Genomic DNA, 115343 nt, shown 5'->3' with positions numbered 1-115343 from the left:
CGACCCACACCTCCCCCGTCCTGGTGACGTCGATGCTCCGGTCGGCGGAGACGTCCTTGTTGCCGTCCTTGTCGACGACCAGGAAGCCGACGTTGGAGGCGCCGGGCCTGAGCCTGACCCAGGCGAACGCGCCGTAGGCGTCGCGGCCGGTGAAGGGGTGGCTGGCGGGCCAGTTCGTGGCCTCGCCGTCGGCGATGTCGCCCCAGGCGTACAGGCCCCAGTTGCCGTAGTCGCCGTCGGTGCGCTTGTAGTGGACGATCACGTAGTCCCGGGAGGAGGCCGTGGGGACCTCCGGCGCGGGCGGGGTGCCGGTGGTGCTGCTCGCCGTGGCGCTCGCGGTGTGCCCGGCCGAGTCGACGACGACCGCCTTGTAGCGCAGGGCGGTCCCGGCGGGTACGTCCGTGCCGATGGTCTGGGTGACCTTGTAGGGGGCGTGGTCGGCGGAGCCGAGCGTCTTCCACCTGCCGTTTCCGACCTGGGCCGCGAAGACGACACGGTTCAGCCCTCCCCCGTCGACGTCGGCGGTGACCTCGACGGTGCCGGTGGCCCCGGTGGCCGGGGCCCTGAGGGTGAGGACCGGCTTCGTGGCGGGCTCGGCGAGGGTACCGGCGGCCTTGTAGACGACGGCGGTACCGGCCGGGACGGTGACGGTGAGCTTGCGGTCGCCGTCGGTGGTGAGGGTGTCCTTCGTGCCGTGGATGCCGTGGTACGCCATGTGCGCCGAGCCGGTCGCGAAGGTCGCCGTCTTCGCCTCGTCCGCGTTGTTGAGCGCGACGACGTACTCCTGGCCCGTCTTCGCGTCGGTGCGGGTGAAGGCGTAGACGCCGGCGCCGTCGGCCGCGTAGCGCTCGGTCTGGACGCCGTCGGTCAGCGCCGGGTTGGCCTCGCGCAGCTCGGCGAGAGCGGCGATCTCCTTGTAGAGCGGTGCGCTCGTGTCGTAGGAGTCGCTCGCGTGGGTGCGGTCGGTGCCGATCTCGTCGTCGTCGAGGTAGTCGGCGACCTTGGAGGCGAACATGGTCTGGCGGGCGTCCTTGTCGCCGCCGGAGCCGGTGAAGCCCTGTTCGTCGCCGTAGTAGACCACCGGGTTGCCACGGCTGAGGAACATCACCTCGTTGGCCAGGCGGTCCTTCCGGAGCAGCTCGGCGTCGGACGCCTTCGGGTTGTCCTGCTCGAGGAAGTGCCCGATGCGGCCCATGTCGTGGTTGCCGAGGAAGGTGACCTGCTCATAGGCGTTGGCCTTGTCGGTCGTGTACGTGTAGTCGTCCGCGAAGACGTCCGCGAGCTTCTGCGCGCTGCCGCCCTGGGAGGCGTAGGTGCGGACCGCGTCCTGGAAGGGGAAGTCGAGCGTCGCGTCGAGGCGGCCCTGGGTGACGTACGGCGAGGTGATGGAGGTGTCGGCCGAGTAGACCTCGCCGAACATGAAGAAGTTCTTCCGGCCGTGCGCCGCCGCGTACGTGTCGAGCGCGGTCGCCCACTGGGTCCAGAACGGCATGTCGACGTGCTTGACGGTGTCGATCCGGAAGCCGTCGACGGCGAAGTCCTTCACCCACCGCTCGTAGATCTTCTCCATGCCGTGCACGACCTCGGGACGCTCGGTCCACAGGTCGTCCAGGCCGGAGAAGTCGCCGTACGTGGTGGACTCGCCGGCGTAGGTGGAGTCGCCACGGTTGTGGTACATCGTCGGGTCGTTGAGCCAGGACGGGACCTTGATGTTGCTCGCGACCTGCGGGGTGTACGGGAAGGAGCCGGTGTCGACGGCCGGGAACTTCCTGCCGCCGGCGGCGTAGTCGGCGTCGTCGAAGGGCCGGCCGTCCTTGGTCAGATAGGGGAAGGCGCCCTTGGAGAGGTAGTCGGACGCCTTCTCCTTGTAGTTCACGACGTCGGCGGTGTGGTTGGTGATGACGTCGAAGAAGACCTTCATGCCCTTGGCGTGCGCCTTGGAGATGAGGGTCTTCAGGTCCTTGTTCGTGCCGAAGTGCGGGTCGACCTGGGTGAAGTCGGTGACCCAGTACCCGTGGTACCCGGCCGATGCGTTCGCACCCGTGCCCTGAACGGGCTGGTTCTTGAAGATCGGGGCCATCCAGATGGCGGTGGTCCCCAGGCCCTTGATGTAGTCGAGCCGGTCGGTGAGGCCCTTGAGGTCGCCGCCCTGGTAGAAGCCCTTGTCGGTGGGGTCGTAGCCGGTGGCCAGGCGTGAGCCGGTGAGTCCGCCGCGGTCGTTGGAGGGGGTCCCGTTGGCGAAACGGTCCGGCATGACGAAGTAGAACTGCTCGCGGGTGTCACCGTGCCGGGCGGGCTGCGCGGCCAGCCGGGCGTCGGAGGGGGGCGCGGGCGGGGTGGCGGCGTGCGCCGTGAGGGGCGGGAGAAGAGCGGCGGCGAGCGCGGCGACGAGGCCGGCGGCGACCCTCCTCCGGTCCGGGGTGCGGCGCGTCCCGGGCGCCGGCCATCTCGGTATCACAGGCGTGAACTCCTTGCGAATACGGCTCAGGTGGGTCCGACCCCTGCGCCGCGGGACGGCTTCGTCGCCGGGCGCCCGCGTGACCGTATCGCCGACGAAAGGTTTACAGCAAGAGGGTTGAAAGTGACAGCAAGAACTTTCATCGTCAACCTTGACGTGACCTTCTCAACACGCCCGCGTTCCCACCTGGTTGAGAGAAGAACCCCACCTTTCGGAGCCGCAGATGAACAGACGCCGAGCCCCGGGTGTCTTCCACCGCAGCGCGAGCGCCGTGGCCGCCGGCGCCCTGGCGCTCGCGGGCGCGACAGCGCTGCCCGCCGCGCCCGCACGGGCGGACGGCACCTACGCGAACGTGACCGACGGCGGGGCGACGAAGACCGCCGTGTCCGGGGGCAACGCGAGCATCACGGTCCCGGCGAAGAGCGCGGTGGCGTTCCACAACGCGGACTGCACGTGCACGGTCGGCTGCACCGACACGGGCGGCGGCTCGACCCCGACGGTGAGCGCGACCGTCAACCGGAACGGCGGACGACGGGCGAAGCGTCAAGGTCTCGCACCTGCGGCGCGACCCGCGTGCCGCCCTGCACATGCAGGGCGGCGACGTGTGGTCGTTCGCCGTCGCCGAAGGCGCGGCCGAGGTCTCCGGGGTCACGACGGTTCCGGGCGACGCGGTCGGCCGGGAACTGCTGGAGACGATCCCGCAGGCCGCGAGGCCGGACGACGAAGACGCGTTCCTCGAGCAGCCGGTGGCCGAGCGCCGAGTGGTCATCCGGTTGAGGTGAACCGGCGGTACGGCACGGCGCTCGCCATCGACCGCTGGGACGTGGAGCCTCCGAACGCGGCGCGGCGCACGGCACGAGGAGTCGATGGCCTGGGGGTGACCTGACGTCAGGAAGCCGTCCACCACACGGTGGTGTCCGACGGCAGCTTCGCCTCCGCGTCCGCGATCGTCACCTCCGCGCTGGCGACCAGGACGCGCCCGTACGCCGGGATCGTCACCGCCTCACCCGTCGTGTTCGCCACGCAGACGAAGTCGCCCCGGCGGAGGGCCAGGACGCCCTCGGGGGCCTTGAGCCACTCCACCTCGTCGCCCGCGCCCAGGTCGGGGTGGGCGCGGCGGGCGGCGAGGGCCGTGCGGTACAGCTCCAGGGTGGAGTCCGGTACGCCCTGCTGGGCCTCCACGCTCAGCTCGGCCCAGTTCGCCGGCTGCGGGAGCCAGCTGCCGCCGCTGCCGAAGCCGTACGACGAGCCGGTACGCGTCCACGGGATCGGGACCCGGCAGCCGTCGCGGAAGCCGTCCTGGCCGGCGCCCCGGAAGTAGGCGGGGTCCTGGCGTACTTCGTCGGGGAGGTCCACGACATCCGGGAGGCCCAGTTCCTCGCCCTGGTAGACATACGCCGAACCCGGCAGCGCCAGCATCAGCAGGGTCGCCGCCCTCGCCCGCCTGAGGCCGAGTTCCCGGTCGCCGGCGTCGCGGATCTGGGTGCCGAGGGCGGCGTCGTGGGCGAAGCGGGTGGCGTGCCGGGTCACGTCGTGGTTGGACAGGACCCAGGTGGCGGGGGCGCCGACGGGGCGCATGGCGTCCAGGGTGCGGTCGATGACGTCGCGCAGTTCCGCCGCGTCCCAGTGGGTGCTCAGGTACTGGAAGTTGAAGGCCTGATGCAGTTCGTCCGGGCGGACGTAGTGCGCGGTGCGCTCGATCGTCGGGGTCCAGGCCTCCGCCACGAAGATTCGGTCGCCCGTGTACTCGTCGAGGATGGTGCGCCACTCGCGGTAGATCTCGTGCACACCGTCCTGGTCGAAGAACGGCATGACATCGTTGCCCAGCAGCTTGAGCTGGTCGTGGGCACCCAGGTCGGGCAGCCCCTCCGCCTTCACCAGGCCGTGGGCGACGTCGATACGGAAGCCGTCGACGCCCATGTCCAGCCAGAAGCGGAGGATGGAGCGGAACTCGTCGCCGACGGCCGGGTGGTTCCAGTTGAAGTCGGGCTGTTCGGGCGCGAACAGGTGCAGGTACCACTCGCCGGGGGTGCCGTCCGGTTCGCTGACCCGCGTCCATGCCGGGCCGCCGAAGATGGACTCCCAGTCGTTCGGCGGGAGTTCGCCGTTCCGGCCCTTGCCCGGGCGGAAGTGGTAGCGGTCCCTGAGCGGTGATCCCGGCCCCTCGGCGACCGCTCGCCTGAACCATTCGTGCTGGTCCGAGGAGTGGTTGGGGACGAGGTCGACGATGATGCGCAGGCCCAGCCCGTGGGCGTCGCGGATCAGCGCGTCCGCGTCCAGCAACGTACCGAACATGGGGTCGACGGCACGGTAGTCCGCGACGTCGTAGCCGGCGTCGGCCTGCGGTGAGGCGTAGAAGGGGCTGAGCCACACGGCGTCCACGCCGAGGTCGCGCAGATACGGGAGTCGGGAACGTACGCCCTCCAGGTCGCCCATGCCGTCGCCGTTGCTGTCGGCGAAGCTGCGCGGATAGACCTGGTAGATCACCGCGTCCCGCCACCAGTCGCGGTGGGAGGCGACGGTGGCGAGGGCGGTGTTCGGGGCCGGGTCGGCGGAGTGCTGGCTCATGGCGTCCTTGATAACGAGGTTCGGGTCATGGGCATGGGTACGGCGGTCGGGTGACGAGGCGGCCGCGGTGGCAGCGGGGTCGGATGGGCGCACCGCGGCCGCCACCCGCGCGGCACGCCGCGCGGGAGCCGGGAAGAACGTCGGGCTCAGCCCTTCGTGCCGCCCGCGGTGAGGCCGGTCACCAGGTTCTTCTGCACCAGGTAGAAGAACGCGGACACGGGTATCGCGATCAGCACCGCGGTGGCGGCCATCAGGTTGCGCTGGGCGTCGTGCTCGCTGACGAAGCTCTGCAGGCCGACGGCGAAGGTGTAGTGGGAGTCGCTCAGCATGAACGTCGAGGCGAAGGCGACCTCGCCGAACGCGGTGAGGAAGGCGTAGAACGCGGCGACCGCGAGGCCCGGCTTGGCGAGCGGCAGGATCAGCCTGACGAAGGTGCCGAAGGGGCTGAGTCCGTCGACCCGGCCCGCCTCGTCGATCTCGAAGGGGATCGTGTCGAAGTACCCCTTCAGCAGCCAGGCGCAGTAGGGCACGATCGTCGTGCTGTTGATCACGATCAGGCCGAGGTAGGTGTCGATGAGCCCCAGGTCCGACATGATCTGGTACATCGGCACGATCAGGACGGCGATCGGGAACATCTGGGTGAGCAGCAGCAGCCACATGAACTTCCGGTAGCCGGGGAAGCGCATGCGGGAGACGGCGTATCCGGTGGTGGCGGCGATCAGCACGCCGATGACCGTGGTGCCGGCGACGACGACCAGCGTGCTCTTCAGCCAGTCGAAGAAGCTGGTGTGCTGGAGGACGAACGCGTAGTTGTCCAGCGTCATCGTGTGCCAGATCTGTCCCGGGTGCAGGTAGTCGTCCTTGTCCGGACCGAGGGACAGGAAGATCAGCCAGCCGACCGGGAAGAAGGCGATCAGGCTCGCGACGATCAGCACCGTGTGCGAGGCGAGGTGCGCGAGCGGGCCGTGCTCGCCGCGCCGGCGCGCCCTGCGCCGCGGGGTGTCCGCGACGGGCCGCCCGGTCACCGCGGAGGAGGTCTCGACCGTGGTCGTACTCATTTCGGACTCCTGCCTTAGATCGCGAGCTGCTGGTCGTTGCGGTTCAGCCAGCGGCGGTAGAAGGAGGTGAAGACGATCAGGATGGCCAGCAGCAGGATGCCGTAGGTGGCGGACTGCGCGAAGTCACGCGGCTGCTGACCGAAGCCCAGGTAGTACGCCCAGGTGACGAGGATCTGGGCGTCCGGCGCCGTGTTGCCGAACAGCAGGAAGATGATGGCGAACTGGTTGAAGGTCCAGATGACGCCGAGCAGGACGACGGTGGAGCTGACGGACCTCAGTCCCGGCACGGTGACGTACCGGAAGCGCTGCCAGGCGCTCGCGCCGTCCATCTCGGCGGCCTCGTACAGCGAGGCGTCGATGGCCTGCAGCCCGCCGAGCAGCGACAGCATCATGAACGGTACACCGCACCAGGTGTTGACCATGATCGCGGCGAACCGCTGCCAGAAGGTGTCCTCCAGCCACTGCGGCTGGGGCAGGTGGAGGGCGTGCAGGGCGGCGTTGATGATGCCGCTGTCGGCGAGCATGAAGCGCCAGCCGAAGACGGTGACGAAGGTGGGCACGGCCCAGGGCAACACCAGGATCAGCCGGTAGAGGGTGCGCCCGCGGAAGTTCTTCTTGAGCAGCAGCGCGAGGCCCAGGCCGATGGTGTAGTGCAGGGTGACGCAGACGACCGTCCACACGATCGTCCAGATGAAGTGCGACCAGAAGCGGTCGTAGGACAACGGGCCGAACAGGACGTCCTTGTAGTTGCCGAGCCCGATGAACTTGTAGGTGGCGCCGATGTGGTTGACGCCGATCGTGCGGGCGCTGTTGAGGCTGTTGGCGTCGGTCAGCGTGAGGTAGAAGCCGTACACCAGCGGATAGATCACGAGCGCGCCGAGCACGACGGCGACCGGGGTGATCATCGCGTAGGCGTACCAGTGCTTCTGGTAGGCGTGTTTGATGCGCCGGCCCAGGCCGGGCCGGGGCCCGCGGTCACCGCGGCGCTTGCCGGTCGCGCGGTCGATGGCGACAGTCATGGTGCGACACCTTCGAGGGGATCAGGGGAGATCGAGGGGCGGGCCCGGGCACAGCCCGGTGGCCGCCGGATCCCTCCCCCAGGTTCCTGTGCGGAGGATCCGACGGCCACTCGGCTCACTTGCTGAAGTCGGGGACCAGCTTGGCGATCGCGAGTTCCACGTTGCTCAGGCCCTTGTCCAGCGGTTCCGAGCCGCCGGCGATCTTGGGCAGCTCGGTGTCGAGCGGGCCCCACAGGGAGCTGTACTCGGGCAGCGCCGGGCGCGGCTGGGCGGCGGGCAGGACCGCCTGGTAGCCGGCGATGCCGGGGTCGGCCTTGACCTGGGCGGTGTAGGCGTCGTCGCGCGTGGGCAGCGTGGAGTTCTTCAGGGCGATGGTCTCCTGGGACTTCGCCGAGGTCATGAAGTTGACGAACTTCAGGGCCGCTTCCTGGTGGGCCTTGTCGGAGCCGGCGTAGACCGAGAGGTTGTGGCCGCCGGTCGGGGCACCCGCCTTGCCGGTGGAGCCGGCCGGGACGGTGGCGATGCCGAGGTTGGACTTGTCCTGGAAGGCGGAGCCCTTGTAGAAGTTCGTGATCTCCCAGGGACCCTGGATGATCGAGGCCACCTTGCCGTTGACGAACGCGTCCTGGATGTGGGCGTACGCGTCGGCGGTGGTGTCGGCCTTGTGCAGGCCCTGTCCGTGGAAGAGGCTGAGCCAGGTGCCGTAGGCCTTCTTCGCGGCGGCCGAGTCCACGGTGATCTTCTTGGCGCCGGCGTCGACGGTGTCGGTGCCCTCGCCGTAGAGGAAGGTCTGGGCGTAGTAGGCCTGGGTGGAGCCCCAGTAGCCGTAGACGTTCTCCTTGGCGTCGATCTTGGCGGAGTCGGCCTTCAGCTCGTCCCACGTCTTGGGGGGCGTGGTGATGCCGGCCTTCTTGAAGAGGGCCTTGTTGTAGACGAGGGCGAGGGTGTCGGTGACCAGCGGCACGCCGTAGGTCTTGCCGTCGTACTGGGCCTGCTTGATCAGACTGGGCTGGAACTTGCTCCGGTCGGCCAGGGCCTCGGTGCCGTCCAGCGGCAGGAAGTAGCCCTTCTTGGCGAAGGCAGGGGTCCAGCCGACCTCGGACCGCAGCACGTCGGGGGCGCCCTTGGAGCCTGCGGCGGTGTCGAACTTGTTCTGCGCCTGGTCGAAGGGGACGTTGACGTACGTGACCTTGATGGTCGGGTTGGCCTTCTCGAAGTCCGCGATCAGTGCCTTGTACGTCGGCGCCTCATTGGTGGCGTTGGAGGTGTCCCACCAGGTGATGGTGACCGGGCCGTCGGACTTGCCGCCGCCGCTGTCACTTCCGCCGCAGGCCGTCGCCGCGAGGGCGAGGGACGCCACCAGCGCGGTGGCCGCTATGCCACGCCGCATGAGTTCTCCTTGAGGGTGAAAGCCCGTGTGCAGGTGACGGTCCCGTCCGCCGTCCCTGTCGACTTGCCGACTGCGCCGTTGCGGCCGCCGGGCGACGGTGAACGTAACAGCGATGCAAGCCTTGCGAAAGACCTTGCAGCAAAAAAGTGCAAGACCGCATGATGGTTACGTCGTCGTGACCTCGTCGTGAGGGGCCGTAGACCTGGATTCTGCGCTGCTGGGCGGGGTCGTGACGGGACTGCGAGCACTTGTGCAAGACTCTGCAAGGGCTTGCCACACATCACCGGCACGGGACTCATCCCGTTGCGGACCGGACGCCGAACACGACATGAGGGAGCGCGATGACGCAGCAACCCGCACCGGGCCGTTCCACCGCGCGGACCCGGCGTCCGTTTGATACACAAACGGAGGTTCGACCGGTACAGTCCGGTGCCGTGACCACACGGCTTGCCGACATCGCGGCGCAGGCGGGGGTCAGCGAGGCGACCGTCAGCCGTGTCCTGAACGGAAAGCCGGGCGTCGCGGCGACCACCCGCCAGTCCGTGCTGGCCGCCCTCGACGTGCTCGGCTACGAGCGCCCGGTCCGGCTGCGGCAGCGCAGCGAGGGCCTGGTGGGCCTGATCACCCCGGAGCTGGAGAACCCGATATTCCCCGCCCTCGCCCAGGTCATAGGCCAGGCCCTGACCCGGCAGGGGTACACGCCGGTGCTGGCGACGCAGACGCCGGGCGGTTCCACCGAGGACGAGCTGACGGAGATGCTCGTGGACCGCGGGGTCGCCGGGATCATCTACGTCTCCGGGCTCCACGCGGACACCACGGCCGACATGCAGCGCTACGAACGGCTGCGCGCCCAGGGCGTGCCGTACGTGCTGGTCGACGGGTTCTCGCCGAAGGTGCAGGCGCCGTTCATCTCCCCCGACGACCGCGCGGCGATGGCACTCGCGGTCACGCACCTGGCCTCGCTGGGGCACACCCGGATCGGGCTCGCGCTCGGGCCCAAGCGGTTCGTGCCGGTGCAGCGCAAGATCGAGGGCTTCGTGCGCACCATGCAGGAGCAGCTCGGGCTGAGCGTGGAGGACGTCGAGACCCGGCTGATCCAGCACTCCCTCTACACCCTCGAAGGCGGCCAGGCGGCGGCGTCCGCGCTGATCGACCGGGACTGCACGGCGGTGGTGTGCGCGAGCGACATGATGGCGCTCGGGGCGATACGGGCGGCTCGGCAGCGGGGGCTGGAAGTCCCCACGGACATCTCGGTGGTGGGCTTCGACGACTCGCCGCTCATCGCGTTCACGGACCCGCCGCTGACGACGATCCGCAAGCCGGTCCCCGCGATGGGACAGGCGGCGGTGCGCACGTTGCTGGAGGAGATCGGCGGCACGCCCGCGCCCCACAGTGAGTTCGTTTTCATGCCGGAGCTGGTGGTGCGCGGGTCGACGGCTTCGGCCCCCGGGGACCGGAATCGTCCCTAGTGCCGCAACAGGCGACGTCCGCCCCGTCGCGACGCCCGGCACGCTCCCCCGAGCTCTTCGAGCAGGGGGTGCCCCCAGAGCACGCACCGCACGCCGCTCCTGGACGGGCGGACGTCGCCTGCCGGCACCAGACCGGGCAGGGGTTCCGGCGCTGTTCACCAGAACGCCGGTCGGACAACAGACAGCCGGGCTCCTTCCAGGGATGATCGGCGCGGATCGGCTTTTCTGGCACACTCTGTACCTATGGGTGACAGGACCGTGACGGCGGTGGTGGGGAGCCGGGAACAGGCCGGTCCCCGGCCCGACACGAGCGCGGTGCGGGAGCGTGCGCTCACCGGCCCCCTGGGCCGGATCCGCACCCCTCGCCGCCCCCGCTTCTGGTTCGAGATCCTGCTGATCGCACTGAGTTACTGGACGTACTCACTGATCCGCAACGCCGTACCGGAGCAGAAGGCCGAGGCGCTGGGCAACGCCGACTGGGTGTGGCGGCTGGAGAACCATCTGGGCGTCGCCGTCGAGGACTCGGTCAATCACACCGTGAACGCGGTGACATGGCTGATCGTCGGGATGGACTACTACTACGCCACACTGCACTTCGTGGTGACGCTGTCCGTGCTGGTGTGGCTGTACCGCAGCCATCCGGGCCGGTACGCGGCCACCCGGCTGGCCCTGTTCGCCACGACCGGGTTGGCGCTGCTCGGCTACTACTTCTTCCCGCTGGCGCCGCCGCGCCTGATGAACGGCGGGCACTTCGTCGACACGGTGGTCGTGCACCACACGTGGGGCTCGATGGCGTCGGGCGACCTGAAGGACATGTCGAACCAGTACGCGGCGATGCCGTCGATGCACATCGGCTGGTCGCTGTGGTGCGGTCTGACGATCTTCGCGCTGTCGACGGTGCCGTGGGCGCGGGTCCTCGGGCTGCTGTACCCGGCGACGACACTGGTGGTGATCGTCGCCACGGCCAACCACTTCTGGCTGGACGCGGTGGGCGGCACGCTGTGCCTGGCGGGCGGCTTCACGGTGGCCCGCCTCTGGTACGGCGCGCTGCCGTACGAAGTGCCGCGACGGGTGGCGACGGCGGGCGAGCCCGCGCCGGTGGCGGTGCGGGCGTGACGCACCACCGTGCGGACGGGCCCTGCCGCCGCTGACGCGTCACGCCCCGTAGAACAGTGCCTCCACCACGCCCCGTGCCCGGCGTGTCGTCCGCCGGTAGTCGTCCAGCATGTCCCCGACATGGCCCGGGCCGTACCCGAGGTAGCGGCCCACGGCGGCCAGCTCACGGGCCTCGGAGGGGAACGTGTCGCCGGCGCGGCCCCGGACCAGCATCACCGCGTTGCGCACCCGGGTGGCCAGGACCCAGGCCTCGTCCAGGATCGCGGCGTCCTCCTCGGAGATCAGGTCGGCGGCGCACGCGGCGGCGAGGGCGGCGCGGGTGCGGGTGGTGCGCAGGCCCGGTACCGACCGGCCGTGCTGGAGCTGCAGCAGCTGGACCGTCCACTCCACGTCCGACAGACCGCCGCGGCCCAGCTTGGTGTGCAGGGTCTTGTCGGCGCCCCGCGGCAGCCGTTCGGACTCCATGCGGGCCTTCAGGCGCCGGATCTCGCGTACGGCGTCGTCGCCGAGCCCCTGCGCGGGGTAGCGCAGCGGGTCGATCAGCTCGATGAAGCGGCGCCCCAGGTCCTCGTTCCCGGCGACGGGCTCGGCCCGCAGCAGCGCGTGCGCCTCCCACGTCAGCGACCAGCGCCGGTAGTAGGCCTCGTACGACGTCAGGGTGCGCACCAGCGGCCCGGACCTGCCCTCGGGTCTGAGGTCGGCGTCGATGAGCAGGGGCGGGTCGGTGCTCGGGAGCTGCAGCAGCCGCCGCATCTCCGAGACCACCTTGTTCGCGGCCTCGGCCGCCTCCCGCTCGTCCACGCCCTCCTGCGGCTCGTGCACGAAGATCACGTCGGCGTCGGAGCCGTAGCCCAGCTCGTGCCCGCCGAAGCGGCCCATGCCGATGACGGCGAACCGGGTGGGCAGGGTGTCGCCCCAGCCGTCCCGTACCACCGCCCGCAGGGTGCCCGCGAGGGTCGCCGCCGTCAGGTCGGAGACCGCGCCGCCGACCAGGTCCACGAGGGCGCCCTGGTCGGGTCGGGCCGGGGTCTCCTCGGTGCCGTAGGAGCCGACGATGTCCGTGGCGGCCGTACGGAACAGCTCCCGGCGCCGTACGCCGCGCGCCACCGTGACCGCCTGCGCGGCGTTCTCGGCACGGCCCACGGCGGCGAGGATCTCCTGTTCGAGGTGCGCGCGCGAGCGGGGTTCGAGTCCGCCGCCGTCCCCGTCGCCCAGCAGGGCCACCGCCTCGGGGGCCCGCATCAGCAGGTCGGGGGCGAGCCGGCCGGCCGACAGGACGCGGGCGAGGTTCTCGGCGGCGGCGCCCTCGTCCCGCAGCAGCCGCAGGTACCAGGGGGTCTTGCCGAGCGCGTCGGAGACCTTGCGGAAGTTGAGCAGTCCCGCGTCCGGGTCCGCGGAGTCGGCGAACCAGCCGAGCAGCACGGGCAGCAGGGTGCGCTGGATGGCGGCCTTGCGGGTGACGCCGGACGCCAGCGCCTCCAGGTGGCGCAGGGCGGCGGCGGGGTCCGCGTAGCCGAGGGCGACGAGCCGCTCCCGGGCCGCGTCGGGGCTCAGCCTGGCCTCGCCGGGCGCGAGTTGGGCGACGGCGTCGAGCAGCGGCCGGTAGAAGAGCTTCTCGTGCAGCCGGCGGACGACGCCGGTGTGCCGCTTCCACTCGCGGTTCAGCTCGCCGACGGGGTCGGTGCGCAGGCCGAGGGAGCGGCCCAGGCGCCGCTGGTCGGCCTCGTCCTCGGGGACGAGGTGGGTGCGGCGCAGCCGGTAGAGCTGGATGCGGTGCTCCATGGAGCGCAGGAAGCGGTAGGCGTCGTCGAGCTGGGCGGCGTCGGCACGGCCGACGTAGCCGCCGGCGGCGAGGGCCTTGAGCGCGTCGAGGGTGGTGCCGCTGCGCAGCGAGGTGTCGGACCGTCCGTGCACCAACTGCAGCAGCTGGACGGCGAATTCGACGTCCCTGAGGCCGCCCGGACCGAGCTTCAGCTCACGCTCGACCTCCCCCGCGGGGATGTTCTCGACGACCCGGCGGCGCATCTTCTGCACGTCGGCGACGAAGTTCTCCCGCTCGGCGGCCTGCCAGACGAGCGGGGAGAGGGTGGCGATGTACTGCTCGCCCAGATCGGGGTCGCCGGCCACCGGGCGCGCCTTGAGCAGGGCCTGGAACTCCCAGGTCTTGGCCCAGCGCTGGTAGTAGGCGAGGTGGCTGGTCAGGGTGCGCACCAGCGGACCGTTTCTGCCCTCGGGGCGCAGATTGGCGTCCACCGGCCAGATGCTGCCCTCGACGGTCGCCTCGGAGCAGATCCGCATCATGTGCGAGGCCAGCCGGGTGGCGGCCTGCAGGGCCTTGCGCTCGTCGGCGCCGCTCACGGCCTCGCCGACGAAGATGACGTCGACGTCGGAGACGTAGTTGAGCTCGTGGCCGCCGCACTTGCCCATCCCGATCACCGCGAGCCGGCACAGCGCGGCGTCGCCGGGGGCGGTGGCGCGGGCGATGCCGAGGGCGGCGCGCAGGGTGGCGGTGGCGAGGTCGGCCAGCTCGGCGGCGGCCTGGGCGACGTCGGTGGTGCCGCAGACGTCGCGCGCGGCGATCGACAGCAGGCAGCGGCGGTAGGCGACGCGGAGGGAGACGGGGTCGCCGGCCGCGGCGAGCTGCCGCTCGAACTCCTCCACCCCGGGGTGGAGGTCGTGCGGCTCGTAGTTCACCAGGGCGTGCCAGTCGCCGGGGTGGCGGGCGAGGTGGTCGGCGAGCGCCACGGAGGCGCCGAGGACACCGAGCAGCCGGTCGCGCAGGGGCTTGGCCGAGATCAGGGTGTCGAGGAGCTCGCGGCGGGCGGTGGGGGTGGGTTGCGCCTCCAGCAGCCGGACGAGGCCGCCCAGCGCCAGATCGGGGTCGGCGGTGGCGCCCAGGGCGTCGAGCAGGACGGGGTCGGACCTTATCGGCGCCAGCTCGACGCTCTCCAGCAGCCGCTCGGCCGCGGAGGGGTCGGTGAAACCGTGTCGCAGCAGTCGGGTGAAGGTGCTGCTTCTGCGCCCCTGGGGCACGGTCATCCCTCGGCCTCCCGAGCATCGAGATCAAGGTCCTGCCGCTCTGAGCGTAACCGGAGACGGGGACGGGAGCGCCGGGGTGGTGCCCTCCGGTGCTCGCGGGGAGCGGGCGCACCACCGGTACGTCGCGCGCGACAGCGCCCCCGAGGCCCGTCCCGCGGACGTCGGTCCGGTGGCCCACGAGGGCTCACCGCCGCCCGGCGGCGTGCTCGGCGCGGGGTCCGCCGCGCGGTTGCGCGCCGCGACAAGGAGCAGCCCGCCGCAAGGCGGCCGTCACCGGACAGGCCCGCAGGGTCGTTCAGGGTCTGCGGCCTCGGAAGGTGCGGCGCAGGTCGCTCACCCAGGCGTCGGGGTTCTCCCAGGGGATGAAGTGGCCGCCGTGGTCGTGGGCGTTGACGTTGACGTGGTTGAACCAGTCGGCCGGCGGGCCGGTCCTGAACGCCCGGACGCGCTCGGCGGCGGTGCGGACGCCGGGCGGGTTCTCGTACGTGACGAAGGTGAGGCCGACGGGAGCCTGCACGACCGGGGTGCGGTCGTGGGCGGGGACCCAGGGGTAGCGGTTGGCGTTGGCGTAGTAACGCATCGACGTGGCGATGGAGTTGTTCACCCAGTAGATCGTGGCGTGGGTGAGCAGGTCGTCCTTGGTGAAGACGGACTCGAGGTCGCCGCCGTTGTCGCTCCAGGCGTTCCAGCGCTCCAGCAGCCAGGCGAGCAGTCCGGCGGGTGAGTCGCTGAGCGCGTGGGCCAGGGTGGCGCCGTCGAGCATGTGCACGGCGAGGTGGGACGCCCAGCGGTGGTCCAGCTCGATGATGCGGGCGCGGACGTCGGCGGGCTGGTCGTCGGTGAGGGGCCGGTTCCGGGCGAAGTCCCAGGCGCGGGGGCCGGTGAAGAAGTCGAGCGGCAGCCCGGAGCCGATGTGGATGCCGTACAGCTCGTCGGCGTACTTGTGGCCGAGCTGACTGGAGACGATCCCGCCGATGTCGCAGCCCCCGGCGGCGTACTTCTCGTATCCCAGGGTCTCGGTCATCAGGGTGTGCCAGAGGTCGGAGACCTTCCAGAAGTTGACGTCCGGAAAGCCGGTGAGCGGGCCGGGGAAACCGAAGCCGGGCAGGGACGGCACGATGACGTCGAAGGCGTCGGCGGGGTCACCGCCGAACGCGGCCGGGTCGGCGAGCGGGTCGATCACCTTCGACCAGTGCCAGAACGTCCACGGCCAGCCGTGGGTGAGGATCAACGGGATCGGACGGGGACCTCGGCCGGGCTTGCGCATGAAGTGCACCGGGACACCGGCGACGCTCACCCGGTAGTGCTCGTGGACGTTGATGGCGGCCTCGGCCTCGCGCCAGTCGTAGCCGTCCCGCCAGTAGGCGACCAGCTCACGAAGACAGCTGTCGGGGACGCCGTAGGACCAGTCCCCGTTCCCCTCGTCCAGCGGCGGACGGGTCAGTGCGAGACGGGCGCGCAGGTCATCGAGGACCTCGTCGGGCACATGGATCGGTGTGGGCTCCAGGGGGAAGGCGTGCGGGATGGTCATGCCGTGCCTCCTTACGGGACGGGGGAAGCGGTGCCGACGGCCTGCCGGGCGGGGTGAGAAACCGACGAAACGGGTCTCGGCAGATGAGGGACGTCACCGCAGGGGCCTGTTTCCGGTTTCCATGATCCTTGTGAGACACCGCACAGCCGGGTCGGACGCCGCAACAGGCCCCGGCACGTGAGCCATCTCACGGGTGAGGGCCTGTCTTCGTCGTCCGGTGGCGCCGGAGCCGGGCCGAAGATCCGCCGCTGCTTCGACGGAGCGGCGGACGCCTGGTGGCGGAAGCGGCAGCCAAGTGGCGCACCCGGCTCCGGAACCCGCCACCGGGCCCCGTACGACGTCGGCAGGGTTCCCTACCGGGCCGAGCCGCCGACAGCCATGCCCGGCAGGCCTCCGGTTTCGTGCCGGCCGCCGTGGCACGCGAGAAGTCCTCCCGGACGCGGACGTACGCAGGAACCTCCTCGAACCCGCTCCGGCGGCCGGGGACGAGATCCGCGCGGATGCGCAGGCCGCCGGGCGGCGGTGGCGAGGTGTCAGTCGCCCGGCCGGAGCCCCGGCGCCGGCGTGAAGGCATGCCGCAACTGGTGCGGCACCTCCTCCCCCAGCAGCCGCCGCATCGTCTCCGCCGCGCGGACCGCCGCGTCGGCGCAGCAGTTGTTGAACAGGACGTGCACCTGCTCCGTCCGCTCGGCCAGGTCCCGCACCCGCGGCACCCACTCCGCCAGCTCACCCGCGGTGTACGTGTGCCGGTAGGCGTCCTCCTTGGACCCGGTGCCCCAGTGCGGGCTGCGCCCGTGGAAGCGGACGACGGCGAGGCGCCGCGCCGTGACCGGCACGACGGGCGGCACCGAGACCGGCAGTCCCTGCGCGGTGTCCACGGCGACCGCGGTGGCGTCCAGATCCGCGAGCAGTGCGGCGGTGGCCGGGCCCCTCTTCCCCCGCCACCACTCCGGGTGCCGGAACTCCACGGCGAACGGCCAGTCCCGGGCCCGTTCACGGCACGCCCGCACGAACGCCTCGGAGCGTGCGCCGGGAGCAAGGGACGGCGGGAACTGGAACAGCACCGTCCCGAGCCGTCCGGCCCACCGCAGCGGCTCCAGCGCCTCGGCGAAGCGCGCCCACAACTCGTCGAGCAGCCCCGCGTCACCGCCGTCCGGATCGGGGGCGCGCCGGCGGGCCAGGGCCGACCGGAGGTCGGCGGGCAGCGCCTCCGGCCGCGTCGGATGCCCCGTCAGCAGCGAGAACGCCTTGACGTCGAAGACGAAGCCGTCCGGTGTGCGCTCCGCCCACAGGCGGCTGGTGCGTTCGCCGGGCAGCGCGTAGTACGAGAAGTCAGCCTCCACCAGGGGAAACCGCTCGGCGTAGAACCGCAGCCGCCCCTCCGCATCGCGCCGCCCCCGCGGATACCAGCCGCTCGTCACCAGCGCCCGGTCCGTCCAGGAACACGTCCCCACCAGGATGTCGCCCATGGGCGCCGTATACCCGGGGACGCGCGGCCATTCCGGTAGTTCCGAAGCGGCAGCGAATCTCCGCCTCCTTCATCCGCCCGGTCGTGGGGCGTGGGATCCGCCCGGTCGTGGGGCGTGGGGCGTGGCGCGCAAGCGCCTTGGCGCGGGCATGCTCTGGCCGCGCTGCTCACCTCGCCCCTCCCCTGCCGGAGGTCGAAGTGGCCGGCAGTTCCCTGTACCGCCGTACCCGCGCCACCTCGGCGTCCGGGTCGACCTGCCGGAAGGAGACGACCGCGTCGGCCTTCGCCGACACGTTGTCCCGGTGCCTTCCATGGCACTCCCCTCACCGACGCGTTCTTCCGTCCGGTGCAGGACAACGGGGAGGGCACCGTAGGGGGCCGTCGGATGCGGCCGGGGCGTCAGGGAAACGTGCAGGAGACCCGGTCCCCACCTCGTCGACCCTGTGGCCCGGCTGACCGGGCCTCCAGCGCGCCTGGAGCGGGGCCGGGCAACGTGGGGGCAGTCGGGCCGCCGGAGTCGGGTGGCCGTTGTCACAGAGGGGAGACGCCGTGTCCCAGGCGGTCAGGAATACCTACGCGCAGGTCTCCGGTGAGGTCTACGCCGAGGTCCGGACGTTCTACGCATGGCAGATGCGCCGGGTCGACGCGCTCGACATCGAGGGGTTCGCCGCCACGTTCACCGAGGACGGGGAGGTCGTGCACGCGGGCGGGGCCGTGCAGCGCGGGCGGGAGGAGATGCTCGCGGGGATGCGGGCCGCGCTGCCGCGCTACCGCGACATCGCGGTACGGCACTGGTTCGACCACGTGCTGATCGAGTCGGACCCGGCCGACGAGGACACCCTGCACGTGTCGTACTACTCGCTCGTCACCCGGACCGACCGCGAGGGCAACGTCGCCTTCGAGCCGACCTTCACCGTCGAGGACGAGCTGGTGCGCCGGGGCGGCGCCCTCTACACCAGGCGCCGGGTCATCCACCGCGACACCCCGGTGGAGTCGCCCGTGCACGCCGGCTGAGCCCGGGGGGCCACACACGGGGATGCACCGGTCGCACATCGACCGGTGCATCCCCGTTGTGCTGTCCGGGTGGCTCAGGCGTGGCAGGCGGGCAGGCCGCCGAGGAAGGCGACCATCTCCTTGAAGGACGCCACGACGTCGAGCCGGGCACCCGGGGTCAGGCCCTGCTGCTCGGCGTAGGCCCGGTGCAGATTGCCCACCAGCCGCTCGGCGTCGACCAGACCGGCGAACTCGCCGAGGTCGGCACGCTCCGCGGCCTGGAGCGGGGTCAGGCCGTCGCGCAGGCCGTCCGCGGCCAGAGCCTCCAGCAGCCGCAGATACGCCTCCGTGAAGTCCAGCAACTCAGGTCCACCGACGGGCCCGTGGCCCGGGACCACGGTGCGCGCGCCCAGCGCGCGCAGCCGCCGCAGCGCCCGGAGCGAACCGGTGACCGAGCCCATCAGGACGTACGGCGTGACACCCGACCACACGACGTCGCCGGTGAACAGCACCGCCCGCTCGGGGACCCACACGACCACATCGTTCGCGGTGTGTGCGGGGCCCACATGGAGCAGTTCGGCCCGCAGACCGCCCGTGTGCAGCGTCAGCGTGTCGTCGAAGGTGAGCGAGGGCAGGGTCAGCGGTGTCTCGCCCCACTCCACCTCGGGCCACAGCCCCCGCAGATGCAGACCCGCCTCCGCGCTGTCCGCGCGGGTCCCGGCGTGGGCGACGACCAGCGCCCGGGGCGTGAACTGGCCGTTGCCGAAGGTGTGGTCGCCGTGGAAGTGGGTGTTGACCACGAAGTCCACGCCGCCGGGCGCGACCCGTTCGACGGCCTCGCGCAGCCGCCGGGTACGGGCCTCGGTGGCCGCCGTGTCGACGAGGACCGCGACGTCCTCGCCGACCACCAGCCCCGCGTTGTTCACGCACCATCCGCCGCCCGGCTGCACGTACGCGTAGACCCCCTCCGCCACCCGCTCGAGCGACGGCGGTGCCTGCACCGGAGCGCTCATGCCGCCCTGTCCCGGTCCACGGCGGCCGGCGCGGCAGCGGCGACCTGCGCGTACCCGCCGCGGTGGAAGACGAGCGGCTGCGCCTCGCCGGGCCTGTTCCGCACGGCGACCACCCGGCCGATGAGCAGCACGTGGTCGCCGGCCTCGTGCTCGTCGTGCAGTTCGCACTCGAAGTACGCCTCGGCCGAGGGGAGCACGGCGTGGCCGAGCACTCCCTCGACCGCGCCGAGGCGCGCCATCGCGGCCCGGCCCGCCGGTCGGTCCGGACGACAGAACTCCTGGGCGAGGTCGCGTTGCGGCTCGCTGAGCACGTTCACGGCGAAGCCCCCGCCGCGCACGATCTTCGGACGCATCCGGCCGTCCGCCTTGACCGAGACCAGTAGCAGCATCGGATCGAGGGACACGGAGGTCAGACTGTTGAGGGTCATGACGATGGTGTCGTCGCCGCTGCCCCGCGTGAGCAGGGTGACCCCGGTGGGGAAGCGGCCCATCGCGGCCCGGAAGGCGGCGACGTCGGTTTCGGGTTCGGCGAGCAGCGTGCCACCGGTGTCGGTCATCGGTCGGGCTCCGTCTCTCGTAGCGGGGTCGGCGGCGGTCGGTTGAGGGATCAGTAGTTGCCCAGACCGCCGCAGACGTTGAGCGCCTGGGCGGTGATGGAGGCGGCGGTGTCCGAGGCGAGATAGCCGACCAGACCGGCCACCTCCTCGGGCGTGGAGTAGCGGCCCAGCGGGATCTTCGAGTTGAACTTCTCGAGCATCTCCTGCTCGCTGACGCCGTAGTGGTCGGCGTAGCCCTGGCGGACCCGCTGTGCCATCGGGGTCTCGACATAGCCGGGGCACACCGCGTTCACCGTGATGCCGGTCTTCGCCAGTTCCTTGCCCACGGCCTTGGTGAAGCCGACGACACCGTGCTTGGAGGCCGAGTACGGCGCGGCCAGCTCGACACCCTGCTTGCCGCCGGTGGAAGCGATGTTGATGATGCGGCCCCAGTCGCCGTCCCGCATCCGCCCGGTGCTCAGCACCTCGCGGGTCACCCGGAACGTACCGTTCAGGTTGGTGTCGATCACGTCGAGCCACAGGGCGTCCGGCAGCTCCGCGGTGACGCCGCCGCCGCCCCGGCCCGCGTTGTTGACGAGGATGTCGATCCGCCCGTACGCGGCCACCGCCGCCTCGACGGCGGCCTTGACCTGCTCACCGGAGGTGACGTCGCAGACCGCACCGGAGACCTCCAGGCCCTCCTCGCGCAGTCGCTTCACCACCGCGGTGACGCTTTCCTCGGCACGCGCCACCCCGAACACCGAGGCCCCCTGCCGGGCCAGCAGTTCGGTCACGGCCAGCCCGATCCCGCTGGTCGCGCCGGTGACGAAGGCCACCCGTCGTCCCGCTTCTGTCATCGTGCTCTCCCGAGAGGTCGTGGGGCCGGAACGGGACGACGGTGACCGGGGGGCCTCGACATGCGCTGGAGTTGCGCTGGTGGTGCCGCGATCCGCCGTCTTGCGTCCGCGGTGCCGGCCCTGGCTGGTCGCGCGGTTCCCCGCGCTCCTTCCGGGGCGCTGCGGCGCACGCTCCGGCAGGAGGCGAGCGGGGGCCTAGGCCCGCACGCCAGCGTGAGCGGACCTGTGCAGCCGCTGACGAGGAGGACCCGTGCCCGAACAGACGCAGACCATCCCCGATGTACGGAAGTCGGTGACCGTCGACGCCGGCCCCGAGGACTGCTTCCGGGTGTTCACCGAACGGCCGGCGGACTGGTGGCCGCCGTCCCACGTGCTGGTCAGGAAGGAGCGCGCCGGGCTCGCCTTCGACCCGGGTGTCGGTGGCCGGTACTACGAGTGGGACGTGGAGGGCACCGAGATCGCCTGGGGCCGGGTCCTGGAGTGGGAGCCGGGCCGCCGGCTCGTCATGACCTGGCGCATCGACGGCAACTGGCAGTCCATCCCGGACGACGAACGGGCCAGCGAGATCGAGGTCGACTTCGAGCCCGTCGACGCCACGCACACCAAGGTGTCGCTCGCGCACGTCAAGCTGCACAAGCACGGCGAGGGCGCCGAGCGGATCTTCCGCGCCCTGGACGGCCCGAGCCCGGGCGAAACCCTGGAGCGCTTCGCGCAGGCCGTCGCGCGCGGCGTCTGACCCGTCTCGTCACGACAGGAGGACACAGGCATGGGACACGACTCCGGCAACGGAACAGGACTGCTCCCCGCCGCCGACAAGCTGCGTCTGCTCGCGGCCGAGCACGCCCCCGAGGCGGACCGGCAGCGGGCGCTCGCGCCGGCGGTGACCGAGGCGCTGACCGCGGCCGGCTTCGCCCGGCACTTCGTGGCCGGGCGGTGGGGCGGCAGCGAGGGCACGTTCGGTGAGCTGACCCGCGCGGTCCTCACCGTCGGCGAGGGCTGTGCGGCCACCGCGTGGTGCGCGTCCCTGGCCGCGTACTCGGCGCGGTTCGCCGCCCATCTGCCCGCCGAGGGGCACCGGGCGCTGTGGGGCGAGAGCCCGGACACGGTCATCGCCACGGGGCTCATGCCGGCCGGGCGGGCCCGGCCGGCCGACGGCGGCTGGCGGCTCGCGGGCCGCTGGGCCTACGTCAGCGGCATCGACTTCGCCGACTGGGCGCTGCTGTGCGCGGCGGTGCCCACGCCCGACGGTGACGGGCCGGCCGAGCTGCGGTTCTTCGCGCTGCCCCAGGGTGCGTTCAGCGTCGAGCGGACCTGGGACAGCGTCGGTATGCGGGCCACCGGCAGCCACACCGTCGTCGTGGACGACGTCCTCGTACCCGGTCATCTGTCGTTCGCCCGCGCCGACATGCTCAGCGGGCGCAACGCCACCTCCGAGGTGCCCGGACACAACGTGCCGTTCCAGGCCGTCGGCGGGCTGACCTTCATCGCGCCCGTGGCGGGTGCCGCCGCCGGTGCGCTGCAGGCGGCGGGCGGGCTGCTGACCGGGCGCAAGCGCACCGTCACCGCCGAGACCGGGCTGGTACGGGCCTCGGGGTGCGTCGACGCGGCCCGGCACCTCGTCGAGCAGAACGCCGAGGTACTCGACACGCGCGCCTTCACACCCGAGCTGATGGCGCGCAACGAGCGCAACGCCACCTTCTCCGCCGAACTCCTGCGGCGCGCCCTGGACCTGCTGGTCCGGACCACGGGCACCGGCGGCCTCGGGGAGACGCACGCCCTGCAGCGGATATGGCGGGACGTCACCTCGGCCACCAGCCATGTCGCCCTGCAGTACGACACCGCGGCCCGCAAGAACTGGTCCACGGTGCTGCTCGGCCCCGCCGACGCCTGAGGTTCCCCGGCGCCGCACCGGCTCCAGTTCCAGCCGACTTGGTCTCCATCACCCGTTCCTACGGTGGTGGAGACCTTGGCGGCTACAGCGAAGGAGTCATGGTGACTGCCCTTCAGGAAACCGATGTGTACCCCCTGCCCGGTTCGTCGTACCGGGGGCCGGCACCCCGCTACGCGGAGCTGCGCCAGACCCGGCCGGTGGTCAAGGTGCGCACCGCGGGCGGGGTGGACGCCTGGCTGGTGACCCGCTACCAGGACGTGCGGGAGCTGTCCGCCGACCCCCGGCTGAGCCGGGCCATGGCCTGCGGCGAGGGCGCCCCCCGGATCGGCGGCACCATGCACACCACCCCGGAGATGATCATCTCGCTCGACTCGCCCGAGCACTCCCGGCTGCGCAAGCTGGTGGCCGGAGCCTTCACGATGCGCCGGATCGAGCGCATGCGGGACAACGTGCAGAAGGTCTGCGACGAACTGCTCGACGGCATCCAGGCCCGCGGCGGCACCGCCGACCTGGTGCAGGAGTTCGCGGTGCCGCTGCCGCTGACCGTCATCGGTGAGCTGCTGGGTGTGCCGGCCGAGGACCTGCGGACCTTCGAGAAGTGGGCCCGTGCCTTCGCCACCGTCGACGAGCGGGCCGGAGGCAAGGAGTCCCTCGACGGGCTCGCCAAGCTCAGCGAGTACATCGTCGGCCTCATCGCCGAGAAGCGGGCCGCCCCCACCGACGACATGCTCTCCGAGCTGATCGCCGCCCGCGACAACGACGACCGGCTCAGCGAGCAGGAGCTGGTCACCTTCGGCTTCACGCTCATCGGCGCGGGCTTCGACACCACCGCCAACCAGCTGGCCAACTCGGTTCTCGCGCTGCTGGTCGACGCCCGCGACAAATGGGAGTGGCTGCGCGAGGACCACTCCCGCATCCCGGTGGCCGTCGAGGAACTCCTGCGGCACGTCAACCTGTTCGCCACCGACACCTCCGGGTTCCCGCGGATCGCGGCCGAGGACATCGAGGTCGGCGGCGTGACCATCCGCAAGGGCGACGCGGTGCTGCTCGCCCTGGCCTCCGCCAACCGGGACGAGGCCGTCTTCACCGAACCGGACCGGCTCGACCTGGCCCGTGAGCACAACCCGCACATCTCCTTCGGCCACGGCCTGCACTACTGCCTGGGCAAGCACCTGGGCCGCATGGAGCTGGTGATCGCCATCGAGGGTCTGGTGTCCCGCTTCCCCGACCTGCGCCTGGCGGTGCCGGAGTCCGAACTTCCGTGGCACGTGGGCGAGATCAACCACACGCTGACCAGCCTGCCGGTGGTCTGGGGGGACTGAACGCGGCCGCCCCGCGGACAGCGCACAGGAGCCGGTCCCGGAACCCGTCAGGGTTCCGGGACCGGCTCTTCGGCTACGACGGTCAGCTCGCGGCGGAGCCGGCGTCCTTGACCGGGCCCATCACCGCGAACCGCGCTCCCTGGTCGTCGGCGACGAGGGCGGAGCGCCCGAACGGGCTGTCCGACGGCTCACGGCTCACGCTGCCGCCGAGCTCCAGCACCTTCGCCACCGTCTCGTCGGTGTCGGCCACCGAGAAGTAGACGAGGGCGTGCGCGGGGACCTCGGCCGGGACGGACTCGCCCATCTGCAGGCGCCCGGCGACCGGCTGCGGGTTGCCCTGCTGGAACCACAGCTTGAAGTCGAAGGGACCCTCGGAGATCTGCTGGCCGGTGAAGCCGAACACGGTCTCGTAGAACGGGTCGACGGCGGCCTTGTCCCGGGTGTAGATCTCCGGCCAGAAGAACGAGCCGGGCACCCCCTGGACGTCGAACCCCGCACGCGTGCCCGGCTGCCAGGCACCGAAGTGCGCCCCGCCCGGGTCGGTCGCCACCAGCAGGGTCCCGGCGTCGCCGATCGCGGTCGGCTCCACCACGACCTTGCCGCCGGCCTCCCCGATGCGCCGGGCCAGGTCCTGCGCGTCCGGGGTGGCGAAGTACAGGTTCCAGGCGGCGGGGGCACCGCCCTGTGCGGACGCGAGGGCGGCGACGTTCCTGCCGTCCTTCAGCGCCGGCGTGTAGAAGCCGAACCGCTCGTCACCCGGCTCGAAGGTCCAGCCGAGGAGCGCACCGTAGAAGCGTCGCGCGGCGTCCAGGTCGGGGACGCTGACGTCGACCCAGCACGGGGATCCGGCGGCGAATGCGGTCATGTCTGCCTCATTTCGTTGCAGCGGGGGGTATATGGGCGTGGTCATGGCGCACGCTAGGGGCGTGCGCTCGAGCGGCGGACGAGAACGGCCCGCGCCCGGCTCGAGGGGGAGCAGCCGGGCGCGGGCCGTGGTTCCGGTGGGCCGCGCGAGGGTCAGGGCACCCGGGTGCCGCGCGCGCTGACCGTGATCGGGCCGAGGCGGGCACCGGTCTTCTCGACGACGGTGAACGCCACGGCGGTCGTGGTGAAGGTGTCGCCGCGGACCCGGCCCTGGTGCACCGCGTACACGGTGCCCGGGTAGGTGCCGCCGCCGTCGGCCACGTCGGGTCCGCCGTGGGTGATGGAGAACGCGAACGCCCCGTCGGGCCGTGCCGTCCAGTACCCGGTGCCCGGGTACTGGGGCTTGCCGTCCGGGCCGGGCGCGCCGTCCGTGGTCAGCGTGTGGTCCGCGGCGAAGGTGAAGTGCGAGGTCGAGGTCACCGCGTCCGGCCCGGTGCCGATGGTGACGGCGGTGGTCCAGGTGCCCACCGGGGACACCGCCGGGGAGCTCTCGTCGGCGGACGCGGTGGAGACGGCCCCGGTGAGTACCGCGGCCACCACGACGAGCCACAGGCCGAGGGCTCGCAGGGTGGCGCGGCGGGGCCGTACAGGAGCGGTCGTGCGGGTGTCAGACATGGGGGGAACCTCTCGACGTGGGGGCGGAGTCCGACCGGGTCTGCCGCGCCGGCCCGCGCGGCGTGGGTCACTGGGTGGTGGCGTCGGACACCTTGACGGCCTGTGCGCTGACCGAGATCGGGCCCTGCGTGGTCCCGTCCTGCTGGGTGGTGAAGGCGTAGGCGTGGGAGCTGAACCGGGTGCCGTGACGGCTGAGGTGCCCGATGTGCTCGGCCTGCACGGCACCGAGGTAGGCGCCGTCCGGACGGCCGTTGTGGCTGATGTACATCGCTATGTCGCCGCGGTCGTCCTCGTTCCAGAAGCCGTGGGCGACGTAGGCGGGCACGCCGTCGCTGTCCTTCGGGCCCTCCGCCGACAGCCGGTGGTCCGGGGAGAACACGAAGCGCGGGGTGGTGACCGCCGCGCCGCCGTCCGGCGTGGTGACGGACACGGTGAGGTCCCAGGTGCCCACCAGGCAGTCGGCGCCGGGAGCCGCGCCGCTGGGCGCCGCCGACAGGGCCAGCGACCCGGCGATCGCGGCGGACACGGTCAGCGACGCCAGCAGGGTGCGGCGGGATCTCGGGGTGCGGCGGGTACGGGTGGCCATGGTCGGTCTGGTCTCGGACATGTGGGGACAGCCTCTCTCGTGGTGGTGCCGGTTGCGGGTGCTCCGGCCGGTGGGCGGGGTCATGCGGGCACCGGGGCCGGTGAACCGGGTTTCATGACGAAGGACTTGAGGTCGAAACCGGTGGTGCGGGCCTCGGCGGGGGAGGGACCGGTGCCCGACGCCAGCAGGCGGCGGGCGATGGCGTGGTCCGCGGGCCTGCCGACCGACTCGACGCCGGTCAGCCGGCCCTGGCGGAAACAGAGCACGGAGAAACGGGCCCCGTCGGGATCGCCGAGGGTCACCGTCTCGTCGTGCCCCGCGGTCAGTCCGGCCATCTGCAGCCGCAGCGCGTACTGCTCGGACCAGAACCAGGGGACCGCGGTGTACGGCGCGGACTCGCCGCAGATCGCGGCGGCCACGCACCGGGCCTGGTCCGATGCGTTCTGCACCGACTCCAGGCGAATGTGGCGCCCTTGCCGGGCGCTGGGGAAACGGGCGCAGTCGCCGATCGCGTACACGGACCGGTCGTCCGTGCGCAGCCACCGGTCGACGATGACGCCGTCACCGACGAGGAGTCCGGCCTCGGCGGCGAGCCGGGTCTCGGGCAGCGCGCCGACACCGGCGATCACAAGGTCCGCGGGCAGCCGCCGGCCGTCCAGCAGCTGCACCCCCGCGACCTCGCCCGCGGGTGTTCCGCGCAGGGCCGTGACCTCCGCGCCGAGCAGCAGCCGTACTCCCTGCCGCCCGTGCCTGCCGGCCAGCCAGGTGGACATCTGCGGGGTGAGCGCGCGGGCGAGGACGCGGCGCTGCGCCTCCACCACCGTGACGTCGTGACCCAGGCCGCGTGCGGTCGCGGCCGTCTCCAGTCCGACGAACCCGGCGCCGAGCACGACGACCTGCCGGGGCGGCCCGGAGAGCAGACCGCGCAGCGCCTCCGCGTCGGCGAGCGTGCGCAGCGTCCGTACACCGGACAGGTCCATGCCCGGAACGGGCAGGGTGCGTGGCCGGGAACCGGTGGCGAGGACCAGCTTGTCGTAGCGGAGCGTGCCGCCCGAGGCCAGCCGGACGCGCTGCACGTCCACGTCGATGCGCTCCGCACGGTCTCCGCAGACCAGGGCGATGTCCTGGGCGGTGAAGAACGACTCGGTGCGCAGCGTCAGTTCGTCGCGGCCGGTGGCGCCGGTGAGAAACCCCTTGGACAGCGGCGGCCGCTGGTACGGCGGCACCGGCTCCTCGCCGACCAGGGTGACCGGTCCGCCGTAGCCCTTGGCGCGCAGCGCGGCCGCCGTCTCCAGGCCGCCCTGCCCGGCGCCGATGACGACGACCCCCCGGGCGGCCATCAGCTCTGCGCCTCGGGCAGGTGCACCACGAGCCCGTCCAGCTCCTCGGTGACCGGCAGCTGGCAGCTGAGCCGGCTGTTCTCCCGGCGGGGGCAGGCCGTGCCGTACAGCACGTCGTCCTCCACGGAGTCCATCGCCGGCAGCGGCACGGTGCTGTTCTCGTCGACGTAGACGTGGCAGGTGCCGCACTGCGCGGAGCCGCCGCACTGCGCCTCGATGCCGTCGATGTTGTTGAGCTTCGCGCCGCGCATGACCGTGTTGGGTGCCTGGACGTCGACGACGGTGGCGGTGCCGTTCGGATGCAGATAGGTGATCTTGGCCATGGCGCTCTCCTCGGGGAATGTCGTCCGGCCCTGCGGCGGTAGGGGATCCGGTCTGCGGCGGCAGCGGATCCGCCCCGCTCACGTACGGAGGGGGACTGTGGGCGCCGGGTCTTGAGACGCCCTTGAGCGCTCCTCAGGCGGATGGCCGGATCCGTACGGCTCGCCGCGCAGGCGGGTGGGCGGATGCGCCGGACTCGCCGGGCACGCGGGCGACCGGGCCACGCGCCTCGCTCGACGCTCGGGCGACCGGGGCCACGCGGCTCGCTCGGCGCTCGGGTGGCCGGGTCCGCTCGGCTCGACCCGGCCGCGATCGGCTGTCCACCGCACCGCCGCAGCGTGCCCGCATGACCGCTTCGACCGTGCGCCCCGCCGCGACGCCCGTCCGCACCGGGCCGCGGCTCGGGCTCGTCCTCGCCGCCTGCTGCCTGGGCCAGTTCATGAACGTGCTCGACGCCTCGGTGGTCAACGTGGCGCTGCCCGCCATCGCCCGGGACCTGCACTTCGACCGGCACCACCTGCAGCTGGTCAACAACGCCTACACCGTCGTCGTGTGCGGCTTCCTGCTGCTCGGCGGCAGACTCGCCGACCTGTTCGGGCAGCGCAGGATCTTCCTCGCCGGTGTCGGCCTGTTCACGCTCGCCAGCGCCGTCGGCGGGGCGGCGCACAGCCCCGCGACCCTGATCCCGGCCCGCGCCTTCCAGGGCCTGGGCGCGGCCGTCATGGCGCCCGCCACGCTGACCGTGCTCGGTACGACGTTCACCCGGCCGGAGGCACGGGCGAAGGCCTTCGGCTGGTGGAGCGGGGTGTCCGGGGCGGCGGGGGCGGTCGGGGTGCTGGCCGGCGGGGCGATCACCGAGTGGCTGTCCTGGCGCTGGACCCTGCTGATCAACGTGCCCATCGGGCTGGTCCTGTTCGCGACCGTCCACTGGGTCGTGCCACGCGGACCGCGCCGCGACGGGCCGCGCCCCCGCCTCGACGTCCCCGGTGCCGTCACCGTCACGCTCGGACTGATGGCGGTGGTCTGCGCGGTCGCCGAGGCGAGCACCTACGGCTGGACGTCGGCGGCCGTCCTCGGCCCGCTCGTCGGCGGGACCGCGCTGCTCGTGCTGTTCGCGCTGATCCAGGCGCGGTTCGCCCGGCATCCGCTGGTGCCGCTCGGCGTCTTCCGGATCCGCTCGGTGGCCGCCGCCAACCTGGTCGCCTTCTTCGGCGTCGCGGCGCTGTTCAGCACCTTCTACTTCTTCACACTGCTGCTCCAGCAGGTCCTCGGCTACAGCCCCGTACGCACCGGTCTGAGCTACCTGCCGCTGTCGGTGGGCATCGCCCTCGGCGGCTGGGGTGTCTCCGGGCTCGTCCCGCGCACCGGGCCGCGGCCCGTGCTGCTGGCCGGGCTGTCGCTGTCCTGCCTCGGCCTGCTGTGGCTGGCGCGGGCGGACGCGGACGCCGGCTACGTCACGGACCTCCTGGGACCCGTCCTGCTGCTCGGCTTCGGCATGGGCGCGGTGCTCAACGCGACGACGAACGCCGCCACCGCGGGCCTGCCCGCCCACCAGGCGGGCCTGGGCTCCGGGCTGCTCAACAGCACGCGCCAACTCGGCAGCGCCCTCGGTCTGGTGACGCTGGCCGCGCTGTCGGCCCACCGTGTCGACCAGGCGTCGTCCCCCGGCCCGGTGCCCTCCCCCGGCGCCCTCGCCTCCGGCTACGACCTCGCCCTGACCGGCGCCGCCGTCTTCGCGGCCCTCGGCCTCCTCGCCGCGCTGGCGGTGCCGGGGCGCAGGGCCGTGTAGACATGCGGCCTTGCCGCGCGCGAGCGACCAGCCGTCCAGAGCGTCTCGAGCCGCTGAGGGGAGGCTGAACCTCCTGACAGAACGGAGGTTCGCGGTGCTCACCGACTTCTACGCCCAGCGACCGCAGTGGTCGCCGGACCCCGACGACGAGCTGCTCGAACACGCGACGATCCAGGTGCCGCGCGACTACGCGGACCCGGGCGGCGAACGGATCGAGATCGCCCTCAGCCGCCGCCGCGCGACGGCGCCGACGCGGCGCCGGGGCATCCTCCTCGGGGTGAACGGAGGCCCCGGCGGCGACTGGGGTGCCGGCCGTCGGCTGCCCGACGAGTACGCCGGTACGCCGCTGCACGAGGTGTACGACCTGATCGGCTTCGACCCGCGCGGCACCGGCGCGTCCACCAACCTGCTCGCCGAGGTGACCGTGCCGAAGGCGCCGTTCGACTCCCGCCCGCCCGACGCGCTGTTCGAGCAGCTCGCCGAGGACATGCGGCTGCGCGAGGAGGCCTGCGCCCGCGCGGGCGGCGAGCTGCGCCGCCACATCAGCACCCCCAACACCGCCCGCGACATGGACGTGATCCGCGGCGTCCTCGGCGAGGAGAGGCTGAACTTCGTCGGATACGCCTACGGGGCCTACGTCGGAGCCGTGTACGGCACCCTGTTCCCCGCCCACCTCGACCGCAGCGTCCTCGACTCGTGCGTCCACCCCGACTGGACCTGGCGCGAGCAGTTCCTGTGGCAGGGCGACGCGGTGCGGCGCAATGTCGAGCGGTGGGCGGAGTGGACGGCCGCACGTCATCTGCACTTCGGCCTGGGCGACACCCCCGAGAAGGTGTTCGCCCGGGTGGAGGACGTCGTCGTACGCCTGGACGGCCTCGGGCAGGGTCCGCACCTGCGCACCCTGTTCGACGGCGCCGTCGGCAACCGCGCGGCCGACCGCGGCCAGTGGGCCGAACTCGGCAGGCTGGCCGGTGAGCTGGGCAAGGCCGCCACCGCGGGTGACACCGAGGCCTGCCGGCGGCTGCTGCAGGAGCAGGGCACCTGGCGCCCCGACGACAGCGAGGGCTCGCTGCGCTGCGGTGTCCTGGAGGCCATCACGCTGGAGCACGCCTGGCCCGCCGACCTGGAGGTCTACTACCAGGACATGCGGGAGTTCCGGGAGCGCTACCCGTACGGTTACGGCGTGCTGCGCGCGCAGCCCTGGGTGGGCGCCTTCCGCGCCTTCCAGCCCGCCGAGCCCCCCGTCGTGCCGGTCCGCGACGGCTACCCGGTGGGCCTGGTGGTACAGGCCGACGGCGACCCGATGGACCACTACGCGGGCGGCGTGGCGATGGCGGAACGCCTCGGCCACCATCTGCTCACCGTCGAGGACTCCGGCGAGCACGAGGTGTACGTGCTCGGCGGCAACCGGAACGTCGACGCCGTCGTCCACCGCTACCTCGTCGACGGCGAGCTGCCGGCACCCCGCGCGACCTGCCCGGGCCGCACCCCGCGTCCGGACATCGCCGCCGACCGCCACTGACGCCGGCATCACAGGACACGAAGCGAGGAGCCCGGTACCGAATGCGGTACCGGGCCCCTGGTCGTCGGGGAGGGGGAAGGCCTCACCAGGTGACGGGCAGCTCCCACAGGCCGTAGATGACGGCGCCCTCCTTGCGCGGGATCTCCAGGAACGGCTTGGCCAGCTTCAGCGTCGGGATGCGCTGGAACAGCTTGCTCCACACGATCTCCAGCTCGAGGCGGGCCAGGTCCGCGCCGATGCAGTGGTGCACGCCGTGCCCGAAGCCCAGGTGCTTGCGGCTGCCGCGGGTGATGTCCAGCTTCTGCGGCTCGGGGAAGACCTCCGGGTCGCGGTTGGCAGCGAGCCCCAGGCAGAGGATGCCGTCGCCCTTGCGGATGACATGGCCGCCGATCTCGATGTCCTCCAGCGCGACGCGCGGTACGGCCGTGTCGCCGATGGTCGCGTAGCGCACCAGCTCCTCGACGGCCGGCTTCACCAGGGACGGGTCGGAAAGGAGCAGCTCCAGCTGGTCGGGGTTCTCCAGCAGGCACGCCGTGCCCAGCGAGATCTGGCTGGCGGTGGTCTCGTGGCCGCCGTTCATCAGCAGCCGCACCATGTTGAACAGGTCCCGGTCGGTGTACTCCTCGCCGGACTCCGCGTAGTCGGCCATGGCCCGGCTCAGCAGGTCCTCGCCCGGCTTGCGCCGCTTGAGCTGGATCAGTTCCCGGATGTAGGCGTTGACCTCGACGATGGCGGCCTGCCGTTCCTCGGTGGTGCTGTGCCCGCCGAGCAGGGCCGTGCCGTGCTTGATGAAGAAGTCGTGCTGGTCCTGCGGGATGCCGAGCAGCTCGCAGATCACCGTCATGGGAACGGCGAGGGAGAACACCCGGTGGAAGTCCGCCGGGGGCTGAAGGGCCAGGAGCTTGTCGAGGTGGTCGTCGACGATCTCCTCGACGCGCGGGCGCAGGCGCTGCACCTGGCGGTTGGTGAACGTCAGCGCCGCCTTGCGCCGGGTGGAGCTGTGATCCTTGCCGTCGTAGCCGATGAACGACGTCTCCGTGCGGTACTCCGGCGGCGCGATGAAGTAGAACGGGAAGTTGGCGTGCTTGCGGGAGGCGCTGACCCGCGGATCGGTGAGCAGCGTCTTGATCGTCTGGTAGCCCGTCACCGTCCATATGCGCAGGCCCGATCCGGTCAGGGTGACCTGCGAGACGTCCTTTTCGATCATCTCCGCGTACTCGGCGGGAGGCGTGAACGGGCAGGTGCGCGCGTACGGGAACGTCTTGGCCTCGGCGGCCTCTGCCGATGTGTCCGCCTCGGTGGCACTGGTGGTCACGGTGGGTCCTTTCGGAAGGATCGGAAGGAGTGGATGCCGGGGGTGCCTGGGGAGCGCCCGGGAGGTGCCTGTGCCCGCGGGGCCCTAACGGGCGGTGATGTCCAGACCGCCGTCGACCGTGATGATCTGGCCGGTGACCAGCTCGTTCGCGGGGTCCGCAAGCCAGGTGATCCACTGGGCGACGTCCTCGGGCTCGCCGATCCGGCCCAGCGGGACGGTGGCGGCGACGCCGGCGAACAGGCCCTCGACCTGCTCCGGGCCGAGGCCGTTGGCCGCGTAGGCCTCGGTGCGTACGAAGCCCGGGGCGACGGCGTTGACGCGGATGCCGCGCGGGGCGAGCTCGGCGGCCCAGCTTCGGGTGAAGCTGTGCACGGCCGCCTTGCTCGCCGAGTAGACGGAGCTGTCCGGGCCCGGGGTGTGCCCGCCCCGGCTGGAGACCAGGACGATCCGGCCGCCGGAGGGGCGCAGCTGGGGCAGCAGATGGCCGGTGAGCAGCAGGGGGCCGAGGACGTTGGTCTCGACGACGTCCCGGGCGGTGGCCGCGTCGAGCGCCGCCAGCGGGCTGAAGCGGAAGATCCCCGCGTTGTGCACCAGCACGTCCAGCACGCCGCCGTGCTCGCCCACCGCGTCCGCCACGGCCTGGGCGCCCGCCTCGGTGGTGACGTCCGCGCCCACCGGCACGATCGCCTCGTGCAGAGCGGAGACCTCGGCGAGCCGCTCCTTGCGCCGTCCGGTGATGATCACGGTGCGTGCGCCGAGTTCCGCGAACGACAGCGCGGCGGCACGGCCGATACCGGTGCCGCCTCCCGTGACGACGACGGTCTGCTCCGCAAAGGGCTGGTCCGGCATGGCGGTTCCCTCTCTACTTCGGTCCGAGGGAACCAGTACAGCGGGTGCGTCTTGGGCGGCGGTCGAGCCCGGGGAGAGCAGATGCCGCCGGTCACAGGGCGGATGGGGCGTCAGACCCAGCGGATCCCGGGGTTCGTGAGCTCCGGTGCCGCGAAGGCCAACAGGGCGCGGCCCTCGCGTTCCACGGCCGTACGGTCCCGGCGTGCGAGGGCACGCCCCAGCGGCTCGACGACCAGGGCGCCGTCCTCGATCCGCCACAGTGCCCGTACGAAACCGTCCACGAGCACCGTCGACCTGATCAGCCCGTTGCGGGTGAAGACCAGGCGCCGCTGCTCCTCGGTGAGGATGCGGCTGCGGTCGGCGTGGGCGAGCAGGACGTTGTCGAACTCCGGCAGGAACCGCACCGGCGCGGGCGTCGTGGGATCGGGCAGCGGCGCGTCGGGGACGTCGTACAGGTCGGCCCCGTTCTCGTCCTGGAACACCCGCAGGCCGGGCCGCAGCCGCTTGACGACCGCGCCGATCCGGGTCAGCCCGGACCAGGCCTGGATGTCCTTGACGGTGGCCGGTCCGAAGGCGGCCAGATACCGCCGCACCAGGGTGTCCGGCGCGGTGTCGGTCCCCAGGGGCCGGCCCAGCCAGGCCTCGGCGGTGCCGTGCACGGCCTGCCCGCTCTCGCCCCACAGCCCGCGCGGCGGCAGCTGCACCAGCGGCACGCGGGCGCGGACGACGTTGGCCAGGGCGAACGGCTCGTGCTGCGGCCAGCGTTCGGCGAGCAGCGCGCCGAGGCCGCCCAGCGTGAGCCGCTCGGCATCGGAGAGCTTGCGTCCGCAGGCGCTGACCTCGTCGAGGTCGAGGCCCTCCAGCCGGCGGCCGAAGGCGCCGGTCAGCTGCCGGTCCAGGACGCTCTGCAGCACCGGCCGCAGGGCCAGGCAGTCCCGTGCCGTGACCAGGTGGATGGTGCCGCGCAGCAGCGCGACACGCACGGCCTCACGCCTCCGGATCAGCTCCGCGAGATCCTCGGCCACGAAGCCGGCCAGCCGGGTCCACAGTCCGATGTACGGCGGCTCGGGAGCCTGCGCCTGCATGCCGACCAGATGCTCCAGGACGGCGGAGGCGGACCCCGGCCGCCGTTCGAGCAGCAGCTGCCGCGCCAGCAGCGCCCTGTTCAGCGCGCGCCGATCCAGTACGGTCATCCCGCCTCCGCCTCTCCCCCGCGACCGGGGCCCTGCTCAGGACAGTTTCACCACGACGGTGCCGCTGTACTTGCGTTCCAGCAGCGCCACGAAGGTCTCGGGCAGTACATCCACCCCGCCCTCGACGACAGTGTGCGGGAAGACGATCCGGCCCTCCCGCAGCCAGGCGCCGAACTGGGCGTTCCACTCCTCGATCTGGTGGGGCGTGTGCAGCGTCGCGAAGCCGCGCAGCGTCAGCGACTTGGTGATGGCCGACATCAGGGCGAGCCGGGGCCGGCCGCCGTCGTCCGTACCGTGCTGCCCGGCCAGCGCGCCGCACAGCGCGAACCGGGCGCCGGACGCCGCGACCTGGACCGCCGCCTCGAACTGCTCACCGCCGACGTTGTCGAAGACGACGTTCAGCCCGTCCGGGGCCAGCTCTGCGAGCTGCTCGGCCACCGGGCCGTCGTGGTAGTCGAACGCGGCGTCGAAGCCCAGGTCGCCCACCAGGAAGTCGATCTTCTCCTTGGAGCCGGTGCTGCCGATGACCTTCGCCGCGCCCCTCAGTTTGGCGATCTGTCCGGCCAGCGCACCGACCCCGTTGGTGGCGCCGGACACGAACACCACATCGCCCTCGCCGACCTCGGCGGTGCCGACCATGCCGTGCCAGGCGGTCGGCCCCTGGGAGAGGAAGTACTCCGGCCCCGGCAGCAGGGAGCGGTCCCGCTTGAAGAACTCGTGGGCGGTGCCGACGGCGTACTCGCGCCATCCGTTGAAATGCTCGACGAGATCGCCGACGGCGAGCAGCGGGCTGTGCGACCTGACCACCGTGCCGACCGTGCGGCCCCACATGGCCACGCCCGGCTGGAATACCGGGATCGGCAGCTTGGTGTCCGGGTTCATCTGGTCCCGGGCGACCGAGCCCAGCGTCATCCAGTCGTTGCGCACGACGACCTGTCCCTCGCCGGGCTCGCCGAGCGGCGACTCGCCGGGCTCGAAGTGCTCCAGGGTGACGGGTCCTTCGGGATAGGCGGCGAGCCGGATCTCGCGGCTCGTCGCGGGCAGGTGCTCGGTGGTCATGGGGGCTCCCTGGGGATACGGGTCAGGAGTGTCAGGGGGTTGCGGATCAGGAGTGCAGATGCAGGGGAAGGGCCAGCGGGTTGTGGTTCACGTCGCCGAGTCGCCAGGTCAGGTCCTGTTCCGCTACGGCGAGCCGGGCGCCGGGGAAGCGGCGGGTCAGCTCCTCCAGCGCCACGGCCAGTTCGAGGCGGGCCAGTGGGGCGCCGAGGCAGCGGTGGATGCCGTGGCCGAACGCCAGATGCTCGGGGCCGCCGCGACGCAGGTCGACGCGGTCGGGGCGCTCGAACACCGTCTCGTCCCGGTTGCCGGAGGGGAAGGCGAGGAAGACCGCGTCGCCTTCCGGGATGGTGACGCCGCCGACGGCCACGTCCTCGGTGGCGATCCTCGGCAGCCCCGAGGTGTCGTTGCCGTTCAGATTGACCGTGCGCAGCAGTTCCTCCACGGCGGGCGGGATGTCCTCCGGGTGCTCTGCGAGGTGTCGCCAGGCCTCGGCGTGGTCGGCCAGCAGGGTCAGCGTGAAGTTGGCGATCTGGCCTGCGGAGGAGTCGAAGCCGGCACCCAGGAGGGTGAAGCCGAGGGCGACCAGTTCGTCGTAGGAGAGCCTGTCGTCCGCGGACGGTCCGTCATGGCCGGTCCGTGCGCCGATGAGTGCCGAGAGCACGTCGTCGCCGGGAGTCCGCTGCTTCGCTGCCACCAGCCCCGCGATGTACTCGCCCAGCCTCTTCCCGCCCTGTGCGCTCTCCTCAGGAGGTGCCGACACGTCGGCGAACTGGCGTACCCAGGTGTGGAACCGGTCCCGGTCCGCCTCGGGCACGCCGAGGAGTTCGCAGATCACGGTCATGGCGAGCGGTGCTGCGAAGGAGCCGACCAGGTCCACGGGGCCGCCCGTCGCCTCCGCCTCGCCTTCCATGGCGTTCAGCAGCCGGCCCGCCAGCTCCCGTACGCGGGGGCGCATCGCCTCGATCCGCTGCGCCGAGAACGCCTGCTCGGCCAGGGTGCGCAGCCGGGTGTGGTCCGGTGGATCGACAGAGATGATCATGCCTGGCGGCGCCTGGAAGAGTCCGCTGAAGACCGGGGCCCCGGGTGCGTAGGCGGCGGCGCGGCTGAGCCGGGGCTCCTCGAGCGCGGCCTTGATGTCGGCGTACCGGGTGACCAGCCAGGCATGGCCACCGCCCTGCCACGCCACCCGCACGACCGGCCGCTCGGCGCGCAGCCGGGCGAACAACGGGGCCGGGCCCCGGTAACTCGACCCGGGGAACGGGAAGGGGGGCAGCTCCTCGGTGGAGTGCGCGTCCGGCACGGTGATGGCTCCTCGGTGGACGGCGCCCCGACAGGGGCGCGGGGAACTGCACGGCAGGCCACGACGCAGCCGCACACGCGCGACGGCCCATCGCGGCGGTGCAAAAGGGGCGTTCAGCGCAGCAGGCGGAAGAAGGAGCGGAGTTCGTCCACAAGAAGCGACGGCTGCTCCAACGCCGGAAAGTGCCCGCCCCGCTCGTGGTCGGTCCAGCGCCGCAGATCCGTGAAACGCCCCTCGCACCAGGCCCGCGGCATCCGCGCATCCTTCGGGAACACGGAGAGCGCCGCAGGCACGTGTACGGGAGCAAGCGCCATCTTGTTGTGACTCTCCCAGTAGATGCGCGCCGACGACGCGCCGGTGCGGCAGAGCCACGCCAGGGTCACGCAGTCCAGCAGCGTGTCGCGCGGGATCACCTTCTCCAGGTCGCCGTCGTGGTCGCTCCACGCCCAGTACTTCTCGGCCATCCAGGCCAGCTGGGCGACGGGGGAGTCGGTGAGGCCGTATCCGAGGGTCTGCGGCCGGGTCGCCTGGATCACCGAGTAGCCGCCCTCGTTCTGCTGGAACTCCTTGAGCGCGGCGAGACCGGCCAGGTCCCTGTCGTCCAGGGCGACCTGCTCCTGCGGCGGCCTGGCGAACGGCATGGCCAGGTGGATGCCCACCAGGTGGGCGGCGTCCGTCTCGCCGAGTACGCCGGTGAGGAAGGAGCCCCAGTCGACGCCATGGGCCGCGTAGCGGTCGTAGCCGAGCCGGGCCATCAGCCCGGCCCAGGCCGCGGCCGTACGCTCGATGGTCCAGCCGGGGGCGGACGGCTTGTCGCTGAAGGCGAAGCCGGGCAGTGACGGGCAGACCACGTGGAAGGCGTCGGCCGGGTCCTCGGGGTGGGTCAGGGGCCGGATCAGGTCGAGGAACTCCACGACCGAGCCGGGCCAGCCGTGGCTGATCAGCAGCGGCAGGGCGTCCGGGTGCGGGGAGCGCACGTGGAGGAAGTGCACGCCCAGGCCGTCGATCTCGGTGCGGAACTGGGGCAGTGCGTTCAGTCGTGCCTCGGTCGGCCGCCAGTCGTACGCGGTCCGCCAGTGCTCGGCCAGCTCCTTCAGGTACGCCAGCGGCACGCCCTGCGACCAGTCGTCCACCGTCTCCGGCTCGGGCCAGCGGGTGCGGGCCAGGCGGTCCCTGAGGTCGGTGAGGTCCGCCTCGTCGAATGCCACGTGGAACGGCGTGACGTCCCTGCTCATCGCTGGGCCTCCCGGGTCGGCTACGTGCTGGTGTCCCGCGGAGGCTACGGGCGCGGGCTCGAGCGCGGCTGGAACGTGCGACACCTGCGGTGGCCCGTCGCGGCGATGTCCGCGGCGGCACCCTTGCGGTCCGTTGTGGCTGGTGTCGCGTCTGCGGCGGACGGGGGACCCGGTGCCGCGCCGGGGTCCGCCCTCGGTCCGGCCGGCCGCTTCTCGCAGGGGTGCGCCGGGTTTTCGCCGGCCGCTGCGGGCGGACACCCCCCGGCACGTCCCCTCCCCCGTCGTGCGCGGCCGCCGCACCGGTTCGAGTGCGGCGCGAGTGCCCCTGGGGCGGAGTTCCAGGGGCCGCTTGCAGCGTGCCCACTCCGACGAGGAGGAGCCGCAGATGGCGACAGGCACCGGACCGTTGAACGGCCTGCGGGTGGTGGAGCTCGCGGCGATCGGGCCCGCCCCGTTCGCCTGCATGATCTTCGCGGACCTGGGGGCCGACGTGCTGCGGATCGACCGGGTCGACGGCGCCCGGTCGTTCGCGGACTGGCACGGAGAACTCGACCGCGGGCGCCGGTCGGTGGAGCTGGACCTCAAGGACCCGGGCGACGCCGACTGGCTGCTGCGGCAGCTGGAGCAGTCGGACGTCCTGGTGGAGGGTTTCAGACCGGGCGTGGCCGAGCGGCTCGGTATCGGACCGGAGGTCTGCCTGGGGCGCAATCCCCGACTGGTGTACGGCCGGATGACCGGCTGGGGCCAGGAGGGGCCGCTCGCCCGTACCCCCGGTCATGACATCAACTACCTGGCGTTGACGGGCGCGTTGCATGCCATCGGAGAGGCCGGTGGGCCTCCTGTGCCGCCGGTCAATCTGCTGGGTGATTTCGCGGGTGGCGCGATGTTCCTGGTCGCGGGAGTGCTGGCCGCGCTGTACGAGCGGCAGGCCTCCGGCCGGGGGCAGGTCGTGGACGCCGCGATCGTGGACGGGGCCGGCGCGATGCTCGGCATGCTGACCGCGATGGCCGACAGCGGTCAGTGGCGGCATGAACGCGGGGTCAATCTGCTCGACGGCGGCGCGCCCTTCTACACCTGTTATGAGTGCGCCGACGGCGGCCATGTCGCCGTCGGCGCACTGGAGGAACGGTTCTACCGGGCACTGCTGGAGGGCCTGGAGCTGGATCCCGAGCGGTTGCCCGACCGGAGTGATCCGGTCAACTGGCCTTCGCTGCGGCGGGTGTTCGCCCGCCGGTTCCTCACCAGGAGCCGGGACGACTGGGCCCGTCGCTTCGAGGAGACGGAAGCGTGTGTGACGCCGGTCCTGAGCGTCGCGGAGGCTGCCGCGCACCCCCACCACCAGGCCAGAGGCAGTGGGCCCGCCACCCCGGCGCCGCGGTTCAGCAGGACTCGAGCGGAATTCCACTGACCGCGGTCATCCTGCCCGGTGGGCGGCAGGTTTGCCCGCCATCGCCCGTAACCCCACACGCATCCCCCAAACAACCCCCCAAGTAATAGGAGAGGCCACATCATGGCTATTTCGTCCGAACAGGCTCCGTCCGTCGAGACGGAGGTGGACAGCAGGACGACGGGCGCGGATCCGACGGCGGGGGACAGGCCGCTGGATCCCCGGCGCTGGGCAGCCCTGCTGGTGCTGCTCGTCTCCGCCTTCCTGGATCTGCTGGACGGCACGATCGCCAATGTGGCGGCGCCCTCCATGCAGCGGGAGCTGGGCGCCGGGTACTCGGCCATCCAGTGGGTTCTGGTGGGCTACCAGCTCGCCTTCGCCCTGACCCTGATCCTCGGTGGCCGGCTCGGCGACATCTACGGCCGCAAGAGGATGTTCCTCATCGGCGTCGGCGGATTCACCCTGTGCTCGCTCGCCGCCGGCATCGCCCAGGAGCCGTGGCAGCTGGTCGTCGCGCGGGTGCTCCAGGGTGCCTCGTCCGGTGTCATGGTGCCCCAGGTGCTGTCGATCATCCACGTCACCTTCAACGACAAGGAACGCGGCACCGCCTTCGCCCTGCACGGCCTGGTCGGTGGTCTCGCCGCGACGCTCGGTCTGGCCCTCGGCGGCCTGCTGGTCGAGTGGAACCTGTTCGGTCTCGACTGGCGTCTGGTGTTCCTGGTCAACGTGCCCGTCGGCCTGGTGGGCCTGGTGTACGGAGCCAAGGTCATCACCGAGTCCAAGGCGCCGCACGCGCTCCGGCTGGACATCCGTGGCGTGGTGCTGCTGACCATCGGCTTCGTGATGCTGGTCTTCCCGCTGCTGCAGGGCCGTGAGATGGGCTGGCCCACGCTGGGCTTCGTCTCCATGGGGGCCTCGGTGCTGGTGCTCCTCGGCTTCGTCGCCTGGCAGCGTGAGAAGTCCCGCCGGGACAACTCGCCGCTGGTGGAGCTGGGTCTGTTCCGCACCCGCAGCTACTCGGCCGGCCTGGGCGTGAACCTGATCTTCTATGCGGGCATGGGCATGTTCACCATCGGGTGGACGCTGTACATGCAGGTCGGTCAGGGCTGGTCCCCGATGCGGGCCGGTCTGACCAGCCTCCCGTTCTGCATCGGCGCCTTCCTCACGGCCACCTCGTCCGTGATGATCCTGGTGCCCAAGTTCGGCCGCAAGGCGATGCAGATCGGTGCCGTGGTGCTGATGATCGGCCTCGGTACGTACGTCTGGGTGGCCGGCAAGTACGGCCACGACGTCACCTCCTGGAAGATCGCGATCCCGCTGTTCCTTGTCGGCCTCGGCTTCGGCACGGTGGCCACGCCGCTGCCGCTGATCGTCACCTCCGAGGTGCCGCACGAGCACGCGGGTTCGGCCTCCGGTGTGGTCAACACCAACACCCAGCTCGGCTTCGCCATCGGCGGTGCCCTGATCAGCGTGGTCTTCTTCGGCGGCATCGTCGGCAACACCACCGGCAACGTCGATCACCAGCTGCCGCAGCTGCGCAAGGAGCTGGTGGCGAGCGTCCGGGTCACCCCGGGTGAGGCCGACAGCATCGCCACGGCCTACCGGACCTGCGCCATCGACCGGGCAAGCGAGAAGGACGCCTCCCTCGTGCCCGCCAGCTGCACCGTGCAGCCGCTGCGCGACCCGAAGGTGGCCCAGGTCGTCGGCAAGTACGGCAAGGAGCAGGTCGGCGACTCCTTCGCCGACAGCTTCCAGACGCTGCTCAAGGCCTTCATCGGGGTCACCGCCGCGGTGTTCCTGCTGATGTTCGCCCTGCCCAAGCGCCTGCGCCAGGAGCAGCCGGCGGGTGAGCCCGAGCCCGCCCCGGCCTCCTGACAGCGCCCGGGACGACACCGTAGGGGCCGGACGGCATACAGCCGCCCGGCCCCTTTGCCTATGCCTCGCGGCAGCGCGCCCCTCAGGAGCGCGGGGCTGCATCGATGTGCGGCCTTGCCGTGTGGGCGCGGCCGGCCCCCCACGAACGCGCAGCCGCCGGACAACCGGACGCGGCACCGCCCACGGCGTTCCACCTCGGCTCCGGCCCCCTTCGAGCCACCGGCCCGACTCTTGGCCCAAGCCGGCGCAGCGAAGTGCAGGCCGACAGGAAGGGAGGGGCGATGGCGCAACAGAGCGGCTTCCAGCTCTACGACACGACCCTGCGCGACGGAACCCAGATGGCGGGCCTTGCTCTCACCGTCGACGACAAGCTCGCCATTGCGCGCAGTCTGGACGCCCTGGGCGTGGGATTCATCGAGGGCGGCTGGCCCGGCGCGGTACCGAAGGACACCGAGTTCTTCCGCAGGGCGCGCACCGAACTCGACCTCGGGAACGCCCTGCTGACGGCCTTCGGCGCCACCCGCAGGCCTGATGTCTCCGTCGCTCGGGACCCGCAGGTGCGGGCGCTGCTCCAGGCCGAGACACCCGTGGTGACGCTCGTCGCCAAGAGTCACACCGGGCATGTGGACCGGGCCCTGCGCACCACGCTCGCCGAGAACCTCGCCATGATCCGGTCCACCGTGCAGCACCTGGTGTTCGCCGGACGCCGGGTGTTCCTGGACGCCGAGCACTACTTCGACGGATACGTCACCAACCGCGAGTACGCCCTGGAAGTGGTGCGCACCGCCGCGGAGGCCGGCGCGGAGACGGTCGTGCTGTGCGACACCAACGGCGGTTCGCTGCCGGAGGAGGTGAAGGCGGTCGTCGCCGACACCATCGCCATGACCGGCGCCGCCATCGGCATCCACTGTCACGACGACACCGGCTGCGCGGTCGCCAACACCATGGCCGCGGTGGACGCGGGCGCCGTGCACGCCCAGGGCACCGCCCACGGGTACGGCGAACGCTGCGGCAACGCCAACCTGTTCACCGTCATGGCGAACCTCGTCCTCAAACGGGGCCGTGAGGTGATTCCGCTGGAGCGGCTCGCTGAGCTGGAGCCCACCGGCCGGGCCATCGCCGAGGTCAGCGGGATCCCCGGGGTGCCCGCCGCTCCCTACGTCGGCGCGGCGGCCTTCACCCACAAGGCGGGCCTGCACGCCTCGGCACTGCGCGTCGACCCCGGCCTGTACCAGCACATCGACCCGTCCCGGGTCGGCAACACCATGCGCGTCCTGGTCTCCGACATGGGCGGACGGTCCTCCGTCGAGCTGAAGGCCCGTGAGCTGGGCTACGACGCGGATGCCGGCTCCGAGGCGGTGGGCCGGACCGCGGCCCGGGTCAAGGAGCTGGAGAGCCGTGGCTACAGCTTCGAGTCCGCCGACGCCTCCTTCGCGCTGCTGCTGCGTGCGGAGCTGGCCGGGGACACCCCGCCGGAGCCGATCGGCGTGGAGTCCTGGCAGGTGGCCCTGGACGGGGACGGCGGCGGTGCGCGGGCCTCGATGCTGGTGCGTGTCGCGGGGGCGCCGTGCACCGCCACCGGCCTCGGCCGGGAGCCCGTGCACGCCCTGGACGCGGCCCTGCACCAGGCCCTGGACCCGGTCTTCCCCGAGCTGGCCGGGCTGCGCCTGACCGGGCACACGGTCCGGGAACTCGCCGGGGACCGTACGACGCCGCCCTCGGTGCGGGTCCTGCTGTCGTTCCGGTGCGGCGAGCGCCACTGGGGCACCGTCGGCGTGGACCGGCATGCGGCGGGGGCGGCCCTGACGGCCCTGCTGGACGCCGTCCACTACGTCCTGTCCGACGCGCCGGAGCGGCGCGAGGACACCGAGAGCCTGGTGACCGCACCGGGCGGCTGACCTCTTCGAACCCTCTGGAGCGGCTGTGCGTGTGGAAGACATCTACCTGCGGGGGACCGCCGTACGTCTCCCGTCCCGATTGCGCATCGACGACGCCGTGGCCGCGGGCGAGTGCCCGGCCGGCCTCGTCGCCGCCACCGGCGCCGTCTCGGTGGCGTACTCCCCGGACGAGTCCGCCGCCGAGATGGCGGCGCACGCCGCCCGGACGGCACTGACCCGTGCGGGCAGCGCCCCGGCCGACGTCGACCTGGTGCTGCACGCGGACACCTACCACCAGGGCCAGGACCTGTGGCCCGTGGCCTCGTACATCCAGCGCGAAGCGCTCGGCAACAACTGCCCCGCCCTGGAGATCCGGCAGATGTCGAACGGGGGACTCGCGGCCCTCGACCTGGCCGCCGCCTACCTCACGGCCGGCCACGGCCACGGCGACGCGCTGCTCACCTGCGCCGACCGCTTCTGCACCCCGGGCATCGACCGCTGGCAGACCGATCCCGGCACGCCCTACGCCGACGGCGCCTCCGCCCTGGTGCTGTCCCGGCGCGGCGGCTTCGCCCGGCTTCTCTCCGTCGCCCTGCACGCCGACGCTTCGCTGGAGCCCCTGCACCGCGGTGACGAGCCGTTCACCAGGGCCCCGTTCAGCAGCCGGATCCCCGTCGACTTCGAGGAGGCCAAACGCGCCTTCGTCGGCCGGGTGGGGATGTCGTACGCCATCACCCGGGCGCACGCCGGGCAGCGGACCGTGCTCAAGCAGGCGCTCGCCGACGCCGGCATGGACCTCGGCGACGCCCGCTGGGTGGTGCTCCCGCACTTCGGGCGGCGTCGGCTGCGGTCCATCTACTACAAGCCATTCGGCATCGAACCGGACCGCACGACCTGGGAGTTCAGCCGGACCGTCGGTCATCTCGGCGCCGGCGACCAGTTCGCGAGCCTCGACCATCTGCTGGTCTCCGGCAGGGCCGGCCCCGGGGACCGCTGCGTACTCGTGAGTGTCGGCGCGGGCTACAGCTGGGGCTGCGCCGTCGTGGAGATCACCGAACGCCCCCACTGGGACCTGGGCGGCGAAGAGGGTCCCGACCGGTCCTGAAGCCGTACCCGGCCCGATGTGGCCGGTCTCCACCCGCCGTCGAGGTGCGCTCGAGGCGGCTGTGCCACTCTGCTGATCGCCGTCCCCGACGGCACGATTCGAAGGAAGGACCCGCCGTGGCGACGACCGTTACGAGCGAGACACCGGACACCGCCCCCGTCACCGGCACACATCTGACGGAACACTCCGTCACCGTGGCGGCGTCGCCGCAGGCCTGCTACGCGCTGGTGGCCGACGTGGCCTCCTGGCCCCAGGTCTTCGGCCCCACCGTGCACGTCGAGGTGCTCGAGGAGAGCCGGGACGAGACGGGCGCCGGCGAGCAGCTGCTGCGCATCTGGGCGATCGCCAACGAGCAGGTGCGCACCTGGACCTCGCGCCGCACCCTCGATCCGCACTCCCGTACGGTCACTTTCCGCCAGGTGGTCTCGGCGGCCCCCGTCGCCTCGATGGGCGGCACCTGGCGCATCGAGCCCCTGGAGGGCGGCACGACCCGGGTGGTGCTGCTGCACGACTACCGTGCGGTCCGGGACGACCCGGAGGCCGAGCAGCTCATCGAGCGCGCCGTCGACCGCAACAGCGTCGCCGAACTCGCCGCCCTGAAGAACGCGGCGGAACTCGGCGAGTCCGCCGACGAACTCGAGTTCACCTTCAGCGACTCGGTGACGGTCGCCGGGGCAGCCGGCGACGTGTACGCCTTCCTGGACCGCGCCGACCTGTGGCCCGAGCGGCTGCCCCATGTGGCGCGGCTCGCCCTCACCGAGGACGAACCGGGCATCCAGCACATGGACATGGACACCCGCAGTCCCGACGGGTCCCTGCACAACACCACCTCGGTCCGGGTGTGCTTCGAGGACCGCAAGGAGATCGTGTACAAGCAGTTGCGGGTACCGGTGGCCATGCGGGTGCACACCGGACGCTGGACCATCGAACCGTCGGGTGACGGGGACACCCTCACCGTCACCTCCTGGCACACGGTGGTGCTCGACCCCGAAGGCGTGTGCTCCGCGCTCGGCCCCGACGCCACGCTCGCCGAGGCCCGGGCGCTGGTCCGCAAGGCCCTGGGTACCAACAGCTCGACCACCTTGCGCCACGCCAAGCAATTCGCGGAGGACGTGCATGCCGGGACGTGATCTCACCGAACCCGTCACCATCATCAACCGTTTCGAGGTCAAGGGCGACACCGACAGGTTCGAGCGGCTGTTCAGGGAACACTCCCAGTTCCTGCGCCGGCGCACCGACTTCGACTTCCTGGTGACCGTACGCCTGGCCGACCATCCGCACGTGTACGTCCACCTGGGGCACTGGCGCACCCTGCGCGCCTTCCGCGAGACCGTGCACGACGAGACGTTCCTGGGCCATGTCGAGCGACTGGAACCGCTCGTCGAGACGGAGGTCGACCAGGCCGTCAGCGTCGGCCGGGTGCTGCGGGACGACGCGCGCCCCGGCACCGAGAGCGTGGTCCTGCTGCGCGCCCGGGTCGGCGGGGACTGGCGGGCCTTCGAGCGGCGGTTCACCGACCTCACCGACCGCCTCGGCGAGGCGGACGGATTCGGCGGCGTCGACCTGCTGCGCTCCCTGCTGCGACCCTCGCTCTACACCGGCGTGCTGTGGTGGCGGGACGCCGAGTCGCTGGAGCGGGCCCTGGACAGCGAGCCGGCCCAGGCCGCCCGGCAGGAGCTGGAACGCAGTGCCGAGGTCGTGCTGGAGCGGACCCGGCACGTGGCCTACGAACGTGTGATCGACTGATCCATCCCGGGGCGTGCGGGCCCCAGCGGTGACCGAGCCGAGGACTCCCTGGGTCCTCGGCTCGGTCGCGTTCAGGACGCGAGGGCGGCTCTAGCTGCTGCATGCACGCTGGTGCCATGACCGACGAGACGCACATCACCGTGGTGCGCGGTCGACCCGACGCCGCCGAACTGGCCGCGGTCACCGCCGTGTTGCTCGCCCTGTCCCGCCGTGACCGGGAGCCGGACCAGGAGGCGAAGGCGGCGTACGCGGACTGGACCGTCCGACACGCGGGTCACCGGGTGCCGTCCTGGCCGGGGAGATGACCGGCGGACCACGACCACCTGTCGCTCCGGCGTACGAGAGCGGCATCACGACACGAAAGGGGAGCGCGTTGACCGGCCACCGGACATTCACCGACATGGTGCGGAGCAGAGTCGCCGAGTCACCCGACCGTGAGGCGCTGATCCTCCTCACCGAGCGGGACGGAGCGCTGCGGCCCGAGACGCTCTCCTACGCCGAACTGGACCGGGCCGCCCGTACGGTGGCCGCCCGGATCGGACGCCATGCGGCCCCCGGCGAACGGGTCCTCCTCCTGCACGAGTCGGCCCGGCTGTTCGGCATCGGCTTCCTCGCTTGCCTCTACGCGGGCGTGATCGCGGTGCCCGCCGCGCCCCTCGGCGCCCTCGGCCGGCCCGAGGAACGCATCGCGGGCATCGTCAAGGACTCCGGCGCCGGCTGTGTGCTCACCTCGATCGCGGAGGCCCTCGACGTCACCCAGATGCTGGCCCGCACCGGACACGGGCGCGTCACCTGCATCCCCACGGACGCGGACGTGACGGACACGGCGAACCGCGACGAGCCGTGGCAGCCGCCGCGCCGGGAACCCGACGACGTGGCGTTCCTGCAGTACACCTCCGGTTCGACCCGCGAGCCCCGGGGGGTGATCGTGACGCACCGCGCGCTGCTCGCCAACCACCGCGCGATCCACGCGGCGCTCGGCACCGTACCGGGTGGCAGGATCGGCGGCTGGCTGCCGCTGCACCACGACATGGGCCTGATCGGCCAGTTGCTGCACGCCCTGTGGCTCGGCGGAACCGCTGTCCTGCTCTCCCCGGTCGCCTTCGTCAAGCGCCCGGCGCACTGGCTCGAGACCATCTCGCGCTACGGCCTCACCGTCAGTGGCGCCCCCGACTTCGCCTACGACCTGTGTGTGCGCCGCGTCAACGACAGCCAGCTCGCCGGACTCGACCTCTCGGGCTGGCAGGTCGCCGTCAGCGGCGGCGAACCGGTCAGCTCCCCCACCATGCGGGCCTTCGCCGAACGGTTCGCCGCCGCGGGCCTGCGCGCCGAGGCGCTCGTGCCCGCCTACGGCCTGGCCGAGGCGACGCTGCTCGTCAGCGGCGACCGCACCACCTGCGCGTTCGGCACCCACGTCCTGCCCGCGCCGCCGGGTGCCGCCACCCCGGAACGGGAGGCCGTGGCCTGCGGCCGACCGGCGGGCGTCGAGGTACGCATCGTCGACCCCGACACCCGCAGGGCGCTCCCGGACGGCCGGGTCGGCGAGATATGGGTGCGCGGCGAGTCGGTCTCACCCGGCTACTGGGGCAGCCCGAGGGACACCGCCGACACCTTCGACGGGCGGATCAAGGACGGCGAGGGCGGCTACCTGCGCACGGGCGACCTCGGCGCCCTGGTCGACGGCCGGCTGTGCGTGACCGGCCGGATCAAGGAAGTGATCGTGGTCGCGGGGCGCAATCTGTATCCACAGGACCTGGAGCGCACGGTGCGCGAGGTCAGCGCCCTGTTCGGCTCCGGCACCGCGTTCGGAGTGCCCGGCGAGCGCGAACACGTCGTCGTGGTCCAGGAGCTGCGGGCCCGCAGCCGCTACGGCGTCGACCTGGCCGAACTCACCGCCGGCGTGCAGCGGCGGCTGAGCGAGCAGTACGACGTGGCCCCGGGCGGCGTCCTCCTGGTCCGCCCCGGCACGGTCCGCCGCACCACCAGCGGCAAGCTCGAACGGGCCGCCATGCGCCGCATGTTCCTCAACGGCGAGCTCACGGCACTCCACCAGTGGGTCGACCCGGAGGTCGAACGCCTGATGCGGCCCGCCACGGCACGAAAGGAACGCCGATGAGGACGACGCCCCACAGGGGCGCGGGGAACGACGCGATCGACCGCGGCGAACCGGCGGACGCCCACGGGCCCGTCGCGGCACCCCCGTCGGCGCACTCGGTACCGCCTGCGGAGCAAGCCCGCATAGACGCCCTCGAGGCCGCCCTCGGCCCCATGGACGACCCCCGGAATCCGCTCGGCGCCACCGCGCTGCTCACCGCCGACGCGGCAGGCGAGCCCGTACCCGGCGCCGAGCGGGTGCTCGACGTGTTCGGCCTGAACGCCGAGTTCGTCCCCGCGGAACTCGGCGGCCGGCTGAGCCGCTTGGACGTCCTCGGCCGGCTCCTGCGCCCGCTGTTCCGCCGCGACGCCTCCCTGGGCTTCGGGTACGGCCTGAGCTGCTTCTTCGCCGCCGTACCGGTGTGGACCGCGGGCAGCGACGCACAGCGCCGCTTCGTGGCCGACCTGCTGCTGGGCGGCGACCGCGTCGCCGTGGCACGGCACGAGGTGGCGCACGGCAACGACTTCGTCCGCGACGAGCTGACAGCCCGGCCCGCCGCCGGTGGCGGCCTGTCGGTGAACGGCGGCAAGACCGCGATCGCCAACGCGGCCCGCTCCCGCGGTCTGGTCGTCTTCGTCCGTACCTCGGACGCGCACGGCGGCGGCCGCAGCCACTCGGTGCTGCTCCTGGACCGCGCCGCCCACCCCGCCGACCGGATCACCGACACCGGGCGGCACTCCACCAACGGGATGCGCGGCGCCGAGTTCGGCGGCCTCGCCTTCACCGACTGCACCGTGCCCGACAGCGCCGTGCTCGGCCGTATCGGCGACGGCTACGAACTGTCGCTGCGTTCCTCGCTGTTGATCCGCGGCCTCATCCCGTCGATCGTGCTCGCCGGCGTCGACACCGCGCTGCGCACGGTGGCCGCCTTCGCCACCCGGCGCCGCGCCGACGGTCGCTCCTCCCTCGACGTACGGCACGTACGGGACGTGCTCACCGGCGCCTTCCTCGACCTGCTGCTCATCGACTGCCTGGCCCTGGTCGCCACCCGGTCGCTGCATCTGCTTCCGCACCAGATGAGCGTGTACGCGGCGTCCGCGGCCTATCTCGCGCCACGGCTCGCCGCCGAGACGATGGACGAGATGGCGGCGGTGCTCGGCGAGGAGAGCTTCGCGGTGAGCGGCTCGTACGGGATGTTCCAGAAGCAGCTGCGCGACCTGCCCGTCACCTCCCTCGGCCACGCCGGCAGCGCGGGCCGCCAGGTCAGCATCCTGCCGCAGCTGCCGCACTTCGCCCGGCACGCGTGGTTCGCGGAACGCGAGGCGCCTGCCGCGCTGTTCCGGCCGCACGAGGATCTTCCGCCGCTGGACCTGCCGCGCCTGTCCCTGCTGTCCGGCAGCGACCCGCTGGCCGCGACCCTGGTGGCCTGCACCGCCTGGCTGGAGTCGGCCGACCTCGGCGTGCCGGGACGCGGGGACTGGCCGCTGCTGCGCTCGCTCGCCCGGGCGTTCACCGATGAACTGCGTGAGTTGGCCAAGGCGTTCGGCGAACTCGACCCCGGGAACCGCGCCGCGCTGGCCAGCCCGCGCACCTTCGCGCTCGCCGACCGCTACACGCTGGTCCTGGCGGCGGCGGCCTGCCTGGGGACCTGGCGGGCGCAGACCGGCACTCCGTCCGACGCGTTCCTGGCCGATCCGGCCTGGGCCGTGGCGGTGCTCCACCGCCTCGCCCGGCGCCTCGGCCTGCCCCTGCCCGACCCCCTCCAGGACCGCACGGGCGTGGGCAGCCCCGTCGCCGCCTGCGAGCAGCGGGTGCTCGCCGAGGCACTGGACCGCCTGCACGGCCGCCGCAGCTACGACTTGTACGGCTCCGCGCTGGCCTGATCCGCCGGCGGAGGTATCCACCCGAGCCCGAGATGGAGCACCGACCATGTCTGAACCCCAGTACGACGACGCACACGACGACTCCTTCGGCGCGGCCCAGCGCGAATGGCTCACGGAGCGGCTCACCCACTACCTCGGAGTGCCGGTGGACGAGAACGTTCCGTTCCACGAGTACGGACGCTTCGACTCGGTGGCCGCGCTCAGCCTGTACGGGGACATCGAGGAGGAGTTCGGCCCGGTGATCGACCCCACCGACATCGAGACGCATCCCACCGTGCGCGAGCTGGCCCGGTACATGGCCCAGCACGACCCGCGTCCGGCGGGCGGCGGACTGGTCCGGGCGGCGTTGGTGTTCACCGGGCAGGGCTCCCAGCACCCGGGCATGACCTCCGGCCTGTACTGGAACTGCACCGGCTACCGCGCCCATCTCGACCAGGCCGCCGCCGAGTTGCTGCCGTACACCGGAACCTCCGTGGTGGAGCTGATCGTCGGCAACGACCCGCGGATCCACCAGACCGCGTTCACCCAGCCCGCCCTGTTCGCCGTCGAGTACGCCCTGGCGCAGACCCTGCGGGAGGAGGGTGTGACCCCGGTCGCCGTGCTGGGCCACGGCATCGGGGAGTTCGCAGCGGCCACCGTCGCGGGCGCGCTGTCGCTGCCCGACGCCGCCAAGTTGGTCGCGCTGCGCGGCGCCTTCATGCAGTACCTGCCCTCCGACGGCGGCATGATGGCCACCTGCGCGGCCCCGTTCGAGGCGGCCGAGTTGGTCGCCTCCGAGCCCGGCGTCGGCATCAGCGCCATCAACGCGGCCAAGGCCACCGTGCTCTCCGGCGACCGTGCGGGACTGGAGCGCATCCAGGAGCAGCTGGAGAGCCGGGGCATCGCCTGCCGCCATCTGACGGTGACCCACCCCTTCCACTCGCCGCTGATGGCGCCCATGGTGCCGAAGTTCGACGCGGTGGCCCGCCGGGTCGCCGGCGGCGCCGCCCGGGTGCCGTTCTACTCCACCCTGTACGGCCGGCTGACCACCGAACCGCTGTACGGGGCCTACTGGAGCGAGCAGATCACCTCTCCGGTCCGCTTCGCCGACGCCGCCCGGGCGATGCTCGCTCAGCAGTCCCCCACCCATGTCGTGGAGATCGGGCCCCGGGTGGTGCTCACACCGTTTCTCCGCCGGATGGGCGGCAGCGAGGGGCCGACCTGCCTGGCGGTGTGCCGCGGCCCGGAGAGCGACGCGGTGGACCTGGCCGGGGTGATCTCGGCGCTCGACGCGGGACCGCTGGCGGCGGCGCTGGCCGGGGCGTGAGCCGATGACGACCATCGGCCGGCCGCTGTCCGCGCCGGGACCGGAGGGCCCCTGGGAGCGGGTGCACGAGGAACTGGTGCGCACCGGCAGCGTTCTGGTGCACGGCACGATGCCCGGCTGGCAGCCGGACCCCGGCGCGGCGAACCTGCGTCTGCTCCTCGGCCGTGACTGGGCCCGCTACGAGAAGCTCGGTCGTGCCGGTATGCGAGAGCGCTTCCTCGCCTCCCGGCTGTTTCTGCGGTACACCGCCGCGGCGGCCGTGCAGACGCTGCCGCACCTGGTGGACGTGGCGTATCTGCCGGGCGGGCGCCCTTATGTGCGCGGCCTCGACCAGATCGACATCAGCCTGAGCCACACCGACGAGACCATGGTCGTGGGCGTCACCCGCCGAGGCCGGATCGGGGTCGACGTGGAGCGCGCCGACCGGCGGCTCGCGCACACCGGTTCCGAGGCGCAGGCCTGCACGCCGTTCGAGAAGCGGAACCTCGACCGGGGCGCGGAGAGCGCCCGCAACGACACGATGGTGCGGCTGTGGACCCTGAAGGAGGCCTACAGCAAGGCCCTCGGCCAGGGCCTGCGGTTCCGCTTCACCGAGTTCGGTTTCGCCCTGCACGGTTCGTCCGGCGCCCGGCTGGTCCGTCCCGACGGTTCCGCCACGGACGACGGCGGCTGGACGTTCGGGACCTTCGCCGTCGGCGGCAGCCATGTGGTGAGCGTCGCGGTGTTCGACGACGGGTTCGGGGAGCTGACGGACGTCTCGGTCGGGACGACCCTGCACGAGGGGCTGCTGGACGCGCTGTACGGGGTGGCCGGCGAGGAACTGCCCGGCCCGGCGGGCTCAGGGGATCCAGCCCGCGTCCTCGGCGATGCGGATCGCGTCGACGCGGTTGCGGGCGCCGAGCTTGCCCACGATCGAGGTGAGGTAGTTACGGACGGTGCCCTTGGTGAGGTAGAGGCAGCCGGCGATCTCGGCGGCGTCGGCTCCGCGGGCCGCGAGCCGTAACACCTCCACCTCCCGGCGGGACAGCGGATTGTCCGGGTAGTCCCAGGCGCTCAGGGCGAGTTGGGGGTCGACGACCCGTCCGCCCATCGCCACGGAGCGCACGGCGCAGGCGAGCTGGTCCGGAGGGGAGTCCTTGAGCAGGAAGCCGGAGACATGGGCTGCCATGGCGCGACGCAGGGTGCCGGGCTTGCCCAGGCTGGTCAGGATCAGGGAGCGGCAGCTGGGGAGCCGTTCGTGCAGGTCGGCGGCGGCCGTCAGACCGTCCATGCCCGGCAGGTCGACATCGATCACCGCCACGTCGGGCCGTACCTCGAGCGCGGTGCTGACGATCGTGTCGCCCCGGTCCACGGTGGCGACGACCCGTAGATCGGGCTCGAGTTGCAGCAGTGCGACAAGAGCGCCGCGGATCATGTGCACGTCCTCGGCGAGCAGGACGGTGATGGATGGCACCTGTACCTCCCCCAGGCAGCGGTGTCTCGTCCGATCAGCCCCGGTTCAGGCTGCGGATCTCTCGGCGTCCGGCGCGCCGGCGGCTGTGGCCGCGTGGGCCTCGCCCTTGCGCGGCTGGAGCGGGGCCCACGCCACGAGGCGGAACATGCCGTCCTCGTCGACGCCGGCTGTCAGGTCCCCCCCGATGGCCGTGAACCGTGTCCGAAGATTGCCCAGACCGCTCCCGCCACCGGAATGCGTGTCAGGCTCCCCTCCGTTCGCCACTCCGTCGTTGGCCAGCGAAAGGAGAACCGTTTCCGTCCCGCTGGTGGCCTCGATGGTACATAGCTCGGCCTTGCTGTGCCGCAGGATGTTCGTGACTCCTTCCCGCAGCGCGGTCGCGAGAACGGTGTCCACCACAGGATGCAGCCGGTCGACCTGTACGTCGACCTCCGTGCGGACATCGGCTGACATCAGCACCTTCGCGGCCGACTCGGCCTCTTCGCGCAGCGACATCTCCCGGTAGCCGCGCGAGACCAGACGTACGTCGGCCAGAGCCTGCCGCGCGACGAGCAGCAGGGACGTGGTCTCGTCCGCGGCCAGCTCCGGCCGGGTGGGGATCAGCCGGCTGACCAGCTCACCCTTGAGCGTGATGGTGGACAGGCTGTAACCGAGCAGGTCGTGCAGGTCCCGGGCGAAGCGCAGGCGTTCCTGGGTGACGGCCATGCGGGCCAGCTGTTCGCGGGTGTCGTGAAGTTGGCGGACGATGTCGGTCATACGGGCCAGGCCGTAGATGACGAGGCCTGCAAGGATGACGGACAGGCCGACGTAGCAGCTGTAGAGAACGCCTTCGCCCTCGAGGAGCGGGTACACGGGAGAGGTGAGTACGACGAGCCCGAACAGGGGCCACCCGACGGCGTTGGGCAGGACGAGCAGTACCGTCCCGGCGAGCGGCCCCTGCATGCTCCCCCAGTTGAGGCCGAACCAGACCGCCGGCAGATAGGTCAGGACGGTCTGCGCCGCCAGGACGGCAAGGCGCCGGCGTAGGTTCCAGTCGCGCGCGGAGGCCGAGGTGAGCACGAACTGCACGCCGAACTCGAGCAGTACGAAGGCGACGCAGATCGCCAGCTTGGCGGCGCTCGCTCCGCCGAACTTCAGCACGTTGATGATGACGACGGAGCAGTAGCAGAGCAGGACCACGACCGTGATCGAGCGGGCGAGGCGGGGCGCCATTGCCGGTTGCCCGGATGTCCGGGAGGAATCCTCGGCATCCTGGTGACTTTCCGCTCTCTGGAAAGCATCCGGCATCGCGACCTCCTCGCCCGGGGACTTGGCGCAAGGCATGGTATGGGCACGACTGAACGGCGGCCAGTGATGGCTGTAATCAGCCGAGTTTCACACGAACAGCGGAATGGGGTTGAGGTCGTCGTAACGTGTCGCGCGCGCGAGGCGACCGAGTGTCACGGGCACGTCGAAGAGGCGGCCGGGCGCAAACCTGGCCCAGAAGTGACGCATCCCCGGAACGATCACTTTCACCACGGGAAGCCGCACGTCAGGCCGCGTCTGATCGAGGACGAGCAGCTCCATGCCCCGGTCCCTGGCCAGGCTCTGGGCCACTGTGAGATCACTGAGCAGGTCCTCTCGCGCCGCGCACGCGTAACGTGCGGGTGTACGGGCGGACTCTCCGGGGTCGGGCACGAGATATGGCTGGTTCCGGGTGGTCGCCTTCGCCCACCATGTGGCCAGTTCCGGGTGGAGGGAAGCGAAGGCGGGGTCCGCTTCCACTTCCACTCCCGGCGGAGGGAGCAGCTGCGCCATCTCGGTCACCGCGCGGCGCAGCGCCGTACGCGGGTCGAAATGGGCGCCGAACCCGAAGCAAATGCGTTGCGCCGTCCCGTCGTTACGGGCCGACATGGCGGCCATCACGGGGATTCCGAAGTCCGCGGTGAGATCCAGCACCCATATGTCGCGGCGCAACTTCTGGTAGGCGGAACGGACTTCGGTGAGCCAGGGTTCGTCGAACGCGTCCAGGTCGACGCCGGGCTGGCGGGTGCGGTTGTACCACCACAGCGCCACTGCGTCGCGTTCGACCACCTCGAGGAAGCCCTGCAGCGTCGCGTCTTCGAGGCTGCTGCCGGCCGCGTTGCCGTTGGAGTCCGCCCAGGGCGCGGACAGCCGTCTGCCGGGGGCGGCACCGAAGTAGAGCATCGAGGTGGGCAGCAGACGGTGGACACCCGCGGTCACCGACCACACCGGGGTCCATTCCGTCGGTGCTGCGGGATCGAAGGGTGGTGGAACCTGCTGGAACACGGCGGCCGAGCGGTTCCAGTACTCGCGCTCCGCGAACTGCCGGTCGGCGTACAGCTGGCACGAGTTGGGGTGCAGCGCGCTGTCGCCGAGCCCGGCGAGCGTGTCGACGACGACCGGCTCGTCCCCTTGGCGCGTCGCGCTGTACCGTTCGACCGCCTCGCACAGCGCGCCCACCTCGGCCTCGACCGGCGTGGTCCCTTTTCCGCCACTGTGACTGCGCAGTCCGCTGCGCAGCGCGGCGAGCGAGTCGGCGCGCAGGGCGGGGTTGCGCCCGGAGACATAGCGGTTCAGACCGTCCGGTGTGTCGGGAGCGGGCCGCACCTCGGAGACCACACCCGTGAGTGGATCGACGAGATGCCGGTAGCGGGCGAGCACGGCGGCGGGGGAAAGGGCCCGGTGGCCGCCGCCGGTCGTGACCGACTTCGGGCGGGAGGTGAAGACCACCGGGCGCCGTACGCCCGCCGCCACCAGGCCGGGGTCACCGCATTCGGGACACTGGGGACGCCTGGCCACCGCATGATGGCGGGTGCGGAGGGTGCGCGTGTCCAGAGTGCACAGGGCGGCCTGCTCCGCATGGCGCATCCCGGCCACCCACTTCATGGTCTCGAGGACGGCGCTCTGCAGTCCCAGGGCGCGCACGGAGGCCAGATACGCCCGCGGCAGCGGCACCGGGCCGGGCAGGCCGAGCACCCGCTGCACCGGCGCCTGCGTGGCGCGGTGACCGCGCAGCCGGTGTGCGAGGCACGACCAGCACGCCCGGTCGGGGACCCCGAACACGGGGCCCACCCAGGCCTCTACGCCGCACGGCTTCGCCAGCAGCCAGGGCCGGCCGGCGGCCCGGTGCCGTGCGTCCAGGTCGGCCAGCGCCGGGTCGAGGTAGTCGTCGCAGACGACCAGCGTGAATGCGGCGGATGCGTCGTCGCCGGCCAGGGTGAGGCCGGAGGCCAGGCACTCCTCGCGGACGGGTCCGGGGTCCGTCCGGCCCAGCACCACCACCTGCACCGGCGTACCGCGCAGGGCAGCCTGGGCGCCCGAGCCGCTCAGGCCCGCCAGCTCCCAGTAGGCCTCGGCGGCGGTGTCCGACGAAGGAGCGCGGTAGCCGATGAGCTGGGCTTCGGCGAGCGCGGCGATCGTACGGCCCGCTGTGGCGGCGTCCAGGACCGCCGCGGCCTCGTCGAGCACGGCCTCCAGGGTCCGGGTGCCGTCGAGCAGCGGGGCGAGGATCTCGACGTGCGGGCCGTGCAGGGCGGTCGTGCCGCGCTCCGACAGCAGGTACACGGCCTCGCCGTCGACGACCTCGACGCGCAGGTGCGGCTTGAACCCGACCTGCCGTGTCACCGGGGACATCATGCGAGGCGTGCTCATGCCGACGGGGCCCCGGAGCAGTCGACGAGGTACTGCGGGGAGAGATAGCACGTGCTGAGGGTGATGGAGGTGTCCACGGGATCCAGATCCTCGATCACCAGCGTCTCCCGGCGTACCCCCGCCAGGTAGACGGGCTCCGCCGCCACGACGCCGAACTCCGCGAGTACCGACACCGGGTCGGTGAGGTAGCGGGCGGCCAGGTCCGGTTCGAGTCCGGCGCGGGCGGTGAGAAGTGCGATGCCGTGGTCCTGCGGGGCCGTTCCGGCCGTAAGGGCCGGGGCGGGGATGGTCAACGTGCTCATGTGGCCTCCAGAGTCATGAGTGTTGAGTAGCGCTGCGAATCGGGGATCCGTTCGGCGTGTCCCGCGACTCGAATTCTGGGGGCCGTGCTTTCAAGCCGCACAGTGCGGGCGTCACCATCGCGGTATGACATTTTCATAGGCCTCTTCATGACCTGCGCACTGTGGCTCGAACCCGGCTGCTGCGAAGCTTTTGCCTTGCTCGGGAGGCGGTGCCGCCGGACCCTCGGCCGGCGGCACCGCCCGCGTAAGACGGGGGCGGGCACCGCCCGCGCGAGACGGGAGAGTGATCACATGGACATCAAAGTACTGGGTCGGCTCACGGCGGAACTCAACGGTGTGTCGGTGGTTCCGAGTGCCGCCAAGCCTCGGCAGATTCTCGCCCTGCTCGCCCTGGAGACCGGACGCGTCGTCACCGTGCCGACGCTGATGGAGGAGATCTGGGGCGAGCACATACCCCGCAGCGCCGCGACCACCCTGCAGACCTACATCCTCCAGCTCAGGCGCAAGATAGCGGCCGCCCTCGAGGGCGATCCGAGCCGGCAGGCCAAGGGCATCCTCGTCACCCAGCACGGCGGCTACCTCCTCGAGGTCCAGCCGGGGCAGATCGACGTCCAGGAGTTCGAGCAGCTGTGTGCCTCCGGCCGGGACGCCCATGAGGCGGCCGACTACCGGACCTCCGCGGAGTTGCTGCGCAGGGCCCTGGACCTGTGGCAGGGGCCGGCGCTCGTGGACGTACCCGTGGGAAGCGTCCTCGAACTGGAGGCGCTACGGCTCGAAGAGGACCGCATGGCGGCGCTGGAGCTGCGCATCGAGGCCGATCTGCGGCTCGGGCGGCACGCCGAGATCGTGCCCGAACTGCGGGTGCTGGTGGCCAAGCACCCGATGCACGAGAACTTCTGTGCCCATCTGATGACCGCGCTGCACCGCTCCAACAAGGCCTGGCGGGCCCTTGAGGCGTACCAGCGGCTGCGCGGCTCGCTCGTCCAGGAACTCGGCCTGGAGCCCTCGCCCCGGCTGCAGCGGCTGCACCAGTCGATCCTCTCGGCGGACCCGTCCCTGGACGCGGAACCGGTCCCGACATCCGCGGCCGGCTGACTCGGCAGCCGACTCCCGGAGCCTGCGGCCCCCTGCGGACGCTCGCCGGGACCCCGGGCTCCTGTCGCGACCGCCCGGGCTTCGGGGTACCTGCGGATGATCGGCCCGGATTCTGGCTCCTGCCCGCGACAGGCTGAGCCCGTGACTCCGGCCGGCCGAGCCGGCGCCCCCGTCGTGGCCGGGCCACGTACGCCGGAACGGTGTGTCGACGGCCGCGCGGTGATCTCGTTCTGTGGGGCTGTGCGGTGACTTCGGTGGGCAGGACGGTCTCGGCGGTTTCCGACTCGATCGAGTCGAGGCGGCCCTTGGCCAACAGGTCGCGTCCCCTGTATCGGCGGACCTCGGTCCATTTCTCCTTCTGCTCGGCCAGGACCGCGCCGACCAGGCGCACAACGCGGTGCGGCCGGGAAAGACGCCGACCACGTCGATGTGACGCCGGGTCTCCTTGTCGAGCCGTCCTTGTGGGTTGTCGGACCGGATCTGCCGCCGGAGCTCACGCGGGGACGAGGTGAAGGAAGGCCGGCACAGGTCCTGCCGGGCCGCGTCGAGGTGCTCGGCGGCCTTGGGGAACCCGGCCTCAAGGGCGCTCGGAACGTGCCGCATCCGACTTTCACGGCGTGGGCGCCGGGCGGTTCGAAGACCGTCCGCGGCAACGTGACCGCCCACGGACACCTCCTCCCCCAGCCGGCGAGACCCCAGCCCCACCCCACCCCACCGAGACGCATCTCCCCGGCCCACCGGCCGGGTGGTCGTCTCGAGGCGGGTTCGAGGAGGCGGGCCTACGTTCGGCCGATGACGATCCTCGACGACCGTATGGTCTCCTCAGTCGCCCCTGACCTGCGTCGAGCCGCCGCGGAGCTGCGGCGGATCAAGAAGGAAGTGAGCAGTGGCCCGGATCCCGAGGCCACCCGGCGGCAGCACGCGAAGAACAAACTCACCGCCCACGAACGGCTGGCGGTCCTCTTCGACGAGGGCACCTTCACCGAGATCGAGCCGCTGCGCCGGCACCGCGCCACCGGATTCGGCCTGGAGGACAGGAAGCCGCACGGCGACGGCGTGGTGATCGGCTGGGGCCTGGTCCACGGCCGCACCGTCTTCGCGTACGCCCACGACTTCCGGGTCTTCGCCGGAGCGCTCGGCGAGGCCCACGCCGCCAAGGTCCACAAGGTGATGGATCTGGCCGAGGCTGCCGGAGCGCCCCTGGTGTCGCTCAACGACGGCGCCGGTGCGCGCATCCAGGAAGGCGTCACCGCCCTCGCCGGATACGGTGGCATCTTCCGCCGCAACGTCGCCGCCTCCGGGGTGATCCCGCAGATCAGCGTGATGCTCGGCCCGTGTGCCGGCGGCGCCGCCTACAGCCCCGCCCTGACCGACTTCGTGTTCATGGTGCGCGAGACCGCCCAGATGTTCATCACCGGCCCCGACGTCGTCCAGGCCGTCACCGGCGAGAAGATCACCCACAACGGTCTGGGCGGCGCCGAACCGCACGCGACCGCCTCCGGCGTCTGCCACTTCGCCTACGACGACGAGACCGAGTGCCTGGAGGACGTGCGCTTCCTGATCTCGCTGCTCCCGTCCAACAACCGTGAGCTGCCGCCCGCCGCGCCGAGTGCCGACCCCGCGGACCGGCGCACCGAGGCCCTGTGCGACCTCGTACCGGCCGAGCCGGGACGCTCCTACGACGTCCGTGACGTCATCGGGGAACTCGTGGACGACGGCGAGTACTTCGAGGTCCATGAGGCCTGGGCGCGCAACGTGGTGTGCGCGCTGGCCCGTCTCGACGGGCACACGGTCGGCGTCGTGGCCAACCAGCCCGCCGTGCTCGCCGGCGTCCTCGACATCCACGCCAGTGAGAAGGCCGCCCGCTTCGTCTCCACCTGCGACGCCTTCAACATCCCGCTGGTCACCCTGGTCGACGTACCCGGCTTCCTGCCCGGCGTCGACCAGGAGCACAACGGCATCATCCGGCACGGCGCGAAACTGCTGTACGCGTACTGCAACGCCACCGTCCCCCGGATCTCCGTGGTGCTGCGCAAGGCCTACGGCGGCGCCTACATCGTCATGGACTCCCGTTCCATCGGCTGCGACCTGTCCTTCGCCTGGCCGACGAACGAGATCGCCGTGATGGGCGCCGAGGGTGCCGCGAACGTCATCTTCCGCCGGGAGATCAACGCGGCCGACGACCCCGAGGCCGTACGGGCGCAGCGCATCAAGGAGTACAGGACCGAGCTGATGCACCCCTATTACGCAGCCGAACGCGGCCTGGTCGACGACGTCATCGAGCCGGCCGAGACCCGCTCGGTCCTGATCCGCTCCCTGGCCATGCTGCGCGGGAAAAAGGCCGAAGTACCCGCCCGCAAGCACGGCAATCTTCCCACGTGACCTGCACGGATGTGGCGTCCACGCGGACACGAGCGGCCGTCGAGCACCTGCCCGTTCCATGGGATGCACCGGATACGGCGGCGCGTCACGAGCGGGCGGCCGTCCGGGCCGGCCGGCCGGGGCACGACCCCATCCATGGCAGCCCCGGCCGCCGCGACACCGCAGTGCTCCGGACGAAGGGATCGACAGTGGCCCGCACAGTTCCATCCGGCAGGGAGTGCGCGAAGCACTCCGCCCCGTCGAAGGCGAGGTAGATGATGCGTCGAGTTGCCATCACCGGACTGGGCGTCGTGGCCCCTGGCGGTATCGGCGTCAAGGAGTACTGGGACCTGCTCACCGCCGGCCGTACCGCCACCCGCACCATCTCCTTCTACGACCCCTCCCCGTTCCGCTCCCGGGTCGCCGCCGAGTGCGACTTCGACCCGCTGGCGGCCGGCCTCTCCCAGCAGGAGACCCGCCGCCTCGACCGGGCCGCGCAGTTCGCGGTGGTCTCCACCCGGGAGGCGCTCGCCGACAGCGGCCTGGACACCTCCGCCCTCGACCCCGGCCGGATCGGCACCTCGCTCGGCAGCGCGGTCGGCTGCACCACCAGCCTGGAACGTGAATACGCGGTGGTCAGCGACGGCGGCCGGGAGTGGCTCGTCGACCACACCTACGCGATTCCCCAGCTGTACCGGCACTTCGTGCCCAGCTCGATGGCCGCCGAGGTCGGCCGGGCGGCCGGCGCCGAGGGTCCGGCGGCCGTGGTCTCGACCGGCTGCACCTCGGGCCTGGACTCGCTCGGCCACGCGGTGGAGCTGATCCGCGAGGGCACCTGCGACGTCGTGATCGCCGGTGCGACCGAGGCCCCGATCTCCCCGATCACCTCCGCCTGCTTCGACGCCATCCTCGCCACCACCCCGCGCAACGACACCCCCGAGAGCGCCTGCCGCCCCTTCGACAGGACCCGCAGCGGCCTGGTTCTCGGGGAGGGCGCGGCTGTGCTGGTCCTGGAGGAGTTGGAGGCCGCCCGGGCCCGGGGCGCGCACATCTACGCCGAGATCGCGGGCTTCGCCCAGCGCTGCAACGCGTACCACATGACCGGTCTCAAGCCGGACGGCCGCGAGATGTCCGAGGCCATCGACGCCGCCCTCACCGAGGCCCGCCTCGACCCGACCGCGATCGACTACATCAACGCGCACGGCTCCGGCACCAAGATGAACGACCGCCACGAGACAGGCGCGTTCAAGCGCAGCCTGGGCGAGCACGCCTACCGGACCCCGGTCAGCTCCATCAAGTCGATGATCGGGCACTCGCTCGGCGCGATCGGCTCGCTGGAGATCGCCGCCTGTGCCCTGGCCATGGAGCACGGGGTGCTGCCGCCCACGGCCAACCTGAACGAGCCGGACCCCGAACTGGACCTCGACTACATCCCGTTGACCGCCCGGGAGAAGCAGACGGACGTCGTTCTCAGCGTGGGCAGCGGCTTCGGCGGCTTCCAGAGCGCGATGGTCCTCGCACGACCGGAAAGGAGCATCGCATGACCACGTCCACCGTGGTGACCGGCCTCGGCATCGCCGCGCCCAACGGTCTGGGCGCCGAGGACTACTGGAAGGCGACCCTGGCGGGCGAATCGGGCATCGGCCCGGTGACCCGGTTCGACGCCACGCGCTACCCGTCCCGGCTCGCCGGCGAGGTGCCGGGATTCGTCGCCGAGGAGCACATCCCCAGCCGGCTCATACCGCAGACCGACCACATGACCCGGCTCGCGCTGGCCGCCGCGGAATGGGCCCTCGAGGACGCCGGTATCGACACCGGCGAGGTGCCCGAGTACGGCATGGGCGTGGTCACCTCGGCGTCCGGCGGCGCCGTCGAGTTCGGCCAGCGCGAGCTGCAGAACCTGTGGAGCAAGGGCAAGGAGCACGTCAGCGCCTACCAGTCCTTCGCCTGGTTCTACGCCGTCAATACCGGCCAGATCTCCATCCGGCACAAGCTGCGCGGCCCCAGCGGCGTCCTGCTGACCGAGCAGGCCGGCGGCCTCGACGCGATCGGCCAGGCCCGCCGCCATGTCCGCAAGGGATTCCAGGCGGTCGTGTCGGGGGGCGTCGACGCGGGCATCTGCCCGTGGGGCTGGGTGCCGCAGCTGGCCACCGGCCTGATGAGCACCGAGCAGGACCCGGCTCGCGCGTTCCTGCCCTTCTCGGCCGACGCGGGCGGATACGTGGTGGGCGAGGGCGGCGCCATCCTGGTGGCCGAGGACCTCACCGCGGCCCGCGAGCGCGGCGCGTCCCACATCTACGGCGAGATCGCCGGGTACGCCGCCACGCTCGACCCCGCCCCCGGCTCGGGCCGCCCGCCGGGCCGGGCCAGGGCCGTCCGCTCCGCCCTCACCGACGCCGGGCTCACCCCCGCCGACATCGACGTCGTCTTCGCGGACGCCGCCGGTGTGCCGGAGCTGGACCGGGCCGAGGCCGAGGCGCTGGCGGAGGTGTTCGGCCCGCACGCCGTACCGGTGACCGCCCCCAAGTCGCTGACCGGGCGGCTGCTGGCCGGCGGCGCCGCCCTCGACGCGGCCACCGCCCTGCTCGCCCTGCGCGACGGGGTGATCCCGCACACCGCCGGTGTCGACGCGGCCGCCGCCGACTACCCGATCGACCTGGTCACCGGGGCGCCCCGGGAGGCGTACCTGCGCAACGCGCTGGTCCTCGCCCGCGGCCACGGCGGCTTCAACGCGGCCCTCGTCGTCAGCCGTACGGCGTGACCATCCCTCACCACCTCCATCCCGGACCACGCCTCGCCTCATCCCTGAGCCGGGCACCACACCCATCACCCAACGGAGGACTCACCGTGACTACCACCACGAGCACGACCGTCACCCTGGCCGACCTGACCCGGATGCTGCGCGAGAGCGCCGGTGAGGAGGAGGGCATCGACCTGGACGGCGACGTCCTGGACACCCCGTTCCTGGAACTCGGCTACGACTCGCTCGCCCTGCTGCAGGTCATAGGCGAGGTCCAGCGCACCTACGGCATCAGCGTCCCGGACGACGCGGTCGTCGACGCCGAGACTCCCCGCGCGCTGCTCGAGCTCATCAACTCCGGCCAGGACAGCGCGGCCTGAGCCGGACCGTGCGGGCCGCCCCGATTCCGGATCCCCCGCCGCCAGGGGCGGCCCGCACTCCTTTCCCGATCCGACTGCTCCCCCCACTCCCTCTTGGTTCCTGTCGATCCTGGCCCCACCGGCCGCGGCGGTCCGCGGCCCACGAGGAGGTACCCATGCCGCTGACGGCTGACAGCGCGGTGATCCGGAGGCTGATGGTCCGTCCGGGCCCCGCGGGAGAGGACAGAGCGCCCGTGCCGGCGTCGGCCGCCGCGGTCTCCGCGGTGCTGCGGGCCTTCGGCCGCTCCCCGCGCGACCTGCCCGTACGGACCGTCGTCTACGTCGGCGCCCACGCCCCGGACCCCGCGCTCGCCCCCGAGCACGAGGGTTTCGCGGTGCGGACCGCCTCGGCGCCGGGCCGCGCCCTGCGCCTGGCCCACCAGGAACTCCATGACGGCACCGCCGACTTCGCGCTCGTCGCCGGATTCGACGAGCCCGAGCCCGGCACCATCACGGTCTACGCGGTGAAACGCGCCGCGGAGGCGGTCGCCGACGGCGACACCGTCCTCGGCATCCTCGACGTCACCGCGGCGGCGGAACCCGACGCCGCACCGGAGCTGACGGCCCTGGTCCACGGTCACCGCGCCACCGACCCGGGCCGGCACCGGCTGCTGCTGTGGTCGGGCCGGGACGAGCAGGACGAGCAGCGGGTGCGCGGTGAACTGCTGCCCCTGCTCTCGGGCCTGCACCACGAGGCATTCCCGGCCCTGCCCACCATGGTGCCGTGCGGCACCGAGCCCGGACCGGTGCGCGGCGCCGCCGTCACCGTCGCCGCGCTGTCCGCCGCCGCGGTGCACAAGGCGAAGGCGGTCACCGCGGCACGGCCCCGGCCCGTCGCCCTGCTCTTCCCGGGCCAGGGCTCCCAGCACCACGCCATGGCGGCCGGCCTGTACGGGCGGGAGCCGGTGTTCACCGCCGCCTTCGACGCGGCCCTGTCCCACATGGGCGAGGAGGGCCCGCGGATTCGCGCGGACTGGCTCACCGACGGCCGTCCGCAGATCCCGATCGACGACGTACGCCGGGCCCAGCCGCTCCTGTTCGCGGTCGACTACGCGCTCGGCCGCATGGTGATCGGCTGGGGGGTGCGCCCCACGGCGGTGCTGGGCCACAGCGCGGGCGAACTCGTCGCCGCGACCATCGCCGATGCCGTCGCCCTGCCCGACGCGGTCGCCATGGTCATGGAACGCGTCCGCGAGGCGGTGAAGATCCCGCCCGGCGGCATGCTCGCGGTGGCGGCGGAGGAGCAGCGTCTGCGCCCCTACCTGCGCGACGACGTGGCCATCGCCGCCGTCAACGCCAACCAGCAGACCATGCTGGCGGGTTCGGCCGGACCACTGGCCGAAATCGCCGAACGGCTGCGGGCCGACGGCCTCACCGTCGTCACCGTACCGTCGACCAGTCCCTTCCACTCCCCGGCGATGGCTCCCGCGTCCGAGGCCGTGGAGGAGGCCTACCGGGACATCCCCCTGCGCCCGCCGACGCTGCCGCTGTACTCCGGGTACACGGGCGAGCTTCTGCGCCCCGAGGAGGCCGTCAGCCCGCGCTTCTGGGCCCGCCAGATCACCGACACGGTGTACTTCAAACAGGCCCTGGAGTCCCTGCTCGCCGCCGACGACACGCTACTGATCGAGGCGGGCCCTCGGCAGACCCTCACCGCCTTCGCCCGCCGGCACCGCGCGGTACGCCTCGGCGCCAGCGCCGCCGTACCGCTGCTCCCGGGCCGTCCCGGCACGGCCGAGGCCGACCGCCAGTCGGTCCTCACCGCGGCGGCCAGGCTGTGGACCGAGGGGCACGTCCCCGCCCCGGTCGCGCTGTCCGCCCTGTGGACGTGGAGCGCCGACGGGCATCCGGCGCACGAGGACACCACCCTCACCCCCCAACTGGCCACGGCGACCTCATGAAAGGCATGAGCACGACAGCCGCGACGGCGCTGCGGGTCCTGAAGGCGATCTACGGCACCCTGATCGCGGCGGGCCGCATGTACGTCTGGATCCCCCTGGCGGACCTGCACCCCGGGCCATCCGATCCCCCACCCCACCACCCCGAACGCCTGCGCCCCGACCTCCCCCTGACCGCATACGAGCGCACCCTGGAACGCGAGCTGACGGCAGAGGGCCGGGCCTCCTGACACTCCGTGAACGGGCGGCGGATACCGACGGCGGGACCGACACCGGATGCTGTCGGCCGATCCGGGAGCCTTCCCGTTCCGCCCCGTCGATCGTCTCGTCCCGTCGATCTGCGCATGGAGATCCGCCGGTTAGACACCCCCGATGCGGCTCTGCGCCGCTGGCACCACTTTGCCGATCGTGGTGGCGAGCGTGGCTCCGAGGACACTGACGCCTACCAGGGTCAGCCAGATCGAGGCTGCCCCGTTGGACAGCAACCCGGAGAGCGCGGCCGGAGCGACCGCTCCTGCGACAGTCACGGCGAGCTGGTTGAGGGCCAAGTACCGGCCGCGGAGAGCGTCCGGGGCGCTCTCCGCGGCGACAGTCGACGTGATGGGGCCGCCGAGGATTTCACCGACGGTGTAACTGCCTGCACCGAGCAACACGCCGCCGACCGCGAGGGCAGGCGCAGACACGCGGTCGGCGGCGAGGAAGAGGAGGTAGCCGGCCGCAAAGCAGGCGTGTCCGGCGACGAGGACGCGGCTGCGGATCCGCCCGCTGAGCCACCCGACGACGACGCCTTGGCCGAAGCCGACCATCAGGGTGTTGAGCGTGAAGACCGCGCCGGCAGTCCAGCCAGGCAGTCCCAGCACGTCCACGGCGTAGACCGGTATCGCGATGTTGAGGGCGAACAACGAGATCGCGAAACACAGTTGATGTGCGACCAGTGACAGGTACTGCCGGTCCCGGAGCACGCGCCCCCAGCCGCCGGCAGCGTCCTGGCTCGCCTCGGAACGGACATTCGGTACGGCCCGCATCAGAACGAACGCGGCGACATAGGACAAGGCGTTGACGACCACGATCGCGGCGTAGGCGCCGTGAGTACCGATAGTGACGGCGGCGGCGGAGAGGAGCCCGCCGAGTGCGTAGCCGAGGTTGCGTACCGACCCCAGAAGACCGAACCAGCGCTCGCGTCGGCCGGGCGCGGCCAACGCCGTGACGGTCACGCCGTAGCAGCTGAAGAACACTGCCCGCCCGGCACTGTTCAACCAGGCGCAGACGGCGATCTGCCATGTCTGGCCCACGACGAGATACCCGGCGAAGCCGAGCGCCTGGGCCAGGTTTGCCGCCTGCAGCACCGGCTTGGCGCCGTACCGGTCGACCAGTCCTCCGACCAGAGGACCCGCTGGGAGCGCCAGCAGCCCGGCCGTCGTCAGTGCCGTGCCTATCTGCACCAGCGTCAGCGACGTCGTGGCCAGGAAATACAGCATCGAAACGGGGACGAAGACACCGGTGCCGAGCGAGTCGATGACGATCGCTGCAACGAAACGGCCGTGCCGAGCCATCGAGGGACGGACCGTGCAATCGGAAATAGACACGAGCCGGACGGTATAGATTCTATACCGGTATCCACAACGCTACCGGGAGTCGTGCATGGGGAAGGCCTACAACATCATGGCCGCGACCTGTCCCAGTCGCACCGTTCTGCACCGGATCGGGGCGCGCTGGACGGTGTTCATCGTCAACGCGCTGGACAACAGGCCGATGCGATTCACCGAGCTCAAGGCGCACATCCGGGGGATCACACCGAAGTCGCTCACCGAGACGCTTCGCGCGATGGAGTACGACGGCCTGATCTCTCGCACGGAGATTCCCGCAAATCCCCCGCATGTCGAATACGCCCTCACCGACCTCGGCCGGTCACTGCTGACACCCCTACGTGCCGTCCGGGAATGGGCCGAGAGCCACGTCCCCGACATCGAACGCGCCCGCGCACAAGCCGACGCGCAACGGTAACCCCGTTCGCCGAGCCGGCCACGAATCGCGCGGCGCGGGGCAGAGTGGCAGCCGTGGTTCCGATCATGGTCGGTCGCGGTGGACAGCCTGTACGAGGGCACCGATCCGGCGTCGGACGGCCCAGAGACGGCCCAGGGGCGGTGACAGGCGATGGGGCCGACGGTCCGCGACCGTCGGCCCCATCCGCCGCTTCAGCGGAAAACCCGCTCCGACCTGCGCCTACAGCACCGGCAGGTTCTTCCGCAGCTCGAACGCCGTGACCTCCGAGCGGTACTCCTCCCACTCCTGCTTCTTGTTGCGCAGGAAGAAGTCGAACACGTGCTCACCCAGCGTCTCCGCGATGAGGTCGCTGCGCTGCATCAGCGCGAGCGCCTCGCCGAGGTTCTGCGGCAGCGGTTCGATGCCCATCGCGCGGCGCTCGGAGTCCGTCAGGGCCCAGACGTCGTCCTCGGCGCCCGGAGGCAGCTCGTAGCCCTCCTCGATGCCCTTCAGGCCGGCGGCCAGCAGGACCGCGTAGGCCAGGTACGGGTTCGCGCCGGCATCCAGCGAGCGGACCTCGACACGGGCCGAGCCCGTCTTGCCCGGCTTGTACATCGGGACCCGGACCAGCGCCGAGCGGTTGTTGTGGCCCCAGCAGATGTACGACGGCGCCTCGCCGCCGGCGCCCGCGGTGCGCTCGGTGCCGCCCCAGATGCGCTTGTAGGAGTTCACCCACTGGTTGGTGATCGCGGAGGTCTCGCCCGCGTGCCGCAGCAGACCCGCGATGAAGGAGCGGCCGACCTTGGACAGCTGGTACTCCGAGCCGGACTCGTAGAACGCGTTGCGGTCGCCCTCGAAGAGGGAGAGGTGCGTGTGCATGCCGGAGCCGGGGTGCTCGGAGAACGGCTTCGGCATGAACGTGGCCTGCACGCCCTGCTCCAGTGCCACCTGCTTCATGACCAGGCGGAACGTCATGATGTTGTCGGCCGTGGACAGCGCGTCGGCGTAGCGGAGGTCGATCTCCTGCTGGCCGGGGGCGCCCTCGTGGTGGGAGAACTCGACCGAGATGCCCATCGACTCCAGCATGGTGATCGCCTGGCGGCGGAAGTCCATGCCGATGTTCTGCGGGGTGTGGTCGAAGTAGCCGGAGTTGTCGGCCGGGGTCGGGCGGGAGCCGTCCAGGGGCCGGTCCTTCAGCAGGAAGAACTCGATCTCCGGGTGGGTGTAGAAGGTGAAGCCGAGGTCGGAGGCGCGGGCGAGGGCGCGCTTGAGCACGTACCTCGGGTCAGCGAAGGACGGCGAGCCGTCCGGCATGAGGATGTCGCAGAACATACGGGCCGTGCCGGGGGCCTCGGCGCGCCAGGGCAGGATCTGGAAGGTCGACGGGTCCGGCTTGGCGATCATGTCCGACTCGTAGACGCGGGCGAAGCCCTCGATGGCGGAGCCGTCGAAGCCGATGCCTTCATCGAATGCCTGCTCGAGTTCGGCAGGGGCCACGGCCACGGACTTGAGGAAGCCCAGCACGTCCGTGAACCACAGGCGTACGAACCGGATGTCGCGCTCCTCCAAGGTCCGGAGCACGAACTCCTGCTGCTTGTCCATCTTCCGCTTCCCCATCCTTGCTGGTCAGGCCGCCTGTCTCCGGTGTGCGCCGGAGGCGGTCGGGCACCTGAGCATCCCACCACAACAGCATTTCATGCGCGTTGCGGACCTTGATCGGCCGCCCGACCCCGGGCTGAACGCCTCGCATACGGCAGGTGTCCTGCTCTGACGCCCATCTTGCCTGTTCGCCGCCCCATCCGTAATGGCCGACCCCGTCCCTCTCTCGCCACCTTAATTTGCATCTCATATGCAAGTTTCATTACGGTACCGACGGCCGAATGCCCACCCTTCCTCCACAAAGATCCCCCACAGTCCTGCACAAAGGAGTCCCGATGCTCTCCGAACAGTCCGCCGCCACCGTGCGCGCCACTCTCCCCGCCGTCGGCGCCTCACTGGGCGAGATCACCGAGCGCTTCTACGACGGGCTGTTCGCCACCCACCCCGAGCTGCTGCGCGACCTCTTCAACCGCGGCAACCAGGCGGCCGGCACCCAGCGGCAGGCGCTGGCGGGTTCGATCGCCGCCTTCGCCACGTATCTGCTGGAGCGCCCGGACGAGCGACCCGACGTGATGCTGGGCCGTATCGCCCACAAGCACGCCTCGCTGGGTGTCACGCCCGAGCAGTACGAGGTCGTCCACCAGCACCTCTTCGCCGCCATCGCCGAGGTCCTCGGCGACGCGGTCACTGCCGAGGTCGCGGCCGCCTGGGACGAGGTCTACTGGCTGATGGCGAACGCGCTGATCGCGATCGAGAAGCGGCTGTACGCGGCGAGCGGGCAGACCGGCTGGCGTCAGTGGCGGGTCGTGGGGCGCGTCGAGGAGACGGCCGACGTCGCCACCTTCCAGCTCCGCCCGGCCGACGACGGGGCGGTCCCCGGCTTCCTCCCGGGCCAGTACGTCTGCGTCCGCGTGGAGCTCCCCGACGGCGCCCGGCAGATCCGCCAGTACAGCCTGTCCGCCGCGCCCGGCTCCCCGGTGCGCCAGATCAGCGTCAAGCGCGTCCACGGCGACGACACGCCGGACGGCGAGGTCTCCGGCCACCTCCACGCGCGCGTGCACGAGGGCGACACCCTGGAGCTGTCCGCTCCCTACGGCGACCTCGTCCTGGACGCCACCGACGCGCCCCTGCTGCTCGCCTCCGCGGGCATCGGTGTGACCCCGATGATCGCCATGCTGGAGCAGCTCGCCCGCACCGGCCACCGCGCCCCGGTGACCGTGGTGCACGCCGACCGCTCCCCCGCCGCCCACGCACTGCGCGCCGACCATGAGGGCTTCGCGGCCAAGCTGCCGGACGCCGTCGTGCACTTCTGGTACGAGCAGGACGCCCCCGAGGGCGCGCACACGGGCCTCGTGGACCTGGGCGCCGTGCCGGTCGCGTCGGGCACGCGCGCGTACCTGTGCGGTCCGCTGCCCTTCCTGCGCGCGGTGCGCGCCCAGCTGATCGAGAAGGGCGTGGCGCCCGCCGACATCCACTACGAGGTGTTCGGACCGGACCTCTGGCTCGCCCAGGGCTGACGCGCCGCGGGGATCCCCAGCAGGAGCGGCCCCGTCGGCGCCGCCACCACGTCCTCGACCGTCACCGGGTCCAGCGAGGCGAAGAACGCCTCCTGGGCCCGGCGCAGCGCGCCCCGCAGCCGGCAGCCGGTGTGCAGGGGGCAGGGCGTGGCGCCCTCGCAGTCGACGACGTCGCCGCCCCCCTCGAAGCGGCGCACGACCGCGCCTACCGACGCCGTGCGCCCGGCCTCGGTGAGGGTGAGCCCGCCGCCCCGGCCGCGGCGGGCCTGGAGCAGTCCCATGTGCGTCAGTTCGGCCACGACCTTCGCGGCGTGCGTGTACGGCACGTCCATGGCCGCCGCGACCTCCCGGGTCGCGGGAGTGGAGTCACCGGCGACGGCGAGCCGCATCAGGACTCGCAGCGCCAGGTCGGTGGAGCGCAGCAGCCGCATGCCGCCAGCGTAGATAATGCGCATCCGCGCTTCAAATTATCGAGGCGGGAAGCCGTTCTCCAGCCGCCCCTTCGGCCGTTCGGGTGGTCCGGCCTAGGTACGAGGACTCGCGCCCCACTACGATCAGCCGTCCCAAAGGCCCCTTTTCCCCCAAGGACGCACCATGGGCTCCGCCCCCACCCCCGGCCCCGCCGAGCGCGAGGCCCGCACGGAGCAGATGCGCCGTGCGGAACGCGCCCGTGAGCGCCGCAACCGCATCCTGGCCGCCGCGGCGAGTGCGGCCGTCGTGGCCGGCCTCGTCGTCGGCGGCGTGGTCCTCCTCGACGCGCAGTCCGGAAGCAGGGCCTCCGCGGCGAGCGGCCCGAAGGCACCGGCCGGCGGCCCGACGGCACCGGCGAGCGGCCCGACGGCACCGGGGAAGGGCTCCGGGGACACCGGCCACTTCGTCACCGGCAAGGACGGCGTGCGGACCTGGACGGGCAGGCTGACCCGCAACCACGTCACCACGAGCGTGTCCTACCCGATGCATCCGCCCGTGGGCGGCGACCACAACCCGGTGTGGCTGGACTGCAACGGCGACGTCTACACCGAGCCCGTCAGGGACGAGAACGCCGTGCACTCGCTGGAACACGGCGCGGTGTGGGTGACGTACAGCGACAGGGCGTCGAAGGCGGACGTGTCCGCGCTCGCGGCGAGGGTGAAGAGGACGCCGTACACGCTGATGAGCCCGTACCGGAACCAGGCGGGCCCGATCATGCTCACGGCCTGGGGTCACCAGCTCTCCGTGAACAGCGCCGGTGACCCGCGCGTCGACACGTTCCTCGCCACCTACGTCCAGGGCGAGCAGACACCCGAGCCGGGCGCCCCGTGCACCGGCGGGACGATGCGGTGAGCCGGCACATCGGCTGGATCGCCGGGGCCGCGGCGGCAGCGCTCGTCGCGACGGGCGCGATCACGTACGCGGTCGCCGAGGACGGCGGGTCCAGGAGCATCCAGGTACCCGCCGCGGACTCCGCGGACGCCGGTTTCGCGCGGGACATGGCGGTCCACCACCAGCAGGCCGTCGAGATGTCCTACATCGTGCGCGACCGCACCGGCGACGAGGAGGTGCGCCGGCTCGCGTACGACATCGCACAGACCCAGGCCAACCAGCGCGGCATGCTGCTGGGCTGGCTCGACCTGTGGGGGCTGCCGAAGGTGTCCGCCGATCCGCCGATGACGTGGATGGGCATGGGGGGCACGGCCTCCGGCAAGGACGGCGCGCTGATGCCGGGCATGGCGACGAACGCCGGGATGAGGAAGCTGGGCGAACTCAGCGGCAAGCAGGCCGAGGTCCTCTACCTGCGGCTGATGACCGCCCACCACGAGGGCGGCATCCACATGGCCGAGGGCTGTGTCGCCAAGTGCACGGTGCCCGCGGAGAAGAGGCTCGCCCGGGACATGGTCGACGCGCAGCGGTCGGAGATCGAGCTGATGGCCGCGATGCTCAGGGAACGCGGCGCCACACCACGCACCTGACGCCCCCGCGCTGCATACAAGTCGACAAAGCGGCACCATACGGGGGTTGCCGCAAGGGCGTCCGGACAATCGCAACCTATCCGTGACGCACGGGGAATTCCCGAAGCCGCCCAAATCACCCATAGCCGCGGGCACTTGGGATTTCCTTGACCTTTTCATTCCCCTGGCATGAACGGTTCATCGAAAGAGTGGCCCCCACGTGTGATCCATTCACCGCGTCTTCATCGCGCGGTGCTCTACGCGGATCACATCGACCGACCACTACATGCGACGAACCGCATCGCAGGGGGTTCTATGAGATCCAACCGCGCCAAGGCGCGCGCCGGAGTGAGCCTGGCAGCGACACTGCCGTTGCTCGCCGGCGCACTGGCGCTCGGCATACCCGCGGCGCACGCCGCGGACGTCCCCGGCCGGGTCGCGCTCGCGGGCACCAGGCCCGCCTGGGCGACGGCCACCACGGACAAGGGCGCGACCTCGAACCGCGCCCAGGTCAACGCCCGGGTCTATCTCGCCGGCCGGGACGCGCGCAGCCTGGCCGCCTTCGCGAAGGCCGTCTCCGACCCGCACTCGCCGTTGTACGGCAAGTACCTGAGCGCACGGCAGGCGCAGGCGCGCTTCGGCGCGACCAAGGGGCAGGTGGCCGCGGTGACGTCGTGGCTGAAGGCGTCGGGCCTGAAGGTCACCGCCGTCACGCAGCACTACGTCGCCGTCAGCGGTGACGTGGCCGCCGCCGAGAAGGCGTTCGGCACGCAGCTGCACAACTACGCCAAGGGCTCGAAGACCTACCACGCGCCGGTGAATCCGGCCTCCGTGCCCAAGGGTCTCAAGGGTGCCGTGCTGACCGTCACCGGCCTGGACAACGCCCCCCACAAGGCGAACCACGACGACCAGCTGCCGCCGCCGGAGACCGTCTTCCGCAACTCCGGGCCGTTCTCCTCGTACTACGGCTCGAAGATCGCGACGACGCTGCCGGACGCGTACGGCCACACGATCCCGTACGCGGTCAAGGGGTACACGGGCAAGCAGCTGCGGGCCGCGTACGGCGCGGGCACCCGCACGGGCAAGGGGGTGCGGGTCGCCATCACCGACGCGTACGCCTCCCCGACCATCGCCTTCGACGCGGCCACCTACGCGAAGAAGCACGGCGACGCCGCCTGGACCACCAGCCAGCTGCACCAGGTGCTGCCGGACAAGTACACCAAGGTCAAGGAGTGCTCGGCCGCCGGCTGGTACGGCGAGGAGACGCTCGACGTCGAGGCCGTGCACGCGGTCGCCCCCGCCGCGAACGTCACGTACGTCGGCGCGGCCTCCTGCTACGACGACGACCTGCTCGACTCGCTCAGCAAGGTCGTCGACAACCACCTGGCCGACATCGTCTCCAACTCCTGGGGCGACATCGAGGCCAGCCAGACCCCGGACCTCGCGGCCGCCTACGACCAGGTGTTCCAGTTCGGCGCGGCCGAGGGCATCGGCTTCTACTTCTCCTCCGGTGACAACGGCGACGAGGTCGCCAACACCGGCACGAAGCAGGTCGACACCCCGGCCAACTCCGCCTGGGTGACCGCGGTCGGCGGTACCTCGCTGGCGGTCGGCAAGTACAACAAGTACCAGTGGGAGACCGGCTGGGGCACCGAGAAGGCCGTGCTGTCCGCGGACGGCAAGAGCTGGACCAACTTCCCCGGCGCGTTCACCTCGGGCGCGGGCGGCGGCACCAGCAAGACCGTGGCGCAGCCCTACTACCAGAAGGGCGTCGTCCCGGACGCGCTGGCGAAGGCCAACAGCGCCGACGGCAACCGCGTCGTCCCGGACATCGCGGCGATCGCCGACCCCAACACCGGTTTCCTGGTCGGTCAGACGCAGACCATGCCCGACGGCAAGACGCAGGCGTACAGCGAGTACCGCATCGGCGGCACCTCGCTCGCCGCGCCGGTGATCGCGGCCGTCCAGGCCCTCGCCCAGGAGGCCCGCGGCGGCAAGGCGATCGGCTTCGCCAACCCGGAGATCTACGCCCGGTACGGATCGAAGGCGTACCACGACGTCACGGACAACCCGACGGGCACCGGACTCGCCGTGGCGCGCGTCGACTTCGTCAACGGCTACGACGCCACGGGCGGCCTGGCCACCTCGGTGCGCAGCCTCGGCAAGGACAGCTCGCTGTCCGCGATGAAGGGCTACGACGACGTGACCGGTGTGGGTTCGCCCGCCCCCGGCTACGTCGAGTCCTACAGGCGCCACTGAGGCACCGCCGGTAACGGCATCTCCAGGGGGCGCGGGGTGTGTGCCACACCCCGCGCCCCTTCGCCATGCGTGGGACGGCACACACCCCGCGCCCCCCATCGTGTCGCTCTGACGATTACACTGGGCCCGTGCCTCCGTTGAACTTCTGGTCGATCTATCAGCACGGCTTCGCACGCGTCGCCGCGTGCACGGGTCACACCGTCATCGCGGACCCGCAGGCCAACGCCGAAGCGGTCCTGCGCCACGCGCGCCGGTGCGCCGGGGAGGGGGTCGCCGTCGCCGTCTTCCCGGAGATGGTGCTGTGCGGCTACTCGATCGAGGACCTGCTGCTGCAGGACGCGCTGCTCGACCAGGTCGAGGAGGCGCTGGAGGAGGTGGTGGCCGGATCGGCCGGGCTGCTGCCGGTCCTGGTCGTCGGCGCGCCGCTGCGCCACCGCAACCGGGTCTACAACTGCGCGGTGATCGTGCACCGCGGCCGTGTCCTCGGTGTCGTGCCCAAGTCGTACCCGCCGAACTACCGGGAGTTCTACGAGCGCCGTCAGATCGGTGACGGCGCCGACGAGCGCGGCGGGTCGATCCGTGTCGGCGGCGAGAACGTGCCCTTCGGCGTGGACCTGCTGTTCACGGCCGAGGACGTGCCCGGTCTCGTGCTGCACGCGGAGATCTGCGAGGACATGTGGGTGCCGGTGCCGCCCAGCGCGGAGGCGGCCCTCGCCGGTGCGACCGTCCTGGTCAACCTCTCGGGCAGCCCGATCACGGTCGGGCGGGCCGAGGACCGCAGGCTGCTGTGCCGCTCGGCGTCCTCCCGCTGCCTCGCCGCGTACGTCTACGCTGCGGCCGGCCTCGGCGAGTCCACCACGGACCTGTCCTGGGACGGCCAGACCATGATCTACGAGAACGGCGTCCTGCTGGCCGAGAGCAAGCGCTTCCCGCTCGGTGACGAGATCGCGCTCGCCGACGTCGACCTCGACCTGCTGCGGCAGGAGCGGCAGCGGATGGGCACGTTCGACGACAACCGCCGCACGCACCAGGCGCGCACCCGCGACTTCCGTACGGTCGGGTTCGAGCTCGACCCGCCGCTCACCGACCTGGGGCTGCGCCGTCGCCTGGAGCGCTTCCCGTTCGTGCCGGCCGACCCCGACCGCCTCGCCCTGGACTGCTACGAGGCCTACAACATCCAGGTCGCGGGTCTGCAGCAGCGGCTGGCGGCGATCGGCGGCCCGAAGGTGGTCATCGGGGTGTCCGGCGGCCTGGACTCCACGCACGCGCTGATCGTCGCCGCCCGCGCCATGGACCGCGCGGGCCGTCCGCGCAGCGACATCCTGGCCTTCACCCTGCCCGGCTTCGCCACCAGCGACCACACCAAGGACAACGCCCACAAGCTGATGAACTCGCTCGGCGTCACCGCGGCCGAGCTGGACATCACACCCACCGCGCGGCTGATGCTGAAGGAGATGGGCCACCCGTTCGCCTCGGGCGAGCCGGTGTACGACGTCACCTTCGAGAACGTGCAGGCGGGTCTGCGCACGGACTACCTCTTCCGGCTGGCCAACCAGCGCGGCGGCATCGTGCTGGGCACCGGCGACCTGTCGGAGCTGGCGCTCGGCTGGTCCACGTACGGCGTGGGCGACCAGATGAGCCACTACAACGTCAACGGCGGGGTGCCGAAGACCCTGATCCAGCACCTCATCCGCTGGGTCATCAGCAGCGGCCAGTTCGACGACGAGACCGGCGAGACGCTCGCGGCGATCCTCGACACCGAGATCAGCCCGGAGCTGGTACCGGGCGAGGAGATGCAGTCCACCGAGTCCAAGATCGGCCCGTACGCGCTGCACGACTTCACGCTCTTCCACGTGCTGCGCTACGGCTTCCGCCCCTCCAAGATCGCCTTCCTGGCCTGGCACGCCTGGCACGACCCCGAGGCCGGCGCCTGGCCGCCGAACTTCCCCGAGGCCAAGCGGGTGGCGTACGACCTGCCGGAGATCCGGCACTGGCTGGAGGTCTTCTGCCGTCGCTTCTTCGCCTTCGCGCAGTTCAAGCGCTCGGCCATGCCCAACGGGCCGAAGGTCTCGGCGGGCGGCTCGCTCTCCCCGCGCGGCGACTGGCGCGCACCGTCCGACAGCAACGCGCGGGCCTGGCTGCGGGACCTCGCCCGCTTCGACGCCCCGGAGACCTGACGGTGACGGCCCCTGGGCCCCGGTTCACCTCTTGAGCGAGGCGACGAAGGGGGCCCAGGCGGCGGCGGTGAGGACGAGGACGGGGCCGTCGGGCGCCTTGGAGTCACGGACGGGGACGAGGCCGGGGATGTTGTCGGCTACCTCGACGCAGTCCCCGCCGTCACCGTACGCCGTGTCATGCACTCCCGCCACAACTCACCGTGCCGTCTCCGCTGTTCGCGTCGCGGACGCGAATCCCCTTCCACGCCAGCGAGCCGGGCGACACTCTGTGAGGGATTCGTCACGGACCGCACAGAAGGCTGTCATCTCCCCATGCCCGACCCCTCCCCCACGGCCCAGGACGCCACCCTCTGCGTCGAGAACCTCCGCAGCGCCCTCGCCCTGCACGGCATCACGCTGCCCTCCCTGGGCGTCGACCTGCCGAGCTTCGCGGGCACGTACGCACCGCCCGCGTACCTCGTCGCGCTCGGTAACTGCAACACGGCCACGGCCCACGCGCTCGCCACCGCCCTCCGGAAGACGGCGGCCGAGCGATGACCTTCGAACTCGACCTGCTCGCCACCCCCATGGCGGTACCCGAACTGCGCCACCACCTTCGCGCACTCGACTTCGACGTCCGCCTGTGTGTCACGGAGTCACTGACCAACGTCGTCGACCACCTGGGCGAGGGCACTGCGGTGACCGTCCGCGTCAGCGGCACGCCCCACGGCCACACCCGCGTGGAGGTCACCGATCCGGACCCACGCGCACTGCCGATCCTGCTGTCCGCCGCCGAAACAGCCGAGTACGGGCGCGGTCTGACCCTGATCGACCGGCTCTCCCGGCGTTGGGGTGTTGATCAGGGAGCGGATCGCAAGACGGTCTGGTGCGAGCTGGCCGAACCGGAGCAGCGGCCCGTCACCGGGAACGGGAGAGCTGTTCGCGCACCCATGCCGGATCGGGGTTGACGTGCGGCCGGCCGGCCACGACGACGGTCGGCACGGTCTCGTTGCCGTCGTTGGCCGCCCTCACCGCCGCGGCTCCGGCCGGGTCACGCCAGATGTCGACCCAGTGCGCCCGGCGGGCGCCACGACCCAGCCGGATACGCAGGCGCAGACAGTACGTGCAGCCCGGCCGCCAGAAGACGACCGGCAGGCCGTCGGCCGCGCTGAGGCGCTGCGCCTCCGCCGCACCGATCGACCTCGGGAAGACGAGAGGCGAGTTCAGACCCGCGAGCGACACGAACAGCAGAAGGAGCACCACGGCCATGCCGGGGCTCCCTTTCATGACCAGCCCGGCCGCGACGACGGAGCCGCAGACCACGAACAGTATCGGGAAGAGCCAGACACGCGTCACGAGACGAAGATTATCGCAACATCGAGATCGACAACCGGCCATCTGTGATCGTCTGTCGGAGAGTTGGGACCGACGCCAGGACAGGCCCGCGGGCCAAGGGACAGAGCCCCGCACCAGCCCCGGGAGACACCCTCGCCGGGGGCAAAAACGCGCAGCCACCCAAGGCTTGGAGAGGTCGGGGCCGGCGGGCGGCGAGAACCACCCGCCCCGCCGGCCACCGCCTCATCGGTGCAGCGCCTCCGCCTCCTGCGGGGCGTGGGAGGCGACCACGCGCTCCCGTCCCCCGGCGGGGACCCGGCGACGGTCGACCCCGTGGGCCACGCCGGCCGCTGCCGGGCCGAGCGCCGCGAGCGCCGCCCCGGCGAGCGCGGTCCTTACGGGGTGGTGACGTTCACCCGTGCCGCCACCGGCAGATGGTCGCTGGCGGTCCGCGGCAGCGTCCACGAGCTCACCGGCTCGATGCCCCTGACCATGATCTGGTCGATCCGCGCCATCGGGAACGACGCCGGCCAGCTGAACCCGAAGCCGCTGCCGGCCGCGCCCTGTGTGGAGCGCATCTGGGAGGTGACGGCGTTGAGCGCGCGGTCGTTCATGGTGCCGTTCAGGTCACCGAGCAGGATCACCCTGCTCAGCTTCTCGTCGGCGATGGCCTCCCCGAGCGCGTCGGCGCTGGTGTCCCGCTGCCGCGCGGTGAACCCGGCCGCCAGCTTCACCCGCACCGAGGGCATGTGGGCGACGTAGACGGCGACCTCCCCCTCCGGCGTGTTCACGGTGGCCCGCATCGCCCGCGTCCAGCCCAGTTCGAGGTCCACGGGCCCGACCCCGCTCAGCGGGTACTTGCTCCACAGCCCGACGGTGCCCTGCACCGAGTGGTACCGGTACGTCGACGCCAGCGCCCGCTCGTACACCGGCACCGCGGACGCCTTCAGCTCCTCCAGAGCCAGCACGTCCGCACCGGACGCGGCCACGTTCCGGGCGGTGCCGGACGGGTCGGGGTTGTCGGCGTTCACGTTGTGCGTGGCGACGGTCAGGTCACCGCCGCTTCGGCTGTTGTCGCCGAGCAGCCCGCCGAAGAGGTTCAGCCAGACCGTCACGGGCACCAGCACCGCGATCAGCGCCGTCGCCGACTTCCGCAGCAGCGCCAGGATCAGCAGCAGCGGCACGCCCACGATCCCGAACCAGGGCAGGAACGTCTCCGTCAGGGAGCCCAGGTTTCCGACCCCGTTGGGGATCTGCGCGTGCAGCAGCATCACCAGCGCGAGGACCAGTGCGAGGACGGCCAGGACGATGCCGCGGCGCCAGATGCCGCGGTCACCGCGCAGACCGTCGTACAGGCGCCGGAGCCGGGATCCTCTGCGGCCCGGCCCCGTGCCGTCGCCACCCGTCTCCGTCATGTACGCCTGCGCCATACCGTCGCCTCACACCTTGCCGTGCACACCGTCGTCCCCCCGCGGTAACGACCCTAGGGGATGATCGGCTCCGCTCCTTGCCGCCCCATGGCGGCCGTACGCGCAGGAGGACGAAGCAGGCGGCGTCCGGAGTTCCGAACCAGGGTGCCCAAGGGGCCCTCTGTGACGAAACGCGCACATTCACCGGGAAACCGGCGCACGGGCGTTACGATCTGACGGGCTGTAGCCCTTCCAGGACCGTGTCGACGATCAGCTCGCTCAGCCCCTCCTCGAGCGGCGCCTCGGGACGCAGCAGGTACCGTACGAGCATCGGGCCGGTCAGCATGTCGTTCATCAGGTCGACGTCCACGTCGGCGCGCAGCTCGCCGCTCTGCTGCCCGCGACGCAGGACGTCGAGGCTGAGCCGGCGCCGGGGTGCTATGACGGTCGCTTGGTAGGCGGCCCAGATCTTGGGGCTGGACTTCATCTGCGCCTGCACGTTGTGCAGGATCGCCGAGGAGCGGCTGGCGAGGGCGCGCCGGCGCAGCCACTCCAGCAGCACGACCAGGTCGTCGCGCATCGAGGTGCCCGGCAGCTCGGGCTGCTCGGGGTCGGCGGCGCGCAGGACGTCGACGAAGAGGTCCTCCTTGTTGCTCCAGCGCCGGTAGAGGGTGGCCTTGCCGACGCCGGCGGTGCGGGCGATGCGCTCCATGGACAGGTCCGCGAGGGGCACGCCGTCCTCCATGAGCTTCATCACGCCCTCGATGATGGCCCGTTCGACGGCCTCGCTGCGCGGGCGTCCGCGCACCGGCCACTCCTGCTGCTGGGCCCGGGGTCCGCTGTCGGCGAGGCTCACGTTCGACTCCGTCCTGGCGCTGTGATGTTGTCCCCCGCTGTATGTCGTCAACGGGCACCCGGCGGTCCCGGGTGCCCGTTGTGAGGTGCCGTCAGTGGTCGGCGGCGATCAGCTCCGGCTCCTCCGTGCCGGCCTTCGGCGCGGGCGCCTTCCCGGGCAGGAACAGCGCGACCACGACCGCGCCGAGCACCGCCACGACCGTGCCCCACAGCGCGGTGACGTGCATGGCGTGCAGGAACGCGTCGTTGGCCGGGGAGACGAGCGCCTTGCCCCTCGGGCCGAGCTTGGAGGCGACGCCGAGGGTCGCCTCGATGGACTCGCCCGCGGTGTGGCGCACACCTGCCGGCAGGAACGTCAGCTTGTCCTGGATGCCGTCGCGGTACGACGTCGACAGCACCGAGCCGAGGACCGCGATACCGAGCGCGCCGCCGACCTGGCGGAAGGTGTTGCTCAGCGCGGACGCGGAGCCGGCCTTCTCGCGGGGCAGCGCCTGCATGATGACGACGCTGGTCGGAGTCATGATGTGCGCCATGCCGGTGCCCATGAGGAAGAAGACCACCTCGAGGATCCACAGCGGCGTGTCCGCCTTCAGCGCGGAGAACGCGGCGAGCGTCGCGGCGATGACCAGCATGCCGGCGGTGGTGGTGGCCCGGTTGCCGAACCGGTCGACCAGCAGCCGGGCGCGCGGCGCGAAGATCAGCTGGGCGGCGGCCAGCGGCAGCATCAGCAGACCGGCCTGCAGCGGCGAGTAGCCGCGCACGCTCTGGATGTAGAAGACGGAGAAGAACGTCACGCCCATCAGCGCGAAGAAGACCAGCGCGATCGCGGCGATGGCGGAGGAGAAGACCTTGTTCCTGAAGTAGGTGACGTCGATGGAGGGGTGGTCGCTGCGCCTCTCGAACACGACGAAGAACGCGAGGACGGCGAGGCCGGCCACTATGGTCGCGAGCACCTTGGCGTCGGTGAAGTCGGCGAGCTGGCCGCCCTTGATGATGCCGTAGACGAGCAGGACCAGGCCGACGACGGACAGCACGACGCCGACGGGGTCGATCCGTCCCGGGTTGGGATCGCGGGAGTCCGGGACCAGCCAGATCATCAGCGCCAGCGCCAGGATCACGATCGGCACGTTGATGAGGAACACGGAGCCCCACCAGAAGTGGTCGAGCAGTACCCCGCCGGTGATCGGCCCTATGGCGATGGCGAGGCCGACGCCGCCGGCCCAGATGCCGATGGCCTTGGGCTGCTCGTCCCGTTCGAAGACGTTCATGAGCACGGCGAGCGTCGCCGGCATCACGAAGGCGGCACCGAGGGCCATGAGGGCGCGGAAGGCGATGAGCTGGTCGGGAGAACCCGACTCGGCGGCGAGCGCCGACCCCGCGCCGAACACCACGAGACCGCCCAGCAGCGCCTTCTTCCGGCCCAGGCGGTCGCCCAGCAGCCCCGCGGTGAACAGCAGCCCGGCGAAGACGAGCGTGTAGGCGTTGATGGCCCACTCCAGCTCGCTCTGGGTGGCACCGAGTCCGGTCGGCGCCGGAGTGGAGATCGTCTTGATGGCGACGTTCAGGATGGAGTTGTCGAGCACCACGATCAGCAGGCTGAGCATCAGCGCGCCGAGGATGGCCCACCGGCGCCGGTACACGGCCTCGGGCACCCGCCGTTCGACAGGGGCAGCAGGGGTAGTCATATGTGCGAGCCTAGGCGACTTCCGATACGGAACGGTCTCGTATCGGAAGTCTTTACGGACTCGTTAAGAAGAGATCTGTGTCACGTGTCGAACAGCGCACGTCGGGATACGCGCAGTCTCCCCGGAGGTCGAGGAGCCTCGCCCCGAGGTCGGGCGGCCGGCCCGTCCTCCGTCTCCGGGCCGAGGCCCTCCCCTGCCCTGGCGGCGCATGGCACGAGGTGCCACCATGGGGGTGGTCCGGGGACGCCGTCAGGGCGCCTCGAGATGACAGAAGGAGCCGTTGCGATGACGCAGCTTCCGGCTGCCCAGGGGCAGCACGCCCGGGGCACGCTCAGGGCCTCCGACAGCAGCAAGGCGCTGTACGGAGGAAAGAGCACCCGTCGTATCACCATCCGCGACATCACCGCCGCCAAGGAACGCGGCGAGAAGTGGCCCATGCTCACCGCCTACGACGCGATGACCGCGTCCGTGTTCGACGAGGCCGGCATCCCGGTCATGCTCGTCGGCGACTCGGCAGGCAACTGCCACCTCGGCTACGAGACGACCGTGCCCGTCACCCTCGACGAGATGACCATGCTCTCCGCCGCGGTCGTACGCGGCACCAGGCGCGCCCTGATCGTCGGCGACCTGCCCTTCGGCTCGTACCAGGAGGGCCCGGTGCAGGCGCTGCGCTCGGCCACCCGGCTGGTGAAGGAGGCCGGGGTCGGCGCGGTGAAGCTCGAGGGCGGCGAGCGCTCGCACCGCCAGATCGAGCTGCTGGTGGAGTCCGGCATCCCGGTCATGGCGCACATCGGCCTGACCCCCCAGTCCGTGAACGCCATGGGGTACCGCGTCCAGGGCCGCGGCGAGGAGGCGGCCGCGCAGCTGCTGCGGGACGCCAAGGCGGTGCAGGACGCGGGCGCGTTCGCGGTCGTCCTGGAGCTGGTCCCGTCGGAGCTGGCGGCCGAGGTGACCCGGGTGCTGCACATCCCGACCGTCGGCATCGGTGCCGGTCCGGACACCGACGCGCAGGTGCTCGTGGGGACCGACATGCTCGGGCTGACGGGGGGGCGGGTGCCGAAGTTCGTGAAGAAGTACGCGGACCTGCGGCAGGTCATGGGCGACGCGGCGAAGGCGTTCGCCGAGGACGTGGTGGGCGGGGCGTTCCCGCTCGAGGAGCACTCGGTCCACTGACCGTCTACGGGGTGCGGCAGCCGGATCGCCAGGTGCCGCCTGTGGCCGGTCGCCCGCGGCTGAGCCGCCCGGCGATCCCGTCCCGCACCCCTTACGGGGCGCCCCGCTCGGGGCGCACAGCAGCCCGCCGATCGTCCCCCGTCGGCGGGCTGCTGACCGTTGGCTCGAAGATCCACTCGATCACCGAGCGGACCGGATCACCCCTCTCCATCGGGATCTCCGGCGCGAACCTGCACGACAGCCAGGCACCCGAGCCGCTCGTGCGCGGCATCCCGCCGATCCGCTCCCGCCGCGGCCCGCGCAGACGGCGGCCCGCCAAGCTGCACGCGGACCTGCCCGAGGGACGCACGGACCAGATCCACCTCACCGAGCGCCCCGACAGCGCCCCCGCACCACCCGACACCCCGAACACGCCCTCACCGTGATCGGCTGCACCAACAGGCGGGCCACCATCCATCGGCGAGCGCTCGGGCGAGGACGACCAGCGTATTCCGGCGGCGGCCCGGTGCCCGCTCCTGGTCACCGATGCGTCACCCCGACGTGGAGCCTGACCCGGGCGGGCAGCTCCGGCTGCTCGAGAAAGTCCCGAAGGCGGGGCAGCGCCTCCGACTCGATTCTGTCCAGTGCCGTGCGCACCTCGGTGTCCGCCGCGAGGGTGACTCGCAGAGAGAGGTGCGGATAGCGGGAGCTGTGCGTCAGCCGAGCGTGGGCACGGTGGACACCGCGGTAGGACTCGATCTCGTCCTCCAACGCTCCGGTGACGGCAGCAGCACGGAGCGTGGTGGCACCCTGGCTGCGGTCCGCCTCGAGGGGCAGGCTGCGCACGTCGTCCGGCCACAGCTGCGCTACTGCGGCAAGCAAGCCGAGGACGGCGATGAGAGCGCCGACGAAGCCGATCAGCGGCCATACCCACGGCGACGTGGCGGCGTAGTGCCGCTCCGCGGCGGTGAGCAGAGGTGCTGAGGGGCCTGTCGGGCCCAGCACCCCCCAGCCGTACAGGAATGCCAGGACTCCCCCGGCCAGAAGTCCCAGGCCGGTCAGGGCGAGTGCGATGCGGTTGGCTCTGTCGAGGTGCCGGCTCATGGTTTCCCCTTGGCGGTCCGTACCTTCACGGTCACCTTGTACGAAGAGGCGGTGCGGAGTGCCGCGAGCCGCTCGCGGGTGGCGTCAGCGATTCGTTCGTGCAGGTCCTGCCGTTCCCGCAAGGGGGTGGTGACCTTCACTTTCAGGCGGTGGCCGCGCAACCGTACGCGGTGGCTGTCGACGCCGTCCACTTGGCCTGCCGCTCCGTCGACGCTGCGGCGCAATCCCCGCCTGGACAGCAGGGTGCGGGTGTGCTCGTCCGCGCTGTCCACGCGGACGGCCCGGCGATGCCCACGCGACAGGGCGGCCCACAGGAGGAACAGACCTGCGAGAGCAGTCGCGGCCGCCACCGCCATGATGGCGTTGTAGCCCCACTGGTTGCTCTCGAGTTCGGTCGTGATGACACGTTGTGGCCAGACCACCGGGGGGTTGCCCGTGCCGACCGCCACCACGTCGACGGCCACCGCCGCGCCGGCCGAGGCAACGAGCAAAGAGATCAGGGCGACCAGGATCCTGCGTGGGACACGCCTCATCGCACTCTCCGGGTGGGGTGAGACGGCGATGAGAGGTGTGTGACGTCGATGTCGACGTGGTCCACGTGCAGGCCGGTGAGGTTCTCCACTCGCTCGATGATGTGATCGCGCAGCTGGCGGGTGGTGGCGCGAGCCGAGCACGGCCAGACGAGGGATACCGTGACGGACAGGGACGTGACCTCTCCGCCGACCCAGGCGGTCACGGGGGACGCACGCTCCGCTCCTTCACGACCGACAGGGATGCCGAGCAGGCGCGGAGCGACGCCCCCGACGCGGCCGGCCTCCCGCACGGCCCGCGCGGCGATCTTCTCCACCACCTGTTCGGCGATGACCGTGCGCCCCGGGCCCTCACTCGGCGAGGGCCGGCCGGGCTCCCTGCTGACGGTGGAACCGGCGCTGCTGCCGCTCATCCCCGGATCCTTGAACGATGGGTACCGGCGCGGTAGGCGTCACGGGACGCCTTCAGGTCGAACCCGCCCTCGGCGATCCAGCCGACGAGCAGGCCAATCAGTCCGAGGCACAGAACGACGAAAAAGGGGACGACGCCGCCGAAGGCGCCGGCGAAGCCCAGAGCCACGCCGAATGCCAGACCGAGAGCAGCGGGGGACGGGGACACAGCACACCTCGCAAAGGAAGATTTTCGGGTTCAACAGGCGGATTCGCCTGCCGGCGGGCCGTCGGGATCAAGGTCTTCGACAACTACGTCGACCACGGCGTCCGGTGCCGCAGCGGCGACGGCGTCCCTCACCTGAGCACCAATTTCCGCGATGGGGTGGCCATAGCGGCCGATGACATGCACTCGAACCGTCCTACCGGACACCTCAACGCCGGGTACTCGCCCTCCGGGGAGGTAGACCGACGCACCGAACGGTCCGGCGGTCAACCGGGTGACCAGCCGACAGCCGGTGGCCGCAGCTGCGATCCGAGCCGGGTCGAACTCGGAGCCGACCACTGTCGGGCCGCCGCTCTCGGCGGCAGTGCTGTCGTGGTCAGGTGGCCCGTTCACTGCACCCGGGGGCCCGTTGACGCGCCTTCCTCCTCCTCGGACTCGGGCAGATGGACGTCGTCGACGGCGATGTTGACTTCCACCACCTCCAGGCCGGTCATGCCCTCGATGGACTTGATGATGTTGCGCCGCACACCGTTCGCCAGGTCGATGATCGAGACGCCGTATTCGCAGACGATGACAACATCCACCGCTGCCTGGGTCTCCCCGACCTCCACGGACACTCCTTGGGTGACGCTGGGACCGCGCGACCCGGGGATGCGCTCACGGACGGCTCCAACGGCCCGTGACCCACCGGTGCCCAGGTTGTAGACACCGTCGACCTCGCGCGCGGCTATACCGGCGATCTTCTGCACCACCGCATCGGAGATAGTGGTCCTACCGTGTTCCGTCACCAGGTCACCGGACCGGTTTCCCGACGGCCCTGTCTTCGGCGTCTTCTCTGTCGATGAAGTGCTCATCGCCCGTGCTCCTAGACAATAGAGAGATCTTTACTCCTTTATGTCATGAGATGATGGCTTTTGCGCGGCGGCTTCCTCCGGTCAGTGGGACCGCGCTGTCCTACCTCGACACCCGTGACGGCCTGCTCAAGCGAACTGTCGGTAGTCCGTCGGCGGCTGCAGGTGGGCTGTCGGTGGTCTGTCGGTGGTCTGTCGGTGGGGGCTGTCACCTTCGAGGCATGACGCGAATCGACGACAACCCCAAGGACGGCGCACCCGACGCGGCCGTCACCGTGCGGGGGCTGGTCAAGCACTACGGTGAGACCAAGGCGCTGGACGGCGTCGACCTCGATGTGCGCGAGGGCACCGTCCTCGGCGTGCTCGGGCCGAACGGTGCCGGCAAGACCACCCTCGTGCGCTGCCTGTCCACCCTCATCACTCCGGACGCCGGCCACGCCGTGGTCGCCGGCTACGACGTCGTACGGCAGCCGCGACAGACGCGCCGCGTGATAGGCCTCACCGGCCAGTACGCATCCGTGGACGAGAAGCTGTCCGGTTTCGAGAACCTGTACATGATCGGCCGGCTCCTCGACCTGCCCCGCAAGGAGGCCCGCGCACGGGCCGACGGCCTGCTGGAGCGGTTCTCGCTCACCGAGGCCGCGCGACGCCCGGTGTCCACGTACTCCGGCGGTATGCGGCGCCGCCTGGACCTCGCCGCCTCGATGATCGGGCACCCGGCGGTGCTCTACCTGGACGAGCCGACCACCGGGCTCGACCCGCGCACCCGGAACGAGGTGTGGACCGAGGTCAAGCGGATGGTGGCCGAGGGCGCCACCGTGCTGCTCACCACCCAGTACATGGAGGAGGCGGAGCAACTCGCCTCCGAGCTGACCGTCATCGACCGCGGCAAGGTCGTCGCGCACGGCGGCATCGACGAGCTGAAGGCCAAGGTCGGCGGCCGTACCCTGCGCGTCCGCCCGGCCGATGCGGCCGAGCTGCGTCCGACGGCCGCGGCGCTCGACGAGTTCGGGCTCACCGGCCCGGGCAACGCGACCGTGGACACCGAGACCGGCACCGTCCTCGTACCGATCCTCAGTGACGCGCAGCTGACCGCGGTGGTCGGCGCGCTCACCGCCCGCGGCATCACGCTCGCCGGCATCACCACCGAACTGCCCAGCCTGGACGAGGTCTTCCTGTCCCTCACCGGCCACCGGGCCGGTGCCGCGCAGGACGCCTCCCCCGCCCGTGAGGAGGTCGCGGCATGAGTGCCCACCCGTCACCCACCACCACCCTGGACGAGGCGCTGCGCGCCGCCCCTTCGAACGCCATGAGCCCTCCGCCGGTCTCCGAAGGCCGTATCGGACTGCGCGCCAACCTGCGCCACATCGGCGCCCTGGTCCGCCGCAACCTGCTGTGGATCCGGCAGGACCCGGAGTCGATGTTCGACGCGATCCTGTTCCCGATCATCTTCTGCCTGCTGTTCGTGTTCGTCTTCGGCGGCGCGATCGCGGGCACCCACAACCGGCACGCCTACGTCGACTACGTGGTCCCCGGCCTGATGGCGATGATGGGCATGAACATCGCGCAGGGCGTCGGCACCGGCTTCAACGAGGACTTCCACAAGGGCGTGATGGACCGCTTCCGGTCCCTGCCGATCAGCCGCGCCTCCGTCCTGATCGCGAAGATCGCGGTGGAGCTCGGGCGGATGCTGTTCGCCACGGCGGTCCTGCTCGCGGTGGGCTTCATGCTCGGCCTGTCGGTGTCGAACGTCCCGGGCCTCTTCGCGGCGATCGGCCTGTCGGTCCTCTTCGGGTTCGGGATCATGTGGATCTTCCTGACCCTGGGCGTGGTGCTGAAGAGCGCCCAGGCCGTCCAGGGGATGGGGTTTCTCGTGCTGATGCCGCTGCAGTTCGGTTCCTCGATCTTCGCCCCGACCAACACCATGCCGGGCTGGCTCCAAGCCTTCACCGACTACAACCCGCTGTCGACGCTCGCGGACGCCGCCCGGGGCCTGATGAACGGGGGCCCGGTCGCGCACGACGTTCTGCTGACCCTCGCCTGGTCGGCCGGCCTGACACTGGTCATGGCGCCGATCGCCATCCGCAGGTTCAACAACAAGCGCTGACGCCGGCACGTACACAGCCCGTCCACGTCACACGAGGGCGGCGGCCTCCTCCAGGGTGAGGCCGCCGCCCTCCGCGTACGCGGACTCGTAGGCCGTGTCACCGAGCGCGGCCCGGGCGGCCGTCTCCGCCCTGGTGCGTGCCTCGAGCTCTGATGGTGCCCTGACGTGGCCGGGCGGCAGCAGCCCGTCGGAGGCGCCCACACATCGGGCGGCGTCCCGGGCACGGCGCCCGCCGTCCACGCCGGCGAGCGCGATCGCCGCGGTCATCAGATGCACGGAGGCCATGTGCGGCGCGATCACCCGGCTCATCCGGTCCCCGGCCCGCGCGAGCGCCGTGCGCGCCTTGGTCAGCGCCTCCTCGTACCGTGCCTCGACGGCGTCCAGCCAGGCGTCCACGCCGATCACGAACCCGTCGAAGACCGGGAAGGACGCGGCGCCGAACTCCTCACCCGCCGCCAGGAGTTGCTCGCGCGCCTCGGCCACCCGGTCCGTCCGGCCGAGCCACATCGCCAGGAACATCCGGGCGAACGGTATGGCGTCCACCGCGCCGTGGCGTTCCTCGGTCACCTGGCGCAGCAGCCGCTCGCCCCGCTCGGCCTGCCCCACGTCCAGCAGGACACTGCCGAGGCGGGCGCGGAGCACGGCCATCTGGGAGCGGGCCCCGAGCTGTTCCGCGTAGCGTTGCGCGGCCTCGTAGTCGGCGGCGGCGAGCAGGTAGTCGCCCCGGCGTTCATGGGCCTCGCCCCGCGCGGACATCGCCTCGGCCGCGCCCCAGGCGTCACCGAGCCGGCGGAAGATCTCCAGTGCCTCGTCCGCGTCCCGTGCCGCGTCGCCGGCCCAGTCGGAGCGGTTGGCGAGGATGTTGGCCCGCAGCTGCAGGATCTGGGCCAGCTCCCAGGGGTGGCCGAGGCCGCGGCAGGTGCGTACGGCCTCGTCGAGCACCACCACCACCCGCTCCATGTCCGTGTTGAACAGGACGGCGAAGAACCACAGGAAACCGGGCACCCGGCAGGTCTGCGGCTGGCCGGGACGGTAGGTCTCGCTGATGACGCGCAGCTTCGCCCTGGCCTCGGGTGTCTCCCACGCCTGGGGATCCATGTCCATGGTGGCGACATGGACGAGATGCGCGCCGCGGCGAGCCTCCTGGAGGACCTCCGGGCGCATCGGCGGCGGGGTGTCGGTGGGCCTCTCGGGCAGGTCCGGCACCTCGCGCGCGGGCGCGGCGAACGGGTCGGGGCCGAGCGCCATGACGGCGGTCGACCAGGCGCGGGCCTCGGTGCGCAGGTCGCGCATCTGCCAGTACCAGCACAGCGAGAGCAGCAGGCACAGCGCCTCCTGCTCGTCACGGTCGGCGACGGCACGGCGCAGGGCGGTGCGCAGGTTCTCGTACTCCAGCTGCAACCGCTCGATCGCCGCGCGTTGCTCCGCGGAGCGCAGCAACGGATCAGTGGTGCGGGCGAGTTCGCGGTAGTGGGTGAGGTGGGCGCGCTCCGCGCCGGACCGCTCACCCGACTCGTCGAGCCGTTCGCCCGCGTACTCGGCGACCGTCTCCAGAAGCCGGTAGCGCATCTCGCCGTCGCCCGACGGTGCGGCCACGACGAGGGACTTGTCGACGAGCGAACCGAGCGCCTCCAGGGCGGCGGGCCCGCACACGGCCTCGGCCGCGGTCAGGTCGCAGCCGCCGGAGAAGACGGACAGCCGGCGCAGCACCGCGCGTTCGTCCTCGTCGAGGAGGTCCCAGGACCAGTCGACGACGGCCCGCAGGGTCTGCTGGCGGGGCAGCGCGGTGCGGCTGCCGGAGGTGAGCAGCCGGAAGCGGTCGTCGAGCCGGTCGGCGATCTGGCGGGGGCTGAGCACCCGAAGGCGGGCGGCGGCCAGTTCGATGGCGAGGGGCAGCCCGTCCAGGCGGCCGCAGATCTCGGCGGCGGCCTCGGGGTCGTCCTCGACGCGGAAGCCGGGCCGGGCGGCGGCACCGCGGTCGGCGAGCAGTTCCAGCGCGTAGGGCTGCGGCAGCGGTTCGACCGGGCGCAGCACCTCTCCGGGGACGCCGAGGGGTTCCCGGCTGGTGGCCAGGACCGTCAGGCCGGGGCAGCGTTCGAGCAGGTGCGCGACGAGGCGGGCGGCGGCGTCCACGACGTGCTCGCAGTTGTCGAGGATGAGCAGCATGCGGCGCCGGGCGCAGTGCTCGGCGAGCCGGACGAGGGGATCGTCGTGCCGGTCGGTGACGGCGCGCAGCTCGTCGGCGCCGGCACCGCGCAGCACGGTCTCACGCGCGCCGACGGCGGTGAGCACGGCCTCGGGCACGGCCTCGGGCTCGTCGACGGGCGCGAGTTCGGCCAGCCACACGCCGTCCCGCAGTGCGTGCGCCACCGTCTCGGCGGCCTCCTGGGACAGCCGCGTCTTCCCGGCGCCACCGGGCCCGAGCAGGGTGACGAGCCGGGCCCGGGCGAGATCACCGCGCAGGGCGTCGATCTCGGCGTCGCGCCCCACGAAGGAGGTCAGCCGGGCGCGGAGGTTGCCGGGCGGCGGAGGCGCGGCGGGGGTGCCCCCGGAGGACGGGACCGGGGCGGGCGCGATGCCGGGGGCGCGCAGCAGTTCCTCGTGGAGCGCACGCAGTTCGGGTCCCGGGTCCGAGCCCAGCCGGTCAGCGAGCAGCTGCCGTACGTCCTCGTAGGCGGCCAGGGCCTCGGCCGGGCGGCCGGTGTCGCGCAGGGCGCGCAGCCGCAGTGCCTGCAGGGGCTCGTCCAGCGGGCGGAGGTCGCACAGGGCGGTCAGCTCGGGCAGGTGCTGCTCGCCGTGGCCGAGCGCGAGCGCGGCGGTGAGGCGGGCGCGGCGCGCGTCGAGGCGGCGGGTCTCCCAGCGGGCGGCCTCAGCGGTCCGGTCGGGCAGGTCGACGAGGGCGGGGCCGCCCCACAGGGCGAGGGCGTCGTCCAGCACGACCGCCGCCTTCGCGGGGTCGCCGTCGGCCAGAGCGCGCAGGCCCTCCCCGGTGAGCCGCTCGAACCGGTGCAGGTCGACGTCGTCCGGCGCCGCGGCCAGCCGGTAGCCGCCGTCCACGGACTCCACGGCGCCCGTGCCGAGCGCCCGGCGCAGCCGCCCGACCAGTGCCTGCAGTGCGCCGGGCGCGTCGGCCGGCGGGTCGCCGTCCCACACCTCGTCGACGAGCAGGCCGGCCGGCACGGCCCGGCCGGCCCGCAGCGCGAGCACGGTCAGCAGGGCACGCAGCCGCGCCCCGCCGACGGGCAGGGGCGTGCCGTCGGGCCGGACTGCCTGGGTGGTACCGAGAAGGCGATAGCGCACGGGGGCTATTCTCCCCGCCGCCGTCACCGCGGGTCACGGGGTTTCCCGCGGCGCGGCGCGCGGCCCCGGAACTCGGCCCCTGCGAGAAGACGTTTTCCCGGTACGCCCGGTACGGTCGAGCCGTCGCCCGTATGGCTACGAGACCAGGGAGCCCCATGACCACCGCCGCCGCCCGGCGCAGTGACCGCAGGATCAGTCCCGTGTTCGTCGGGATTCTCGCCGTGACGGCGGTCACCGGCTGGGCCACCTGGAGCGGGTTCGCCGAGCAGCCCGGCGTCGCCGTGTTCCTGTTCGTGACGGCCGCCTGGGTGGTCTCCCTGTGCCTGCACGAGTACGCGCACGCCCGCACCGCCCTGCACAGCGGCGACATCACGATCGGCGCGAAGGGCTACCTCACGCTGAACCCGCTGAAGTACACGCACGCCCTGCTGAGCATCGTGCTTCCGGTGATCTTCGTGATCATGGGCGGGATCGGTCTGCCGGGTGGCGCGGTGTTCATCGAGCGGGGCCGGATCCGGGGCCGCTGGCGGCACAGCCTGATCTCGGCGGCGGGTCCGCTGACGAACGTGCTCTTCGCGGCGGTGTGCACGGCCCCGTTCTGGCTGCACGCGCTGGACGGGGTGCCCCGAGACTTCCGGTTCGCCCTCGCCTTCCTCTCGCTGCTGCAGGTGACGGCCGCGATCCTGAACTTCCTGCCGGTGCCGGGCCTGGACGGCTACGGCGTGATCGAGCCCTGGCTGCCGTACGGCGTCAAGCGCCAGGTGGAGCCCTTCGCGCCGTTCGGCCTGCTGTTCGTGTTCGCGCTGCTGTGGGTACCGTCCGTCAACAACGCCTTCTTCGACGTGATCGACACCATCCTGAACGGCCTGGGCATCGGCGACTTCGACCGGTACTGCGGTCAGGAGCTGTACCGCTTCTGGCAGGGCACCAACGAGTTCTGCTCGGTCAGCCCGTGACGGACTTCGCCCGCGCCGTCCGCTCCGCGCGGGCCCGCTTGACGTAGTACCAGGTCATGTTGGACGACACGCCCGCGAGCAGGATCCACACGATGCCGAGCCAGCTGCCCCGGACGAAGGAGACGGCGGCCGCGGCCACGGCCAGGACGCAGACGGCGAGGGCGTAGAGGGCGAGGCGTGGCATGTCGGTCGGCTCCTGTCGGGGGACACTGCTCGGACTGCTCGGAACGGGCCCGCACTGCTCCGAACCACTCGGCGGACTCGGAACTGCTCGGAACTGCTCCGGCGACCAGTGTCCCCCATCGGGTCATACGTCCGTGATCCGGAGACCGGCGTGTGCCTTGTACCGCCGGTTGACGGAGATCAGGTTCGCCACCAGCGACTCCACCTGGTGGGCGTTGCGCAGCCGGCCCGCGAAGATGCCGCGCATGCCGGGGATGCGTCCGGCCAGCGCCTGCACGATCTCCACATCGGCGCGCTCCTCACCGAGGACCATCACGTCCGTGTCGATCTGCTCGATCCCCGGGTCCTCCAGGAGGACCGCGGACAGGTGGTGGAAGGCGGCGGTGACGCGCGACTCGGGCAGCAGCGCGGCGGCCTGCTCGGCGGCGCTGCCCTCCTCCGGCTTCAGCGCGTAGGCGCCCTTCTTGTCGAAGCCGAGCGGGTTGACACAGTCGACGACGAGCTTGCCCGCCAGTTCCTCGCGCAGCGACTGGAGCAGCGGGCCGTGGCCCTCCCACGGCACGGCGACGATCACGATGTCGCTGCGCCGCGCGGTCTCGGCGTTGTCGGCGCCCTCGATGCCGTGGCCGAGCTGCTCGGCGGCGGCCCGCGCGCGCTCCGCGGCACGGGAGCCGATGATCACCTTCTGGCCGGCCCGGGCGAGCCGGTAGGCGAGGCCCTTGCCCTGCGGCCCGGTGCCGCCGAGCACGCCGACGACGTACCCGGAGACGTCGGGGAGGTCCCAGGGGTCCTTGGCGGGTGCCTTGGGTGCACTGTCGGTAGAGGTCATGGGCCGACTCTACGTGCGCCCCCGCCGGCCGTGCCGCTCAGGTGAGGGCAGGCGGGTCAGCCGGCGCGAACCGATCGTCTCGTGGGCACTGAAGCCGCCGGTCTCGTGGAGCGGCCCGACGGCGTCGGCCTCCACGCGAACCAGGTCGCAGGACCCGGTGGGCGGCCCGTCGAGGCTGGACGCCGGCCGCCGGGTGATGCCGGCGCCGCCGGACACGCTCACGGCCGTCAGGTCGCGGAAGGCGAGGCCGGCGCCGAGAACAGCGGTTCCTGGGCGGCCTCCGCGGACGACGGCGCGGCCACGGCCGTGAAGTGGCCCTGGGCGCTGCCCGGGAGGGGCGGCGGGCGGAGGTGCACATGGCGGTGACGAAGAAGTGGGCGCGCCTGCCGGGGAGTTGGGGGCAAGAGCCGGCACGCGAGGCTGCCGTCATGCGCGATGCCCCTTACATTGCACAGTGCAAATTTTACAAAAAGCTTACGTTGAGAACCTGGTGACAAGTGATCATCACCGGCGAGGATCTCCAAGCTCTCTTCGATCTTCCCTTTCCTTCTTTCCTCTTCTTGTCTACATAGCGAGGTTGGCAGCCGTGCGTACCCGATCAGCGCGCCGTCCGTACGGATGGCGGGCCCTTGTTCATCGCGTGCGGCGCATGACCGCGATACTGACCCTGACCGGGCTCGCCCTGATGCTGACCACGCAGGACGCCGTGGCTCAGGGCGTCACACTGGAGCCGGTGTCGCTGTCGGGCATCGGCGGCTTCTTCACCTCGCTGATGAAGGGCTCCCCGCACTGGGGGGGAGTGCCGCGACAGCAGTCGGGCACGGCCGCCGGCCACCGCCACCAGGCCTCCGCGGCCTCGACGCGGGCCGGGCGCGGCGTCGGCCACCCGCGGGGCGGGGGCAAGGGTGAACTGCCGTCGTACGCTCCGTACAAGGGGAGGAACAAGGTCGGCAGGAGTGCCGCGTTCCACGGCTTCGACGCCAGGACCAGCAAGCCGGTGGCGGACAAGTCGACCGTGCATTCCACGTACTACCGCAACGCGGACGGCACGTTCAGCAGAAAGGTTTCTCCGCTTCCGCTGAACTACCAGGACGCCAAGGGCACCTGGCACCGGATCGACACCTCGGTCGCGCAGGGGGCGGACGGCCGGTGGAGCGAGAAGTCGAACTCGCTGGATGTCGGGTTCGCCGTGAAGGCGTCGGAGCGTGATCTGGCGTCGTTCGGCAGGGGCGGGCGCAGTGTCGGGTTCGGGCTTGAGGGCGCGGCGTCGGTGGCGGGTGTGGCCAAGGGCTCGACGGTGTCGTACCCGCAGGTGCTGCCGCACACCGATCTGGAGCTGACGTCGACGGCGGTGGGTCTGCGTCAGGCGCTGGTGCTGCATTCGGCACAGGCGGCGCACTCGTGGGTGTTCCCGCTGGACCTGCGGGGTCTCACGGCGAAGACCAACAAGTACGGCGGGGTGGATCTGCGGGACGCCAAGGGCAAGGGCGTGGCCTCGATCCCGCCGGCGTACGCGTTCGACTCGAAGATCGACAAGGTGTCCGGTGAGCGCGGCACCACGCACGCGGTGACCTACCAGTTGATCACCGAGCACGGCAGGCCCGCACTGAGGATGACCCTGGACGCGGACTGGCTGCACTCCACGGACCGGCAGTTCCCGGTGACGGTGGACCCGGACACGTCCGTGTGGGACTACGTCGACTCCACCTACACCGAGTCCGGCTACACGCCCGCGGACCGCTCGCAGGAGCAGACCGTCAAGGTCGGCTCGTACGACTCCGGCACCCACTCGGCGGTGTCGTTCGTGAAGGAATGGCGGACCAGCTTCGACGGCTCCGGGGTCAGCCTGATCTCGGCGAACCTGCACCTGTACGACATCTGGGCGTCCACCTGCACGCCGGAGCCCTTCTACGTCGCCCAGGCCACCCAGTCCTGGAACCCGGACGACGCCATGGCGTATCCCGGGCCCTCGCACGGGTCGTCGATCGGCAGCCTGACGCCGACGGTGAGCAACGCGTGCGCCAACACCTCCGGCAGCCAGACCGGCGGTGACTGGGTGACCGTGCCGCTGAACACGGCCGCGATCCAGAACTGGGCGAACGGCACCACCGCGGACTACGGCCTGGCGATCTACGCGCCGACCACCGACAACCTGCACTGGAAGCAGTTCGGGTCGATGGCCTACCCCGGGGACGCGCCGTACATCGTCTACGACTACACCGGCGACATCGCGCCGATGGTCGAGGCCACCTTCCCGTCGAACAACTCGCCGGTGTCCACCCTCACCCCCGAACTCCAGGCGTTCGCCGACTTCCAGCAGAACCCCACCACCCAGAAGTACGACTTCCAGGTCTACACGGCATCCGGGACCAAGGTCGTCGACTCCGGCCTGGTGACCACCCCGAACTGGACCGTGCCCTCGGGCAAGCTCACCTGGAACACGACCTACTACTGGACCGTCCAGGCCTACGACGGCACCCTGTACTCCACCGCCGCGCCCTGGTCGGCGCTGACCACACAGGTGCCGCAACCGTTCCTCACCTCCACACTCTCGCAGAACGACAGTCCCCAGGGCTTCGACGCCTCGATCGGCAACTACACCCAGGAGGCCACCGACGCGAGCGTGGACGGCCCGGGCCCGAGCCTGGATGTGATCCGGGACTACAACTCCCGTGACTTCCGCACCACGGGCGCCTTCGGTGCCGGCTGGTCGAGCATCTTCGACGCCAGGGCCACCGAACAGCACGACGCCTCCGGCACACTGACCGGTGTCGTGGTGACCTACCCGGACGGTTCGGAGGTCGGCTTCGGCAAGAACGCCGACGGCACGTTCTCCGCATCCTCGGGCCGGTTCGCCGAACTGCGTTCCGTCACCGGCGGCTACACCCTGACCGACAAGAAGGACACCGTCTACGCCTTCACGCAGTCACTGGGCACGGGCGCGTACGGCATCACCTCGGTCACGGACGCCAATGACCGTGCGGTGGACTTCACCTGGTCCTCCGGTGAGATCAGCGACATGAGGTCCGGGGTGTCCGGCCGGGCACTGCACCTGACCTGGTCCACCCCGTCCGGTGCGAGCGGCCCCCACGTGGCGACCGTGGTCACCGACCCGGTCACCCCGGGCACCCCGAACACCGCGCTGACCTGGACCTACACCTACTCCGGTGACGAGCTGACCCGAGTCTGTTCGCCGAAGTCCAGCACCGCCTGCGACCAGTACGGCTACACCACCGGATCGCAGTTCCGCACCCAGGTGGAGGACTCCGGTGCCTCCTCCCTGTGGCAGTTCAACGAGTCCAGCGGCACGACGGCGGCCAGCTCGGTCGGCCTCAACGAGGGGTCGGACAACGCCACCTACCACAATGTGACCCTCGGTCAGGCCGGACCGCTGGCCGGGTCCACGGCGACGGCGGCCGGCTTCGGCGGCTCCTCCTCCTATGCGGAGCTCCCGCCCAGCCTGGCGTCCAGCGCCACACAGCAGACGCTGTCCATGTGGTTCAAGACCACCACCGCGCCCGGTGTGCTGTTCTCCTACTCGACCCTGCCACTGAGCTACAGCATGACCCAGGGCCAGTACACCCCGGGCATCTACATCGGCAGCGACGGCAAACTGAACGCCGAGTTCTGGAACAGCAACCAGGTCGACCCCATCGTCAGCTCCTCGGCGGTCAACGACGGTGCCTGGCACCAGGTGGTGCTCTCGGGCGCCGGGTCCAGCCAGAGCCTGTACCTGGACGGCGCGAAGGTCGGCTCGCTGTCCGGCATGATCTCCTACAGCGACGGCTACCACAGCGCCCTGCAGAACCACACCTACATCGGTGCCGGCTTCCTCGGCGGCGCGTGGCCCGACGAGCCGCACTACTCCACCACCAGCAACAACGGCTACCCGGTGTACTTCAACGGCACCATCGCGGACGCCGCGTACTACCCCCGCGCCCTGACCGCCGACGAGGTCGCCTCGATCCACTCGGCCGCCACCCACGCCTCGCCCCTGCTGACCTCCATCACCCGCCCCTCGGGCAGGACGTACGCCTCGATCGCCTACGACACCGACGCAGCCCGCGCCACCCAGGTGACCGACGACAACGGCGGCGTGTGGAAGCTCGGCACGCCCGGCATCGCCGGATCCAGCCAGGTCTACCGTTCTGCCGTACTGGGCGGCGCGCCGAACCAGTACTACCGCTTCGGCGAGTCGGCGGGCGCGGCCGACGCGCTGGACGAGGTGCGCGGCGGCCAGGGCACCTACAACGGGGTGACGCTCGGTACCGGCGGCCCGTTCAGCGACCACACCACCGCCTCCTTCGACGGCAGCAGTTCGAACGTGGCGCTGCCCAGTGGCACGGTGCCCGGTTCGGGCGCGGAGTCGGTCGACCTGTGGTTCAAGACGTCGACGGCCAACGGCGTGCTGTTCGGCGCGTCCAAGGACCCGCTGTCCAACGGCACGACGCCGGGCTCGTACACGCCGATCCTGTACGTGGGCAGCAGCGGCAAGCTGTACGGCGAGTTCTGGTTCTCCAGCGGCGCCGGCAAGCCGCTGGCCTCCTCCGCCGCCGTCACCGACGGCAAGTGGCACCACGTGGTGCTGTCGTCGTCGGCCACCAGCCAGTCCCTGTACCTGGACGGACGGCCGGCCGGCACGCAGACCGGCACCGCCGCCATGTCCAACCAGGACTACACCTACGTCGGCGCGGGCTTCATCGGCGGCTACTGGCCCGACGAGACCCACCACAACACCTCGGACAACACCGGCTACGTCAGCCACTTCAACGGCTCCGTCGCCGAGGTCTCCTTCTACCGCTCCCGACTGTCCGCCGACGACGTGGCCGCCCAGTTCAGCGCCGCGAAGGACTCCGACGGTCTGCTCCCGGTCAAGACGGTCCAGGTCACCGACCCGGGCGACCACACACTCGCCTACACGTACGACCCGACCCACGGCAACCGCGAACTGACGGAGACCGATGGCCTGGGCAACACGACCAGCTTCGGCTACGACACCGCTGGTTTCGAGCACACCGTCACCGACCCCGACGGTGATGTGACCACCACCGGTCACGACCCGCGCGGAAACGTCGTGTCGGTCACCGCCTGCCAGGACCAGGCTGCGAACAGGTGCTCCACCCGGTACTTCACCTACTACCCGGACGACACCTCGGCACAGCTGACCACCGCGGACCCGCGCAACGACCTGCCGCTGACCTACCGGGACGGCCGGTCCGCCTCCTCCACCGACACCACATACCTGACGACCTACGGCTACGACGCGCACGGCAACGCGACCAGCGAGACCACACCGCCCGTCGCCGGCTTCCCGAACGGGCGCACCGTCACGACCACGTTCAGCGACGGCAGCTCCACCTACCCGGCGGCCGACAGCGGGAACGTCCCCGCAGGACTACCGGTCAAGATCGTCACACCCGCCGGCGCGGCGCACACCATCGCCTACTTCCACAACGGCGACGTCGCATCCACCACCGACGCCGGCGGCCTGGTCACCCGGTACACGTACGACGGCATCGGCCGGGTGCTGACCAGGACCGAGGTCTCGGACAGCTATCCGTCGGGGCTGACCACCTCGTACGAGTACGACGCGAACGGCCGGGTCACCAAGGAAACCGCACCACAGCTGGCCGACCGCGTCACGGGCGCCCAGCACACTCCGGTCACCACCACGGTCTACGACGACGACGGCGACGTGACCTCGCAGACCGTCTCCGACGGCACCGGCGGCGACGCCCCGCGCACCGAATCCTGGACGTACGACGCGTACGACCAGGTGGCGAGCGAGAAGGACGCCAACGCCAACGCCGGGGCGAGCAACGGCGGTACCACCACCTACACGTACGACGCCTACGGCAACAAGGAGTCCGAGACCTCTCCCGACGGCACCACCACGGCGTACGCCTACAACCCGAACGGCGACCTGCTCACCCAGACGCTCAAGAGCTACACCGGGGACCCGGTCAACCCCTCCACCGCCCAGGACCTGGTGCAGATATCCCGCGCCTACGACCCCGCAGGCCGACTCGCGTCCGAGACGGACTCCATGGGCAACACCACGTCGTACACCTACACCGATGACGGGCTGGTCGCGACCGAGACCAGGACCGACTCATCCGGCACCAGCAGCTTCGCGGTCGCGTCCAACACGTACGACGGAGCCGGCGACCTGGTGAAGAGCGTCACCAACAACGGTGCGACGGAGACCGACTACACCGTGGACGCGGCCTCCCGCACCGCATCCACCACCGTCGACCCGACCGGAACCGACCGCCAGACCACGGTCTCCTACACCCCGGACGACATGGTCGCCTCCACCGAGGAGACCGACCCTTCCGGATGGGACCGGGTCACCACCAACACCTACGACCCGATGGGCAACCTGACGGCGCAGACCGTCCACGGGGACGCCTCCGGCCACCCGTCCGGCTGGTGGAAGCTCGACCAGACCAGCGGCAGCACCGTCACCGACTCCTCCGGCACCGGCAACACGGCCCGGGCCACCGACGTCACCTGGGCCGGCGACGCCGCCGAGCTGAACGGCACCAGCGGCTACCTGGCCACCAACGGCCCGGTGCTGGACACCAGCGGCTCCTACACGGTCTCCGCCTGGGTGAACCTCGCCTCGACGCCGACCCACAACATGACGCTGGTCGGCCAGGACGGCACCACCAACAGCCCCTTCTACCTCCAGTACAACTACGCGCACACGCAGTCGCCGACCTGGTCGCTCGATCTGACCGGCGGTGACACCACCTCACCGTCGTTCACCGGCGCCTATTCCACCACTGCGGCGACCACCGGGACCTGGACCCATCTGGTCGGTGTGTACAACGCGAGCACCGGCGACATGCAGCTGTACGTCAACGGCGCGCTCGCCGGCAGCAACACCGACTCGGCACCGTGGTCCGCGTCCGGTCCGCTGACCATGGGCAGCGCCAAGTACGCCGGAAACCGGGGCGACTACCTCGACGGCTCGCTCGCCGATGTGCAGGTCTACCCGCGTGCCCTGTCCTCGTCCGAGGTGTCCTCCCTCTACGGGAAGGGGCGCTCCGGCGGCACCGTCGGCTCCGCGGACCAGCAGACCACCAAGTGGACGTACGACCAGCGCGGTCTGCAGACCTCCGCGACCGACCCCAACGGCAACACGACCGACTACGCCTACGACGAGGCGGGCAACCTCACGGTGACCACCGGGGCCGCCGTACCCGTGGAGAGCGGTGACGGCTCGGCGCCCGTGACCGCCCGCCCGGTGACCACCAGCGGGTACAACACCTTCGGCGAGAGCGTCGAGGAGAACGACCCCAACGGCCATGTGACCACCACCGCCTACGACGCGGACGGCAACAGGGTCTCCGAGACCGGTCCGTCCTACACCCCGCCGGGCTCGTCGAGCGCGATCACCCCGACCACCGTGTGGACGTACAGCAGTTCGGGAGCGATCACCTCCGAGACGCTTCCCGACGGCGAGCAGACGTCGTACGAGTACGACCAGATGGGCAATGTCGCCCAGGTGACGCAGCCGGACAACTCGACGGTGCACACCACCCACGACACCGAGGGTGAGACCCTGTCGGTGACCGACGGCACAGGCGCCGAGACCGAGGCGACCTACGACTGGCTGGGCCGCAAGCTCACCGACACGTCCCTGGAGCGGTACCCCTCCGCACAGACGCTGACCACCACGTACTCCTACGCGGCGAGCGGCACCGACCCGGGCGGCGCCTTCCTGGCCGGCACGACCTCACCCGGCGGCCGTGTCACCTCCTACGGCTACGATCACACCGGCGAGAAGACCTCGGTCACCGACGGCGCCGGGAACGTCACCCGCTTCACCTACGACTTCATGGGGAACCGGCAGAAGGCCATTCAGCCGGACGGCACCTGGGACGAGACCGACTACACCATGTCGGGGCTGCCCGGCGCGCACAAGCAGTACGACGCCTCGGGCACGTTGCTGGCCCAGACCTCCAACCAGTACGACGGCAACGGGAACCTGACGGCGGCCACCGACGCGGCCGGTCACACCACGACCTTCACGTACGACGCGACGGACATGGTGACCCAGGAGATCCAGCCGGTCAGCTCCACCCACTCCGTCACCACGTCCTTCGGCTACGACGCGGACGGCAACCGCACCCGCTACACCGACGGCCGCGGCAACAACTGGTACACCACGTACAACGAGTGGAACCTCGAGCAGACCGCGGTCGAGCCGGCCACCTCGTCCCACAGCGGCGCGGCCGACTCCACGACGACGTACGCCTACAACGGTGACGGCCAGGTGACCGGGGTGACCGAGCCGGGCGGCGTGAGCACCGCCCTGACCTACGACAGCATGGGCGACCTGACCCAGGAGTCGGGCTCGGGCGCGGACGCCGCGACGGCGACGCACCACTTCACCTACGACGCCGCCGGACGTGTGGTGACGGCCGCCACGGACGCCGCGGGCACCTCGGGCAGCGCCGGGTACCAGCCGTCGACCAGCGAATCGTTCAGCTATGACGATCGCGACAACCTGACGTCGGCGTCCGGCTCGGCCGGTTCGAGTTCCTTCGTCTACGACGGCGACGGGCTGATGACGTCCCGGACGGACACGGCCGGCACGACCGGGTACGGCTACGACAGCGCGGGCCGTCTGTCCTCGATGACCGACCCGGCGACGGGCACCCAGCTCACGTACACGTACAACACCCTGTCCCAGCCGTCCTCGATCCAGTACGGCAGCAGCGGACAGACCCGCACGTTCACGTACAACAGCCGGCACGAGCTGACCGGGGACACCCTCAAGCAGGGATCGGCCGCGGTGGCGTCCATCGCCTACGGGTACGACGACAACGGCAACCTGACGTCGAAGGACACCACGGGGGTCACCGGCGCCGCGAACAACACCTACACCTACGACTGGGCGGACCGCCTCACGTCGTGGAACAACGGCACCACGACGACGGACTACGCCTACGACGACTCGGGCAACCGCGTCCAGGTGGGTGCGGACGTCTACACCTACGACGCGCGGGACGAACTCACCTCGGACGGGACGAACTCCTACAGCTACACCGCCCGCGGCACGCTGACGCAGCAGTCCACCACCTCCGGCCCGACGACGGCGTTCACCTCCGACGCCTTCGGCGACCAGATCACGTCGGGCACCCAGAGCTACGGTCTGGACGCCACCGGGCGGGTCATCACCGACACCGACACCACGCAGGGCGGCGCCTCGCGGACGCTGCAGTACACCGGCGCGGGCAACACCGTCGCAGGCGACGGCTCGTACGAGTACACCTACGATCCGTTCGGGGCCCTGGCCGGCATCAACACGGCCGGCGCCACCGACACCACCACGGGCCGTCTGGCGCTGACCGACCAGCACGACGATGTGGTCGGGACGTTCACGGCGGGCGCGACCTCGCTCGCGGGCTCCGCGACGTACAGTCCGCTGGGCAAGGTCACCGCGAGCAGCAACAGCTTCGGTCTGCTGGGCTTCCAGTCGGGCTGGACGGACTCGGGCACCGGCAAGGTCAACATGGCCGCGCGCTGGTACAACCCGTCCACCGGCCAGTTCATGAACAAGGACACCATGTCGGTGAACCCGGTGCCGAACTCGGCGGCGGCGAACCCGTTCGCCTACGTGGGTGACAACCCGCTGCTCGGCACCGACCCCAGCGGCCACTGCAGCCCGGCGCAGTGCGTGGGCCACCATGTTTCCCACGCGGTCCACCACGTGGTTCGGGCCGTGGGCCACGCCGCCCGGAAGGCGGTGCGAGTGGTGCACCACGTGGTCCGTGCCGTCCACCGGCCGGTGCGTCGCGTCGTGCACTACGTGCACGACGCGCACCATGCCGTCGCGCACGTCGTCCACCGGGTGAACCACCGTGTCGCACGGCATTCCTCGCCGGTGCACCACCGCGTGGTGCACGCGGTACACACGGCCTTCCACGCGGTACGGCACGTGGCGCACCGGGCTGTACACGCGGTGGCGCACGTCGTCCGCAAGGCGCTCCACGCGCTCAGACACGTGGCGCACCGGGCCGTACACGCGGTGGCGCACGTCGTCCACAAGGCCCTGCACGCGGTGAGGCACGCGGTCCACGCCGCGTACCACTCGATCAACCCGAACGCCGACTCGTCCGACGAGGACAGCTGCAACGCGCAGTGCGAAGAGATGACAGCTCTCCTCGCCTCGATCCCTGAGAGCCGGAGGGAGACCTTCCGCGAGGGCGTGGCGATGATCATGCGCGAGAGCCCGGACACCTGGGACGAGCCCGGGAGCTTCGCGAACGACGCACTCATCCAGCGCCTCAAGAATGCCGTTCTCGGCCCTGTGACGCTCGACGAGATCTGGGAGAGCACGAAGGGGACATTGACCTCCACCGGCGTGGGCCTGGTCGGAGCTCTGCTGTGCCCGGAGACGGGCGGTGCGGGATGCATGGCCGCTGTCGGCGCAGTTGCCGGATTCGCCGGGCAATGCGTCGACGACTGCAGTAACAAGACGGCCCTGGGACTGAGCATCGCCGTGGGCGCCGCAACTTCCTACGCCGACGTCAGACTGGGGGGCATCGGCTGCTCACTTCCGCACAGCTTCACCGGCAGCACCCGGGTGCTGATGGCCGACGGAACCGCCAGGCCGATCGACCGGATCAAGGTCGGCGACACCATCGCCGACGCGGTACCGGGCGTGAAGAGCACGGAGGCCCACAAGGTCACCGCGGTCATCGTCACCCACACCGACCACGACTTCGTCGACCTCACCGTCAAGGCGACAGCCGCGTCCGGCGCCAAGCAGGCGGGGAAGGACACCGCGAAGGCCGGGACCAAGGCCGGAGCGAAGTTGTCGGCGAAGAAGGCGGCCCGCAAGGCAGGGTTCGGCCTGGCAGCCTCGGCAGCGGTACTCGGCATCCTGACGGCAGGCCACGGCCACGCCACCACCGACCAGCCGACAACGGCACCGGTGGCGGCGGTCGGTTCGGCAACAGCGGGTAAGAAGGACGCCCGGGGCGCGCACCTGACGACGACCTTCCACCACCCGTTCTACGACGAGACGCAGTCCGCCTTCGTCGAAGCCGAGGACCTGAAGGCCGGCGACGTCCTCCGCACCCCGACCGGCACGGCCGAGGTCACCGGCGTCCGCCTCTACCACGCACACACCACCACCTACGACCTCACCATCGGGGCACTCCACACGTACTATGTGCTCGCGGGGGCGACTCCGGTTCTCGTCCACAACTCGCTTTGCGGCCGGGCCGACTTCAATTCGAACTCCTCGGCGGCCCGGCACTATGCGAAGCACGTGTTGGGTGTGAAGGCAGGGAAGAAGGGGAAGCTCACCGCCGTGGAAGGCGGAGGCGATATGCCTGAATTCAGAGGTCCCGGCGGCCTGAAACGTTATCGCAATGCTGCACGGAATTTCATGTCGGGCGCCGGACCGGAAGGTTCCATCTCCTTGCCGAGTTCGAGTGGCGGCATGTTCCGGGTCGACCCACAGACCGGGTACTTCGGCTACATGAACTCCTCCGGTACGATCTCCACCTTCTTCCGACCCAAGGGGGACCCGGTGGAATACTTCTGGAGTCAATTCAAATGATTTCTGCCCCGAATGAGTTCACCGAGAAGTTTCAGACGATCGCCCGGTCCTCGGGATGGGGAGCGCCTCCGCTTCCCGGAAGTGCTCTCAGGATGTGGGAGGATTTCGTCGAGGAGTGTGCGAGCGGCTACGAGTCCGACCTCTCCGAGTACCTCAATGACCGGTCAGTCCGCGACCTGCTGCAGAGGGCCCTGGACGACGCCGGGATAAGGCTCCTCGAACAGCACGCGTGGTTCACGCAAGAGGTTGAACGCATCGATGAAATATTTCACGAGGTCGTGAAGGACGGTCCGGTGATCTGGCCGAATGACAAACATTGGTGGGCGCAGAGGGTACCCCCCATCGGAACCAAGGAGTTTGTGGATGATGTCCGCGATCGGTACTCCGTGGACCTGACCGCGGAATGCTGATCAGGGAAGTGGACCGGACTGCGAAATGCTGATCCGGAGTCGAGTCCACGGCCGAGCGTGCCGGGTGTCGTCCGCTCGCATGGCGTCAGTTCGGTAGCGGTACAGGGGCTGTGCCGCTGTGACCGGTGTGGTGGCCCTCTGCCCGGATCGGGGGAACGCGGAACGAACTCACGGTCACGGCCCGCGGTTTGCGGCAGGATGCTCTCGCATGGACGCCGTACGGGTTGCCTTGCTGCGGGACGTGCTCGCCGGGACCGAGTGGCCGGTCGCCACGCGTCGGTTCGCGGGGACGCTGCGCGGGTCCGTGGTGTCGCACGGGGGCGGGCTGCTGCTCGTGGGCAGCCCGGAGTACGAGCCGTGGCACCTGGCGGCGCACCTGGTCGACGAGGCGGCGTGGTCCGGGACACCGGAACTGTCCCCGACGCTGGTGCGGCACGCGGCACACGCCTCGGGTCCGGCGCACCTTGCGGTGGGGCTGGGGCGGCTGTCGGCGGCGCGGCGCGGGGAGACCCTGCTGGTGGTGTCGCCCGCCGCGCCGGGGGCGGGGCTGCTGGAGCGGGTCCATGACGCGCGGCGGGCCGGGGCGACGGTGCTGGCGCTGGACGCCGGGGACCGGGACCTGACGGCGCTGGCCCACGAGTCGCTGACGGTGCCCGAGGACACGGATCTGGACCTGGACACGGTGCAGCACCTGGTGAGCGCGGCGGCCGGGGAGAACCGGCTGCCGGCGCCGCGGGGCCGGCGCCGCTTCCGCGACCGTCTGTCCCGGCTGGCGGACCAGCTGACGGAGCCGCCGCCGGCCCGGTGGTAGCCGGCGGGGCCCCGGTTGCCCCGGGCGCCGCGCCGCGCCGGCCGGCATGGCACCTGAGGGGCGCCCGCCCGGACGTCCGGGCGGGCGGTGGAGGCGGTTCACCCCGGGGACGGTGCCGGGTTCAGTCCCCCTCCCGCTCCGCCGGCGGCGCGTCGTGCCAGCGCGGGTCCGTCTCCCACTCGACGTTCCGTTCGCGTGCCGTCTCCATCGCGTGTTCCGCCTCCTGGCGGGACGCGTACGGGCCGAAACGGTCCTTCGCCGGGCACTCCGGGCCCTCCTCGACCTTCTGGTGGACCAGGCAGTAGTACCACTCGCCCGGCTTGCCGACCGTCCGCTTCCTGAACAGCGCCATCGCTAGGAGCTCCTTTCACCACGGCCATGGTCCCGCACGGCCGCTGGATAGACTCGCTGGCATGTCTGGCCAGTCGCTGCTCGTACCAGGAGAGCTGTCTCCCACCCGTTCCGTGCCCGGAAACATCCGACGCCCCGAGTACGTCGGCAAGCCGGCGCCGACCCCGTACACCGGGCCGGAGGTGCAGACCCCCGAGACCGTCGAGGCGATGCGCGTCGCCGGGCGGATCGCGGCGCGGGCGATGGCCGAGGCGGCGAGGATCATCGCCCCGGGCGTCACCACGGACGAGCTGGACCGGGTCGCGCACGAATACATGTGCGACCACGGTGCCTATCCGTCGACCCTGGGGTACCGCGGGTTCCCCAAGTCGCTGTGCACCTCGATCAACGAGGTCATCTGCCACGGCATCCCGGACTCCACGGTCCTGCGCGACGGTGACATCATCAACCTGGACGTGACGGCGTACATCGGCGGCGTCCACGGCGACAACAACGCCACCTACCTGGTCGGCGACGTGGACGAGGAGTCCCGGCTGCTCGTCGAGCGCACCCGCGAGTCCCTCGACCGCGCCGTCAAGGCCGTCCGGCCGGGCCGCCAGATCAACGTCATCGGCCGCGTCATCGAGTCGTACGCGAAGCGGTTCGGGTACGGGGTCGTGCGGGACTTCACCGGTCACGGGATCAACTCGTCGTTCCACTCCGGGCTGATCATCCCGCACTACGACAGCCCGCACGCGACCACGGTGATGCAGCCCGGCATGACCTTCACCATCGAGCCCATGCTCACCCTGGGCACGTACGAGTACGACATGTGGGACGACGGGTGGACGGTCGTCACCAGGGACCGCAAGCGGACGGCGCAGTTCGAGCACACGCTGGTCGTCACGGAGACGGGGGCGGAGATCCTCACGCTGCCGTAGCCACACCTCACCTCCTGGAGCCCGCTCCGTCCACCGAGCGGGCTCTTTCGCGTGGGCCGGGAGCGGATCGCGGGTAGGCTTTTGCCGACAGGGCGTCGGCAAAACAGCGGAGGTCCCATGAACACCCCGGAAACGGCCGATACGGCCTTCTCGGCGCTCATCCGCACCGCGTCGCAGGACGAGCACCGGGAAGCGAACACCTCCGCGTTCATCACCGGCCTGCTCGGCGGCAGGCTCGGCGTCGACGCGTTCGCTCGCTACACCGAGCAGTTGTGGTTCGTGTACGAGGCCCTGGAGTCCGGCGCCGCCCGGCTGGCGGGCGACCCGGTCGCCGGGCCGTTCGTACGGCCGGAGCTGTTCCGGCTGGCCGCGCTGGAGCGGGACCTGGCGCATCTGCGCGGCCCCGGGTGGCGGGCGCACCTGACGGCGCTGCCCGCGACGCTGACGTACGCGAACCGGGTGCGGGAGTGCGCCGGGCAGTGGCCCGGCGGATACGTCGCACACCACTACACCCGCTACATGGGCGACCTCGCGGGCGGCCAGATCATCCGCGGTACCGCGGAGAGGACATGGGGCTTCGCCCGGAAGGGTGACGGCGTCCGGTTCTATGTGTTCGAGGGCATCCCCAACCCGGCGGCGTACAAGAGGACCTACCGGACGCTTCTGGACGGGATCGGGGTCGACGATCTGGAGAAGCAGCGGGTCGTCGCCGAGTGCCGGCGGGCGTACACCCTCAACACGGCGGTCTTCCGCGCGCTGGGCGAGGAGTTCCCGCTGAGCGCCTAGCGGTGGGGGCCGCGCCGGTGGGTCGGCTCAGGTGGGTCAGCGCTCCAGGAGGACCCTGCCTCCGACCTCCACCCACCCCTCCGGCTGCGGCGCGGTCAGGATCTGTGAGCCCGCGCCCTGGCGGATGTTGAGCGCGCGGCCAAGTCGGGCGGTGAGCAGGAGCGCCGCCGCACCCGTCGCCTCGTCCTCCTCGATCCCCCCGGTGCAGGCACCGGCTCCATCGGAGCCGCCGGCTCCGCGCTCATCGATTCGGCCGGGGAAGGCCCGGGCGCGGACCCGGCCCGCCGCCTCGTCCTCCCACGCCCAGGCGTAGATCCACTCCCCGGGCGGCGGCACCGTGAGACCGTCCACCTCGGCGGCCGTCGCGTACTGACGCAACGTGCGCGGCGGCGCCCACTCCGGGCGGGCCTCGATCCAGCTGAACTCCCCGTCCAGGCGTGCTCCCACCACACCGGCCGGAGTGAGCAGTTCCGGCAGATCGAGCAGCCAGGCCGTACCCACGCAGGGGTGTCCGGCGAACGGCAGCCGCAGCGTGGGCGTGTAGATGTCGATGACCCCGCGCTCCGGGTCGTCGACGAACACGGTCTCGCTGAAGCCGAGTTTGGCGGCGAAGGCCTGCCGCTCGTCCCGCCCGGGGACTGTCGAGCCGTCCCGCACGACGCCGAGTTCGTTGCCGTAGCCGCCGTTCGGCCCGCAGAAGACGCGCAGCACGTCGTAGTCAGTCACCGGGGCATTGAAACATCACCCGGGCGGCGACGGCGTGCCGAGTGGCGGCACCGGTCGGGGAGGGCGCCGCCCGCGCGCCTCGGCCGCCCCGTTCGCCACCCCGGTGAGACCCGGATCACGTCCCGGGCTGACAGGGGACGGGTGAACCCCGGTTGAATCAGGCGGGCCTCACCCAACCGCCTTCCTGGGGCGATCGGCTTCGGGCCGTGGTTCTTCGAAAGGTTCGGGCTGAGCGACGAGCGGCCCGAGGCGCTGGTCGTCGTCGCCGCGGCGTGCTCGCCCACGGCTACCACGACCTGCAGGAGGCCGGCTGGGGCCCGGGCCTGGCGAGCCTCGCCTTCGACATCGGTGACACCGTCCCGCCGGACAGCCGGTACGGCGCGCTGCTGAAGGGCGTGTTCGACTTCCAGCCCGATCCGACGGGCCTTCAGGTCACGGTGCGGCTGCTGTACTTGATCCCGGCGCTCGCGCTTTCCCTGTCCCCGGTAGGGTTCGCCTCCGGAAAGGGGAAGGTGAAGGTCACTGATGAGCAGGGAGCGCGGGGATCGCAGCCCTCGAACGCTGCGTAGTCCGGTACGGTTCGCCCTGGCGACGGCGGCGGTGACGGTTCTGTCCGTGACGGCGAGCGGCTGCGTCGTGGTGCACGGCGAGCGGGAGGTCGTACCGACGGCGACACGCGCCGAGGCGACCCGCGCGCTGAAGGAATTCCTCACCGCCTACAACAAGGCGGACAAGGCGTACGACCGGTCTCTGGACGCGGCCCGGGTCACCGGTGCGCTGGGCGCCATCGACGGCGGCAAGCTGGAGGCCGGCCACAGGACCGATCCGGGCGGCAACCCCGGCCATGTGCCGCTGAAGCTGACCGACGCCAGGTTCACGATCCCGAAGAAGGCCGGCTGGCCGCGCTGGTTCGTCGCCGACGCCCACGCCAACAAGGGCAGCCCGGACGCCCATTGGCTGCTGGTCTTCACCCGCTCCGACGCGAGCAGGGTGTGGGCGGTGTCGTATCTGACGATCCTCGCGCCCGGCGACGTACCGGCGTTCAAGACGGACAAGGACGGCTTCGCCGAGCCGGTCGCGCCGGACGACCCCGCACTCGCCGTCCAGCCCCGCAGGCTCAGCACCGCCTACGCGGCCTATCTGCGAAGCGGCGGCAACGCCTTCGCGCCGGGCCCGCACACCTCGCAGTGGCGGGCCACGCGGCTGCGCAACGCGAGCAGGCCCGGACTGGCCCGGCAGTACATCGACGAGCCGCTGACCAACGGCGACTACGCCCCGGTGGGGTTGCGCACCACGGACGGCGGCGCGCTGGTGTTCTTCGCCACCCACCACTACGAGCGGCAGACGGCCGCTCAGGGCGTGAACATCGACGTCACCGACCCGAGCACCAAGGCCCTGATGACCGGGGAGGTCAAGCAGTCCCTGATCCGGGAGTTCGTGTCGAACCAGGCGGTACTGGACCCGAGGAAGGGCCAGGTGAAGTTCGTCAGCCGGGTGGAGGGGCTGACGGGGGCCAAGGGGGAGTGACGTCGGGGACGCGGGCCGCCGCCGGGGCTCAGCTCCGGTGCGGCCGGCCCGCCAACTCGCTCTCGTCGCCCGCGTGGCGCGCGCACGCGTCGGTGAGCGCCTCCAGCAGGCTCAGCGGATCCGGCAGCGCGTGCTCCGGCCCCCGCACCCACTCCACCGCCGGCTCTCCCGGCAACCGCGCCGGAGGCACCAGCACGTACGAGCCCCGGCAGTGCCACCGCAGCCCCGGGTGCTCGTCCATCGTCTCGGGACGGCAGTCCAGTTCGCACGGCCACCACTCGTCCTCGTCCTCGGGCGTGCCGCGGGTGAGGGTGAAGAACAGCATGCGGCCGTCCCCGGTGGTGGCGACGGGCCCCACCTCGACGCCGGCGGCGAGCAGCCGCTCCAGGGCCTCCTCGCCGGCCCCGCGCGGGACGTCGAGCACGTCGTGCACCATCCCGGTGGCGGTGATGAAGTTGGCCTGCGGCTGGTGCCGGGCCCATCGCTCGATCTGCGCCCGGTCCGTGGTGGACTGCGTCTGCCAGGCAAAGGAGACCGGGTGCCGCGCGGGCGTGGGACAGCCGACGCGGTCGCAGGAGCAGCGGTAGCCGACGGGGTGGGCGGCGGGAGCGAGCGGCAACCCGGCCGTGGCGGCAGCCAGCAGCATCGCCTCACGGCCGCCGTCGCCGGCGTCCTTCTCGAGACGGGCGGGACGTCGTCCGCGCAGCCACTGGGAGATCCTGCCCCGCACGCTCGCGCGGCGGCCGAAGTCTGCGCTCATCTATCTCCTCGCCTCGCTGCTGTGGTCCCGACAGCATGCCCTATGGTCGCATCCTGCTGCGCTCCGGGGGGCCGAACTTCGCAACCGGGGCGGCCGGGGCGATGCCAACCGAGCGCCGCCATCAGGCGACATTGCGGGATTTCATCCGGTCCGCCCCTCCGCATCGGCGGACGGTGGTGGCCAGGCGTCGCCCCAATCCGCGTCGCGGGCGGCCTTGTAGAGCGTTCCGTGGCGTTTGGTCACCGTGTCGCGGTGCAGGAACTCGTCGGGGCCGCACAGGTCGAGGAGCACCTGGCCCTTGCGGATCCGGGGACGCCGGACCACTCGGGAGACGGCGGGGTGCACCGGGAAACGGGCCGCGGCGACATAGCTGAACTTCTCGTCCTCGTAGGCCAGCGAGCCGCCCTTGACCTGGCGGTGCAGTGAGGAACGGCTGACCCGGGCCGAGAAGTGGCACCAGTCCTCGCCGGGGACGATGGGACAGGGGGCGCTGTGCGGGCAGGGCGCGGCGATGTGGAAGCCGGCGCGGATGAGGCGGTCGCGTGCCCCGATGACGCGTGCGTAGCCGTCGGGGGTGCCGGGTTCGACGATCACGACCGCCTGGGCGGCGCCGGCCGTGGCGTCGACGACGGCGGCGCGGTCGACCTCGGTCAGCTCGCCGAGGACGTACGAGACCGTGACGAGATCAGCGCTCTCCATGGTGAACGCCGATCCGATACGAGAGCGGCGCCACTCGGCGGCCCTGAGCGCCGGACGGGCAGCGGCGATCTCCCGGCCGAGCGCCAGCGCGGGCTCGGCCCAGTCGAGCACGGTGACCGGGCGCTCCCCGCCCCAGGTGGCACTGACGGCCCAGGTCGCCGCGCCGGTCCCGCCGCCGACGTCCACATGGCTCGCGGGCACCCAGCCGGGGGCGGCGTCCGCGAAGGCGCCGAGCGCCGCACACACCGCCTCGAAGGTCGCGGGCATCCGGTACGCGGCGTAGGCGATCACGTCGGAACGGTCCCGCAGCACGGGCGTATCGGTCGGGGTCCGCCCCCGGTAGTTCGCGATCAGCCGCTCCACGGCCTGCGCGGCCTGGCGGGACGGGAGCCCGTCGAGCAGTCGCGAGAGGGCGGCACGGAGGCTGTCGGCTGGGGAGTCGGGGGCGTTCACGTGCCGATTCTAGGTCGGTGAGCGGTGCTCGCTTCGGAGAGCGGAGCACGCCTCCGAGAGCGGGGCTCGCCTCGGTGAGCGGGGCTCGCCTCCGAGAGCGGTGCTCGCTTCGGTGAGCGGAGCTCGCCTCCGAGAGCGGTGATCGCCTCGGTGAGCGGCGGTGCTCGCTTCGGTGAGCGATGCTCGCCTCCGAGAGCGGGGCTCGCCTCCGAGAGCGGAGCTCGCCTCCGAGAGCGGCGGTGCTCGCTTCGGAGAGCGCTGATCACAGACTGTCTTTCCACGCGCCGGCCCTCGCCCTCACCGAGCCCGCGCCGCTCACACCCGGACCGCCCGGGCCAGCCGATCCCCCGCCCGGGCCCGAGGCCCGTTGTCCGGCACCCGGCGGCGCGGATGCACGGTGTTCGCCAGCAGTACCAGGAACGTGTCCGTCGCCGGGTCCAGCGCCAGTGACGTGCCCGTGAAGCCCGTGTGGCCCGCCGCGCCCCGCCCCGCCAGCTCGCCCATGAACCACGGCTGGTCGACGGCGAAGCCCAGCCCCGGCGGGGTCAGCATCAGCTCGACGAAGTCGGGGCCCAGGATGCGTGCCGTCCCGTACGAGCCGCCGGCCAGCAGCGTGCGGCAGAGGACTGCCAGGTCCCGCCCCGTCGAGAAGAGGCCCGCGTGCCCGGCCACCCCGCCGAGCGCCCACGCGTTCTCGTCGTGGACGTGGCCCCGCACCATTCCCCGGTCCGCCTTGGCCCACGGCCGCCGCTGGTCCTCCGTCGCCGCGGCGTGAGGGCACGGGCCGAAACCCGTAGCGGTCATGCCCAGCGGCCGGGTGATCCCGTCGCGGACGAGCACATCGAGGGTGCGGCCGGTGACGCGGTGCAGGACGTACTGCAGAAGCAGCGGGTTGAGGTCCGAGTAGCGGTACGCGGTGCCGGGCACGCCCACCGGCGCCTCCGCCCGCAGCAGCGCGAGCCGCTCCTCGTGCGACGCGCAGTCGTACAGCGGCAGTTCGGGCCGCAGCCCGGAGGTGTGGGTGAGCAGCTGCCGTACGGTGATCCCGGCGTCCGCCACCGCCCGGAACTCCGGCAGATACGCCCCCACGCGCGCGTCGATGCCGAGCGTGCCCCGCTCCAGCTGCTGCACCGCGGCGACCGCTGTGAACAGCTTGGTCAGCGAGGCCAGGTCGAAGGGCGTGTCCACGGTCATCGGCACCCGCTCCTGCCGCGGCAGCTCCACACCCCGGTCGGCCCGCTCGTCGTAGGCGGCGTAGCGGACCGCCCAGCCCACCGCCTCCTCCGCGGCGATCACCGGTCCGCGCCCGGCGACCACCACGGCGCCGGCCGCCCAGGGGCGCTCCCCGGCGACGGCGGCGTGGACCTCCCGTACGAGAAGACGCAGTTGCTCCGCGTCGAGCCCGGCCTTCTCCGGGGTGTCGACACGCAGTCTCGGCGCGCTCAGTTCTCCTCCCCGGGGCTCTCGGCGGCGCGTGCGGTCCAGGGACGGCACAGTGCCACGAAGCAGGCGACCGCCACCAGTGCGGCGGCCAGTTGGACGACGGCCATCGGGACGGCGGTGTGCTCGCCGGCGACCCCGACGAGCGGCGAGGCGACCGCGCCGATGAGGAACGAGGTGGTGCCGAGGAGCGCGGAGGCGGCACCGGCGTTGCGGCGGGTGCGCATCAGGGCGAGCGCCTGGGCGTTGGGCAGCGTGATGCCCATCGCGGACATCAGCACGAACAGTGTGGCGGCGACCGGTGCGAGGCCGATGCCGCCGAGGGCGCCCGTCGCCATCAGCAGCAGTGCGGTAGCGGCGAGGGTGACGGCCGTGAGGCCGACCGCCAGGACCTTGTCGAGGCTGACCCGGCCGACCAGGACCTTGCCGTTGACCTGCCCGGCGACGACCAGGCCGACCGAGTTGAGGCCGAAGAGCAGGCTGAAGGTCTGCGGGGAGGCGCCGTAGATCTCCTGGATCACGAACGGGGACGCGGAGACGTACGCGAACAGCGCCGCGAAGGCGAATCCGCCCGCGATGGTGTACCCGGTGAAGACGCGGTCGGCCAGCAGGGTCCGCATGGAGCGCAGGGCGGTGCCCACTCCCCCGCCGTGCCGGCCGGCCGGCTCGAGCGTCTCGGGCAGCCGTAGCCAGACGAGCGTGGTGAGTGCGATCCCGACGACCGTGAGGACGACGAACACACCCCGCCAGTCCGTGACGCGCAGGATCTGGCCGCCGATCAGCGGTGCGACGATCGGCGCCACCCCGGAGATGAGCATGAGGGTGGAGAAGAACCGGGCCATGGCCACGCCGTCGTACAGGTCGCGGACCACGGCCCGGGCGATCACGATCCCGGCCGCGCCGGCGAGCCCCTGCACCAGCCGGAAGGCGATCAGGACCTCCACCGAGGGGGCGAGGGCGCACAGCGCGGTGGCCAGGACGTAGACGGCGAGGCCGGTGAGCAGCGGGCGGCGGCGACCCCACTTGTCGCTCATCGGGCCGACCAGCAGCTGGCCGAGCGCCATGCCCGCGAGGCAGCCGGTGAGGGTGAGCTGCACGGTCGCGGCGGGCGCGTGCAGGGACGTGGTGACCTCCGGCAGGGACGGGAGGTACATGTCCATGGCGAGCGGGGGTGTGGCGGTGAGGGCGCCGAGGAGGAAGGTGACCAGCAGTCCGGTGCGGCGCGGGGCGGCGCCCCGGGGGTGCGGTGGGGCGCCGGACGCCGACCCCGACTCCGATATATGACTCATGTCGCTTTCGGGCTGCTTCCGTTCGTGCGTGGTACGGCCACGCTCGGGCATGTGCTCCTCCCTCGTGGTGCGGTCCGCGCTCATGGTCTCAGCTTCCACGGGCCGGCCGAGGTGGTGTACCGAGGGCCGGACACGCCCGCGCTGCGGGGCCATGACCAGTCGCCGTTCCCGGACGGGCGTCCGTACCGGATCGCGGCCGGACGGATCGACATCGGCGACGCGGCAGCCGGCGAGCGTTTTGCGGACGACTCGACTTCCACA

At 71.5% G+C, this 115343-nt stretch carries 93 protein-coding genes and 5 pseudogenes (1 of these 98 cut by a window edge); 47 read left to right on the top strand and 51 right to left on the bottom strand.

Annotated features, from left to right (window positions below):
• Both pulA and AC5WS8_RS13940 read right to left on the bottom strand, forming a co-directional pair.
• Positions 1–2458, bottom strand: partial view of a pullulanase-type alpha-1,6-glucosidase gene (gene pulA / locus AC5WS8_RS13945; RefSeq protein ID WP_496103675.1) — the 5' end (the start) only. Its footprint begins 2948 nt before the window's first position; only the first 2458 of its 5406 coding nucleotides appear in the window; the start codon lies at positions 2456–2458; its stop codon lies beyond the left edge, outside the window.
• A 342-nt stretch (positions 2459–2800) separates the two neighbouring features.
• Positions 2801–2974: a hypothetical protein gene (locus AC5WS8_RS13940; RefSeq protein WP_496103674.1), complete on the bottom strand. Its 174-nt coding sequence runs from the start codon at positions 2972–2974 to the stop codon at positions 2801–2803.
• Between the two features lie 26 nt (positions 2975–3000).
• On the opposite strand from AC5WS8_RS13940, the pseudogene AC5WS8_RS13935 reads away from it, so the two are divergent.
• Positions 3001–3344: pseudogene (locus AC5WS8_RS13935) on the top strand (pyridoxamine 5'-phosphate oxidase family protein); the annotation flags it as partial.
• 2 nt (positions 3345–3346) lie between these two features.
• Here the strand turns inward: AC5WS8_RS13935 and AC5WS8_RS13930 are convergent.
• From AC5WS8_RS13930 to AC5WS8_RS13915, 4 genes are all read right to left on the bottom strand, one after another.
• Complete coding sequence (locus tag AC5WS8_RS13930; protein WP_496103673.1) at positions 3347–5026, bottom strand: glycoside hydrolase family 13 protein; 1680 nt, start codon at positions 5024–5026, stop codon at positions 3347–3349.
• Positions 5027–5172: 146 nt separating this feature from the next.
• The gene (locus AC5WS8_RS13925) at positions 5173–6084 is read right to left on the bottom strand and encodes a sugar ABC transporter permease (RefSeq protein ID WP_496103672.1); all 912 of its coding nucleotides are present in this window, start codon (positions 6082–6084) and stop codon (positions 5173–5175) included.
• Between the two features lie 14 nt (positions 6085–6098).
• Positions 6099–7103 (bottom strand): carbohydrate ABC transporter permease, encoded by a 1005-nt coding sequence (locus AC5WS8_RS13920; protein WP_496103671.1) that lies wholly within the window; start codon positions 7101–7103, stop codon positions 6099–6101.
• Positions 7104–7218: 115 nt separating this feature from the next.
• On the bottom strand, positions 7219–8493 hold the full coding sequence (locus tag AC5WS8_RS13915) for an extracellular solute-binding protein (protein WP_496103670.1): 1275 nt from the start codon (positions 8491–8493) through the stop codon (positions 7219–7221).
• Positions 8494–8927: 434 nt separating this feature from the next.
• Between AC5WS8_RS13915 and AC5WS8_RS13910 the strand changes: the two genes are divergently transcribed.
• Entirely contained in the window at positions 8928–9962 is a 1035-nt protein-coding gene (locus AC5WS8_RS13910) for a LacI family DNA-binding transcriptional regulator (RefSeq protein WP_496103669.1), read from the top strand.
• Positions 9963–10205: 243 nt separating this feature from the next.
• Positions 10206–11078 (top strand): phosphatase PAP2 family protein, encoded by an 873-nt coding sequence (locus tag AC5WS8_RS13905; protein ID WP_496103668.1) that lies wholly within the window; start codon positions 10206–10208, stop codon positions 11076–11078.
• Positions 11079–11117: 39 nt separating this feature from the next.
• Here AC5WS8_RS13905 and AC5WS8_RS13900 read toward each other — a convergent pair whose 3' ends face one another.
• The 3 genes from AC5WS8_RS13900 to AC5WS8_RS13890 all read right to left on the bottom strand — a co-directional run bounded on the left by AC5WS8_RS13900 (position 11118) and on the right by AC5WS8_RS13890 (position 17117).
• Positions 11118–14117 carry a bifunctional [glutamine synthetase] adenylyltransferase/[glutamine synthetase]-adenylyl-L-tyrosine phosphorylase gene (locus AC5WS8_RS13900; RefSeq protein WP_496103667.1) on the bottom strand — a complete coding sequence of 1000 codons (3000 nt, stop codon included), beginning with the start codon at positions 14115–14117 and terminating at the stop codon, positions 11118–11120.
• 295 nt (positions 14118–14412) lie between these two features.
• On the bottom strand, positions 14413–15648 hold the full coding sequence (locus AC5WS8_RS13895) for an epoxide hydrolase family protein (RefSeq protein ID WP_496103666.1): 1236 nt from the start codon (positions 15646–15648) through the stop codon (positions 14413–14415).
• Between the two features lie 533 nt (positions 15649–16181).
• A complete protein-coding gene (locus AC5WS8_RS13890; RefSeq protein ID WP_496103665.1) occupies positions 16182–17117 on the bottom strand; it encodes a DUF72 domain-containing protein in 936 nt (311 codons plus the stop codon).
• Between the two features lie 548 nt (positions 17118–17665).
• On the opposite strand from AC5WS8_RS13890, the gene AC5WS8_RS13885 reads away from it, so the two are divergent.
• Positions 17666–18130: a nuclear transport factor 2 family protein gene (locus AC5WS8_RS13885; RefSeq protein ID WP_496103664.1), complete on the top strand. Its 465-nt coding sequence runs from the start codon at positions 17666–17668 to the stop codon at positions 18128–18130.
• A gap of 74 nt (positions 18131–18204) precedes the next feature.
• On the opposite strand, the gene AC5WS8_RS13880 is transcribed toward AC5WS8_RS13885, so the two are convergent.
• The 3 genes from AC5WS8_RS13880 to AC5WS8_RS13870 are packed head-to-tail and all read right to left on the bottom strand — an operon-like array spanning position 18205 to position 20515.
• Positions 18205–19122, bottom strand: coding sequence for an MBL fold metallo-hydrolase (locus AC5WS8_RS13880; protein WP_496103663.1), 918 nt, complete (start codon positions 19120–19122; stop codon positions 18205–18207).
• The gene (locus AC5WS8_RS13875; protein WP_496103662.1) at positions 19119–19679 is read right to left on the bottom strand and encodes a flavin reductase family protein; all 561 of its coding nucleotides are present in this window, start codon (positions 19677–19679) and stop codon (positions 19119–19121) included. The genes AC5WS8_RS13880 and AC5WS8_RS13875 overlap by 4 nt, the downstream gene beginning before the upstream one ends.
• 50 nt (positions 19680–19729) lie before the next feature.
• Positions 19730–20515, bottom strand: coding sequence for an SDR family NAD(P)-dependent oxidoreductase (locus AC5WS8_RS13870; RefSeq protein ID WP_496103661.1), 786 nt, complete (start codon positions 20513–20515; stop codon positions 19730–19732).
• 250 nt (positions 20516–20765) lie between these two features.
• On the opposite strand from AC5WS8_RS13870, the gene AC5WS8_RS13865 reads away from it, so the two are divergent.
• The 3 genes from AC5WS8_RS13865 to AC5WS8_RS13855 all read left to right on the top strand — a co-directional run bounded on the left by AC5WS8_RS13865 (position 20766) and on the right by AC5WS8_RS13855 (position 23728).
• Entirely contained in the window at positions 20766–21251 is a 486-nt protein-coding gene (locus tag AC5WS8_RS13865) for an SRPBCC family protein (protein ID WP_496103660.1), read from the top strand.
• A 30-nt stretch (positions 21252–21281) separates the two neighbouring features.
• Complete coding sequence (locus AC5WS8_RS13860) at positions 21282–22406, top strand: acyl-CoA dehydrogenase family protein (RefSeq protein ID WP_496103659.1); 1125 nt, start codon at positions 21282–21284, stop codon at positions 22404–22406.
• 98 nt (positions 22407–22504) lie between these two features.
• Positions 22505–23728, top strand: coding sequence for a cytochrome P450 (locus tag AC5WS8_RS13855; RefSeq protein ID WP_496103658.1), 1224 nt, complete (start codon positions 22505–22507; stop codon positions 23726–23728).
• A gap of 82 nt (positions 23729–23810) precedes the next feature.
• Here the strand turns inward: AC5WS8_RS13855 and AC5WS8_RS13850 are convergent, their stop codons facing one another.
• The 5 genes from AC5WS8_RS13850 to AC5WS8_RS13830 all read right to left on the bottom strand — a co-directional run bounded on the left by AC5WS8_RS13850 (position 23811) and on the right by AC5WS8_RS13830 (position 27516).
• The gene (locus AC5WS8_RS13850; RefSeq protein ID WP_496103657.1) at positions 23811–24593 is read right to left on the bottom strand and encodes a VOC family protein; all 783 of its coding nucleotides are present in this window, start codon (positions 24591–24593) and stop codon (positions 23811–23813) included.
• 152 nt (positions 24594–24745) lie between these two features.
• Positions 24746–25267, bottom strand: coding sequence for a hypothetical protein (locus AC5WS8_RS13845; protein WP_496103656.1), 522 nt, complete (start codon positions 25265–25267; stop codon positions 24746–24748).
• Positions 25268–25334: 67 nt separating this feature from the next.
• The gene (locus AC5WS8_RS13840; RefSeq protein ID WP_496103655.1) at positions 25335–25874 is read right to left on the bottom strand and encodes a hypothetical protein; all 540 of its coding nucleotides are present in this window, start codon (positions 25872–25874) and stop codon (positions 25335–25337) included.
• 59 nt (positions 25875–25933) lie between these two features.
• Positions 25934–27193 carry an NAD(P)/FAD-dependent oxidoreductase gene (locus AC5WS8_RS13835; protein ID WP_496103654.1) on the bottom strand — a complete coding sequence of 420 codons (1260 nt, stop codon included), beginning with the start codon at positions 27191–27193 and terminating at the stop codon, positions 25934–25936.
• Positions 27193–27516 (bottom strand): 2Fe-2S iron-sulfur cluster-binding protein, encoded by a 324-nt coding sequence (locus tag AC5WS8_RS13830; RefSeq protein WP_496103653.1) that lies wholly within the window; start codon positions 27514–27516, stop codon positions 27193–27195. The genes AC5WS8_RS13835 and AC5WS8_RS13830 overlap by 1 nt, the downstream gene beginning before the upstream one ends.
• 344 nt (positions 27517–27860) lie before the next feature.
• Between AC5WS8_RS13830 and AC5WS8_RS13825 the strand changes: the two genes are divergently transcribed.
• Complete coding sequence (locus AC5WS8_RS13825; RefSeq protein ID WP_496103652.1) at positions 27861–29303, top strand: MFS transporter; 1443 nt, start codon at positions 27861–27863, stop codon at positions 29301–29303.
• A gap of 94 nt (positions 29304–29397) precedes the next feature.
• Positions 29398–30825: an alpha/beta fold hydrolase gene (locus AC5WS8_RS13820; protein ID WP_496103651.1), complete on the top strand. Its 1428-nt coding sequence runs from the start codon at positions 29398–29400 to the stop codon at positions 30823–30825.
• An 82-nt stretch (positions 30826–30907) separates the two neighbouring features.
• On the opposite strand, the gene AC5WS8_RS13815 is transcribed toward AC5WS8_RS13820, so the two are convergent.
• The 6 genes from AC5WS8_RS13815 to AC5WS8_RS13790 all read right to left on the bottom strand — a co-directional run bounded on the left by AC5WS8_RS13815 (position 30908) and on the right by AC5WS8_RS13790 (position 37776).
• Positions 30908–32140, bottom strand: coding sequence for a cytochrome P450 (locus AC5WS8_RS13815; protein WP_496103650.1), 1233 nt, complete (start codon positions 32138–32140; stop codon positions 30908–30910).
• Between the two features lie 84 nt (positions 32141–32224).
• Positions 32225–32989, bottom strand: a complete 765-nt coding sequence (locus tag AC5WS8_RS13810) for an SDR family NAD(P)-dependent oxidoreductase (protein ID WP_496103649.1) — start codon at positions 32987–32989, stop codon at positions 32225–32227.
• A gap of 110 nt (positions 32990–33099) precedes the next feature.
• On the bottom strand, positions 33100–34182 hold the full coding sequence (locus tag AC5WS8_RS13805) for a winged helix DNA-binding domain-containing protein (RefSeq protein WP_496103648.1): 1083 nt from the start codon (positions 34180–34182) through the stop codon (positions 33100–33102).
• A 36-nt stretch (positions 34183–34218) separates the two neighbouring features.
• Positions 34219–35241 carry a zinc-binding dehydrogenase gene (locus tag AC5WS8_RS13800; protein ID WP_496103647.1) on the bottom strand — a complete coding sequence of 341 codons (1023 nt, stop codon included), beginning with the start codon at positions 35239–35241 and terminating at the stop codon, positions 34219–34221.
• Positions 35242–35287: 46 nt separating this feature from the next.
• Positions 35288–36541, bottom strand: coding sequence for a cytochrome P450 (locus AC5WS8_RS13795; RefSeq protein ID WP_496103646.1), 1254 nt, complete (start codon positions 36539–36541; stop codon positions 35288–35290).
• Between the two features lie 113 nt (positions 36542–36654).
• A complete protein-coding gene (locus tag AC5WS8_RS13790) occupies positions 36655–37776 on the bottom strand; it encodes an epoxide hydrolase family protein (protein ID WP_496103645.1) in 1122 nt (373 codons plus the stop codon).
• A 385-nt stretch (positions 37777–38161) separates the two neighbouring features.
• Between AC5WS8_RS13790 and AC5WS8_RS13785 the strand changes: the two genes are divergently transcribed.
• From AC5WS8_RS13785 to AC5WS8_RS13735, 11 genes and pseudogenes are all read left to right on the top strand, one after another.
• Positions 38162–39184 (top strand): CaiB/BaiF CoA transferase family protein, encoded by a 1023-nt coding sequence (locus AC5WS8_RS13785; protein WP_496103644.1) that lies wholly within the window; start codon positions 38162–38164, stop codon positions 39182–39184.
• Between the two features lie 102 nt (positions 39185–39286).
• Positions 39287–41038: an MFS transporter gene (locus tag AC5WS8_RS13780; protein WP_496103643.1), complete on the top strand. Its 1752-nt coding sequence runs from the start codon at positions 39287–39289 to the stop codon at positions 41036–41038.
• Positions 41039–41319: 281 nt separating this feature from the next.
• The gene (gene cimA / locus AC5WS8_RS13775) at positions 41320–42936 is read left to right on the top strand and encodes a citramalate synthase (RefSeq protein WP_496103642.1); all 1617 of its coding nucleotides are present in this window, start codon (positions 41320–41322) and stop codon (positions 42934–42936) included.
• A gap of 25 nt (positions 42937–42961) precedes the next feature.
• A complete protein-coding gene (locus tag AC5WS8_RS13770) occupies positions 42962–44020 on the top strand; it encodes a ketoacyl-ACP synthase III family protein (protein ID WP_496103641.1) in 1059 nt (352 codons plus the stop codon).
• 116 nt (positions 44021–44136) lie between these two features.
• Positions 44137–45150 carry an aromatase/cyclase gene (locus AC5WS8_RS13765; protein WP_496103640.1) on the top strand — a complete coding sequence of 338 codons (1014 nt, stop codon included), beginning with the start codon at positions 44137–44139 and terminating at the stop codon, positions 45148–45150.
• On the top strand, positions 45137–45766 hold the full coding sequence (locus tag AC5WS8_RS13760; RefSeq protein ID WP_496103639.1) for an antibiotic biosynthesis monooxygenase: 630 nt from the start codon (positions 45137–45139) through the stop codon (positions 45764–45766). Before AC5WS8_RS13765 ends, AC5WS8_RS13760 begins: the two co-directional genes overlap by 14 nt.
• A 116-nt stretch (positions 45767–45882) precedes the next feature.
• Entirely contained in the window at positions 45883–46071 is a 189-nt protein-coding gene (locus tag AC5WS8_RS13755) for an acyl-CoA carboxylase subunit epsilon (protein WP_496103638.1), read from the top strand.
• Positions 46072–46166: 95 nt separating this feature from the next.
• A complete protein-coding gene (locus tag AC5WS8_RS13750) occupies positions 46167–47882 on the top strand; it encodes a fatty acyl-AMP ligase (protein WP_496103637.1) in 1716 nt (571 codons plus the stop codon).
• The gene (locus tag AC5WS8_RS13745; RefSeq protein WP_496103636.1) at positions 47879–49744 is read left to right on the top strand and encodes an acyl-CoA dehydrogenase family protein; all 1866 of its coding nucleotides are present in this window, start codon (positions 47879–47881) and stop codon (positions 49742–49744) included. Before AC5WS8_RS13750 ends, AC5WS8_RS13745 begins: the two co-directional genes overlap by 4 nt.
• Before the next feature lie 46 nt (positions 49745–49790).
• Positions 49791–51050, top strand: coding sequence for an acyltransferase domain-containing protein (locus AC5WS8_RS13740; protein WP_496103635.1), 1260 nt, complete (start codon positions 49791–49793; stop codon positions 51048–51050).
• A 4-nt stretch (positions 51051–51054) separates the two neighbouring features.
• A pseudogene (locus tag AC5WS8_RS13735) lies at positions 51055–51717 on the top strand (4'-phosphopantetheinyl transferase family protein); the annotation flags it as partial.
• Between the two features lie 171 nt (positions 51718–51888).
• Here the strand turns inward: AC5WS8_RS13735 and AC5WS8_RS13730 are convergent.
• The 4 genes from AC5WS8_RS13730 to AC5WS8_RS13715 form a co-directional block, all read right to left on the bottom strand.
• Entirely contained in the window at positions 51889–52503 is a 615-nt protein-coding gene (locus AC5WS8_RS13730) for a response regulator transcription factor (protein ID WP_496103634.1), read from the bottom strand.
• Positions 52504–52548: 45 nt separating this feature from the next.
• On the bottom strand, positions 52549–53715 hold the full coding sequence (locus AC5WS8_RS13725) for a sensor histidine kinase (RefSeq protein WP_496103633.1): 1167 nt from the start codon (positions 53713–53715) through the stop codon (positions 52549–52551).
• A 162-nt stretch (positions 53716–53877) separates the two neighbouring features.
• Entirely contained in the window at positions 53878–56139 is a 2262-nt protein-coding gene (locus tag AC5WS8_RS13720; protein ID WP_496103914.1) for a TOMM precursor leader peptide-binding protein, read from the bottom strand.
• 14 nt (positions 56140–56153) lie between these two features.
• Positions 56154–56459: a hypothetical protein gene (locus AC5WS8_RS13715; protein WP_496103632.1), complete on the bottom strand. Its 306-nt coding sequence runs from the start codon at positions 56457–56459 to the stop codon at positions 56154–56156.
• Positions 56460–56750: 291 nt separating this feature from the next.
• Between AC5WS8_RS13715 and AC5WS8_RS13710 the strand changes: the two genes are divergently transcribed.
• A complete protein-coding gene (locus tag AC5WS8_RS13710; RefSeq protein WP_496103631.1) occupies positions 56751–57554 on the top strand; it encodes an AfsR/SARP family transcriptional regulator in 804 nt (267 codons plus the stop codon).
• Positions 57555–57795: 241 nt separating this feature from the next.
• On the opposite strand, the pseudogene AC5WS8_RS13705 reads toward AC5WS8_RS13710, so the two are convergent.
• A pseudogene (locus AC5WS8_RS13705) lies at positions 57796–58222 on the bottom strand (transposase); the annotation flags it as partial.
• A gap of 124 nt (positions 58223–58346) precedes the next feature.
• Between AC5WS8_RS13705 and AC5WS8_RS13700 the strand changes: the two are divergent.
• The 6 genes from AC5WS8_RS13700 (at position 58347) to AC5WS8_RS13675 (ending at position 65202) form a co-directional block, all read left to right on the top strand.
• Positions 58347–59936 (top strand): acyl-CoA carboxylase subunit beta, encoded by a 1590-nt coding sequence (locus AC5WS8_RS13700; RefSeq protein ID WP_496103630.1) that lies wholly within the window; start codon positions 58347–58349, stop codon positions 59934–59936.
• Between the two features lie 257 nt (positions 59937–60193).
• Positions 60194–61459 carry a beta-ketoacyl-[acyl-carrier-protein] synthase family protein gene (locus tag AC5WS8_RS13695; protein ID WP_496103913.1) on the top strand — a complete coding sequence of 422 codons (1266 nt, stop codon included), beginning with the start codon at positions 60194–60196 and terminating at the stop codon, positions 61457–61459.
• Positions 61456–62676 carry a ketosynthase chain-length factor gene (locus AC5WS8_RS13690; RefSeq protein WP_496103629.1) on the top strand — a complete coding sequence of 407 codons (1221 nt, stop codon included), beginning with the start codon at positions 61456–61458 and terminating at the stop codon, positions 62674–62676. The genes AC5WS8_RS13695 and AC5WS8_RS13690 overlap by 4 nt, the downstream gene beginning before the upstream one ends.
• A gap of 134 nt (positions 62677–62810) precedes the next feature.
• Positions 62811–63035, top strand: a complete 225-nt coding sequence (locus tag AC5WS8_RS13685) for an acyl carrier protein (RefSeq protein ID WP_470992244.1) — start codon at positions 62811–62813, stop codon at positions 63033–63035.
• Between the two features lie 155 nt (positions 63036–63190).
• Positions 63191–64975: an acyltransferase domain-containing protein gene (locus AC5WS8_RS13680; protein WP_496103628.1), complete on the top strand. Its 1785-nt coding sequence runs from the start codon at positions 63191–63193 to the stop codon at positions 64973–64975.
• A gap of 5 nt (positions 64976–64980) precedes the next feature.
• Positions 64981–65202: a DUF6059 family protein gene (locus AC5WS8_RS13675; protein WP_496103627.1), complete on the top strand. Its 222-nt coding sequence runs from the start codon at positions 64981–64983 to the stop codon at positions 65200–65202.
• 129 nt (positions 65203–65331) lie between these two features.
• Here AC5WS8_RS13675 and AC5WS8_RS13670 read toward each other — a convergent pair whose 3' ends face one another.
• Positions 65332–66525, bottom strand: a complete 1194-nt coding sequence (locus AC5WS8_RS13670; protein WP_496103626.1) for an MFS transporter — start codon at positions 66523–66525, stop codon at positions 65332–65334.
• An 88-nt stretch (positions 66526–66613) separates the two neighbouring features.
• On the opposite strand from AC5WS8_RS13670, the gene AC5WS8_RS13665 reads away from it, so the two are divergent.
• On the top strand, positions 66614–66976 hold the full coding sequence (locus tag AC5WS8_RS13665) for a winged helix-turn-helix transcriptional regulator (protein ID WP_496103625.1): 363 nt from the start codon (positions 66614–66616) through the stop codon (positions 66974–66976).
• Positions 66977–67195: 219 nt separating this feature from the next.
• Here the strand turns inward: AC5WS8_RS13665 and glnA are convergent, their stop codons facing one another.
• Positions 67196–68557, bottom strand: a complete 1362-nt coding sequence (gene glnA, locus AC5WS8_RS13660) for a type I glutamate--ammonia ligase (RefSeq protein WP_496103624.1) — start codon at positions 68555–68557, stop codon at positions 67196–67198.
• Positions 68558–68889: 332 nt separating this feature from the next.
• On the opposite strand from glnA, the gene AC5WS8_RS13655 reads away from it, so the two are divergent.
• Positions 68890–70071 carry a globin domain-containing protein gene (locus tag AC5WS8_RS13655; RefSeq protein ID WP_496103623.1) on the top strand — a complete coding sequence of 394 codons (1182 nt, stop codon included), beginning with the start codon at positions 68890–68892 and terminating at the stop codon, positions 70069–70071.
• Here AC5WS8_RS13655 and AC5WS8_RS13650 read toward each other — a convergent pair.
• Entirely contained in the window at positions 70029–70502 is a 474-nt protein-coding gene (locus AC5WS8_RS13650; RefSeq protein ID WP_496103622.1) for an RrF2 family transcriptional regulator, read from the bottom strand. The genes AC5WS8_RS13655 and AC5WS8_RS13650 overlap by 43 nt on opposite strands.
• 163 nt (positions 70503–70665) lie before the next feature.
• Here AC5WS8_RS13650 and AC5WS8_RS13645 point away from each other — a divergent pair, with 163 nt between their 5' ends.
• The 4 genes from AC5WS8_RS13645 (at position 70666) to AC5WS8_RS13630 (ending at position 76435) form a co-directional block, all read left to right on the top strand.
• A complete protein-coding gene (locus AC5WS8_RS13645) occupies positions 70666–71394 on the top strand; it encodes a thioredoxin-like domain-containing protein (RefSeq protein ID WP_496103621.1) in 729 nt (242 codons plus the stop codon).
• Positions 71391–72020, top strand: a complete 630-nt coding sequence (locus tag AC5WS8_RS13640) for a DUF305 domain-containing protein (RefSeq protein ID WP_496103620.1) — start codon at positions 71391–71393, stop codon at positions 72018–72020. The genes AC5WS8_RS13645 and AC5WS8_RS13640 overlap by 4 nt, the downstream gene beginning before the upstream one ends.
• A gap of 294 nt (positions 72021–72314) precedes the next feature.
• Positions 72315–74258 carry a S53 family peptidase gene (locus AC5WS8_RS13635; RefSeq protein WP_496103619.1) on the top strand — a complete coding sequence of 648 codons (1944 nt, stop codon included), beginning with the start codon at positions 72315–72317 and terminating at the stop codon, positions 74256–74258.
• Positions 74259–74395: 137 nt separating this feature from the next.
• A complete protein-coding gene (locus tag AC5WS8_RS13630; protein ID WP_496103912.1) occupies positions 74396–76435 on the top strand; it encodes an NAD(+) synthase in 2040 nt (679 codons plus the stop codon).
• Positions 76436–76459: 24 nt separating this feature from the next.
• On the opposite strand, the gene AC5WS8_RS13625 is transcribed toward AC5WS8_RS13630, so the two are convergent.
• A complete protein-coding gene (locus AC5WS8_RS13625) occupies positions 76460–76627 on the bottom strand; it encodes a DUF397 domain-containing protein (RefSeq protein ID WP_496103618.1) in 168 nt (55 codons plus the stop codon).
• A 120-nt stretch (positions 76628–76747) separates the two neighbouring features.
• Between AC5WS8_RS13625 and AC5WS8_RS13620 the strand changes: the two genes are divergently transcribed.
• Positions 76748–76972: a hypothetical protein gene (locus tag AC5WS8_RS13620; protein WP_496103617.1), complete on the top strand. Its 225-nt coding sequence runs from the start codon at positions 76748–76750 to the stop codon at positions 76970–76972.
• A complete protein-coding gene (locus AC5WS8_RS13615; protein ID WP_496103616.1) occupies positions 76969–77382 on the top strand; it encodes an ATP-binding protein in 414 nt (137 codons plus the stop codon). The genes AC5WS8_RS13620 and AC5WS8_RS13615 overlap by 4 nt, the downstream gene beginning before the upstream one ends.
• Here AC5WS8_RS13615 and AC5WS8_RS13610 read toward each other — a convergent pair.
• The 4 genes from AC5WS8_RS13610 to AC5WS8_RS13595 all read right to left on the bottom strand — a co-directional run bounded on the left by AC5WS8_RS13610 (position 77333) and on the right by AC5WS8_RS13595 (position 81698).
• Positions 77333–77770, bottom strand: coding sequence for a glutaredoxin domain-containing protein (locus AC5WS8_RS13610; RefSeq protein ID WP_496103615.1), 438 nt, complete (start codon positions 77768–77770; stop codon positions 77333–77335). The genes AC5WS8_RS13615 and AC5WS8_RS13610 overlap by 50 nt on opposite strands.
• A 374-nt stretch (positions 77771–78144) precedes the next feature.
• Positions 78145–79179 (bottom strand): endonuclease/exonuclease/phosphatase family protein, encoded by a 1035-nt coding sequence (locus tag AC5WS8_RS13605; RefSeq protein ID WP_496103614.1) that lies wholly within the window; start codon positions 79177–79179, stop codon positions 78145–78147.
• Between the two features lie 205 nt (positions 79180–79384).
• Complete coding sequence (locus tag AC5WS8_RS13600; RefSeq protein WP_496103613.1) at positions 79385–80014, bottom strand: TetR/AcrR family transcriptional regulator; 630 nt, start codon at positions 80012–80014, stop codon at positions 79385–79387.
• A gap of 91 nt (positions 80015–80105) precedes the next feature.
• The gene (locus AC5WS8_RS13595) at positions 80106–81698 is read right to left on the bottom strand and encodes an MFS transporter (RefSeq protein WP_496103612.1); all 1593 of its coding nucleotides are present in this window, start codon (positions 81696–81698) and stop codon (positions 80106–80108) included.
• A 285-nt stretch (positions 81699–81983) separates the two neighbouring features.
• Between AC5WS8_RS13595 and panB the strand changes: the two genes are divergently transcribed.
• Positions 81984–82871 carry a 3-methyl-2-oxobutanoate hydroxymethyltransferase gene (gene panB, locus AC5WS8_RS13590; RefSeq protein ID WP_496103611.1) on the top strand — a complete coding sequence of 296 codons (888 nt, stop codon included), beginning with the start codon at positions 81984–81986 and terminating at the stop codon, positions 82869–82871.
• Positions 82872–83032: 161 nt separating this feature from the next.
• Positions 83033–83203: pseudogene (locus AC5WS8_RS13585) on the top strand (IS5/IS1182 family transposase); the annotation flags it as partial.
• 187 nt (positions 83204–83390) lie between these two features.
• Here the strand turns inward: AC5WS8_RS13585 and amaP are convergent.
• From amaP to AC5WS8_RS13560, 5 genes are all read right to left on the bottom strand, one after another.
• Positions 83391–83954 (bottom strand): alkaline shock response membrane anchor protein AmaP, encoded by a 564-nt coding sequence (gene amaP, locus AC5WS8_RS13580; protein WP_496103610.1) that lies wholly within the window; start codon positions 83952–83954, stop codon positions 83391–83393.
• Complete coding sequence (locus AC5WS8_RS13575) at positions 83951–84487, bottom strand: DUF6286 domain-containing protein (RefSeq protein ID WP_496103609.1); 537 nt, start codon at positions 84485–84487, stop codon at positions 83951–83953. The genes amaP and AC5WS8_RS13575 overlap by 4 nt, the downstream gene beginning before the upstream one ends.
• Entirely contained in the window at positions 84484–84897 is a 414-nt protein-coding gene (locus AC5WS8_RS13570; protein ID WP_496103608.1) for an Asp23/Gls24 family envelope stress response protein, read from the bottom strand. The genes AC5WS8_RS13575 and AC5WS8_RS13570 overlap by 4 nt, the downstream gene beginning before the upstream one ends.
• On the bottom strand, positions 84894–85064 hold the full coding sequence (locus AC5WS8_RS13565) for a hypothetical protein (RefSeq protein WP_392271472.1): 171 nt from the start codon (positions 85062–85064) through the stop codon (positions 84894–84896). Before AC5WS8_RS13565 ends, AC5WS8_RS13570 begins: the two co-directional genes overlap by 4 nt.
• Positions 85065–85489: 425 nt before the next feature.
• Positions 85490–85954 carry an Asp23/Gls24 family envelope stress response protein gene (locus AC5WS8_RS13560; RefSeq protein ID WP_496103607.1) on the bottom strand — a complete coding sequence of 155 codons (465 nt, stop codon included), beginning with the start codon at positions 85952–85954 and terminating at the stop codon, positions 85490–85492.
• Positions 85955–86172: 218 nt separating this feature from the next.
• Between AC5WS8_RS13560 and AC5WS8_RS13555 the strand changes: the two genes are divergently transcribed.
• On the top strand, positions 86173–87198 hold the full coding sequence (locus tag AC5WS8_RS13555) for an ATP-binding cassette domain-containing protein (protein WP_496103606.1): 1026 nt from the start codon (positions 86173–86175) through the stop codon (positions 87196–87198).
• A 62-nt stretch (positions 87199–87260) separates the two neighbouring features.
• Positions 87261–88058: an ABC transporter permease gene (locus AC5WS8_RS13550; protein WP_496103911.1), complete on the top strand. Its 798-nt coding sequence runs from the start codon at positions 87261–87263 to the stop codon at positions 88056–88058.
• Positions 88059–88085: 27 nt separating this feature from the next.
• Here the strand turns inward: AC5WS8_RS13550 and AC5WS8_RS13545 are convergent, their stop codons facing one another.
• Positions 88086–91367, bottom strand: coding sequence for an ATP-binding protein (locus AC5WS8_RS13545; protein ID WP_496103910.1), 3282 nt, complete (start codon positions 91365–91367; stop codon positions 88086–88088).
• Between the two features lie 146 nt (positions 91368–91513).
• Here AC5WS8_RS13545 and AC5WS8_RS13540 point away from each other — a divergent pair, with 146 nt between their 5' ends.
• A complete protein-coding gene (locus tag AC5WS8_RS13540) occupies positions 91514–92314 on the top strand; it encodes a site-2 protease family protein (RefSeq protein WP_496103605.1) in 801 nt (266 codons plus the stop codon).
• Here the strand turns inward: AC5WS8_RS13540 and AC5WS8_RS13535 are convergent.
• The 3 genes from AC5WS8_RS13535 to AC5WS8_RS13525 form a co-directional block, all read right to left on the bottom strand.
• The gene (locus AC5WS8_RS13535) at positions 92304–92498 is read right to left on the bottom strand and encodes a hypothetical protein (RefSeq protein WP_496103604.1); all 195 of its coding nucleotides are present in this window, start codon (positions 92496–92498) and stop codon (positions 92304–92306) included. The two genes, AC5WS8_RS13540 and AC5WS8_RS13535, sit on opposite strands and share 11 nt — an antisense overlap.
• 123 nt (positions 92499–92621) lie before the next feature.
• Positions 92622–93326, bottom strand: a complete 705-nt coding sequence (gene npdG / locus AC5WS8_RS13530; RefSeq protein ID WP_496103603.1) for an NADPH-dependent F420 reductase — start codon at positions 93324–93326, stop codon at positions 92622–92624.
• Between the two features lie 9 nt (positions 93327–93335).
• Positions 93336–93548: a hypothetical protein gene (locus AC5WS8_RS13525; protein ID WP_496103602.1), complete on the bottom strand. Its 213-nt coding sequence runs from the start codon at positions 93546–93548 to the stop codon at positions 93336–93338.
• A gap of 427 nt (positions 93549–93975) precedes the next feature.
• Here AC5WS8_RS13525 and AC5WS8_RS13520 point away from each other — a divergent pair, with 427 nt between their 5' ends.
• The 3 genes from AC5WS8_RS13520 (at position 93976) to AC5WS8_RS13510 (ending at position 106131) form a co-directional block, all read left to right on the top strand.
• On the top strand, positions 93976–104910 hold the full coding sequence (locus AC5WS8_RS13520; RefSeq protein WP_496103601.1) for a LamG-like jellyroll fold domain-containing protein: 10935 nt from the start codon (positions 93976–93978) through the stop codon (positions 104908–104910).
• Complete coding sequence (locus tag AC5WS8_RS13515; protein WP_496103600.1) at positions 104907–105320, top strand: hypothetical protein; 414 nt, start codon at positions 104907–104909, stop codon at positions 105318–105320. Before AC5WS8_RS13520 ends, AC5WS8_RS13515 begins: the two co-directional genes overlap by 4 nt.
• A 208-nt stretch (positions 105321–105528) precedes the next feature.
• Positions 105529–106131, top strand: coding sequence for a hypothetical protein (locus tag AC5WS8_RS13510; protein ID WP_496103599.1), 603 nt, complete (start codon positions 105529–105531; stop codon positions 106129–106131).
• Between the two features lie 121 nt (positions 106132–106252).
• On the opposite strand, the gene AC5WS8_RS13505 is transcribed toward AC5WS8_RS13510, so the two are convergent.
• Entirely contained in the window at positions 106253–106483 is a 231-nt protein-coding gene (locus AC5WS8_RS13505) for a hypothetical protein (RefSeq protein ID WP_471438488.1), read from the bottom strand.
• Positions 106484–106544: 61 nt separating this feature from the next.
• Here AC5WS8_RS13505 and map point away from each other — a divergent pair, with 61 nt between their 5' ends.
• Positions 106545–107402 carry a type I methionyl aminopeptidase gene (gene map / locus AC5WS8_RS13500; RefSeq protein ID WP_496103598.1) on the top strand — a complete coding sequence of 286 codons (858 nt, stop codon included), beginning with the start codon at positions 106545–106547 and terminating at the stop codon, positions 107400–107402.
• Between the two features lie 117 nt (positions 107403–107519).
• Positions 107520–108188: a biliverdin-producing heme oxygenase gene (locus AC5WS8_RS13495; RefSeq protein ID WP_496103597.1), complete on the top strand. Its 669-nt coding sequence runs from the start codon at positions 107520–107522 to the stop codon at positions 108186–108188.
• A gap of 36 nt (positions 108189–108224) precedes the next feature.
• Here AC5WS8_RS13495 and AC5WS8_RS13490 read toward each other — a convergent pair whose 3' ends face one another.
• Positions 108225–108914: a PhzF family phenazine biosynthesis protein gene (locus AC5WS8_RS13490; RefSeq protein WP_496103596.1), complete on the bottom strand. Its 690-nt coding sequence runs from the start codon at positions 108912–108914 to the stop codon at positions 108225–108227.
• Positions 108915–109183: 269 nt separating this feature from the next.
• Between AC5WS8_RS13490 and AC5WS8_RS13485 the strand changes: the two are divergent.
• A pseudogene (locus tag AC5WS8_RS13485) lies at positions 109184–109483 on the top strand (iron transporter); the annotation flags it as partial.
• Positions 109440–110441: an SCO2278 family lipoprotein gene (locus AC5WS8_RS13480; protein WP_496103595.1), complete on the top strand. Its 1002-nt coding sequence runs from the start codon at positions 109440–109442 to the stop codon at positions 110439–110441. The pseudogene AC5WS8_RS13485 and the gene AC5WS8_RS13480, both read left to right, overlap by 44 nt.
• Positions 110442–110469: 28 nt before the next feature.
• On the opposite strand, the gene AC5WS8_RS13475 is transcribed toward AC5WS8_RS13480, so the two are convergent.
• The 4 genes from AC5WS8_RS13475 to AC5WS8_RS13460 form a co-directional block, all read right to left on the bottom strand.
• Positions 110470–111201: a bifunctional DNA primase/polymerase gene (locus AC5WS8_RS13475; protein ID WP_496103594.1), complete on the bottom strand. Its 732-nt coding sequence runs from the start codon at positions 111199–111201 to the stop codon at positions 110470–110472.
• Between the two features lie 141 nt (positions 111202–111342).
• On the bottom strand, positions 111343–112353 hold the full coding sequence (locus tag AC5WS8_RS13470; RefSeq protein ID WP_496103593.1) for a small ribosomal subunit Rsm22 family protein: 1011 nt from the start codon (positions 112351–112353) through the stop codon (positions 111343–111345).
• Positions 112354–112668: 315 nt separating this feature from the next.
• Positions 112669–113847, bottom strand: coding sequence for a serine hydrolase domain-containing protein (locus AC5WS8_RS13465; protein ID WP_496103592.1), 1179 nt, complete (start codon positions 113845–113847; stop codon positions 112669–112671).
• The gene (locus AC5WS8_RS13460; RefSeq protein ID WP_496103909.1) at positions 113796–115082 is read right to left on the bottom strand and encodes a multidrug effflux MFS transporter; all 1287 of its coding nucleotides are present in this window, start codon (positions 115080–115082) and stop codon (positions 113796–113798) included. The genes AC5WS8_RS13465 and AC5WS8_RS13460 overlap by 52 nt, the downstream gene beginning before the upstream one ends.
• Positions 115083–115343 lie beyond the last annotated feature (261 nt).

The organism is Streptomyces sp. PTL18 (assembly GCF_059510295.1).
This window is presented reverse-complemented; position numbering and strand designations above follow the sequence as displayed.

Excerpts from the sequence above, each read along its gene's own strand:
- AC5WS8_RS13930 (WP_496103673.1), bottom strand. The coding sequence starts at position 5,026 with ATGAGCCAGCACTCCGCCGACCCGGCCCCGAACACCGCCCTCGCCACC.
- AC5WS8_RS13925 (WP_496103672.1), bottom strand. The coding sequence starts at position 6,084 with ATGAGTACGACCACGGTCGAGACCTCCTCCGCGGTGACCGGGCGGCCC.
- AC5WS8_RS13920 (WP_496103671.1), bottom strand. The coding sequence starts at position 7,103 with ATGACTGTCGCCATCGACCGCGCGACCGGCAAGCGCCGCGGTGACCGC.
- AC5WS8_RS13915 (WP_496103670.1), bottom strand. The coding sequence starts at position 8,493 with ATGCGGCGTGGCATAGCGGCCACCGCGCTGGTGGCGTCCCTCGCCCTC.
- AC5WS8_RS13905 (WP_496103668.1), top strand. The coding sequence starts at position 10,206 with ATGGGTGACAGGACCGTGACGGCGGTGGTGGGGAGCCGGGAACAGGCC.
- AC5WS8_RS13900 (WP_496103667.1), bottom strand. The coding sequence starts at position 14,117 with ATGACCGTGCCCCAGGGGCGCAGAAGCAGCACCTTCACCCGACTGCTG.
- AC5WS8_RS13895 (WP_496103666.1), bottom strand. The coding sequence starts at position 15,648 with ATGACCATCCCGCACGCCTTCCCCCTGGAGCCCACACCGATCCATGTG.
- AC5WS8_RS13890 (WP_496103665.1), bottom strand. The coding sequence starts at position 17,117 with ATGGGCGACATCCTGGTGGGGACGTGTTCCTGGACGGACCGGGCGCTG.
- AC5WS8_RS13880 (WP_496103663.1), bottom strand. The coding sequence starts at position 19,122 with ATGAGCGCTCCGGTGCAGGCACCGCCGTCGCTCGAGCGGGTGGCGGAG.
- AC5WS8_RS13875 (WP_496103662.1), bottom strand. The coding sequence starts at position 19,679 with ATGACCGACACCGGTGGCACGCTGCTCGCCGAACCCGAAACCGACGTC.
- AC5WS8_RS13870 (WP_496103661.1), bottom strand. The coding sequence starts at position 20,515 with ATGACAGAAGCGGGACGACGGGTGGCCTTCGTCACCGGCGCGACCAGC.
- AC5WS8_RS13860 (WP_496103659.1), top strand. The coding sequence starts at position 21,282 with ATGGGACACGACTCCGGCAACGGAACAGGACTGCTCCCCGCCGCCGAC.
- AC5WS8_RS13855 (WP_496103658.1), top strand. The coding sequence starts at position 22,505 with ATGGTGACTGCCCTTCAGGAAACCGATGTGTACCCCCTGCCCGGTTCG.
- AC5WS8_RS13850 (WP_496103657.1), bottom strand. The coding sequence starts at position 24,593 with ATGACCGCATTCGCCGCCGGATCCCCGTGCTGGGTCGACGTCAGCGTC.
- AC5WS8_RS13845 (WP_496103656.1), bottom strand. The coding sequence starts at position 25,267 with ATGTCTGACACCCGCACGACCGCTCCTGTACGGCCCCGCCGCGCCACC.
- AC5WS8_RS13840 (WP_496103655.1), bottom strand. The coding sequence starts at position 25,874 with ATGTCCGAGACCAGACCGACCATGGCCACCCGTACCCGCCGCACCCCG.
- AC5WS8_RS13835 (WP_496103654.1), bottom strand. The coding sequence starts at position 27,193 with ATGGCCGCCCGGGGGGTCGTCGTCATCGGCGCCGGGCAGGGCGGCCTG.
- AC5WS8_RS13830 (WP_496103653.1), bottom strand. The coding sequence starts at position 27,516 with ATGGCCAAGATCACCTATCTGCATCCGAACGGCACCGCCACCGTCGTC.
- AC5WS8_RS13825 (WP_496103652.1), top strand. The coding sequence starts at position 27,861 with ATGACCGCTTCGACCGTGCGCCCCGCCGCGACGCCCGTCCGCACCGGG.
- AC5WS8_RS13810 (WP_496103649.1), bottom strand. The coding sequence starts at position 32,989 with ATGCCGGACCAGCCCTTTGCGGAGCAGACCGTCGTCGTCACGGGAGGC.
- AC5WS8_RS13805 (WP_496103648.1), bottom strand. The coding sequence starts at position 34,182 with ATGACCGTACTGGATCGGCGCGCGCTGAACAGGGCGCTGCTGGCGCGG.
- AC5WS8_RS13800 (WP_496103647.1), bottom strand. The coding sequence starts at position 35,241 with ATGACCACCGAGCACCTGCCCGCGACGAGCCGCGAGATCCGGCTCGCC.
- AC5WS8_RS13790 (WP_496103645.1), bottom strand. The coding sequence starts at position 37,776 with ATGAGCAGGGACGTCACGCCGTTCCACGTGGCATTCGACGAGGCGGAC.
- AC5WS8_RS13785 (WP_496103644.1), top strand. The coding sequence starts at position 38,162 with ATGGCGACAGGCACCGGACCGTTGAACGGCCTGCGGGTGGTGGAGCTC.
- AC5WS8_RS13780 (WP_496103643.1), top strand. The coding sequence starts at position 39,287 with ATGGCTATTTCGTCCGAACAGGCTCCGTCCGTCGAGACGGAGGTGGAC.
- cimA (WP_496103642.1), top strand. The coding sequence starts at position 41,320 with ATGGCGCAACAGAGCGGCTTCCAGCTCTACGACACGACCCTGCGCGAC.
- AC5WS8_RS13760 (WP_496103639.1), top strand. The coding sequence starts at position 45,137 with ATGCCGGGACGTGATCTCACCGAACCCGTCACCATCATCAACCGTTTC.
- AC5WS8_RS13755 (WP_496103638.1), top strand. The coding sequence starts at position 45,883 with ATGACCGACGAGACGCACATCACCGTGGTGCGCGGTCGACCCGACGCC.
- AC5WS8_RS13750 (WP_496103637.1), top strand. The coding sequence starts at position 46,167 with ATGGTGCGGAGCAGAGTCGCCGAGTCACCCGACCGTGAGGCGCTGATC.
- AC5WS8_RS13745 (WP_496103636.1), top strand. The coding sequence starts at position 47,879 with ATGAGGACGACGCCCCACAGGGGCGCGGGGAACGACGCGATCGACCGC.
- AC5WS8_RS13740 (WP_496103635.1), top strand. The coding sequence starts at position 49,791 with ATGTCTGAACCCCAGTACGACGACGCACACGACGACTCCTTCGGCGCG.
- AC5WS8_RS13725 (WP_496103633.1), bottom strand. The coding sequence starts at position 53,715 with ATGGCGCCCCGCCTCGCCCGCTCGATCACGGTCGTGGTCCTGCTCTGC.
- AC5WS8_RS13720 (WP_496103914.1), bottom strand. The coding sequence starts at position 56,139 with ATGTCCCCGGTGACACGGCAGGTCGGGTTCAAGCCGCACCTGCGCGTC.
- AC5WS8_RS13715 (WP_496103632.1), bottom strand. The coding sequence starts at position 56,459 with ATGAGCACGTTGACCATCCCCGCCCCGGCCCTTACGGCCGGAACGGCC.
- AC5WS8_RS13710 (WP_496103631.1), top strand. The coding sequence starts at position 56,751 with ATGGACATCAAAGTACTGGGTCGGCTCACGGCGGAACTCAACGGTGTG.
- AC5WS8_RS13700 (WP_496103630.1), top strand. The coding sequence starts at position 58,347 with ATGACGATCCTCGACGACCGTATGGTCTCCTCAGTCGCCCCTGACCTG.
- AC5WS8_RS13695 (WP_496103913.1), top strand. The coding sequence starts at position 60,194 with ATGCGTCGAGTTGCCATCACCGGACTGGGCGTCGTGGCCCCTGGCGGT.
- AC5WS8_RS13690 (WP_496103629.1), top strand. The coding sequence starts at position 61,456 with ATGACCACGTCCACCGTGGTGACCGGCCTCGGCATCGCCGCGCCCAAC.
- AC5WS8_RS13685 (WP_470992244.1), top strand. The coding sequence starts at position 62,811 with ATGCTGCGCGAGAGCGCCGGTGAGGAGGAGGGCATCGACCTGGACGGC.
- AC5WS8_RS13680 (WP_496103628.1), top strand. The coding sequence starts at position 63,191 with ATGCCGCTGACGGCTGACAGCGCGGTGATCCGGAGGCTGATGGTCCGT.
- AC5WS8_RS13675 (WP_496103627.1), top strand. The coding sequence starts at position 64,981 with ATGAGCACGACAGCCGCGACGGCGCTGCGGGTCCTGAAGGCGATCTAC.
- AC5WS8_RS13670 (WP_496103626.1), bottom strand. The coding sequence starts at position 66,525 with ATGGCTCGGCACGGCCGTTTCGTTGCAGCGATCGTCATCGACTCGCTC.
- AC5WS8_RS13665 (WP_496103625.1), top strand. The coding sequence starts at position 66,614 with ATGGGGAAGGCCTACAACATCATGGCCGCGACCTGTCCCAGTCGCACC.
- glnA (WP_496103624.1), bottom strand. The coding sequence starts at position 68,557 with ATGGACAAGCAGCAGGAGTTCGTGCTCCGGACCTTGGAGGAGCGCGAC.
- AC5WS8_RS13655 (WP_496103623.1), top strand. The coding sequence starts at position 68,890 with ATGCTCTCCGAACAGTCCGCCGCCACCGTGCGCGCCACTCTCCCCGCC.
- AC5WS8_RS13650 (WP_496103622.1), bottom strand. The coding sequence starts at position 70,502 with ATGCGGCTGCTGCGCTCCACCGACCTGGCGCTGCGAGTCCTGATGCGG.
- AC5WS8_RS13645 (WP_496103621.1), top strand. The coding sequence starts at position 70,666 with ATGGGCTCCGCCCCCACCCCCGGCCCCGCCGAGCGCGAGGCCCGCACG.
- AC5WS8_RS13635 (WP_496103619.1), top strand. The coding sequence starts at position 72,315 with ATGAGATCCAACCGCGCCAAGGCGCGCGCCGGAGTGAGCCTGGCAGCG.
- AC5WS8_RS13620 (WP_496103617.1), top strand. The coding sequence starts at position 76,748 with ATGCCCGACCCCTCCCCCACGGCCCAGGACGCCACCCTCTGCGTCGAG.
- AC5WS8_RS13615 (WP_496103616.1), top strand. The coding sequence starts at position 76,969 with ATGACCTTCGAACTCGACCTGCTCGCCACCCCCATGGCGGTACCCGAA.
- AC5WS8_RS13605 (WP_496103614.1), bottom strand. The coding sequence starts at position 79,179 with ATGGCGCAGGCGTACATGACGGAGACGGGTGGCGACGGCACGGGGCCG.
- AC5WS8_RS13595 (WP_496103612.1), bottom strand. The coding sequence starts at position 81,698 with ATGACTACCCCTGCTGCCCCTGTCGAACGGCGGGTGCCCGAGGCCGTG.
- panB (WP_496103611.1), top strand. The coding sequence starts at position 81,984 with ATGACGCAGCTTCCGGCTGCCCAGGGGCAGCACGCCCGGGGCACGCTC.
- amaP (WP_496103610.1), bottom strand. The coding sequence starts at position 83,954 with ATGAGCCGGCACCTCGACAGAGCCAACCGCATCGCACTCGCCCTGACC.
- AC5WS8_RS13575 (WP_496103609.1), bottom strand. The coding sequence starts at position 84,487 with ATGAGGCGTGTCCCACGCAGGATCCTGGTCGCCCTGATCTCTTTGCTC.
- AC5WS8_RS13570 (WP_496103608.1), bottom strand. The coding sequence starts at position 84,897 with ATGAGCGGCAGCAGCGCCGGTTCCACCGTCAGCAGGGAGCCCGGCCGG.
- AC5WS8_RS13560 (WP_496103607.1), bottom strand. The coding sequence starts at position 85,954 with ATGAGCACTTCATCGACAGAGAAGACGCCGAAGACAGGGCCGTCGGGA.
- AC5WS8_RS13555 (WP_496103606.1), top strand. The coding sequence starts at position 86,173 with ATGACGCGAATCGACGACAACCCCAAGGACGGCGCACCCGACGCGGCC.
- AC5WS8_RS13550 (WP_496103911.1), top strand. The coding sequence starts at position 87,261 with ATGAGCCCTCCGCCGGTCTCCGAAGGCCGTATCGGACTGCGCGCCAAC.
- AC5WS8_RS13540 (WP_496103605.1), top strand. The coding sequence starts at position 91,514 with ATGACCACCGCCGCCGCCCGGCGCAGTGACCGCAGGATCAGTCCCGTG.
- AC5WS8_RS13535 (WP_496103604.1), bottom strand. The coding sequence starts at position 92,498 with ATGCCACGCCTCGCCCTCTACGCCCTCGCCGTCTGCGTCCTGGCCGTG.
- npdG (WP_496103603.1), bottom strand. The coding sequence starts at position 93,326 with ATGACCTCTACCGACAGTGCACCCAAGGCACCCGCCAAGGACCCCTGG.
- AC5WS8_RS13520 (WP_496103601.1), top strand. The coding sequence starts at position 93,976 with ATGACCGCGATACTGACCCTGACCGGGCTCGCCCTGATGCTGACCACG.
- AC5WS8_RS13515 (WP_496103600.1), top strand. The coding sequence starts at position 104,907 with ATGATTTCTGCCCCGAATGAGTTCACCGAGAAGTTTCAGACGATCGCC.
- AC5WS8_RS13510 (WP_496103599.1), top strand. The coding sequence starts at position 105,529 with ATGGACGCCGTACGGGTTGCCTTGCTGCGGGACGTGCTCGCCGGGACC.
- AC5WS8_RS13505 (WP_471438488.1), bottom strand. The coding sequence starts at position 106,483 with ATGGCGCTGTTCAGGAAGCGGACGGTCGGCAAGCCGGGCGAGTGGTAC.
- map (WP_496103598.1), top strand. The coding sequence starts at position 106,545 with ATGTCTGGCCAGTCGCTGCTCGTACCAGGAGAGCTGTCTCCCACCCGT.
- AC5WS8_RS13495 (WP_496103597.1), top strand. The coding sequence starts at position 107,520 with ATGAACACCCCGGAAACGGCCGATACGGCCTTCTCGGCGCTCATCCGC.
- AC5WS8_RS13480 (WP_496103595.1), top strand. The coding sequence starts at position 109,440 with ATGAGCAGGGAGCGCGGGGATCGCAGCCCTCGAACGCTGCGTAGTCCG.
- AC5WS8_RS13475 (WP_496103594.1), bottom strand. The coding sequence starts at position 111,201 with ATGAGCGCAGACTTCGGCCGCCGCGCGAGCGTGCGGGGCAGGATCTCC.
- AC5WS8_RS13460 (WP_496103909.1), bottom strand. The coding sequence starts at position 115,082 with ATGAGTCATATATCGGAGTCGGGGTCGGCGTCCGGCGCCCCACCGCAC.